102 protein-coding genes and 1 pseudogene (2 of these 103 running past the window's edge) are annotated in these 112,459 nt (G+C 62.8%); 44 read left to right on the top strand and 59 right to left on the bottom strand.

The annotated features are described in order from the left end of the window. Window positions 1-442, top strand: partial view of a transcriptional regulator GlcC gene (glcC, locus tag HU737_RS11390; RefSeq protein ID WP_186555186.1) — the 3' portion only. It extends 323 nt beyond the left edge of the window; the window shows 442 of its 765 coding nt (coding positions 324-765); its start codon lies off the left edge, out of view; its stop codon occupies window positions 440-442. Window positions 443-452: 10 nt separating this feature from the next. On the opposite strand, the gene HU737_RS11385 is transcribed toward glcC, so the two are convergent. Genes HU737_RS11385 through HU737_RS11375 form a run of 3 tightly spaced genes read right to left on the bottom strand, consistent with a single transcriptional unit; the run spans window position 453 to window position 3,444 of the window. Further along, window positions 453-1,382 carry a 2-hydroxyacid dehydrogenase gene (locus tag HU737_RS11385; protein WP_186555187.1) on the bottom strand — a complete coding sequence of 310 codons (930 nt, stop codon included), beginning with the start codon at window positions 1,380-1,382 and terminating at the stop codon, window positions 453-455. Continuing rightward, entirely contained in the window at window positions 1,379-2,134 is a 756-nt protein-coding gene (locus HU737_RS11380; protein ID WP_186555188.1) for a class II aldolase/adducin family protein, read from the bottom strand. The genes HU737_RS11385 and HU737_RS11380 overlap by 4 nt, the downstream gene beginning before the upstream one ends. A gap of 14 nt (window positions 2,135-2,148) precedes the next feature. Next, the gene (locus HU737_RS11375) at window positions 2,149-3,444 is read right to left on the bottom strand and encodes an MFS transporter (RefSeq protein WP_186555189.1); all 1,296 of its coding nucleotides are present in this window, start codon (window positions 3,442-3,444) and stop codon (window positions 2,149-2,151) included. A gap of 160 nt (window positions 3,445-3,604) precedes the next feature. Here HU737_RS11375 and HU737_RS11370 point away from each other — a divergent pair, with 160 nt between their 5' ends. Further along, complete coding sequence (locus HU737_RS11370; RefSeq protein WP_186555190.1) at window positions 3,605-4,588, top strand: LysR family transcriptional regulator; 984 nt, start codon at window positions 3,605-3,607, stop codon at window positions 4,586-4,588. A gap of 22 nt (window positions 4,589-4,610) precedes the next feature. Here HU737_RS11370 and HU737_RS11365 read toward each other — a convergent pair whose 3' ends face one another. After that, window positions 4,611-5,843: a M20/M25/M40 family metallo-hydrolase gene (locus tag HU737_RS11365; RefSeq protein ID WP_186555191.1), complete on the bottom strand. Its 1,233-nt coding sequence runs from the start codon at window positions 5,841-5,843 to the stop codon at window positions 4,611-4,613. Window positions 5,844-6,075: 232 nt separating this feature from the next. Then, window positions 6,076-6,810, bottom strand: a complete 735-nt coding sequence (locus tag HU737_RS11360) for an SDR family NAD(P)-dependent oxidoreductase (RefSeq protein WP_186555192.1) — start codon at window positions 6,808-6,810, stop codon at window positions 6,076-6,078. Window positions 6,811-6,912: 102 nt separating this feature from the next. Here HU737_RS11360 and HU737_RS11355 point away from each other — a divergent pair, with 102 nt between their 5' ends. After that, on the top strand, window positions 6,913-7,863 hold the full coding sequence (locus HU737_RS11355; RefSeq protein ID WP_186555193.1) for a GlxA family transcriptional regulator: 951 nt from the start codon (window positions 6,913-6,915) through the stop codon (window positions 7,861-7,863). Window positions 7,864-7,876: 13 nt separating this feature from the next. Beyond that, on the top strand, window positions 7,877-8,788 hold the full coding sequence (locus HU737_RS11350) for a LysR family transcriptional regulator (RefSeq protein ID WP_186555194.1): 912 nt from the start codon (window positions 7,877-7,879) through the stop codon (window positions 8,786-8,788). 153 nt (window positions 8,789-8,941) lie between these two features. On the opposite strand, the gene HU737_RS11345 is transcribed toward HU737_RS11350, so the two are convergent. The 3 genes from HU737_RS11345 to HU737_RS11335 form a co-directional block, all read right to left on the bottom strand. Next, entirely contained in the window at window positions 8,942-9,952 is a 1,011-nt protein-coding gene (locus tag HU737_RS11345; protein WP_186555195.1) for a zinc-binding alcohol dehydrogenase family protein, read from the bottom strand. 174 nt (window positions 9,953-10,126) lie between these two features. Further along, window positions 10,127-10,444 (bottom strand): DUF2388 domain-containing protein, encoded by a 318-nt coding sequence (locus HU737_RS11340; RefSeq protein WP_186555196.1) that lies wholly within the window; start codon window positions 10,442-10,444, stop codon window positions 10,127-10,129. 156 nt (window positions 10,445-10,600) lie between these two features. Next, window positions 10,601-11,128 carry a GNAT family N-acetyltransferase gene (locus HU737_RS11335; protein WP_186555197.1) on the bottom strand — a complete coding sequence of 176 codons (528 nt, stop codon included), beginning with the start codon at window positions 11,126-11,128 and terminating at the stop codon, window positions 10,601-10,603. Between the two features lie 139 nt (window positions 11,129-11,267). On the opposite strand from HU737_RS11335, the gene HU737_RS11330 reads away from it, so the two are divergent. Further along, entirely contained in the window at window positions 11,268-11,888 is a 621-nt protein-coding gene (locus HU737_RS11330; protein ID WP_186555198.1) for a glutathione S-transferase family protein, read from the top strand. Between the two features lie 91 nt (window positions 11,889-11,979). Here the strand turns inward: HU737_RS11330 and HU737_RS11325 are convergent, their stop codons facing one another. Next, window positions 11,980-14,094 carry a TonB-dependent receptor family protein gene (locus HU737_RS11325; protein WP_186555199.1) on the bottom strand — a complete coding sequence of 705 codons (2,115 nt, stop codon included), beginning with the start codon at window positions 14,092-14,094 and terminating at the stop codon, window positions 11,980-11,982. Window positions 14,095-14,631: 537 nt separating this feature from the next. Here HU737_RS11325 and HU737_RS11320 point away from each other — a divergent pair. The 8 genes from HU737_RS11320 to HU737_RS11285 all read left to right on the top strand — a co-directional run bounded on the left by HU737_RS11320 (window position 14,632) and on the right by HU737_RS11285 (window position 25,726). Further along, window positions 14,632-16,731, top strand: a complete 2,100-nt coding sequence (locus HU737_RS11320; RefSeq protein ID WP_367616026.1) for a TonB-dependent receptor family protein — start codon at window positions 14,632-14,634, stop codon at window positions 16,729-16,731. Window positions 16,732-16,742: 11 nt separating this feature from the next. Then, window positions 16,743-18,452 carry an ABC transporter substrate-binding protein gene (locus HU737_RS11315; RefSeq protein WP_186555200.1) on the top strand — a complete coding sequence of 570 codons (1,710 nt, stop codon included), beginning with the start codon at window positions 16,743-16,745 and terminating at the stop codon, window positions 18,450-18,452. Further along, a complete protein-coding gene (locus tag HU737_RS11310; RefSeq protein WP_186555201.1) occupies window positions 18,449-19,381 on the top strand; it encodes an ABC transporter permease in 933 nt (310 codons plus the stop codon). Before HU737_RS11315 ends, HU737_RS11310 begins: the two co-directional genes overlap by 4 nt. A 22-nt stretch (window positions 19,382-19,403) precedes the next feature. Further along, window positions 19,404-20,654 (top strand): acyl-CoA dehydrogenase family protein, encoded by a 1,251-nt coding sequence (locus tag HU737_RS11305; protein ID WP_186555202.1) that lies wholly within the window; start codon window positions 19,404-19,406, stop codon window positions 20,652-20,654. A gap of 14 nt (window positions 20,655-20,668) precedes the next feature. Then, the gene (locus tag HU737_RS11300; RefSeq protein ID WP_186555203.1) at window positions 20,669-22,018 is read left to right on the top strand and encodes an LLM class flavin-dependent oxidoreductase; all 1,350 of its coding nucleotides are present in this window, start codon (window positions 20,669-20,671) and stop codon (window positions 22,016-22,018) included. Window positions 22,019-22,135: 117 nt separating this feature from the next. Beyond that, window positions 22,136-23,191: an NADP(H)-dependent aldo-keto reductase gene (locus HU737_RS11295; RefSeq protein ID WP_186555204.1), complete on the top strand. Its 1,056-nt coding sequence runs from the start codon at window positions 22,136-22,138 to the stop codon at window positions 23,189-23,191. Between the two features lie 13 nt (window positions 23,192-23,204). Continuing rightward, window positions 23,205-24,077 (top strand): ABC transporter permease, encoded by an 873-nt coding sequence (locus HU737_RS11290; RefSeq protein WP_186555205.1) that lies wholly within the window; start codon window positions 23,205-23,207, stop codon window positions 24,075-24,077. Next, window positions 24,074-25,726 (top strand): dipeptide ABC transporter ATP-binding protein, encoded by a 1,653-nt coding sequence (locus HU737_RS11285; protein WP_186555206.1) that lies wholly within the window; start codon window positions 24,074-24,076, stop codon window positions 25,724-25,726. Before HU737_RS11290 ends, HU737_RS11285 begins: the two co-directional genes overlap by 4 nt. A gap of 90 nt (window positions 25,727-25,816) precedes the next feature. On the opposite strand, the gene HU737_RS11280 is transcribed toward HU737_RS11285, so the two are convergent. The 3 genes from HU737_RS11280 to HU737_RS11270 all read right to left on the bottom strand — a co-directional run bounded on the left by HU737_RS11280 (window position 25,817) and on the right by HU737_RS11270 (window position 28,354). After that, the gene (locus tag HU737_RS11280; protein ID WP_186555207.1) at window positions 25,817-26,428 is read right to left on the bottom strand and encodes a cell wall hydrolase; all 612 of its coding nucleotides are present in this window, start codon (window positions 26,426-26,428) and stop codon (window positions 25,817-25,819) included. 48 nt (window positions 26,429-26,476) lie between these two features. Then, on the bottom strand, window positions 26,477-27,394 hold the full coding sequence (locus HU737_RS11275; protein WP_186555208.1) for an AEC family transporter: 918 nt from the start codon (window positions 27,392-27,394) through the stop codon (window positions 26,477-26,479). 93 nt (window positions 27,395-27,487) lie between these two features. After that, window positions 27,488-28,354, bottom strand: coding sequence for a LysR family transcriptional regulator (locus HU737_RS11270; protein WP_186555209.1), 867 nt, complete (start codon window positions 28,352-28,354; stop codon window positions 27,488-27,490). A 238-nt stretch (window positions 28,355-28,592) separates the two neighbouring features. Between HU737_RS11270 and HU737_RS11265 the strand changes: the two genes are divergently transcribed. Next, window positions 28,593-30,545 carry a S8 family serine peptidase gene (locus HU737_RS11265; protein WP_186555210.1) on the top strand — a complete coding sequence of 651 codons (1,953 nt, stop codon included), beginning with the start codon at window positions 28,593-28,595 and terminating at the stop codon, window positions 30,543-30,545. On the opposite strand, the gene HU737_RS26590 is transcribed toward HU737_RS11265, so the two are convergent. Both HU737_RS26590 and HU737_RS26585 read right to left on the bottom strand, forming a co-directional pair. Next, window positions 30,546-31,301 carry a methyl-accepting chemotaxis protein gene (locus HU737_RS26590; protein WP_372353286.1) on the bottom strand — a complete coding sequence of 252 codons (756 nt, stop codon included), beginning with the start codon at window positions 31,299-31,301 and terminating at the stop codon, window positions 30,546-30,548. Window positions 31,302-31,403: 102 nt separating this feature from the next. Next, a pseudogene (locus HU737_RS26585) lies at window positions 31,404-32,369 on the bottom strand (methyl-accepting chemotaxis protein); the annotation flags it as partial. Between the two features lie 603 nt (window positions 32,370-32,972). Between HU737_RS26585 and HU737_RS11255 the strand changes: the two are divergent. Continuing rightward, complete coding sequence (locus HU737_RS11255; RefSeq protein WP_186555212.1) at window positions 32,973-34,292, top strand: Na+/H+ antiporter family protein; 1,320 nt, start codon at window positions 32,973-32,975, stop codon at window positions 34,290-34,292. A 14-nt stretch (window positions 34,293-34,306) separates the two neighbouring features. On the opposite strand, the gene HU737_RS11250 is transcribed toward HU737_RS11255, so the two are convergent. Continuing rightward, window positions 34,307-35,308 (bottom strand): FecR family protein, encoded by a 1,002-nt coding sequence (locus HU737_RS11250; protein ID WP_186555213.1) that lies wholly within the window; start codon window positions 35,306-35,308, stop codon window positions 34,307-34,309. A 171-nt stretch (window positions 35,309-35,479) separates the two neighbouring features. After that, entirely contained in the window at window positions 35,480-36,292 is an 813-nt protein-coding gene (xthA, locus tag HU737_RS11245; RefSeq protein WP_186555214.1) for an exodeoxyribonuclease III, read from the bottom strand. A gap of 163 nt (window positions 36,293-36,455) precedes the next feature. Here xthA and HU737_RS11240 point away from each other — a divergent pair, with 163 nt between their 5' ends. From HU737_RS11240 to HU737_RS11230, 3 genes are read left to right on the top strand one after another with little or no spacing between them, the layout of a single operon-like run. Further along, window positions 36,456-37,106, top strand: coding sequence for a GNAT family N-acetyltransferase (locus HU737_RS11240; protein WP_186555215.1), 651 nt, complete (start codon window positions 36,456-36,458; stop codon window positions 37,104-37,106). 53 nt (window positions 37,107-37,159) lie between these two features. Further along, on the top strand, window positions 37,160-38,902 hold the full coding sequence (locus tag HU737_RS11235) for an autotransporter assembly complex protein TamA (RefSeq protein WP_186555216.1): 1,743 nt from the start codon (window positions 37,160-37,162) through the stop codon (window positions 38,900-38,902). Further along, window positions 38,899-42,573, top strand: a complete 3,675-nt coding sequence (locus HU737_RS11230) for a translocation/assembly module TamB domain-containing protein (RefSeq protein WP_217838529.1) — start codon at window positions 38,899-38,901, stop codon at window positions 42,571-42,573. The genes HU737_RS11235 and HU737_RS11230 overlap by 4 nt, the downstream gene beginning before the upstream one ends. Window positions 42,574-42,657: 84 nt before the next feature. Here the strand turns inward: HU737_RS11230 and HU737_RS11225 are convergent, their stop codons facing one another. Next, on the bottom strand, window positions 42,658-43,038 hold the full coding sequence (locus HU737_RS11225; RefSeq protein WP_186555217.1) for a Mor transcription activator family protein: 381 nt from the start codon (window positions 43,036-43,038) through the stop codon (window positions 42,658-42,660). Window positions 43,039-43,498: 460 nt separating this feature from the next. Between HU737_RS11225 and HU737_RS11220 the strand changes: the two genes are divergently transcribed. Beyond that, complete coding sequence (locus HU737_RS11220; RefSeq protein WP_186555218.1) at window positions 43,499-43,687, top strand: hypothetical protein; 189 nt, start codon at window positions 43,499-43,501, stop codon at window positions 43,685-43,687. 36 nt (window positions 43,688-43,723) lie between these two features. On the opposite strand, the gene HU737_RS11215 is transcribed toward HU737_RS11220, so the two are convergent. Further along, on the bottom strand, window positions 43,724-44,098 hold the full coding sequence (locus HU737_RS11215) for a fe2+ zn2+ uptake regulation protein (RefSeq protein WP_186555219.1): 375 nt from the start codon (window positions 44,096-44,098) through the stop codon (window positions 43,724-43,726). Window positions 44,099-44,297: 199 nt separating this feature from the next. Between HU737_RS11215 and pvdQ the strand changes: the two genes are divergently transcribed. Continuing rightward, window positions 44,298-46,613 (top strand): bifunctional acylase PvdQ, encoded by a 2,316-nt coding sequence (gene pvdQ, locus HU737_RS11210; RefSeq protein ID WP_186555220.1) that lies wholly within the window; start codon window positions 44,298-44,300, stop codon window positions 46,611-46,613. A gap of 74 nt (window positions 46,614-46,687) precedes the next feature. Here the strand turns inward: pvdQ and HU737_RS11205 are convergent, their stop codons facing one another. Next, window positions 46,688-47,242, bottom strand: coding sequence for a lipocalin family protein (locus HU737_RS11205; protein ID WP_186555221.1), 555 nt, complete (start codon window positions 47,240-47,242; stop codon window positions 46,688-46,690). Between the two features lie 84 nt (window positions 47,243-47,326). Beyond that, the gene (locus tag HU737_RS11200) at window positions 47,327-48,397 is read right to left on the bottom strand and encodes an AbrB family transcriptional regulator (RefSeq protein ID WP_186555222.1); all 1,071 of its coding nucleotides are present in this window, start codon (window positions 48,395-48,397) and stop codon (window positions 47,327-47,329) included. Window positions 48,398-48,502: 105 nt separating this feature from the next. On the opposite strand from HU737_RS11200, the gene HU737_RS11195 reads away from it, so the two are divergent. Next, window positions 48,503-49,405 carry a LysR family transcriptional regulator gene (locus tag HU737_RS11195; RefSeq protein ID WP_186555223.1) on the top strand — a complete coding sequence of 301 codons (903 nt, stop codon included), beginning with the start codon at window positions 48,503-48,505 and terminating at the stop codon, window positions 49,403-49,405. 60 nt (window positions 49,406-49,465) lie between these two features. On the opposite strand, the gene nikE is transcribed toward HU737_RS11195, so the two are convergent. The 5 genes from nikE to nikA are packed head-to-tail and all read right to left on the bottom strand — an operon-like array spanning window position 49,466 to window position 54,416. After that, window positions 49,466-50,287, bottom strand: coding sequence for a nickel import ATP-binding protein NikE (gene nikE, locus HU737_RS11190; RefSeq protein ID WP_186555224.1), 822 nt, complete (start codon window positions 50,285-50,287; stop codon window positions 49,466-49,468). Further along, a complete protein-coding gene (gene nikD, locus HU737_RS11185; protein WP_186555225.1) occupies window positions 50,284-51,054 on the bottom strand; it encodes a nickel import ATP-binding protein NikD in 771 nt (256 codons plus the stop codon). Before nikD ends, nikE begins: the two co-directional genes overlap by 4 nt. Then, entirely contained in the window at window positions 51,055-51,900 is an 846-nt protein-coding gene (nikC, locus tag HU737_RS11180; protein ID WP_186555226.1) for a nickel ABC transporter permease subunit NikC, read from the bottom strand. Beyond that, window positions 51,897-52,838 (bottom strand): nickel ABC transporter permease subunit NikB, encoded by a 942-nt coding sequence (nikB, locus tag HU737_RS11175; protein WP_186555227.1) that lies wholly within the window; start codon window positions 52,836-52,838, stop codon window positions 51,897-51,899. The genes nikC and nikB overlap by 4 nt, the downstream gene beginning before the upstream one ends. A 3-nt stretch (window positions 52,839-52,841) precedes the next feature. Next, entirely contained in the window at window positions 52,842-54,416 is a 1,575-nt protein-coding gene (gene nikA, locus HU737_RS11170) for a nickel ABC transporter substrate-binding protein (RefSeq protein ID WP_186555228.1), read from the bottom strand. A gap of 88 nt (window positions 54,417-54,504) precedes the next feature. Between nikA and nikR the strand changes: the two genes are divergently transcribed. Further along, window positions 54,505-54,912 carry a nickel-responsive transcriptional regulator NikR gene (gene nikR / locus HU737_RS11165; RefSeq protein WP_186555229.1) on the top strand — a complete coding sequence of 136 codons (408 nt, stop codon included), beginning with the start codon at window positions 54,505-54,507 and terminating at the stop codon, window positions 54,910-54,912. Window positions 54,913-55,027: 115 nt separating this feature from the next. On the opposite strand, the gene HU737_RS11160 is transcribed toward nikR, so the two are convergent. Beyond that, a complete protein-coding gene (locus HU737_RS11160; RefSeq protein ID WP_186555230.1) occupies window positions 55,028-55,507 on the bottom strand; it encodes a GNAT family N-acetyltransferase in 480 nt (159 codons plus the stop codon). 133 nt (window positions 55,508-55,640) lie between these two features. On the opposite strand from HU737_RS11160, the gene HU737_RS11155 reads away from it, so the two are divergent. The 10 genes from HU737_RS11155 to HU737_RS11110 all read left to right on the top strand — a co-directional run bounded on the left by HU737_RS11155 (window position 55,641) and on the right by HU737_RS11110 (window position 63,596). After that, window positions 55,641-56,015 carry a hypothetical protein gene (locus HU737_RS11155; protein WP_186555284.1) on the top strand — a complete coding sequence of 125 codons (375 nt, stop codon included), beginning with the start codon at window positions 55,641-55,643 and terminating at the stop codon, window positions 56,013-56,015. Next, window positions 56,012-56,215 (top strand): helix-turn-helix transcriptional regulator, encoded by a 204-nt coding sequence (locus HU737_RS11150; protein ID WP_186555231.1) that lies wholly within the window; start codon window positions 56,012-56,014, stop codon window positions 56,213-56,215. Before HU737_RS11155 ends, HU737_RS11150 begins: the two co-directional genes overlap by 4 nt. A gap of 100 nt (window positions 56,216-56,315) precedes the next feature. Beyond that, window positions 56,316-56,936: a LysE family translocator gene (locus HU737_RS11145; protein WP_186555232.1), complete on the top strand. Its 621-nt coding sequence runs from the start codon at window positions 56,316-56,318 to the stop codon at window positions 56,934-56,936. Between the two features lie 22 nt (window positions 56,937-56,958). Then, the gene (locus HU737_RS11140) at window positions 56,959-57,831 is read left to right on the top strand and encodes an alpha/beta fold hydrolase (protein ID WP_186555233.1); all 873 of its coding nucleotides are present in this window, start codon (window positions 56,959-56,961) and stop codon (window positions 57,829-57,831) included. Window positions 57,832-58,159: 328 nt separating this feature from the next. Further along, the gene (locus tag HU737_RS11135) at window positions 58,160-59,011 is read left to right on the top strand and encodes an STAS domain-containing protein (RefSeq protein ID WP_186555234.1); all 852 of its coding nucleotides are present in this window, start codon (window positions 58,160-58,162) and stop codon (window positions 59,009-59,011) included. A 4-nt stretch (window positions 59,012-59,015) separates the two neighbouring features. Further along, a complete protein-coding gene (locus HU737_RS11130; protein ID WP_186555235.1) occupies window positions 59,016-59,378 on the top strand; it encodes an STAS domain-containing protein in 363 nt (120 codons plus the stop codon). Continuing rightward, window positions 59,375-59,779, top strand: coding sequence for an ATP-binding protein (locus tag HU737_RS11125; RefSeq protein ID WP_186555236.1), 405 nt, complete (start codon window positions 59,375-59,377; stop codon window positions 59,777-59,779). The genes HU737_RS11130 and HU737_RS11125 overlap by 4 nt, the downstream gene beginning before the upstream one ends. Beyond that, window positions 59,776-60,786 (top strand): ATP-binding protein, encoded by a 1,011-nt coding sequence (locus HU737_RS11120; protein WP_186555285.1) that lies wholly within the window; start codon window positions 59,776-59,778, stop codon window positions 60,784-60,786. Before HU737_RS11125 ends, HU737_RS11120 begins: the two co-directional genes overlap by 4 nt. Beyond that, the gene (locus HU737_RS11115; protein ID WP_186555237.1) at window positions 60,779-61,654 is read left to right on the top strand and encodes a sensor histidine kinase; all 876 of its coding nucleotides are present in this window, start codon (window positions 60,779-60,781) and stop codon (window positions 61,652-61,654) included. The genes HU737_RS11120 and HU737_RS11115 overlap by 8 nt, the downstream gene beginning before the upstream one ends. After that, window positions 61,644-63,596, top strand: a complete 1,953-nt coding sequence (locus HU737_RS11110; protein ID WP_186555238.1) for a PAS domain-containing hybrid sensor histidine kinase/response regulator — start codon at window positions 61,644-61,646, stop codon at window positions 63,594-63,596. Before HU737_RS11115 ends, HU737_RS11110 begins: the two co-directional genes overlap by 11 nt. Window positions 63,597-63,902: 306 nt before the next feature. Here HU737_RS11110 and HU737_RS11105 read toward each other — a convergent pair whose 3' ends face one another. The 5 genes from HU737_RS11105 to ribBA form a co-directional block, all read right to left on the bottom strand. Continuing rightward, a complete protein-coding gene (locus HU737_RS11105; RefSeq protein ID WP_186555239.1) occupies window positions 63,903-65,051 on the bottom strand; it encodes an ABC transporter ATP-binding protein in 1,149 nt (382 codons plus the stop codon). A gap of 19 nt (window positions 65,052-65,070) precedes the next feature. After that, entirely contained in the window at window positions 65,071-65,880 is an 810-nt protein-coding gene (locus HU737_RS11100; RefSeq protein ID WP_186555240.1) for an ABC transporter permease, read from the bottom strand. Window positions 65,881-65,886: 6 nt separating this feature from the next. Next, entirely contained in the window at window positions 65,887-66,804 is a 918-nt protein-coding gene (locus HU737_RS11095) for an ABC transporter permease (RefSeq protein ID WP_186555241.1), read from the bottom strand. Beyond that, window positions 66,801-67,826: a polyamine ABC transporter substrate-binding protein gene (locus tag HU737_RS11090; RefSeq protein ID WP_186555242.1), complete on the bottom strand. Its 1,026-nt coding sequence runs from the start codon at window positions 67,824-67,826 to the stop codon at window positions 66,801-66,803. The genes HU737_RS11095 and HU737_RS11090 overlap by 4 nt, the downstream gene beginning before the upstream one ends. Window positions 67,827-68,012: 186 nt before the next feature. Beyond that, on the bottom strand, window positions 68,013-69,134 hold the full coding sequence (gene ribBA, locus HU737_RS11085) for a bifunctional 3,4-dihydroxy-2-butanone-4-phosphate synthase/GTP cyclohydrolase II (protein ID WP_186555243.1): 1,122 nt from the start codon (window positions 69,132-69,134) through the stop codon (window positions 68,013-68,015). 77 nt (window positions 69,135-69,211) lie between these two features. Here ribBA and HU737_RS11080 point away from each other — a divergent pair, with 77 nt between their 5' ends. Both HU737_RS11080 and HU737_RS11075 read left to right on the top strand, forming a co-directional pair. Then, a complete protein-coding gene (locus tag HU737_RS11080) occupies window positions 69,212-69,502 on the top strand; it encodes a DUF1330 domain-containing protein (RefSeq protein WP_186555244.1) in 291 nt (96 codons plus the stop codon). A 132-nt stretch (window positions 69,503-69,634) separates the two neighbouring features. Continuing rightward, the gene (locus HU737_RS11075; protein ID WP_186555245.1) at window positions 69,635-70,519 is read left to right on the top strand and encodes a LysR family transcriptional regulator; all 885 of its coding nucleotides are present in this window, start codon (window positions 69,635-69,637) and stop codon (window positions 70,517-70,519) included. A gap of 112 nt (window positions 70,520-70,631) precedes the next feature. Here HU737_RS11075 and HU737_RS11070 read toward each other — a convergent pair whose 3' ends face one another. Next, the gene (locus tag HU737_RS11070) at window positions 70,632-72,044 is read right to left on the bottom strand and encodes a purine-cytosine permease family protein (RefSeq protein ID WP_186555246.1); all 1,413 of its coding nucleotides are present in this window, start codon (window positions 72,042-72,044) and stop codon (window positions 70,632-70,634) included. Window positions 72,045-72,388: 344 nt separating this feature from the next. Next, on the bottom strand, window positions 72,389-72,841 hold the full coding sequence (locus tag HU737_RS11065) for an Lrp/AsnC family transcriptional regulator (RefSeq protein WP_186555247.1): 453 nt from the start codon (window positions 72,839-72,841) through the stop codon (window positions 72,389-72,391). 111 nt (window positions 72,842-72,952) lie between these two features. Between HU737_RS11065 and HU737_RS11060 the strand changes: the two genes are divergently transcribed. After that, window positions 72,953-73,567 carry a LysE family translocator gene (locus HU737_RS11060; protein WP_186555248.1) on the top strand — a complete coding sequence of 205 codons (615 nt, stop codon included), beginning with the start codon at window positions 72,953-72,955 and terminating at the stop codon, window positions 73,565-73,567. 180 nt (window positions 73,568-73,747) lie between these two features. Further along, window positions 73,748-75,958: an ATP-binding protein gene (locus HU737_RS11055; RefSeq protein ID WP_186555249.1), complete on the top strand. Its 2,211-nt coding sequence runs from the start codon at window positions 73,748-73,750 to the stop codon at window positions 75,956-75,958. Between the two features lie 3 nt (window positions 75,959-75,961). Here HU737_RS11055 and HU737_RS11050 read toward each other — a convergent pair whose 3' ends face one another. From HU737_RS11050 to HU737_RS11005, 10 genes are all read right to left on the bottom strand, one after another. Beyond that, complete coding sequence (locus HU737_RS11050; RefSeq protein ID WP_186555250.1) at window positions 75,962-78,133, bottom strand: ATP-binding protein; 2,172 nt, start codon at window positions 78,131-78,133, stop codon at window positions 75,962-75,964. A 96-nt stretch (window positions 78,134-78,229) separates the two neighbouring features. Beyond that, window positions 78,230-78,793, bottom strand: coding sequence for an NUDIX hydrolase (locus HU737_RS11045; RefSeq protein WP_027595373.1), 564 nt, complete (start codon window positions 78,791-78,793; stop codon window positions 78,230-78,232). A gap of 2 nt (window positions 78,794-78,795) precedes the next feature. Continuing rightward, complete coding sequence (locus tag HU737_RS11040) at window positions 78,796-79,548, bottom strand: GntR family transcriptional regulator (protein WP_186555251.1); 753 nt, start codon at window positions 79,546-79,548, stop codon at window positions 78,796-78,798. Window positions 79,549-79,638: 90 nt separating this feature from the next. Next, window positions 79,639-80,028: a carboxymuconolactone decarboxylase family protein gene (locus tag HU737_RS11035; protein WP_186555252.1), complete on the bottom strand. Its 390-nt coding sequence runs from the start codon at window positions 80,026-80,028 to the stop codon at window positions 79,639-79,641. A gap of 236 nt (window positions 80,029-80,264) precedes the next feature. Then, entirely contained in the window at window positions 80,265-80,750 is a 486-nt protein-coding gene (locus HU737_RS11030) for a flavin reductase family protein (protein WP_186555253.1), read from the bottom strand. A 14-nt stretch (window positions 80,751-80,764) separates the two neighbouring features. Next, window positions 80,765-82,246 carry an aldehyde dehydrogenase gene (locus HU737_RS11025; protein ID WP_186555254.1) on the bottom strand — a complete coding sequence of 494 codons (1,482 nt, stop codon included), beginning with the start codon at window positions 82,244-82,246 and terminating at the stop codon, window positions 80,765-80,767. Beyond that, on the bottom strand, window positions 82,243-83,076 hold the full coding sequence (locus HU737_RS11020) for an alpha/beta fold hydrolase (protein WP_186555255.1): 834 nt from the start codon (window positions 83,074-83,076) through the stop codon (window positions 82,243-82,245). The genes HU737_RS11025 and HU737_RS11020 overlap by 4 nt, the downstream gene beginning before the upstream one ends. A gap of 60 nt (window positions 83,077-83,136) precedes the next feature. Next, complete coding sequence (locus tag HU737_RS11015) at window positions 83,137-83,733, bottom strand: amino acid synthesis family protein (RefSeq protein WP_003256068.1); 597 nt, start codon at window positions 83,731-83,733, stop codon at window positions 83,137-83,139. Window positions 83,734-84,030: 297 nt separating this feature from the next. Further along, window positions 84,031-85,074, bottom strand: a complete 1,044-nt coding sequence (locus tag HU737_RS11010; protein ID WP_186555256.1) for an LLM class flavin-dependent oxidoreductase — start codon at window positions 85,072-85,074, stop codon at window positions 84,031-84,033. 95 nt (window positions 85,075-85,169) lie between these two features. Next, a complete protein-coding gene (locus HU737_RS11005) occupies window positions 85,170-85,655 on the bottom strand; it encodes a flavin reductase family protein (RefSeq protein ID WP_186555257.1) in 486 nt (161 codons plus the stop codon). Between the two features lie 319 nt (window positions 85,656-85,974). Here HU737_RS11005 and HU737_RS11000 point away from each other — a divergent pair, with 319 nt between their 5' ends. Continuing rightward, entirely contained in the window at window positions 85,975-87,378 is a 1,404-nt protein-coding gene (locus tag HU737_RS11000; protein WP_186555258.1) for a purine-cytosine permease family protein, read from the top strand. A 55-nt stretch (window positions 87,379-87,433) separates the two neighbouring features. Here HU737_RS11000 and HU737_RS10995 read toward each other — a convergent pair whose 3' ends face one another. The 4 genes from HU737_RS10995 to HU737_RS10980 form a co-directional block, all read right to left on the bottom strand. Next, window positions 87,434-88,399: a ribonuclease Z gene (locus tag HU737_RS10995; RefSeq protein WP_186555259.1), complete on the bottom strand. Its 966-nt coding sequence runs from the start codon at window positions 88,397-88,399 to the stop codon at window positions 87,434-87,436. 42 nt (window positions 88,400-88,441) lie between these two features. Then, window positions 88,442-90,205 (bottom strand): L-lactate permease, encoded by a 1,764-nt coding sequence (locus HU737_RS10990; protein ID WP_186555260.1) that lies wholly within the window; start codon window positions 90,203-90,205, stop codon window positions 88,442-88,444. Window positions 90,206-90,410: 205 nt separating this feature from the next. Further along, on the bottom strand, window positions 90,411-91,133 hold the full coding sequence (locus tag HU737_RS10985) for a UDP-2,3-diacylglucosamine diphosphatase (protein WP_186555261.1): 723 nt from the start codon (window positions 91,131-91,133) through the stop codon (window positions 90,411-90,413). Next, window positions 91,130-91,633 (bottom strand): peptidylprolyl isomerase, encoded by a 504-nt coding sequence (locus tag HU737_RS10980; RefSeq protein WP_186555262.1) that lies wholly within the window; start codon window positions 91,631-91,633, stop codon window positions 91,130-91,132. Before HU737_RS10980 ends, HU737_RS10985 begins: the two co-directional genes overlap by 4 nt. Window positions 91,634-91,893: 260 nt before the next feature. On the opposite strand from HU737_RS10980, the gene HU737_RS10975 reads away from it, so the two are divergent. Together HU737_RS10975 and cysS are read left to right on the top strand one after the other, a co-directional pair. Beyond that, entirely contained in the window at window positions 91,894-93,597 is a 1,704-nt protein-coding gene (locus HU737_RS10975) for a glutamine--tRNA ligase/YqeY domain fusion protein (protein ID WP_186555263.1), read from the top strand. Between the two features lie 9 nt (window positions 93,598-93,606). Continuing rightward, window positions 93,607-94,989 carry a cysteine--tRNA ligase gene (gene cysS, locus HU737_RS10970; RefSeq protein WP_186555264.1) on the top strand — a complete coding sequence of 461 codons (1,383 nt, stop codon included), beginning with the start codon at window positions 93,607-93,609 and terminating at the stop codon, window positions 94,987-94,989. A 133-nt stretch (window positions 94,990-95,122) separates the two neighbouring features. Here cysS and HU737_RS10965 read toward each other — a convergent pair whose 3' ends face one another. The 12 genes from HU737_RS10965 to HU737_RS10910 form a co-directional block, all read right to left on the bottom strand. Continuing rightward, window positions 95,123-96,505, bottom strand: coding sequence for a sensor histidine kinase (locus HU737_RS10965; protein ID WP_186555265.1), 1,383 nt, complete (start codon window positions 96,503-96,505; stop codon window positions 95,123-95,125). After that, a complete protein-coding gene (locus HU737_RS10960; RefSeq protein WP_186555266.1) occupies window positions 96,483-97,163 on the bottom strand; it encodes a response regulator transcription factor in 681 nt (226 codons plus the stop codon). Before HU737_RS10960 ends, HU737_RS10965 begins: the two co-directional genes overlap by 23 nt. 269 nt (window positions 97,164-97,432) lie before the next feature. Then, window positions 97,433-98,449 (bottom strand): branched-chain amino acid aminotransferase, encoded by a 1,017-nt coding sequence (locus HU737_RS10955; protein WP_186555267.1) that lies wholly within the window; start codon window positions 98,447-98,449, stop codon window positions 97,433-97,435. Between the two features lie 118 nt (window positions 98,450-98,567). Continuing rightward, a complete protein-coding gene (locus tag HU737_RS10950; protein ID WP_186555268.1) occupies window positions 98,568-98,717 on the bottom strand; it encodes a P-loop NTPase family protein in 150 nt (49 codons plus the stop codon). 12 nt (window positions 98,718-98,729) lie between these two features. After that, window positions 98,730-99,089 (bottom strand): hypothetical protein, encoded by a 360-nt coding sequence (locus tag HU737_RS10945; RefSeq protein ID WP_186555269.1) that lies wholly within the window; start codon window positions 99,087-99,089, stop codon window positions 98,730-98,732. Continuing rightward, window positions 99,086-99,460, bottom strand: a complete 375-nt coding sequence (locus tag HU737_RS10940) for a glyoxalase superfamily protein (protein WP_186555270.1) — start codon at window positions 99,458-99,460, stop codon at window positions 99,086-99,088. The genes HU737_RS10945 and HU737_RS10940 overlap by 4 nt, the downstream gene beginning before the upstream one ends. Window positions 99,461-99,534: 74 nt before the next feature. Next, on the bottom strand, window positions 99,535-100,377 hold the full coding sequence (icmH, locus tag HU737_RS10935; RefSeq protein WP_186555271.1) for a type IVB secretion system protein IcmH/DotU: 843 nt from the start codon (window positions 100,375-100,377) through the stop codon (window positions 99,535-99,537). A 53-nt stretch (window positions 100,378-100,430) separates the two neighbouring features. Beyond that, on the bottom strand, window positions 100,431-101,576 hold the full coding sequence (locus tag HU737_RS10930) for a DUF6708 domain-containing protein (protein ID WP_186555272.1): 1,146 nt from the start codon (window positions 101,574-101,576) through the stop codon (window positions 100,431-100,433). Between the two features lie 124 nt (window positions 101,577-101,700). Next, the gene (locus tag HU737_RS10925; protein ID WP_186555273.1) at window positions 101,701-102,861 is read right to left on the bottom strand and encodes a DUF6708 domain-containing protein; all 1,161 of its coding nucleotides are present in this window, start codon (window positions 102,859-102,861) and stop codon (window positions 101,701-101,703) included. Beyond that, on the bottom strand, window positions 102,861-105,500 hold the full coding sequence (locus tag HU737_RS10920) for a T6SS effector BTH_I2691 family protein (RefSeq protein ID WP_186555274.1): 2,640 nt from the start codon (window positions 105,498-105,500) through the stop codon (window positions 102,861-102,863). The genes HU737_RS10925 and HU737_RS10920 overlap by 1 nt, the downstream gene beginning before the upstream one ends. A 10-nt stretch (window positions 105,501-105,510) precedes the next feature. After that, window positions 105,511-106,392, bottom strand: coding sequence for a DUF4123 domain-containing protein (locus tag HU737_RS10915; protein ID WP_186555275.1), 882 nt, complete (start codon window positions 106,390-106,392; stop codon window positions 105,511-105,513). Continuing rightward, the gene (locus tag HU737_RS10910; protein ID WP_217838528.1) at window positions 106,389-108,581 is read right to left on the bottom strand and encodes a type VI secretion system Vgr family protein; all 2,193 of its coding nucleotides are present in this window, start codon (window positions 108,579-108,581) and stop codon (window positions 106,389-106,391) included. Before HU737_RS10910 ends, HU737_RS10915 begins: the two co-directional genes overlap by 4 nt. Window positions 108,582-109,017: 436 nt before the next feature. Between HU737_RS10910 and HU737_RS10905 the strand changes: the two genes are divergently transcribed. The 5 genes in view from HU737_RS10905 to ureE are tightly spaced (at most 10 nt apart) and all read left to right on the top strand, a layout consistent with a single transcriptional unit that may run on beyond the window. Then, window positions 109,018-109,851, top strand: coding sequence for an urease accessory protein UreD (locus tag HU737_RS10905; protein ID WP_186556973.1), 834 nt, complete (start codon window positions 109,018-109,020; stop codon window positions 109,849-109,851). A 10-nt stretch (window positions 109,852-109,861) separates the two neighbouring features. Continuing rightward, on the top strand, window positions 109,862-110,164 hold the full coding sequence (locus HU737_RS10900) for an urease subunit gamma (RefSeq protein WP_186556975.1): 303 nt from the start codon (window positions 109,862-109,864) through the stop codon (window positions 110,162-110,164). A gap of 10 nt (window positions 110,165-110,174) precedes the next feature. Beyond that, entirely contained in the window at window positions 110,175-110,492 is a 318-nt protein-coding gene (locus HU737_RS10895; protein ID WP_186556982.1) for an urease subunit beta, read from the top strand. Further along, entirely contained in the window at window positions 110,489-112,192 is a 1,704-nt protein-coding gene (ureC, locus tag HU737_RS10890; RefSeq protein WP_186556984.1) for an urease subunit alpha, read from the top strand. The genes HU737_RS10895 and ureC overlap by 4 nt, the downstream gene beginning before the upstream one ends. A 10-nt stretch (window positions 112,193-112,202) precedes the next feature. Continuing rightward, window positions 112,203-112,459 carry the 5' portion of an urease accessory protein UreE gene (ureE, locus tag HU737_RS10885; protein ID WP_186556986.1) on the top strand. Its footprint extends 235 nt past the window's final position, so 257 of the gene's 492 nt are visible here — the first part of the coding sequence; the start codon lies at window positions 112,203-112,205; the stop codon falls past the right edge of the window.

Genomic DNA, 112,459 nt, shown 5'->3' with positions numbered 1-112,459 from the left:
ATCCGCGCGCCTGGCAGCGCTGCGGGCGACCGATGTCGACCGCCTGCTGATCCGCCGCCGCTACGAAGACATGCTGGCCGCGCACGCCGCCAGCGACAGCCTCGACCCGCGAGAGCATGCTCGCCGCGACCATGCTTTTCACCGTGCCATCAGCGAGGCGTCGCACAATCCGGTGCTGGTACATACCCTGCAATCACTCAGCGACCTGACCCTGAGCACCGTGTTCGCCTCGGTCAACAACCTCTATTGCCGCCCGGCGCAAAAGCGCCAGATCGATCGCCAGCATGCGCGGTTGTACCAGGCGGTGATGGAGCAGTTGCCCGAGCAGGCGCAGCGTGCGGCGCGGGAACACATCAACGGCATTCGCGACAGCCTGCGCGAGATCGAGCAGGAGGAGCAGCGCTTGGTCAGGGCGACCATGCGTATGGATGGCTGGCGCTGAACACTGCCCTTCAGTAACCAAGCGCCGGGTCCACCCGGTTCAGCAAGGGCTCTGCACCGGCCAAGCGCCGCGCATTCTCCGCCACCTGCTGGGCAATGCAGTCGTGCGAGGCGCAGGAAGCCATGTGCGGGGTGACGACAATCCCTGGCGTGCTCCACAGCGGGTTATCCGTGGGCAGCGGCTCTTGGTCAAAGACGTCCAGTAACGCACCACGCAAGCGCCCGCTGCCGACCGCTGCGATCAGGTCTTGCTGGTGCAGATGCTGGCCGCGCCCACAGTTGATCACGGCCGCCCCCGGGGCCAGCGCTTGAAAGGTTTGTCGGCAGAGAATGCCACGGGTCGACTCGGTCAGCGGCAGCAGATTCACCAACAGGTCGAGGCCGTCGAGAAAGCCGTTGAACTCAGCGCTGCCAGCGAAGGTGCGTACCCCTGGGAGCTGTTTTTCGCTGCGCGCCCAGCCACGTACCGCATAGCCCGCCGCTGCCAGCTCGGCAGCAATCGGGCCGCCCAGCGAACCCAGCCCCATCACGCCGATATGAAAATCAGCCGCCGGTCGCTGCGGGTGACGCAGCCACAACTGGCGTTGCTGCTGGGCCATGGCCAGGTCGAAATCGCGATGATAGTGGATCACCGCCCAGCGCACGTACTCGGCCATGCCCTGGCGGTGCGCCGGGTCGACCACCCGGCACACCGGCAGGGCAGGTTGACTGGGGTCGCTGGCCAGGTGGTCGACGCCCGCCGCCACCGAGTGAATCAGTTTCAAGTTGGGCAAGCCGCCCAGGCTGCCTACGGGTGGAAACCAGCAGGCGGCCACCTGCGCCTGTTCGGCGAGGGGGTCGTCAGCCAGTACCACTGGCAGCTGGGGGGCGTTGCGGGCGAACGCCGCCTGGAGCTGGCCAAGCAGCGTTTGATCGGTCGACAGCAGAACCAGCGGTTTCATGAGCAATACGACTCGCGTTGGTCTTCGATTAGGGTGAGGGCGGCGTTCCAGCTCAGGCTGATGATCTGCGCCGCATCGTCGCGGGCAAACTGCTCGGCGGTGTGCCGGCAGACCTGTTCGCTGGGATACACCAGCTTGCCACCCCCAGCCAAGGCCTGCACCTGCGCCTGGCAGGCGCGCTCGAGGAAGTGGATCTCATGAAACGCCTCGGCCACGCTTGCCCCCCCGACCAGCAGGCCGTGGTTGCGCAGGATCATCGCTTTGTGCGGGCCGAGGTCGGCGACCAAACGCTCGCGCTCATCCAGCGACAATGCGATGCCTTCATACTGGTGGTAGGCCAGCTTGCCGTAGAACTTCAGCGCATGCTGACTGATCGGCAACAACCCTTGCTCCTGGGCCGAGACGGCAATGCCCGCGGCGGTATGGGTGTGGATCACGCAGTGCAGGTCTGGCCGCGCGGTGTGGATCGCCGAGTGGATGACGAAGCCTGCGGCATTGACCCGCCGCTCGCCGAACGCCTGGTCGACGACGTTGCCGTGTTGGTCGATGCGCACCAGGTCACTGGCGCACATGCGGTCGAACAGCACCCCGTAGCGGTTGATCAGAAAATGCTGCTCAGGGCCTGGGATGCGCAAGGTGATGTGGGTGTCGATCAGGTCGGTCATGCGAAAATGCGCGACCAGCCGGTACAACGCGGCCAGTTCGCAGCGTGCCTGCCATTCGGTATCGCTGACGGCGTGTGGTTTGCTCATGGAATCTCCCGGTTTTAGCGAGCGATGACGGCGCTGGGTTGTTCAATCTCGCCACGCAGGCGAGCCAGGCCACAGACACCGATCAAGGAAAGGGCGGACAGCGCGGTGAAGAACAGCGCCAATGGCATCCACTGGCCCGCGAAACGATCTGCCAGCAGCGTACCGATGATGGGTGTGCTGCCACCGGCCAAGGCGCAGATCAGCTGGTAGGCCAGCGAGATCCCCGAATAACGCAGGTGGGCTGGGAATGCCTGGGACATGTAGCCGGCGATCACCGCGTAAAGGGCCGACAAGGTCACCACCGCCAGGGCGATGCCCAGGGTCATCAGCACCAGGTTCTGGGTGCCCACCAGCAGGAACATCGGGTAGGGCACAGCCATGCACAGCAGTGCCACCAGCTTGAGGAAGCGGCCCTCGCCGATTCGCTCGGCGAGCAACGCCGCCAGCGGTTGGGTCAGAAACTGCAGGATGGTCACCAGGAACAGGCAGTCGAGAATGGTCGAGCGGGCGATGCCCTGGTAGGTGGTGACGTAGGTGATCATGAAGGTGTTGGTGAAGAAGAACCCGGCCGAGCCGATGGTCACTGCCAGTGCCGCGAACAAGATCTGCCGCCAGCAGTCTCGCACCACCTCCAGCACCGGGTATTTGACCACCTCGTGCTTGGCTTGCGCGGCCTTGAACTCAGGCGACTCATCGACGCCAAAGCGAATCGCCAGGCCGACCATCATCAGCACCCCACTGGCCAGGAACGGCAGGCGCCAGCCCCAGTTGAGGAAGTCGTCCTGATCGAGCATCGACACCAGGCGAAAGGCAATCAGCGCCAGCAGCAAGCCGGCCGGGCTGCCCAATTGGGCGAACGAGGCATAGAACACCTTGCGCTTGGCGGGTGCGTGTTCGCTGGCCATCAGCACTGCGCCACCCCATTCTCCGCCCACCGAGATGCCTTGCACGATGCGCAGCGCGATCAGCCCGATCGGTGCCCAGATGCCTGCGCTGGCGTAGCTGGGCAGCAGGCCGATACCGGTGGTGGCCAGGCCCATCAGCAGCATGGTCATCAGCAGCATCTTCTTGCGCCCCAGGCGGTCACCCAGATGGCCGAAGACCATACCGGCCAGCGGCCTTGCGACAAAGCCCACGGCAAAGGTGCCGAACGCCGCCAGGGTGCTCAGCAGCGGGTCGCTGCTTGGGAAGAACACCTGGCCGAGCACCAGTGCGGCGGCGGTGGCATAGATGTAGAAGTCGTAGAACTCGATGGTGGTGCCGACGAACGCGGCCGCCGCCGCGCGACGCGGCTGTTTTGAGGTGTGCATGCAAAGCCCTTCTTTTATGTGCTTGTTATAGGCAGGGTGCGGATCTGGCTAAGCCGGGCGCGCTCTGTGGCGCTTTCGGGTTTTATCGCCTTGGGGCTATGATTAGTCAATTTGCTAATTCTTATCCGTCGTATTAGCAGCGCTACTAATAAGGCTTGAGATGAACCCACCGACATCGCGATCTGCTGCACTGGTCAACAAATGGGAAGGTCGCCGGTTCCTCAACGACCGCCTGGACTGGAACCTGCTGCGTACCTATTTGGCGATTGGTCAGGAAGGCAGCATCAGCCGCGCCGCTGCGCGCCTGCACATCACCCAGTCGGCGGTCAGCCAGGCGTTGCGCAGGCTGGAAGAGCAACTGGAGTGCCCGCTGATCCTGCGCCGTGGCCCACGCTTTGATCTGACGGCGGCGGGCGAGGAGGTGCTGCGCATCGCCAGCGATATCTACGCCGACGTGTCACGCATCAGTGCCGCCGTCGAGCAGCGCAGTGATGCGGTGGTGGGCAAGGTTAGGCTGTTGACCATCAGCCGCGTGCATTCGGCGTTGTACGATGAGTTTCTCGGCGACTTCCACCAAGCCCATCCCAAGGTCGAGCTGGAGATCGAAGTGCTGCGCAGCGCCGACATCATCAGCTCGCTGTTGCAAAAGACCGCCACCGCCGGGCTCGGCCTGTGTCGCATCGCCCAGCCCAAGCTTGAGCAGCGCCAGTTGCTGCGCCAGCGCTTTGCCTTCTTCTGTGGCAAGCGCCATCGCTTGTATGGGCGCAGTGATGTGACCCTTGACGAGCTGCAAGGCGAGAGCTTCGTCAGTTTCGTCAGCGACCAGTTGGGCGGCAACTTGTCGCCTCTGGCGATGTTCCGCGATCAACATGGGTTTACTGGGCGGATCGTCGCTTCGTCCTCCAGCTTCGAGGAAATTCACCGCCTGGTGTGCGCAGGCTTTGGCATCGGTTGCCTGCCCGAGCACCTGTTGGAAAAAGATCTCGCGCAGGGCCTGCTGTGGCGCCTGCCACCGGCTGAAGGCATCGTCGATGTCGATTTGCTTTTGCTGTGGAACCGCGAGCAGAAGATGACCGTGGCCGAGAGCGTCTTTCTGGAGCGTTTCCAGCATCGCCTGGCAACCCTGGAAGCGGCCGACCTTTGAGGCCGGCCAGGTGCGGCAAGGGTTACTGGGCGAGTTTTCTGATCATCGCCACGGTCAGGTACAAGCGCGGCGCCACGCTGTTCAACTCGATGTACTCGTCATCGGCATGTAGCCCGGCGCCGACCACGCCCATGGTCTCCAGCACTGCCGGCTTGGCGCTGCCGGGCACGTAGGCGTAGCCGGCATCGGTGCCAAAGCGCATGGCGATCGGTTCGATCTTGCGGTCGATCTGGCTGTACAGCTGCCTTGCGGTTTCGGCCAACTGGGTCGAGCCCTCGTTGCGCGCCAACGGTGGGCGGCCTTTTTCCACGGTGACGCTGGTCTGGGTGTCGGCGATCAGTGGTTTTTGCACGATGCGCTTGGCATCGGCTGCCACTCGATCGGTTTCGCTCAGGTCCGAGTAACGCATATCGGCTTCAGCGGTGGCCAGGGCCGGAATGATGTTGGCCTTCTCGCCGGCCTTGGCCAGGGTCCAGTTGACCGTGGTGCCTTTGCTGGCATCGCCCAGGTCTTTGAGTTGGAGAATCTGGTGCGAAAGTTCGGTCAATGCGTTGCGGCCTTCTTCCGGGGCGGAACCGGCATGGGACGAGCGCCCTTTGACTTGCAGTTTCAAACGGTTGATGCCGTTGGTGGCGACGGTGACCGCGTCCTTGTCTGGTGGCTCGTAGGAGAAGACATAATCATGCTTGCGCGCCAGCTCGGCGATGATCTGCTTGGAGCCTGCCGAACCCATTTCCTCGTCTGGGTTGAACAGCACGGTGAGCGTGCGGTAGCCCTTGAACTGCTGATCCTGCAGCAGTTTGAGCGCGTGCAGGATCATTGCCACACCGCCCTTGGCGTCGGCAACGCCGGGGCCGTAGGCACGTTCGCCTTCGACCCGAAATGGCCGCTTGGCCACGGTGCCGGGGACGAACACGGTGTCGTAGTGGACCATCAGCAGGAAGTCCTTGCTGCCCGTGCCCTTGAACGTGCCGACGATGTTGTCGCCCACCGACGGCTTGGCCGGATGGGTCTGAACCTCGGCTCCGAGGGCCTTGAGGCGCTTGACCAATTCACCGCTGACTTGGCGCAGGCCCGGCTCGGTGCCTGTGCCGGTGTCGACCGAGACCAGGGTCTTGAGGGTGTCGAGGTAGTGCGCTTGTTCGGCCTGGGCCTGCTTGAGCAAATCTTCAGCGCTGGGGTCGGCGGCGAGTGCCGGGGAGCAGGCCAGGCACAGCGCCATGGCCAGGGCGAAGGGAGGACGGGACATCGGCATTGGGCTGCTTTCCTTATTATCGTGAAAGCATGAGCCTAGACCCTCAGCGCTCTACGGCAAGCCTTTTGCGGCGAGCAGTGGTTTCATCGCGGGGCAAGCCCGCTCCCACGATCCCCGCAATGACCGTCGTGGGAGCGGGCTTGCCCCGCGATGAAGTCCATTGCCGACTATGGCTTCAACCAGCGCTATAACGCGGCGCCACCTGCTGATTGGACAACTGCCCCAGCAAGCCCTAGCGACTCGCCTCAAACGCTTCATAGCGCTCGAACGCATGCAGCGACGGAATCGAAATCAACCGCCGCGCATCAAAATCTTCCAGCGCCGCGCGCACTAGATCCTCAGCCGACATCACCATTGCCGGATCAAGGTTCTCCACTGGCAGCCCGCCGGTGGCCCAGAACTCGGTCGCCGTTGCCCCTGGCAAGACCGCCTGCACCTGTACCCCCTGATCAGCCAACTCACGATTGAGCGACTGGCTGAAGGCTGTGACATACGCCTTGCTCGCTCCATAGACACCGTTGAGCAACTCCGGCGCCAGGCTTACGACCGACGAGATATTGATCACTGCCCCCTGGCCGCGCGCCACCAAGCCCGGCACCGCCGCGTAGGTCAGGCGGGTGAGGGCGGTGATGTTCAGCGCGATCATCTGGGCCATGTGCTCGACGTCGCTTTCCAGCAGCGGCGTATGGGTGCCGATCCCAGCGTTATTGACCAGTAGCGTGATGCTGGCGTCTTGCGCGAGCCGCGTCTCGATACTCGCCAGGTCCTGGGCATCGCCCAAGTCTGCGGGCAGCACCTCGATGCTGCGCTGGGTGAGGGTGGTGAGGCGGTCGGCCAGCTGGTTCAGGCGCTGGCGATTGCGCGCCACCAGAATCAGATCATAGCCGCGGCGCGCCAGCTGTTCGGCGTAGACCGCGCCGATGCCGGAGGAAGCGCCAGTGATCAGTGCAGTGCCTGGATGAGTCATGGTTATGCTCCGTTGAGGGGATGTGCAGCCATGATGCGGTGCTTTGCGGTTGGCGCAAATGACGCATATAGTACGCTTTTAGGTCATAGCGAGAGCGTTGCCATGCACCGCGTTGGCTACCTGTTGTGCGAGGGCTTCCAGGTCATGGGGTTGGCCTCGCAGTCGGTGTTCGAGTTCGCCAACTTGCTGGTGGGCGAGCCGGTCTATGTGCTCGGCAATTACAGCGTCGCCGGGGGCATGTTGCGCTCATCGCTGGGCCTGCAACTGCAAACCCAGGCAGTCGACTCGCCTGGGCATGCCGATACTTGGCTGGTGGCCGGCACACTGATGCCGGTGCAAACCCCGCCCAGCGCAGCCGAGGTCGAGCTGGTGCGCGCGCTGGGCCAGCAGGCACGGCGCACGGCCGGCATCTGCACCGGCGCCTTTACCCTGGCCGCCGCTGGCCTGCTCGATGAGCGTCGCGCCACCACCCATTGGGCCTATGCCAAGGCCATGCAGCAGTGCTATCCGCGCATCCGCGTCGAACAGGATCGCATCTTCATTGCCGACGGCAACCTATGGACTTCGGCCGGGATGACGGCCTGTATCGACATGGCCCTAGGCATGGTGGAAAAAGATCTGGGCGCAGACATCGCCCGTGCCGTAGCGCATCGGTTGGTGATGCAGCAACGGCGCACCGGTGGCCAATCGCAGCATTCGCAGATGCTGGAGCTGGCACCTAAATCCGACCGTATCCAGGCCGCCCTGGAGTACGCCCGGCAGCATCTGCAGCAGCCACTTGGGGTCGAGGAGTTGGCTGGCGTGGTGCATTTGAGCCCGCGCCAGTTCAGCCGCGTGTTCACCGCCGAAACCGGCCAGTCGCCGGCCAAGGCGATTGAACGTCTGCGTCTGGAAGCGGCGCGCTTACTTATCGAGCAAAGCCGCCACAGCCTGGATGTGGTGGCGCGGGAAACCGGTTTTCGCGACCGCAGGCACTTGCGCGAAGCGTTTTTGCGCGGCTTCGGCATCCCGCCCCAAGCCGTGCGCCGCGATGTGCGCCGGCTCAACTCATGAGGAAACACCGGCAATGAAAAAACTCGTGCGCATGGACGACCTGCAGGTGTTCGTGACCACCGTCGAGGCCGGCAGTTTTTCCGCTGCTGCCCGCCAACTGGACATTTCCCCGGCCCTGGCCAGCGGTGCGGTACAGCGTCTGGAGCGCAGCTTGGGCATTCGCCTGTTCGTGCGTTCGACGCGCAAACTGCGCCTGTCGGATGACGGCCAGCGCTACCTGCCGCATGCCCGTCAGGTGCTCGATGCATTGACCGAAGGTGAAATGGCCCTGGAGCATGGCCGCGAGGAAATCGCCGGCCCGCTGCGCTTGTCGATGCCCTCGGACTTGGGCCGCAATGTGTTGTTGCCGTTGCTCGATGAGTTCCAGGCAGCCCATCCGCGGATCGAATTGCAACTGCGCTTTAGCGATCAGATCGCCGACTTTTTCAGTGATCGGCTGGATGCGGGCATCCGCTATGGCCAGCTGGCGGATTCGAGCCTGGTGTCGTTGCCGCTGGCCCCTGGCAATCGCCGTATCCTCTGCGCCGCCCCCGCCTATATCGCCCGCCATGGTGCACCGAGCACGCCTGAAGACCTGGGCCAGCACAACTGCCTGCGCTACATGATGGGCGAGCTGACCCACGAGAGGTGGAATTTCCATACTCCGCAAGGCGTAAAAGCGGTGGTGGTGGCGGGCGATCGCACCAGTGACGATGCCGATGTGGTCAGGCGCTGGGCGGTTGCCGGGTTAGGCGTGGTGTACAAGTCGCAGCTCGATGTACGCGATGATTTGCGCGCAGGCCGTTTGCTGGAGCTGTTCCCCAGGGAGTGGGGGCAGCCGACGCCGTTGCAGATGGTTTGCGCCCACCGCCAGTCGCTGACCCCATTGGTGCAGCAGTTGCGGGCGTTTCTGCTGCAACGACTGGAGCGGCTGACCAGTGATTGATCTGGGCTTTGCTGGGGCAAGTGCCGGCCTCTTCGCGGGCAAGCCCGCTCCCACAGGGACCGCACCGACCAAAACTCAGTGGTGATCCTGTAGGAGCGGGCTTGCCCGCGAAGAGGCCATTGCAGGCCATGCATTGCCGGATCAAACAGACATTCAGAAACCTTCCAGCACAATCTTGCCCTTGGCCTTGCCACTTTCGATCAGCGCATGCGCCCGCCGCAGGTTCTGCGCATTGATCGCGCCAAAATGTTCGCCCAACGTCGTCCTCAGCACACCTTGGTCGATCAACTCGGCAACCCGATCCAGCAGTTGATGTTGCTTGATCATGTCCTCGGTCTGGTACAGCGAGCGGGTGAACATCAACTCCCAATGCAGCGACAACGACTTGCGCTTGAGTGGCACCACGTCGAGGGTGGCAGGGTCGTCGATCAATGCCAGTCGCCCCTGTGGGCGCAAGACCTCGATCAATTGGGCAAAGTGTCGGTCGGTGTGAGTCAGGCTGATCACCAAGTCCACCTGGCCGTCGCCGATTTGCGCCAGCTGCGGCGCCAGGGGCTGGCTATGGTCGATCACGTGGTGTGCCCCCAGCTCCTTGACCCACTGCTGGGTTTCTTGGCGCGAGGCGGTGCCGATCACCGTCAGCCCGGTCAGGGTGCGCGCCAACTGAGTCAGGATCGACCCCACGCCACCACCGGCGCCAACAATCAGCAGGCGTTGCCCCTCGCCACCGCCTTGAGCAACGCCAAGGCGGTCGAACAGCAGTTCCCAGGCGGTGATCGAGGTCAGCGGCAATGCGGCGGCGCTGGCAGCATCGAGGGTGCGTGGCTTGTGCCCGACGATGCGCTCATCCACCAGATGAAACTGGCTGTAGCTGCCGGGGCGGTCGATGGCGCCGGCGTAGTACACCTCATCGCCTGGCTGGAACAGCGCCACTTCTACTCCGACTTCACGCACGACTCCCACCGCGTCCCAACCCAACACTTTGGGTTGGCCGGTGCTGCCAGAGCCTGCACGAATTTTAGTGTCGACCGGGTTGACCGAAATGGCCTGAACTTCCACCAGCAAGTCGCGCGCACCTGGCGTAGGGCGCGGTAGTTCGCTGTCGAACAGCGCTGCTGGATCGTCGATGGGTAGGCCGTGCTCGGTGAAGACAATGGCTTTCATGGTGTCGCTCCAAATTCAGGTGGGATGCGACAACCTTAGCGGGAGTTGGCAACAGGAAAAATGCGGGCAGGGCAGGAAGACTTTCGTCATTTTTTTGAGAATCGGTGCAGACATAGCCTGCACGCCTTTCGCGGCTTGGTTCCGCGAAAGGCTGCAGCGGGTGTGAATGATCTATCAGTTGTCGGTCAGCGGATCATCTTGAGACAGGATTGCCCGGGCCAGCTCCTCGTCACTCGCCTGCAGCCCAGGATTGTTTTTGCGCGCCTGTTCCAGTGCCGACTCCGCATAGGCGCCACGAATAGCACCGCCGCTGGCAACGAAGGCCGACAGCTCATCGCGGGCAGGAATGATTCGTTTGTCATCCTTGAAGGTCGAGTACAGCGAGGCGGAAACCCCTGCCGAGGTGGCGACATCGCCCGCATCCACGCGGGCCAGGGCAGAACCGGCAGGCAACAGCACCAGCAGTGAAGAAACGATCAGCAATCGACGCATGGCGAAACCTCCAGAAGGGTGAAGCCCAGGGGAATGTCTGCATGATGTTAAGAACCCAGGAGCTACCCGGTAGTTCCCTGCCACCGGTCTTGGGTGCATTGGACGGTGGTTGCTCGCTGGCGCTGGAGTGAGTTGCAGGCATTGGGAGCCTGGCCATCAGCCACGCCGATACAGCAACCCCTGCGTCGCAGGATCATTCGGCCTGGGCGCCTCGCCCACCCGGCTGAATCCTGCACGCTCAGCCAAGCGCTGGCTGGCGGCGTTGTCCACTGCGGTCGTCAGCCAAACCGCTGCGTCCACGGCGTCGAGCAGCGTGTTCAGGGCCTCGCGCATCAGCCCTTTGCCGGCGAACCCCTGGCTGACCCAGTAACCCACTTCATACTCTTCAGCCCTGGGCGTCAGGCCGATGCAGCCGATCACCTCGCCGGTGTTTGGTTCGAGCACGAAGTAGCGCTTTTCCCCTGTGGGGGTATGAAAATCGGCCTGGCTTTCTTCCAGGCCTTGCTCGATTTGTTCCAGGGTCCAATCCGGCTTGGCCCAGATCAGGAAGGGCTGGTGCAAGGCATAGCTGGCCAGCAATGCCTGGTGTAGGTGTGGCGCCAGGGCCAGGTCTGGGCGAGAAACGCGCAGGCGGGGGGTGGTCAGGGTGTGGGGCAGTTTCGCGGCACATGTAGGGGGGGCCATGGAGCCTCCTTGCTCGATGATGTGGGTGTTGGCTGTTCGATAGTGGCCATGATCTACTGGCCTCATCGCGGGCTTGTCCTGCGATGGGCTGCAAAGCAGCCTTCTGAACGCGCCATTCAAAGGACTATGAAGGTCAACCATGCCTCAATACAAGCTGCATTGCTTCGGCGAATCCGGCAACGCCTACAAAGCCGCACTCATGCTCGAACTCACTGGCCAAGACTGGCAACCGGTCTTGGTCGACTACTTCCACGGCCAGACCCGCTCCGACAGCTGGCGCCAGCAGATCAACGAGCAGGGCGAAGTGCCGGTGCTCGAGCACGCTGGGCAGACCTTCACCCAGTCGGCGTTGATCCTCGACTACCTCGCCGCGCAGACCGGTCAATTTGGCCCGCAGAGTGAAGAGGAACATCGCGAAATCTGGCGCTGGATGCTGTTCGACAACCACAAGTTCACCAGCTACTACGCCACCTTGCGCTTTCTCTACGGCCTGAAGAAAACCGGCGAGACCGAAGTGACCAAATTCTTCCGAGAGCGCGCCACGGCGGCCTATCAGGTGGTGGATCAGCACCTGAGCCAAACGCCGTTCATGGTTGGCGGGCGTTTGACCATCGCCGATCTGTCGTTGGCTGGGTATGTGTTCATGCCTGAGGAGACTGGCATGCAGTTGACTGACTTCCCGCACATCGAGGCGTGGAAGGCGCGGATCAAGGCAGTGCCGGGTTGGAAGGCGCCTTATGAGCTGATGCCCAGGGCCTGAGTTTCTCTTGAGCTCGTTGGAGCCGCTGTGCGGCAGGCTTCGCCAGCTCCTACAGGGATTGCCTGTAGGAGCCGGGGAAACCTCTAACCAATCAGTACCTCAGCTCAACCCCGACATAAGCGCCAATCCCATCGCCCGGCCAGAACGCCGCCGTGTCCTGGCCACGGGCGTTGTACACCGGGGTCACGGCCGTCACGTAGGCCTTGTTGGCTAGGTTCTTCAAATCTAGCGACACCTTCCAATTGCCCTTCGGCGCCTCATACCCAAGGTTTGCGCCCCAGATGGTGTACGACGGCGCATACAGGGTATTGGCGTAATCCGCGGCGGTGCGTGAAGCCGACTGTACATTGACCCCGCTATACCAGCCGCTGTGGTGCTGGTATTGCACCTCGCCCTGGTAGATGTGCTTGGGAATGCCGGGCAGTTGATTGCTGCCGAAGGTATCGTCGTTGCGGTAGTAGAAGTCGTTATAGGTGTACACCTGGCGCCAGCGCACCTGGTCGCCCTGGGCGTTCTCCCACAGGCGGGTATTGAGGCCTGCTTCGATGCCTTGGTGGATGGTCGGCGAGGCGTTGAATGCACCGGTCACTGCAGCAGCGGTGGAGGTGGCGGGGATGATCTGCACGTTGAGCAGCTCGTTGTGAATCCACGAGCGATACAGCGCCAGGCTGCCGTCGAAGATGCCATGCGAGCCTTTGATGCCGACCTCGAAGGTGTTGCCTTTCTGCTCCACCAGCGGGCGGATGTAGGGCAGGCTCGGGCCGGAGCCGGAGTACTCCCACGAGGCCGGTGGGTCGATGCTGCGGCTGACGTTGGTGAACACTTGCAGGTTCGGTGTGAACTCGTAGCGCAAGCCGATGCGTGGGGCGATGCTCCAGTTGTCGTAGTCGACGTGCTGGGGGAAGTCGGTGCGGTTGGGGTTGACTGCGTAGTCGATGTCGACCTTGCGCCGCACGTTGACGAACGACACACCGCTGGTCAGCCACAGGCCATCGACCAGGTTGAGGTCGTTGCCCAAAGAAAACACCCTGTCGAACGAATCCTGATAGTCGACCTTTTTCAGTGAAACCTTGTCGCCGGTGGCCGAGTTGACCCCGCCGCGCAGGTGCTGGGTCGAGGTGAAGGCCAGGCTGCTACGGCTCTCGTGGCCGAACAGGCTGTCGACGCGGTCATAGCCGAGCAGCAGGCCGAGGTCGTGCCAGTCCCAGTAGCTGGGGTTGCTGGGGCTGCGCGGGTTATTGGTGTGGCGGTAGTCGTGGTACGACAGGCCCACGGTCAGCCGGGCATCATCATCGAAGGTGTAGGTGGTCTTGCTGCCCAGCCAGATGCTACCGGGGCGCCGTGCGCCGGCGCCGCTGCTTTCGGCGGTGGCACTGGCGCGGCGCGGGTGGTGCTTGGCATTGGCCAGCGTGGTGGCGCTGGGGTCGTTGTGGAACTCGTCGCGATAGCGCAGCAGCAGGCGTGTCTCAAGCTTGGGGCTGAAGCGGTAGCCGGCGTTGGCGACGATGCCTGAGCTGCGCGACAGGCTGAAATCGCGCGAGCCGTGGTTGCGGTAGTTGTCGGCTTGCAGGTAGTAGTCCAGATCACCTTCGACGCCGCCGACACTGACGGTTTGCTTCTGGTAGCCATAGCTGCCGGCTTCGGCGCGCAGGCGCAGGCCTAGGGCGCTGTAGCCGCTGTGGTTGACGAAGTTGACCGCGCCACCCAGGGTCAACGCGCCGTACTGGAAGGCGTTGGCGCCGCGCAGGATCTCGGTGTAGTTGACCCCCGAGGCATTGAGGAACTCGTAGGGGGTGCCGCCCGGGCCGGTCAGTGGCAGGCCATCGAAGAGGAACTTGATCCCCTCACGGAAGTAGCCAGGCGAGGTGTTGGCACCGGAGCCGCGGATGGAGATCTTGGCGGCGTCATTGCCGCCGGTGGACTGCACGAACACGCCGGGCTGATAACCGAGGGTGTCTTGTAGCGTGGCAGTGCGGCCCTTGGCGACTTCTTCGCTGTCGACCACGCTGGTGCCGCCGGGTACTTCCGCCAGCTGGCTCTGCGCGGCTTGCGCGGCGGTTTGCCTGGCGCCCTGAACAGTGACTGTACCCAGGGTCTGGTCGGCCCCGGCGGCAACCGCCGGGGCGAGCAGGGCAGAGCTAAGGGCTGTGGCCAGGGTGGCGTGGCGCACGGCCAGGCGCAGTCGATTGGGTTGCATTACGTGCATCGGTGTATTCCTTGAAGTTCATCGATAGTTACCTCGGCGTTCTATGGGCATAGTCAGGCCAGTCGCAGGGGGTAGAGCAGATTTTGTGCCAGATAGCAAAGTGCCCGGTGGTCGTGGATATTACCTATGTTTAAACGAACTGGATGAACGGCAGGATAACTTTTGTTGAAGCGGTGTTGCCGTTCGGACAGCAGCGGTTATATGCAAATTACCAAATTAACACTGCATATTTAGTGGCGGCGATTGATGTTTCTAGTGATGGCTTCTTCGCGGGGTAAGCCCGCTCCTACAGGATAACGTAGACCCGTGGGAGCGGGCTTGCCCCGCGATGAGGCCGCTACTGATACCCTGAAATGTTGATACAGCAACAGGCGCCAAACAGTTTGTATGGCATTCAAGCTTTTAATCAGGCCAATGCCCAATAAAGACGAGAGAAAAAGGCTGGCACGACAACTGCAATAACCTTCCTGAAGCGGTCAGGCGAAGGCTGCGCTACAGCGTATAACTTCGACCTTATATATAAAGGGAGTATGTGCAGTGCGTGCGAAAGTTAGACTTACCGGTCACCCCCTGGGCAGTACCGCCAGCGTCGCGGTAATGATGGCCCTGCTCAGCCCAGCGGTGTTCGCCGCAGAAGACTCCACCCTCGACACGGTAACCGTCACCGGCGCTGCCGCCACTGGCGCGCAGAAAGACCAGAAGCGCCTGCAAAAGGTCGCTGGCAACACCGCAGTGATCGACAACCGTCAGGTCGAACAGGGCAGGGCGTCCAACGCCGAGGATGTCCTGGCCCTGCAACCCGGCGTGTTCGCCCAGGGCACCAGCGGTACGGCCGCGAACAAGATTTCGATCCGCGGCTCGGGCCTGAACACCTTCTACCAGGGCTACGTGCTGGGCACCAAGTTCCTCTTCGACGGCCTGCCAATCACCGGCCCTGGGGGCACCCAGGAAGATTTCCTCGACATGCAGGGGATCGACCACACCGAGGTGCTCTACGGCGCCAACGCTTCGGAGTACGCCGCGCTGTCGCTGGGCGGCGCGATCAACTTCGTCAGCAAGACCGGCCGCACCGACCCCGGCAACTACGCCCGCTTCGAAGTCGGTAGCTATGGCTATCGCAAGCAGCAACTGAGCACTGGCGGTGTGGTTGGCGACACTGACTACTACATCAACGTGCTGCACAACGAACGCGATGGCTATCAGGATGATGCCAACAACGAAGGTCGCGGCCTTGCGGCCAACTTCGGCCATGTGTTCAGCCCCAAGCTTGAGACCCGCCTGTTCGTCAAATACCGCGAAGAGCAGCTCACCAACGGCAACACCCTGACCCGTCAGCAACTCAAGCACGACCCACGCAGCAACCTTGCCCCGACCGGGCGCCGTAAAGACGGCACCACCTTCGTCGGCAACAAGACCACCTACACCTTCGATGACGGCAACAAGCTCGAAGTTGGCGCTTCGTACAACAACTACCCGCTGCTCAACGGCTGGCGCTACTCGCCGACTCCACAAGACTGGCGCTCCAAGGACATCAACCTGACCTTGCGCTACTTCCGTACCGGCGATCGTTTCTTCGGCCTGCCCAGCGACAGCAGCATCATCTTCAGCAATACCCGCGCCTATCTGGCCGACGTCAAATCGCACAGCCGCGCCACCGGGGCGAAGATCCAGGAGACCAACTACACCGGCTCGCGCGACACGGTGCTGACCTTCGGCAACGAGCTGCAACTGAGCGATGACCTGTGGCTGTCCTCGGGCCTGTCGTTCGTCAACATCCGCCGTAAGGCCGATATCGAATCGACCACGCTGACCCCCGCCAACCCAAGCAACCTACCCACCAGCGTCGAGTACGTGGAGAACGACCTGGCCCCGCGCCTGGGCTTGCGCTATCAGATCAACCCTGAGTTCCAGGTGTTTGGCAACGTCAGCCGCAGCATCGATCCACCGGTCACCTGGCAGCTGGGCAGTACCGGCAACCCGTTCCTCTACGATGTGCGGCCACAGAAGGCCACCACCTTCGAGGTCGGCGTGCGTGGCAGCCACGGCATCTTCGATGGCAGCCTGACCTTGTACCGCTCCTGGGTGCAGAAAGAGCTGCTGACCGTGGTCGTGCGTCAGGCCAGCGCCACTCAAGACCAGCTCACCGCCACCTCCAACGCCAGCCCGACCCTTCACCAGGGCATCGAGGCCGGCCTGAACGCGCTGCTCTGGAGCGGCGCCAACGGCGATACCATCGACCTGCGCCAGGCCTACACCCTCAACGACTTCAAATACCGCGACGACGACACCTTCGGCGGCAACGAGCTACCCAGCCTGCCGCGCCAGGTCTATCAGGCCGAGCTGGCCTACCGCCAGGCCAGCGGCTTCTATGCCTCGCTCAACCTGCGCGCAGCGTCAAGCTACTACATCGACTATGCCAACACCTGGCAGGCGCCGTCGTACGTGCTGTGGGGCGCCAAGTTCGGCTACCAGGCGCCGAGCAAGAAGTGGGAGGTGTTCGCCGATCTGCGCAACCTCACCGACCAGCGCTACGCCAGTGCGGCCAACACGGCTTACAACGCCAATGGCCGCGACTCGGCCAACTTCTATCCGGGGGACGCCTTCTCGGTGACCACTGGCGTGGCGTTTCGTTTCTGATGGCCGCCGTCATGCATAAGCTACTTCGGCCGTGCCTGATGACCGCCGCGCTGCTGCTCGGCGCCTGCTCGCCACCGCCGCCTGGGCAAACTGCAGGCACGCTCAAGGGCGAGGCGGTGAGCGAGGTGAACGGGGTCATGCGTTACCCGGCCAGCGATTTTGTCGAGCAGCGCGAGGGGATACGCGGCGGCACCTTGCGGGTGTCGGCCGCCAGCGATTCGGGCAGCTTCGATATCCATGCGCTGTCGCACGGCAACATGCAGTGGCTGGGCAGGATTCTGTTCGACTGCCTGGTCTACCAGGCCGAGGACGGCACCCTGACCCCGTGGCTGGCGAAAAGCTGGGAGATCAGCGCCGATGGCCTGACCTACACCTTCCACCTGCGCGACGATGTCCGCTTCAGCGATGGCGAGCGGTTCAACGCCGAGGCGGTGCGGGTCAACCTTGAGCACATGCGTGATCCGGCGACCAAGTCGCCGTTGGCTGCGGCCTATATCGCGCCGTTTCTCACGGGCCGGGTGGTGGATGAGTTCACCTTCGAGGCGACCCTGCGCACGCCCTATGCGCCGTTTCTCGATGTGCTGTCGCAGGCCTGGCTGGGGATGATTTCGCCCAAGCAGATCCGCGAGGCGCCGCGCACGATCGCTACGCGGCCGATTGGCAGCGGGCCGTTTGTGCTCGACAGCTATGTACGCGATCAGGGCGCGACGTTTTCGCGGCGGGAGGATTACCACTGGGCGCCGGCAGCGATCAATCATCAGGGCGCGGCTTACCTGCAACGCATCGAGCTCAGTTATGTGCCCGAGGCGATGATCCGCTACACCTCGCTTGAGGCCAACGACAGCGACATGGCCCTGGACGCGCCGCCACAGAACGCCGCGGCGATTCGCGCCAATCCAGACCTGACCCTGCGCAGCCGCATTCGCAAGGGCAACCCGGCGCGCAGCATCACCTTCAATGTCGAGCGCGTGCCATTCGACGATGTGCGGGTGCGCCAGGCCGTGGCCAAGGCCATCGACCGCGATGGCCTGGCGTGGATCTCGGGGTTTGGTGAGTTCCTGGCCAAGGGCGACTTCCTCGCCGTGAACACCCCAGGCTATGACCCGATAGCACGTGATGCGCTGGCCTTCGACCCGGTACACGCCAACCACTTGCTGGATGCTGCTGGCTGGACCGGGCGCGACGCCGAGGGGTATCGCACCCGCGCCGGCCAGCGCCTGCAAGCGACCTTGCTGACCTACGACAACCCGGCGTTCCCGGCCAACGTCTCGGTGGCGGTGCAGGCCGACTTGCGCAAGATCGGCTTCGACATGGTGATCGAAGTGTTGCCGCTCACGCGGGTGATGGAGCTGCGCTATGCCGGGCGGTTCGATGCCATTGGCGGCGGCTACTGGCACACCAATACCGCCGATGGGCTGTTCATTCTCTATCACAGCCAGGCCATCCCCAGCGCGCGGATGATCGGCCAGAACGTCGGTCACTTTCGCGATGCGCTGCTCGACCAGTACCTGGGCCAGGCGCGGCAGAGCACTGATCCGCAGCAGCGGCGCACGCTGTATCGCCAAGCGCAGCAGCGCCTGGGCGAAACCGTACCAGCGGTGCCTTCGGTGGAGAGCCAGATGCTGTTGGCTTATCGCAAGGCAGTCGGCGGGGTGCTGTTCGATGGTTCGCACAATGTCCCTCTGTTCACCAGCGTGTGGCTGGCCAAGGAGCAACCATGAAACTTCTGGCACTGGTGCTAAGGCGCCTGCGTGACGGCCTGATCGTGCTGTGGGCGGCTGCCAGCCTGACGTTCCTCGGCATGCAGCACAGCGGTGGCGATACCGCGCTGGCGATTCTCGGCGGCCCGGACGCCATGCCCACGCCGCAGATGCTCGCCCAGGTACGCGCCGAGTACGGTCTCGATCAGCCGCTGTGGCAGCAGTACGGCAACTACCTGGCGCGCTTGGCCCAGGGTGATCTGGGCGAGTCGTATCGCCTGCGCATACCGGTCGGCCAGGCGATTGGCGAGCAACTGGGCGCGACCTTGGCCCTGGCCAGTAGCGCGGCAGTCCTGGCGGTGCTGCTCGCGCTGACTTCGGCGCTGCTGACTGCCAACCGTGGGCGGCGCCTGCGGGCGTTGGTGTCGGGCATCGAGTTGGTGCTGTCGGCAGCGCCGAACTTTGTCATCGGCACCGTGCTGTTGCTGGCCTTCGCCTTCTACTTCCACCTGTTGCCGCCATCGGGCTCGCGTGGCTGGCAGTCGCTGGTGCTGCCAAGCCTGGCCCTGGGCTTGCCGGTGGCGGCAGTGCTGGCCCAGGTGCTGCGCCAGTCGCTTGAGCAGGTGCTGGAACAACCCTTCATCACCCAAGCCCGCGCGCGCGGCATGTCCGACACCGGTGTCCGCCTGCGCCATGCCTTGCGCCATGCCCTGGTGCCGCTGGTGACCCTGGCCGGCTATGTGTTCGCCAGCCTGCTGGGCGGCGCCGTGGTGCTTGAACTGCTGTTCGGCCGCCAAGGCATTGGCCGGCTGATGCTCGACGCAACGGCCAACAAGGACGTGCCACTGGTGCTCGGCGTGACCCTGCTGGCCGCCGCCATCTACGTGCTGGTCAACCTGGTGGTGGATGTACTGACCCAGGCCATCGACCCGCGCACCGCGCACAACTGAAATCCCCGTGAAAGGAACCCACATGAGTCAACAAGCAAGCATTACCGACGCCGAACTCGATGCCCGTTTCGCGCCAATCTTTACCCGTATCGCCGCTGGCGCGGTTGAGCGCGAACAGCATCGCACGCTGGCCCATGAGCCGGTGGCGTGGCTGCGCGAGGCCGGTTTCGGCGCGCTGCGTGTGCCGCAAAGCCATGGCGGGTTGGGTGCCAGCCTGGCGCAACTGCTGCGCCAGCTGGTGCGCCTGGGCCAGGCAGACTCCAACCTGCCGCAGATCCTGCGGGCGCATTTCGGTTTCGTCGAAGGGCGGCTGTCGTCCAACGATGCTGCGTCGCAGGACTACTGGTTCGCCCGGGTCGTGGCAGGCGAGCTGTGGGGCGCGGCCATGGCTGAGCGCACTGACAGCACCGGCAATACCGTGCAACTGGCCAAGGGTGAAGAGGGCGATTACCGCCTCGACGGCGAGAAGTATTACTGCACTGGCACCCTGTATGCCGATTGGGTCGCGGCGGTGGCCAACCACGGCGACGAATTCGTCAGCCTGGCCGTGCCAACCCGCGCTCCTGGGGTCGAGGTGGTGGACGACTGGGATGGTTTTGGCCAGCGCCTGACCGGCAGCGGCACCACCCGTTTTCGCCAGGTGGCGGTGCCGCAGCGGCATGTGCTGCGGCGCTTCGCCAAGGGCGAGTTGCGCGCCGAATCCTACTTGACCGCGTTCTATCAGGTGGTGCACCTGGCCACCCTGGCCGGCATCGCCCGTGCCGTGCTGGCCGACGCAGTTGCCTTCGTCCAGGGCCGAACCCGCGCCTTCGGCGTACCCGGCCAATCGAAGCCAAGCGATGACCCACTGGTGCAGCGAGTGGTCGGTCGGCTGTCGAGTCTGGCCTTTGCAACCGAGGCGCAGGTCAGTGCCGTGGGCCATGGCCTGCAAGGGGTATTCGAGGCGGGCCAGGCTGGGGAGGTCCCTGAGCAGTTGTACACCGATGCCGAAGTACGGGCCTTCCAGGCCCAGCAGATCGTCCTGGCGCAAGTGCTTGAGGCCACCACCTTGCTGTTCGAGGTCGGCGGCGCTTCGGCGACCAGCAATGCCCGACGCCTGGATCGGCACTGGCGCAATGCACGCACCTTGGCCTCGCACAACCCGGCGATCTACCGCGAGCAGGCGTTGGGCGACTACTACCTCAATGGCGTCAGCCCCGCCGCCGCCTGGCGTGCCAAACAGGCTGCGGCCAGTGCAGGGCAGGGCGCAGGCGATGAAGCCAGCGCAGTCTGAACAGGAGAACGCACATGACACAGCAAAAGCAGATGAGCCTGGGCATGAATATCTTGGGTTTCGGCTCGCACTCCGGCGCCTGGCGCCAGGGCGAGGCCGCGATCGATGCCTATATCGACGTTGATTACTACCGCAACATCGCACGCATCTCCGAGCGTGGTTGCCTGGATGCGATCTTCCTCGCCGACGGCCCGGCGTTACCGCCGGATGTCGCCAGCCAGGCCGGTGGCCGTCTGGAGCCGACCATCCTGCTCACCGCCGTGGCTGCCGCCACCGAACGCATCGGGGTGATCGCCACGTGCTCGAGCACTTACAACGAGCCATTCAACCTGGCCCGACGGATAGCCTCGCTGGACCACATCAGCGGCGGCCGGGCGGCCTGGAACGTGGTGACCAATGCCGGTGACGCCGCCGCGCAGAACTTCGGCTACGCCGGCGCGCCACTGCATGTCGACCGCTATGGGCGGGCCGAAGAGTTCGTCGATGTCACCCTCAAGCTGTGGGACAGCTGGGAGGACGACGCGATCATCGGTGACCGTGCCAATGGCCGCTTCGCCGACCCGAGCAAGGTGCATACCCTGGATTTTCACGGCAAGCACTTCCAGGTCAAAGGCCCGCTCAACCTGCCTCGCTCGCCGCAAGGCCGGCCGGTGCTGGTGCAGGCGGGCTCCTCCGAAGGCGGCAAGGCCTTGGGCTCGCGTTATGCCGATGCGATCTTCACCACCCAGACCACCTTGCCCGACGGGCTGGCCTTCTACCGTGAGATGAAATCCCGGGCCAGGGCCTGGGGGCGTGATCCGCAGCATTTGAAAATCATGCCGGGGCTGTCGACGGTGATCGGCAGCACCGAGGCCGAGGCGCATGCCCGCTTCGACCAGCTCAATGCCTGGCATGGCGAGCATGGCTTGCTGCAGCAGGTGGCGGGGCGGATCGGTATCGATGCCAGTGAACTGGACCCCGATGCGCCGCTGCCCTGGGCACGGATTGGCGCGGTGGCGGATTTTGAGCGCGGCTCGCACGGTTTTCTGGAAGCGCAGCTGAACCTGGCCCGGCGCGAGAACCTGACCATTCGCGAACTGTCGCGGCGCATCCTGGTGGGTCATCGTCTGGCGGTCGGTACGCCCGAGCAAGTCGCCGACACCTTGGCCGAGTGGTTCCTGGCCGGGGCAGGGGATGGCTTCAACATCATGCCGGACATGTTCCCGTCCGGGGCGCAGGTGTTCGTCGAAGAGGTGGTGCCGCTGTTGCAGAAGCGTGGGTTGTTTCGCCGCGAGTATCACGGGCACACCTTGCGCGATCACCTGGGCTTGCCCAAGGCCGAGAACCAATATGCGCAGATAAAGGTGGCTCAAGCGTCGGCCTGATAACCGCTGCAAGCGCGTAACAGGCACCGCGCCCCTTGTAGGAGCCGGCGTAGCCTGCGATGGGCTGCAAAGCAGCCCGAAACGCTCAAATCCAACCCATTACCCAAGGACCACCCCATGCTCTACCGCCCGCTAGGCCACACCGATCTCCACGTCAGCCTGCTCAGCCTAGGCACCATGACCTGGGGCCACCAGAACAGCGAACCAGACGCCCATCAGCAACTGGACGCCGCGCTTGCCGCCGGCATCAACTTCATCGACACCGCCGAGATGTACCCCACTCCAACTCGCGCCGAAACCTGGACCACCACCGAGCGTTTCATCGGCACCTGGCTGGCCGCCCGCGGCAATCGCGACAAGCTCATCCTGGCCAGCAAGATCGCCGGCCCCTCGCGCGACCCGGCTGGGCAAACGCACATCCGCGACGGCCTTTCGCACCACGACCGACGCAACATCGTCGCGGCTCTCGAAGGCAGCCTGAAACGCTTGCAGACCGACTATCTGGACCTCTACCAACTGCACTGGCCCGACCGCACCACCAACATCTTCGGCGCCCGCGAATACCCCTACGTCGACGACCACCCAGACAGCGCAGCCATCCAGGAAACCCTGGCGGTGCTCGATGAGCAGGTCAAGGCCGGCAAGATCCGCCACATCGGCGTGTCCAACGAAACCCCGTGGGGTGTCGCGCAGTTCCTGCGTCATGGCGAGGACCAGGGGTTGCCGCGCATTGCCAGCATCCAGAACCCCTACAGCCTGCTCAATCGCCTGTATGAGAACGGCCTGTCAGAGTTCAGCCACCGCGACGGCGTCAGCCTGCTGGCCTATTCGCCGCTGGCGTTTGGCGCGCTGACGGGCAAGTACCTCGATGGCGCTCGCCCGGAGGGTGCGCGCTTGTCTTCGGTGTATCGCACCTTCAACCGCTACGACAGCGCCGAGGCCAACAGTGCCATCGCCAGCTACGTCGATATCGCCCGTCGCCGGGGCCTGAGCCCTGCGCAGCTGGCCTTGGCCTTCGTCATTCGCCAGCCCTTCGTGGCCAGCGCCATCACCGGGCAGACCACACTGCTGCAGCTGCAGGAAAACCTCGGTGCGCTCGACCTGCAACTGGACGACGAGCTGTTGGCCGAGATCCAGGCTGTACACCGCCGTATTCCCAACCCGGCGCCATGAACCAGGAGGCTGGATGAACGCAATTGCTCCCGATCCTGCGCTTGCGCGCGTGGCCCTGGCGCCACCCTTGAGCCGTTGGCGGCCAAGCCGCCCAGGGTTATGCCTGGCCTGGGCGGTGCTTGGCCTGTTGCTGCTGGCAGTGGCGCTGCCCGGCTGGTTGGCGCCTGCCGACCCGCTGTTGGCCGATGCCCGTCTGGCCTATCAGCCACCGAGCACAGCGTTCTGGCTGGGCACCGATGAGAACGGCCGCGATGTGCTCAGCCGGTTGATTCACGGTGCACGCCCGTCGCTGTTTATCGGCTTGGCGGCAACTGCGGTGGGCCTCGGTCTGGGCACCCTGCTCGGGTTGCTGGCAGGCCTCGCCCCGGCGTGGCTGGACAACCTGCTGATGCGCGCAGTGGATGTGCTGCTGGCATTTCCCGACCTGCTGCTGGCATTGGTGATCATTACCCTGTTCGGCCAGGGCACCACCAACCTGATCCTCGCCGTGGGCATCGCCGCGGTGCCACGTTATGCGCGCCTGGTGCGTGCGCAAACCTTGACCATCCGCCGCGCAGGCTTCGTCGAGGCGGCGCTGACCTTGGGGCGGCGGCCGCTGGCCGTGGTGCTCAGTCACGTGTTGCCCAATGCGGTACAACCGGTGCTGATCCTGGCCTGTATCGGCCTGGGCAGCGCGATCACGGCTGCCGCCGCCTTGAGCTTCCTTGGTTTCGGTGCGCCGCCTCCGGCGCCGGAATGGGGCGCGACGATGGCGGTGGCGCGTAACTTCATGGCCAATGCGCCCTGGCTGATGGCCTGGCCGGCGCTGGCGATTACCCTGACTGTGATTTCCATCAGCGCCATCGGCCGTGACTGGCTAAGGCGCAGCGAGGGCAAAAGCCTATGAGCGGCTTGGACAACGTTTCACCGTTGGTAGACATCCGCGGCTTACGGGTGAGTTTCAAGGGCGTGCCAGTGGTGCACGGGGTCGATGTGCAGGTGCGTGCTGGACAGTGCGTGGCGCTGGTGGGGGAATCGGGCTCGGGCAAGAGCGTCACTGCGCGCACCTTGGTCGGCCTGACCGGAGCCGGTGCGCAGGTTCAGGCGCAGCGCTTGGCCTACGCCGGTCGCGACTTGGCCGGTTTGGATGAGGCCAGTTGGCAGCGCCTGCGCGGCGCACAGATCGGCTTTGTCATGCAAGACGCCCTCGGCTCGCTCGATCCGCTGCGCCGGGTTGGCAACGAGATCGAGGAGGCGTTGTTGCTGCACACCCGCCTTGGCCCTGAAGCGCGACGCCTGCGGGTGCTGGAGCTGCTGCGCGAGGTCGGCGTGCCGGAACCGGAGGTGCGAGCCCGGCAGTATTCCTGGCAGCTGTCCGGCGGCTTGCGCCAACGTGCCTTGATCGCCGCGGCCATCGCCTGCAAGCCGCGCCTGCTGATCGCGGATGAGCCCACCACTGCATTGGATGCCACGGTACAGGCGCAGATCCTCGCTTTGCTTGAGCAACTGCGCGGCGAGGACAACAGCCTGCTGATGGTCAGTCATGACTTGGCGGTAGTCGCCCGCCTGGCCGATTGGGTCGTAGTAATGCGCCAAGGTGAAGTGGTGGAGCAGGGCAGCGCCGAGCAGATTCTGCAAGACCCTCATGACCCCTACACCCAACGCCTGCTGACAGCTGCGCGAGCGGTGCATTTCCAGCGCCCGGCCACGCCCGCGCTGGCCTTGGTGGAGCCTGCCGTGAACACAGCTAAACAACCGGTCTTGCTTGAGGCGCGCAATTTGAGCAAGGCGTTCATTGGCCCCGATGGGCGTGCGCGCGAGGTGCTGAGCGATGTGTCGCTGCAACTGCGGGCGGGGCAGACCCTGGGCGTGGTCGGTGAGTCGGGATCAGGCAAGAGCACCCTGGGGCGAATTCTGCTTGGACTGGAGCGTCCGGACCAAGGCCAGGTGCAGTTTGCCGGGCAGGACTGGTTGGCCTTGTCCAACGATCAGCAGCGCCTGGCGCGCCAGGGTATTCAGGTGGTGTTTCAAGATCCCCTGGCCTCGTTCGATCCGCGCTATACCGTGCTGCGAGTGCTGGCTGAGGCGTTGGCTCAGGCCGGAGTGCCGCGGGCCTTGCAGCGTACTGAGGCGGTGGCATTGCTGGAGCGGGTGCAACTGCCTGCGGGCGTGCTCGAACGCCGGCCGCTGGAGCTGTCGGGGGGGCAGCGTCAGCGCATCGCCATTGCCCGAGCGCTGGCGATGAAGCCGCGGGTGTTGGTGTGTGATGAGCCAGTGTCGGCGTTGGACGTGTCGGTACAGGCGCGGATTCTGGCGCTGTTAGCAGAGCTCAAGGCTGAGTTGAACCTGGCGTGCCTGTTCATCTCGCATGACCTGGGGGTCGTTGAGCAGGTCAGTGACCAGGTGCTGGTGATGCAGGGGGGGCGGGTGGTGGAACAAGGTGAGGCGGGGCAGGTGCTCGGTCAGCCGCGTCATCCTTACACCCGTGCGTTGCTGGACGCGGTGCCGGGGTTGCCAGCGGCGCAGCCGCTGTGGGTGCGGCGGATTGCGGTGTGAGGTGAGAGGTTGCAGGGGGCAGTGCTGGCGTCATCGCGGGGCAAGCCCGCTCCCACGCCACGATTCGGCAGGTAATTTCCATACAGAACCTCAGCGGGCCAGCGCCGGATTTGGCTTGTAGAACAGAAACAACTTGGTCTCGGCGGTCTTGCGATAGGCCTTGGCCCAGTCCGGTCGCACTGTACGGTCATGGAAGTACAGCGCCCCCCCGGTGGGGTCCTTGAGCTGCTGGTTGAGCGCTTTGCGGGCGATTTCTTTGGCAACGTCATAGCGCTGCTTTTCCTCGACCTGATCAGAGCGCCCGTCGCACCACCAGGAGAACTGGCAGCTCTTGGTTTCCACTCCTTGCTTGACCACCCCGCAGATGGTGTCCGGGAAGCCATCGTGGCCCAAGCGGTTGATCACCACGCTGGCCACCGCACTCATGTCGCGGGCATCCGCCTCCTTGGCTTCCCAATAGATGGTGCGCGCCAGGCAAGTGATGCTGTCGTCCATCGGCGATTGGCCAGCGGGATCGACCGCTTTGACTTCACTGGGGCTTAAGGTCTCGCTCTTTTTCGGCGGTGGCGCCTCCTCGACCACCTTCTCTTCCAGGGCTTGGGCCTTGTCTTCAACGACCGCGGCCTTGGCGCTGTCAGCGGCATTGAGTGGGCCTGCAAGCAGGGTCAGGGCCAAGCCGAGCAGCAGCGACGATAGGCGCATGGTCAAGCTTCCGAAATGTGAGCTGAATCTCAGTCTAGCTGCGACTTTTCAACTCAGCGTCAGGCTTAGCATCACCGGCAGGGTCAAGGCTGCAGCGACCGTCTGCAAGGCGATGATGGTCGCCATCAACGGCGCATTGCCGCCCATCTGCCGGGCCATTACATAGGACGATGAGGCGGTCGGTAGCGCCTGGAACAACACCGCCACCACCGCCGCCTGGCCGCTCAGGCCGAGCAGGCGGCACAAGCCCCAGGTCGTCAACGGTAACACCAGAAACTTGAACAGCGACGCCGCCAGCAGCGGCCGGACCTGTTGCCCCAGGCGCGCACCACCCAGCGCTGCACCGACACACAGCAGCCCCAGGGGCAGGGCGGCCTGGCCGAGGGCCTTGATGGTCGGCTCCAGCCCCGCCGGCAGGCCAACCCCGGCGACCCGCAGCAATAGCCCGCCGGCACAGCCGATGATCAGCGGGTTGGCGAAGATCGCCCGCAGTACCGTGGCAGGTGAGCTGTGGCGGGCACTGAATCGGGCAAACACCAGCACGCAGAGCAGGTTGACCAGCGGCACGATGGCAGCATTGGCCACGGCGGCCAGGGCGATCCCGGCGCTGCCGTAGATACCGGCGGCCAAGGTAGCGCCGATGTAGTTGTTAAAGCGCACGCCGCCTTGGAACACCGAGGTGAAGTCGGCGCCGTCATGGTTCACCGCCCCCTGATACAACACCAGCAAGGCCGCGCCCAGCAAGGTCGACAGCATCAGTACCCCCACCATGCCCAGCACCGGTACTCCATCGAGGTTGGCAGTGGCCAGGCCGTGTAGAAACAGGGACGGCAGCAGCACGTAATAGCTCAGGCGCTCAGCGCCAGGCCAGAAGCTCTCGGCGAGAAAACCCCGCACTCGCAGCCAGGTGCCAAGGGCAATCAGCAGGATGATCGGCACCAGTGTGGTCAGCAGCAGCTCAAGCATGGGCGGGGTTCCGTGGTCGGGTACCGGAGCAGCCTACTGCGTGCAGTCAGCAGAAAAAAACGTTGTTTTCTGCATCCATCGTTGAGAAAAACTTCATGTAGCGTCAAGAGCGGTCTTGAGCACTGCACTCAGGTGCCGTCGTTGGCTCTTGTCATGCTCCAGCAACACCATGCGCCGGGTCAGTTGCGGTTCGCCGAAGGGCAGCCGGGTTGCAGCGGGCAAACGCTCCAGATCATCGTCGGCGATCGGGATGATGGCCACACCCAGGCCCATCGCGGCCATGCGTGCCAGGGCCTCCTGGCTGTCCAATTCCATTTGCTCGTTGACCTGTAGGTGCTGCTTGCGCAGCTCTTGTTCGATCTGGCGGCCGGCCCAGGCGCGCTTGTCGAAGCGCAGGAACGGCTGGCTGGCGAGCAGTTGCGGCAGGCTTTGGCCTGCCAGTTCGGGGCTGGCGATGGCCCAGAAACGGTCTTCGAACAACGGCGTATAGCTCAGACACTGCGGATACGGGCTGACCGGTTCGGTGGTGATCGCCGCATCCAGCTCGCCGTCCTCGACCCGCCGTGCAAGCTCGGCCGACATGCCCGAGACCACGCTGACATGCAGCTGCGGGTGATGGGCCTTGATCCACAGCAGGGCCTTGGGCAGGCGCCGGGCCAGCACGGTGTGGATCGCGCCGATGCGCAGGCGCCCGCGCAGGCTGGGGCCGCTGGCCAGGGTGTCGGCCAGTTCGTCATAGGCGCTGAGGATGCTCTCGGCGCGGGCCACCGCCAGTTGCCCGGCTTCGGTCAGCATCACCTGGCGGCGACTGCGGTCGAACAGCTCCACCTGCAGTTCATCCTCCAGGGTCTTGATGTGCAGGCTGACAGCCGAGGGCGTAAGGCTGAGCAGATCGGCGGCGCGGGCGAAGGTGCCGTGACGGGCGATGGTCACCAGGGTGCGCAGGGCTTTGAGGGACACGCGGGCAGTGCTCCAGCAGCGGGGGTGGGGCAACGCTACAAGCTTGCGGTGGCGGGCCGCAAGCTTTGCGGGTGTGTCAGCACCGGCCGCTTCGCAGCAGTTGATCTGATCGGGCCTATGGGGGGCTGGACAACGGGCATGGAATGGCTTCTGGCTGCATGCCTTGCCTTGTTGGCTGAGAGCATAGCGCCATGGGTGCCCTTGCTGGGTACACGTGCAACCAGTTAAGGACTAACTGATGAATCTTGATGTGCACTTTGTCTATTACCGCAACTTCCGCTTCGACGGCAAATTCCACGTGCGCTGTATCGGAGCTGGCCTGGAAAAGGTCAAGAGCATTCGCTACGAGCTGGAAAAGAGCGGGCCTGATGGACCACGACAAGTCGATGCGATGTCGGTGTACTCCCAAGCCCAAAGTGGTGTGCTGAGCGACCATGGCTGCCCTGCGCTATTGCGCTGCGACGTGGCAGCCGGAACCTACACGATCAAGCCGCGTGTCACGCTGCGCGAGGGCGTGGCAGATGTGACTGTCGATGGCAGTGGTGCGGTCGTAGTCGCAGCGTTGCAGGTTGTTATCGATGAGGGCGAGCTGAGCAGGGGGATACTCGACACTGTTCCTCTGCCAGGTACAGCGTCCAGGCGGCGGCGTTCGGTTGCCGATGAACCTGCAATCGATCTGGCGGGCGAGGCGCCCAGGGTGGTCGACCCGTACGCTGAAACGCTGGAGCCATTTCCTGATTTGCCGCCCGGCACGTCTTATCCGACGCTACTGGTCAAATTCGTCGAGGGCGGCTTCGACCGACTGCTGGCTGAGCTGGAGCCAGGCTCAGGCTCGCGATTGGTCGGCCTGTGGCCAACACTCAAGTCAGTGATCGAGCTGCAGCCTTTGCTGGCCCCGCAGGAGCGCAATGACGACAAGCTGCAGGCGCTGCGCAACTACTGCTACCTCAAGCAACCCGCAAGCATGCTCAACGATACCTATGTCGCTTTGCTCAAGACGCTGGCGGCGCTGGAGTACGTCGAGTCACTGCAGTTCGTGCCGGCGGATGTCGATTCTGCTGAGTTGTTGCTCGCCGGCGCTGCGGTTGCACTGGCAACCCTGATTACTGGGGTTGCAGTAGTGGCGGGCAATCGGGCTTTTGACGATGCACAGCCAACCCCAGACTTCGAGCCGTTGCAGCACTATCTGGATGAGCCGGGCCCGCGCTATCGGGGTATGAATATCCGCAAGGCATGGGATAAGCAGGTAAATGGAAAGGGTGCGCGTGTGCACTTTTCTGATGGCGGTCTGTTCCCTAACCACGAAGACCTCAAAGGTAACCCTAAGCTGAAAATTGTCACGCTGCAGCCTAACGGTGATCCCCGTCATGGCACGAAATCAGTGGGGGTTTTGCTCGCTACCCCTAATGGCTTTGGCATGACCGGCATTTGCCACGCCGCTGAATTGTACCTGTACAACAATTACGCCAAAGATGAATCAGGCCGCCACCAGACCCCGAAAGACCTGCTGCGTCACGTCGAACCCGGCGATATCGTGGCGATCAATCGCCAATCGGCGCATCTTGATGCGCTAGGCGTTTTTTTACCTTCGATCCATGAGCAGGCGTGGTGGGACGCGGCCAAAGCACTGACGGAGCGCGGTGCCGTGGTGCTCTTCGCCGCAGGAAACGGTAGCAATGAGACCGACGCCATCAAAGGCGTTACGAGGGGTTACGGCGTCAATCTCTCGCAATGGCGCTATTTTCGCGAGCATGGTGAGGCGGATGCAATCCTGGTTGGGGCCAGCCAGTCATGGGATGGCAAACCCCATCAATACTCGAATTTCTCCTATCCCTACCGAATGCTCAATTCCTGGGGCGACAGCGTGGCCACCCTCAGTGGTGGCGACCTGCAAGACAAATCGGCGGATGAGCGTGACTACAGCAGAAATTACGGTGGCACCTCCAGCGCTACGCCGTTGGTGGCTGGGGCGCTGAGCTTGATTCAGTCGTATGCGATGGAACAGCATCATGTCTACCTCAATGCCGACCAAATGCACCTGCTGGTCATGGCTTCAGGCCACAAGGAAGCGATCTTGCCGCACAGCGATGTCCTGCCCATGGGTGCGCGGCCCGATGTGCAGCGCGCCTTGCAGTTGCTCGATCGGATCCTCGGCGGCGGGCGCTTCCATGCGCCCAGGGATGAGCTGTAATCAAACCCGGAACTGATCCATCAGCCCTTGCTGCTGGTTGGCCAGACTGTTCAGCGACTGGCTGACCCGCGCCGATTCGTTGGCCTGGCCTGACAGCGATTCGGTGACATCGCGGATGGTCGCCACGTTGCTGTTGATCTCCTCGGCCACCGCGCTTTGTTCTTCGGCGGCCGAGGCGATTTGCAGGTTCATGTCGGTGATTACCGTTACCGCCTGGCCGATGCGCTGCAGTGCGGTGACCGCCTGGCCAACCTGTTCGACACCGCCCTGGGCCTGGCGATAGCTGCTGTCCATGGCGCCGACCACTTCCTGGGTGCCAGCTTGTAGGGCTTCGATGACCTGGCGGGTTTCTTCCACCGACTCCTGGGTGCGGCGGGCGAGGTTGCGCACTTCGTCGGCGACCACGGCAAAACCGCGCCCGGCTTCCCCGGCACGGGCCGCTTCGATCGCGGCGTTGAGCGCCAGCAGGTTGGTCTGCTCGGCGATCGAGCGGATCACTTCGAGTACCGAGCCGATCTTCTCGCTGTTTTGCGCCAGGCCTTCGACCTGGCCCATGGCACTGCTCATGTCGGCGGCCAGGGCATCGATGCTGCTGGTGGTACGGTCGATCACCGCCAGGCCGTCGCGGGTTGCCTGGTCCGCTTCCCGTGCCGCTTGGGCGGCCTGGGCGGCGCTGCGGGCGACGTCCTGGGCAGTGGCGCTCATCTCGTGCGAGGCGGTAGCCACCTGGTCGACCTGGCGATACTGCTGCTCCATGCCGGCGCTGGTCTGGCTGGCGATCGCCGCCGACTGGTCAGCAGTACCGCGAGCGGCTTGCACCGAGCGTTTGACCTCGGCAATGGTCGGTTGCAGTTTGTCCAGGAAGCGGTTGAACCAACCGGCCAGCTCACCCAGCTCATCGCGTTTGTCGTATTGCAGGCGGCGGGTCAGGTCGCCTTCGCCGCTGGCAATGTCCTTGAGCATGGCTGCCACGCCAAGGATTGGCCGGGTTACGCCACGGGCCATCAGCCACACCAGCAACAAACCGGCAATCGCCGCGGCCAAGCCCAGGCCCAGTTCCAGCAGGGTGCCGCTGGTATTGAGGGCATCGAGTTCGGCTTTGAGCGCCTCGGCAGGGCCGGTGAGGGCGCTTTCCGGTACGTCGAGCAGCACGCCCCAAGGCTTGGCATCCGGGATCGGGGTGAAGGCGGCCAGCACTTTCAGGCGTTGTTGATCGTGGAGGATCTGCAACTTGCCCTCGGCCAGCTTGCGTACCAGCTCTGCGCCTTGGCTGCGGTCGACCTGGTCGAAGCGCTGGGCCAGTTTGCTGGCATCGGCACTGTAGCCAGCCAGCAGGCCCACTGGGCTGAGGATGCCGACGGTGGTGCGCCCGTCATAGAGGTTGCGGCTGGCGTCCTGGCTGAGCGCTTGCAGGCTGTTGAGGTTGATGTCGATGGACAGGGTAGCGATGACCTTGCCCTTGACCGACAGCGGGAAGACGATGCTGGTCATCAGCACTTGCTGGCCGTCGATGCTATAGAAGTACGGCTCGACCACGCAGACCTTGCCGGTGCTGCGCGGGCATACCCACCAGGTGTTGGCCGGCTGACCGCTGGGGCCGACTTCAGTGTTGGCCATGTCCGCTTCCGGCAGGGCCATGGACGTCAGCTGACCGGCGCGCGGCTGCGACCAATACAAGGCGAATCGCCCGGTTTCGTTACTGCCCAACTCGCTTTGGCCGGCGAACAGGCTGTCTTTGCCGTCCAGTGCACCGGGTTCGAACACCAGCGACAGGCCGAGCAAATCCGGGTTGGCCTGCAGCGCCGCGCGCACCTGGGCGGTCATGTCCTGGCGCAGGTCAAAGGCGTCGAGGAAGCGTTTTTCCGCCTGCTCGCGCAGGAACAGCACCTGGCGGGCGAAGCCTGCGCCGTACTGGTAGGCATCCATGAACTGGCGGCGAATGTTCAGGGCTTGTACTTCACCCTGCGACTCGATGCGGGCCTGGGCCGATTCGGAGAGCATCTTCATGCTGCTCGCCTTGACCAGGTCGGAGCTGTGGTCCATGCGGTACAGCGAGAGGCCGACCAGCAAGCTGACGATGCCTGCCAGGCACAGGCCGGCGAGCAGGGTGATCTTCCACTGGATAGACAGTTGTCGCAAAGGCATTGGCAAATCCCTTCTAATAATTCTGGGGCTGCCGACTGTGTCGGCGTCTGCCTGTTTTTCTTTATTCAAACGTTCAATATAAAAGTCGTATTGCCAAGCGACGCCGATCTACCGTCAATCGAAATAGTTACAAGCGGCCACCTTGAGCGCTTTGACAAGCGCGCATGGCTGCTTCAGAGTGTGCGCCCTTCATAACAATATCCCCTGGTCCGGCCACTGCTTTGGGCAGCTTGTCGCCGGAACCGTCGCTTTTTGTCTGTCGTAAACGAGGTAAGCCACACCATGAATGCAGTCATTGCCGCGGTCGGCATCATGCTGATATTGAGCCTGTCCCGCGTGCATGTGGTCATCGCCCTGATCATTGGCGCCCTGACCGGTGGCCTGGTCGGCGGCCTGGGTATCGAAGGTACGCTCAAGGCGTTCAATGGCGGCCTGGGTGGTGGTGCGACGGTGGCCCTGTCTTATGCCCTGCTCGGTGCGTTCGCCGTGGCCATCGCCAAATCAGGCTTGGCCCATGCCTTGGCCGATCGCGCCTTGGCGATGATCGATCGGCAAGGCCACAGCAATGGCGGCAAGGTCAAATGGCTGCTGATCGGCCTGATGCTGGTGGTGGCGATTTCCTCGCAGAACATCCTGCCTATCCACATCGCTTTCATTCCGCTGCTGGTACCGCCACTCCTGTATGTATTGACGCGCCTGCGCATCGATCGGCGCTTGATCGCCTGCGTGATCACCTTCGGCCTGATCACCCCTTACATGTTCCTGCCGGTCGGTTTTGGCAACATCTTCCTCAATGAAATCCTGCTGGCCAACGTCGCCCGTGCCGGTGTCGATGTCAGTGCGGTCAATGTCACCCACGCCATGGCCATTCCTGCGGCCGGCATGCTGGCTGGGTTGTTGCTGGCGGTGCTGTTCAGCTATCGCAAGAAGCGTGATTACGATTTGGCAAAAATCGAGCAGGTCGAGCAGGTCAGCGTCAGCTACAACCCCTTGACCCTGCTGGTCGCGCTGGGGGCCATCGGTGCGGCGTTCATCATCCAGCTGTGGTTGGACTCGATGATCATCGGCGCCATGGTCGGCTTCTTGATCTTCTCGCTTTCAGGCATCGTGCGCTGGAAAGACACCGACGACCTGTTCACCGAGGGCATGAAGATGATGGCCATGATTGGCTTCATCATGATTGCCGCTTCAGGCTTTGCTGACGTGATGAAAGCCACTGGCGAAGTCAAAAGCCTGGTGGAAACTTCAGCGCAGTGGATCGACCACAGCAAGGGCATCGGTGCCTTGCTGATGCTGTTGGTGGGCTTGTTGGTGACCATGGGCATCGGTTCTTCGTTTTCCACCGTGCCGATTCTGGCCGCGATCTTCGTACCGCTGTGCGTGCAGTTGGGCTTCGACCCGATCGCCACGGTGTGCATCGTCGGCACTGCCGGCGCCCTGGGCGACGCGGGTTCACCGGCATCGGACTCGACCTTGGGGCCTACTTCGGGGTTGAACGTCGATGGCCAGCACCACCACATCTGGGACACCGTGGTGCCGACCTTCATCCACTACAACCTGCCGCTGCTGGCCTTTGGCTGGATAGCAGCGATGGTGCTGTAAGGTGAAAGCGAGCGTCAGCCTTTGTTGCTGAACGGCGAGATGCGGTTAAGGACGGTACTGCCGTCCTTGCTGCGGGTCAGGTAGACCGGCAGCACCTTGGGCAGGTTGTCTACCAGGCGGCTGACTTCGCGGGTGTTGTAGACACCGCTGACGCGAATCGTGCCGGTGCTTTCATCGGCCAGCAGCAAAGGTTTGTCCAGATAGCGGTTGATCACCGGCAGGGCCTGGGACAGGCTGAGGTTATCCAGGATCAACTTGCCGTTACGCCAGGCCAAGCTGTTGTCGTAATCGTCGCTTTGCGCCAACTGCGGCTCGAAATCGCCCAGGTGATAGCTGGCCTGCATGCCGGGGCCAAGGCGATAGCCACCCTCGGCACCGTTGCTGCTGACCAGCACCGAGCCTTCCACCAACGTCACTTTGACCTGATCCTGATACTTCCACACGTTGAACTGAGTGCCAGTGACCCGGGTCTGGCCGTGACCTGCTCGGACAATGAACGGGTGGTTGCTGTCGTGGCTGACCTTGAAGAATGCCTCACCCTTGATCAAGGTGACCTGGCGTTGGTCCTTGAAATTGAAGTAACGCAATTCGCTGTTCAGGTTCAACTCGACCACGCTGCCGTCACTGAGCCTGACCTGTTGCTGGCGGTCACTGGCCTCGAAGTGCTGATAGTGATTGGGCAACCAGCCTTGTTCCCAGCCGACCCAGCCAGCCAGGGGCAGCGCCAGCAAGGCAAGCGCAGCGGCCGAGGCCAATGGCCGCCAACTACGGCTGGGGCGAGGGCGGCGTGCGGCAAGGTCGACCACTGGCGGGTGGCGTGGCAGCAGGTCGGCGGTGCACCAGATGTCCTGCATCGCCCGGTATTCTTCGACATGCCGAGGGTCTGCCGCCAACCACTGATCGAAGGCCTCGCGCTCAGCCGCCGTGCAGTCTTCGGCGTTCAGGCGCATGCACCAATGCGCGGCGGCATCGGTAATGGCATCTTCTTCATTGGGGCTGAGGCGGTCTTGGTTCATTGCGGCTCCCGGTTTTGCGCATTCTACCCTTGCAGGGGGGGGGCCGAGAACCGAGATAATGGCGAATGACTATCAGATACGAGATTTTTCGTCGGTTTTATGGGTGTTTTCCTACAGCGCGATGAGTGCTGGACGGGTTGCCAACACTCATTTTGTTTGCGTATTGCAGGCTCAGCCCAGTTCCAGCCAGATCGGCGCATGGTCCGACGGCTTTTCCATCGCACGCAGGTCGTAATCCACGCCTGCGGCTTTAAGTCGCGGCAGCAAACCCTGGGAGGCCATGATCAGGTCGATGCGCAGGCCGCGTTTGGGTTCGTCTTCAAAACCGCGGCTGCGGTAGTCGAACCAGCTGAAGCGGTCGTCGACGTCCGGATGCAGGTGGCGGAAACTGTCGATCAGGCCCCAGCCCTTGAGGCGTTCCATCCATTCACGCTCTTCAGGGAGGAAGCTGCACTTGCCGGTCTTCAGCCAGCGTTTGGCGTTGTCGGCACCGATACCGATGTCGCAGTCCTGCGGCGAGATGTTCACATCACCCATCACCACCAGTGGCTGCTGGTTGTCGAACTGGCTTTCCAGCAGCGTCTGCAGATCGCTATAGAAGCGTTGCTTGGCGGGGAACTTGGTGGGGTGGTCACGGCTTTCACCTTGTGGGAAGTAGCCGTTCATGATGGTGATGGGCGTGCCATCGGCATCAGCGAAGGTGCCCCAGATGAAGCGGCGCTGGGCATCTTCTTCATCGCTGGCAAAACCTTTGACCAGCGACAGCGGCGCTTGGCGCGAGAGCAAGGCGACGCCGTAGTGGCCTTTCTGGCCATGAAAATGCACGTGATAGCCCAGGGCCTGGACCTCAGCCAGGGGAAACTGCTCGTCACTGACCTTGGTTTCCTGCAGGCCGATCACATCGGGTTGATGCTTCTCGATCAGTGCCGCCAGCTGGTGCGGGCGGGCGCGCAGGCCGTTGATGTTGAACGAGACGATCTTCATGGCAAGCCATTCCTGGTAAAAGCGGCGATGCTAGCCGACATCGGCCGCGGCCACCAGCATGGCGGCCAATGGTGGACACTGCTAACGTGCTTGGTGAGGTGAACCAAGCAGTGCTGATGCACCTCCAAGGCGCGTATGCCTAATTCAAGGAGGAGTGTCTGCAATGCCCGATCAAACCCCTGTTGCGGCCCGCATCTGTCAGCTCGACGAGGGCTACAGCCGCGAAGTGCGCTCGCTGCTGTATCACGCCTATCGACACGAGCCGACCTTTGCCTACCTGTTCGAGGCCCAGCGCCCGGGCTACGAGCGGCGCTTGCGGGTCATGGTGCGTGAGTGGGTACGCCAGCACTTTTATTTGAAGCTGCCAGCCATTGGCCTGCTGGTCGAGGATCGCTTGGCGGGTGTCGCGCTGATCGTCCCGCCATTGCGGCGCTTGGGCGTGGCTGACAGTTGGCTGTGGCGTCTGCGCATGATCCTTGGCACCGGGGTGCGCTGCACGCGGCGTTATCTGGATTACCAGGCGGCGTTGGCGGCGTGCCTGCCTTCTGACCAAGTGCACGTGCTGCCCTTGCTGGGGGTGCATCCACAGTTCCAGGGCCAGCACCATGGTGAGCAATTGTTACAGGCCGTGCATGATTGGTGCGCCGACGATCCGCATACCCAGGGCGTAGTGCTCGATACCGGCAACGCCCACTACCTGGCGTTCTATCAACGGCAGGGCTATCAGGAGATTGGTGAAATTGCTGTAGGACCAATCCGAGAAAGAGTGTTCTTTCACCCGAATCCTTTGTCATCAAAGTCAGTAATTGCCTGACCTGCAGCCGCAGGCGGCTCCCTTGACGGCCGGGCTCTGGTAGCATGCCCCGCATGACGTATTCAGGACGATTAAGCTGGGGCCTGCTCTTGTTGGCCGCCAGCAGCACAGTATGGGCGCAGAGCGAATTGTTGGTGCGGGTGAAGCCGGCCAACAAGGCGCTCAAGGCCAATATCGAAGGTTATATCGGTAGCCTTGGCGAGCGCGATGAAGAGGCCCTGCTGCGCTTTAGTCGTGGTGCCGAGGAGCAGGCGCGCAAGGCCGCTCAGGCCTTGGGCTACTACCAGGCGCAGATCGATACCGAGGTCAAGCCGCCAACCGATAAAGACAAATCCCCGCAATTGATCATTCGTGTTGAGCCCGGCGAGCCGGTGCGCTTGCGCAACGTGACTGTGCGCATCGAGGGCCCGGCCACTGAACTCAAAGCCTTCCGAATCCCCAGCAGCAGCGCCTTGCGGGCTGGCGAGCCGCTCAACCATGGGCACTATGAAGATGCCAAGCGGCTGATCCAGAACCAGGCCTCGCGCTACGGGTTTTTCAGGGGGCAATTTACCCAGCAGCAGCTGGCGGTGGACCCCCAGGCGGGGGTGGCGGATATCGACCTGGTCTACCAAAGCGGGCCCCGCTATCGCCTGGGCGCTGTCACCTTCAGTGACGACTCACCGCTGGACGATGACCTGTTGCAGCGCATGGTGTCGTTCAAGCCCGGTACGCCTTATGACTCGCAGCTGATCGCCGAACTCAACAATGACCTGCAATCGAGCGGCTATTTCGAAGGCGTGCGGGTCGACGCTGCGCCCACCGCTGCGGTGGCTGAAGACATTCCGGTGGCGGTCCAGCTGGAAATCCGCAAGCCTCGGACCATGGGCCTGGGCCTGGGCTTTTCGACCGATGTCGGCCCACGCGGCAAGGCTAACTGGACCCGCCACTGGGTCAACCCGCAAGGCCACAGCTATGGCTGGGAAACCGAGCTGTCGGCGCCACGCCAGAACGTCGGCCTGTGGTACGACGTGCCGCTCGATCCGCCCCTGACCGACAAACTGCGCTTCGCCGGCGGCTATCAGAATGAAGAGATCGCTGGCACCGACACGCTCAGCAAACTTTTGACGGTAGGTCCTGAGTGGCATAGCAAACTACCGAGCGGCTGGCAGCGGGTGATCTCGCTCAAGTACCAGCGTGAAGAGTACAAGTTGGGCGATGACTCAGGACTGAGCAATCTGCTGATGCCTGGCGTGAGCTTTTCCTACTTGCGCAGTGACAACCGCATTGATCCGCACAATGGCTATCGCTTGCAGTTCGATCTGCAAGCTGCCAAGGAAGGGTTGCTCTCTGACACCAACCTGCTGCACGGCAACGTGCTACTCAAGGGGCTGACCACGCTGGGCGAGAATCACCGCTTCCTCGCCCGGGTGCAGTTCGGTGGCAGTGCCACCAACGGTTATCAAAACAACATCCCCCCGTCGCTGCGCTTCTTCGCCGGTGGCGACCAGAGCGTGCGCGGCTACGACTATCAGAGCCTGTCGCCAAAAAACAGCGATGGCGACCGCATTGGCGGTCGCTATATGGTCGCTGGCAGTGCCGAGTACCAGTACTCGCTGACCGAAAAGTGGCGAGTGGCGACCTTTATCGACCAGGGCAACTCGTTCAATTCGCTGGAGCTGCCGAGTCTCAAGACCGGTGTCGGCTTTGGCGTACGCTGGGTTTCGCCGGTTGGGCCGTTGCGCCTGGACCTGGCCAAGGCGTTGGACGACGACGGTGGTATTCGCCTGCACTTTTCCATGGGGCCTGAGCTGTGACGCGTGCTTTGAACTATGTGTTGTTGACCTTGCTCGGCCTGGTGCTGCTGATCACCCTGGTGCTTGGCCTGGTGCTGGGCACCCAGGCTGGCAGCCGTTGGGTGCTGGGGTTGGTGCCCGGGCTTGAGGTCAGCGACTTTGAGGGCCGCCTGGGCGCAAACTGGCAGGCCAGTCGCTTGAACTGGGTCGAGGGTGGTAGCCGGGTTGAAGTCCTGGCGCCACAACTGGCGTGGTCACCGGCGTGCCTGCTGCGCGCGACCTTGTGTATCGACAGGCTGCAGGCAGAGCGCGTCGACATGGCGTTCGCCCCAAGTGAAGTGCCGGCGGACAGCGGCCCGATCCAACTGCCCGGTTTGCGCTTGCCGTTGGCGATCGAGCTGGGCGAGGTCAAGTTGGGCCAATTACGCCTGGATGGCAGCGACCTGCTGGGCGACTTGCAACTGGCCGCGCACTGGACAGCCAACGGCTTGCGCATCGACAGCCTGCAGGTGCAGCGCGAAGACCTGCACCTGAGCCTGCAAGGTGACTTGCTGCCTGAGGGTGACTGGCCATTGCAGCTTAATGGCAGCGTGCAGTTGCCTGCGGTAGAAGGGCAGGCCTGGCAGCTGGCACTGACCGCCAAAGGCGAGTTGCAGAAAACTCTCAACCTCGACGCCACCAGCAGCGGCTATCTGAACGCCCATTTGACGGGTGAGTTACAAGCGCTGGCGGAGCACTTGCCGGCGAAATTGAGCATCCGTTCCGACGCGTTCAAACCTGCCGGTTCATTGCCTGACACCTTGCAGCTGAATCAACTGCGCCTGGATGCCAGCGGCGACTTGCGCAAAGGTTACCAACTGACAGGTTCGGCTAATCTGCCCGCCGAGCAGGGCCCTATAGCCCTGGCCCTGGCTGGGCAGGTGGATGCCAAAGGGGCACAGCTTGCCGCCCTTGACCTCACAGCCAGCGAGACCCAGCGGGTCAAGCTGCAAGCCAATGCCGACTGGCAGCAGGGGCTGGTAGCCGATGCGCAGATCGACTGGGTGGATTTCCCCTGGCTGCGGCTCTACCCACTGCAAGAGGCGCCGCAAGTTACCCTCAAGCGCTTCAATGCCCAAGTGAACTACCGCGATGGCAATTATCAGGGCGCATTCAAGGGCGATCTCGACGGGCCGGCAGGTGCCTTCAACCTGGCCAGTCCGTTCGAGGGTGATCTGACTCAAGTGCGCCTGCCCCAGCTGGCCCTGAGCGCAGGGCAGGGCAAGGCCGCCGGCAGCGTGGCGGTGCGCTTTGCCGATACCTTGGCTTGGGATGTCGACCTGCAGCTGTCGGCGCTCGATCCGGCTTACTGGCTGGCCGAGTTGCCAGGCACGCTGGCGGGGCCATTGCGCACAAAAGGCGAGTTGAACAACCAGCAATTACAGCTGCAAGCGCAACTGGACCTCAAGGGGCGCCTACGCGGTCAGCCGGCTGTGCTCAAGGCCGAGGCCCAAGGCGCCGGTGAAAGCTGGACCCTGGGCACGCTGGCGGTGCAACTAGGTGACAACCGCATCAATGGCAGTGGCAGCTTGCAGCAGCGCCTGGCGGGGCGTATCGACCTGGATCTGCCGCGCCTTGGTCAGCTCTGGCCACGCCTGCAAGGGCAAGTCAAAGGTCGCCTGGACCTGGCCGGCACCCTGGCGGCGCCGCAAGGCACCCTGACCCTGCAAGGTCAGCAGCTGGCTCAAGCCGACAACCGCCTGCAGCGGCTTGACCTGGATGCACGCCTGGACAGCGCCCAGCGCGCCCAGATCAGCTTGAAGGCCGGCAACATCCGCCTCGGTGACACCTCGCTGGGCAACCTGGATGTCGCGGGCAAAGGGGATATCCGCCAGCAGGCTGTGACCCTGGCGCTCAATGGCCCTCAGCTCAAACTCGACCTGGCCGCAGACGGCCAGTTAGCCAAGGGTGACTGGCGCGGCAGGCTGGCCAGTGGGCGCATTCAGGCCGGTGGGCAGGACTGGCAGCTGCAAGCCCCGGCACGCCTGCAGCGTTTGGCCAACGGCCAGCTGGACTTCGGTGCGCACTGCTGGCGTGCCGGTCAGGCCAGCCTGTGCGGCGAGGATCAGCGCCTGGCGCCGGAGCCGCGCTTGCGCTATCACCTCAAGCAATTCCCGATCGAAAGCCTGGCCCAGTGGTTGCCCAAGGATTTCGCCTGGCAGGGCCAGCTGAATGCGGACATCAATCTGGATATCCCTGCCAGCGGCCCCAAGGGCAGCATTCGTGTCGATGCCAGCGGCGGCACCTTGCGGGTACGTGACGGTGAGCGTTGGCTCGATTTCCCTTATCAGGTGCTGCGCCTGGACAGCACCCTTAATCCTCGTCGGGTCGACACCGTGCTGAATTTCCGCGGTGAGCGCCTCGGCGAGCTGGCCCTGTCGACCCGACTTGATCCGCTTGGCAAGAATAAACCGCTGTCAGGTGATTTCCGTCTGTCGGGCCTGGATCTGTCGATCGCCCGGCCATTCGTGCCGATGGTCGAGCGCCTTGCTGGGCAGCTCAATGGCAGTGGTCGCTTGTCCGGCTCGCTGCTGGCGCCCCAGGTCAATGGCAACCTGGCGCTCACCGGGGGCGAGGTGAGCGGTGCCGAGTTGCCGGTCAGCCTCGAGGATTTGTCGCTGCAAGCATTGATCGCCGGCGAGCAAGTGCAATTGCAAGGTGGCTGGCGCAGTGGTGCGGCGGGTCGTGGCCAGCTCAGTGGCAACCTCACCTGGGGCCAGGCGCTGAACATGGACCTACGCCTGCAAGGCCAGCAATTGCCGGTGACGGTCGAGCCTTACGCCGCGCTCGAGGTGGCGCCAGACCTGACCATTCGCTTGGCAGGCGAAAAACTGGCGATCACCGGCAAGGTGCATGTGCCAAAAGGTAAAATCACCGTGCGCGAGCTGCCGCCTTCGACGGTCAAGGTCTCGGACGATACCGTGATCATCGGTCACCAGACCGAACAGGGTGCGCCCCCCATGGCAGTGGCCATGGATATTGACGTCGAGGTGGGCCGGGAAAAACTCTCCTTCAGCGGCTTCGGGCTCACCGCCAACTTGCTTGGCCACGTTCATATTGGCGACAACATGGACACCCGCGGCGAGCTCAGCCTGGCTGATGGTCGCTACCGCGCCTATGGCCAGCGCCTGACCATCCGGCGCGCCCGGCTGTTGTTCGCAGGGCCTATCGACCAGCCTTATCTGGACATCGAAGCGATCCGCCAGGTCGATGACGTTATCGCCGGTATTCGTCTGAGCGGCAGCGCCGAGCAGCCGACCACTCAGGTGTTTTCCGAGCCGGCGATGAGCCAGGAGCAAGCCCTGTCTTACCTGATTCTCGGGCGGCCGCTGGGGAATACCGGTGAAGACAACAACATGCTTGCCCAGGCCGCATTGGGCTTGGGCCTGGCGGGCAGTGCGGGGATTACCGGCAGCTTGGCCTCGGGCCTGGGTATCGAGGATTTCCAGCTCGACACCGAAGGCTCGGGTAACAGCACCAGCGTAGTCGCCAGCGGCAATCTGACCGAGCGTCTGAGCCTACGCTATGGGGTGGGGGTGTTCGAGCCAGCCAACACCATCGCGCTGCGCTACAAGCTGAGCAAGAAGGTTTATCTTGAAGCTGCCAGTGGTTTGGCCAGCTCTTTGGATATCTTCTACAAGCGCGACTTCTGACCAAATACCTTGAAAATGCACTCAGCCCGCCTGGATAACAGCATCGTTATCCAGGCGGGCTGAGTGTACCTGTCTGAACGTGGCTTAGCGCGCGTGCGCTTCTTGCCGACGAATGTTGCCGATCTGGCGCAGGCTCAGGCCGTACTTGTCGGCCAACAGGCTGCGCGACAAGCCGTTGGCACTTTCCTTCTGGATCTGCTGGTTGCGCAGTTGGCGCAGGAAATGATCGGCCTTGGGAATCTCCAGGGCCACGCCGGCAAAACGCTTGATCAAGGCGTCCAGCGCTGCGGGTGGCAGTACGTCAGCCAGCTTGGTGCGTTCTCGGTGCTTGGGAATGTACTTTGGCCGTCCACCATAAGCGCAGGTCAATTGGTAGGCGTTGTCGATGCCGATACAGTCGATCAGGGCCTGCAACGAATGCGGCAGTTGGGTGACGTCGATGCAAGTCAGGTTTGGAAAATCCATGTGAGGCTCCCTCAGAATTGTTGTGGTGGCGCCGCGCTTGGGCATCCAGGACCGGTAGAGCGATTGCCACTGGCCTTGGCCGTGGCTCGGTTCGATTGTCGGTGAGCGTCAAACTCGGCCGCTAGGCGACAAGCGAGCCAGAGGCTGTAGCCTGAGTGAATGCAGCGTGAAGGGAATGAGGGAGCCCTATGTAGGACAACTCCACGGCACCCTGCTGCAGGCCTTGATTTTCGGTGCATGCATTGGACGATGGTGCTCATGGGTAGCACTACCCTCCGGCAGCGGGGGCGCTCGCCAGCCAGGGGCAAAGTGTCGTAGGGGTTGTGCAGGGTGAAAATCGCACGCAGCTGCTAGGCAGCAGGCACGTTCAGCAGGAAATACACGCCTGTGGCCGATGGCGTTGTATCATTGCCGCGGCTCGTTGCGAGCCACATGTCCCTGATGTTGCAAGGAACTTTCCATGACACACGTGCAGCGCCTTAAATATTCGATCCTGATCATCCTGGTGGTATTGGGGCTGATGCTGGGTCTGTCCCATCTGCAAAAGCAGGGGACGATCAGCGAGCAAACCTTCCAGTACCTGGCGATTGCCATCGCGGTAATCGTGGTGGTGATCAATGGGATCTTGCGGCGCAAGGTCAAGCCCTGAACCTGGCCGGCCGGCCTACCTTGGCCGGCCATGCGCTCAGCGGGCGGCGGGCTGTTCCAGCACGGCGCGGGCCTGGGGATTGAGGCTGTAGCATTTATCCGAGCCGAGGGTAATCACGCCTTCGGCGCACAGGCGCTTGAGCACTTCACGGACGCTTAGAAACGACAGCGGAATATCCAACTGCTCAAGTTGCGCATGAATGCCACGCACGCCAATGCTGCGGCCATTGCGGTCGGCCGAGTGCAGGGCGTCGATGACTTTGAGCCTGATCAGGCTGGTGCGCAGGCCATAGGTGCGCAGCAGTTCGCGAATCTGCCCGTTACCGACGCGCTCTTCGCCCTCGACAAGCCGCGCAGCGCCGACGTTGCCAGGGCCGTGAGCGGTCTGCAGTGACGCTTGGGAGTTGTACATGTGAATGCTCCTTTTCGTGGACTGTCCCGAATTCATGGGTGCCTCACTTATAAAGACGAATGAGATTGGCAAAACTGCAGTCCTGGATGAAAAAAAATCCAACGCGCCTAGATGAAGACGTTCCAGGGCGTTGCCAGCCGTAAAATTTTCATCGGGCCATTCGTCTGAACGGGATGACTCCAGAATCCGAGGATTGCCCGTGTACCCACTTTCGCGCCCCTTGACTCACCTCTGCCTGGCGGCTGCCCTGGTGGCCAGCAGCATCGTCGCCCACGCTAAGGAAGCCGCAGGCGATGCCACCGCACAAATCCGCCGCACCAGCTTTGGGGTCCCGCATATCCTGGCCAACAACGAACGCGGCCTGGGTTACGGCATTGGCTATGCCTATGCCCAGGACAACCTCTGCCTGTTGGCCAATGAAGTGCTTACCGTCAACGGTGAGCGCTCACGTTTCCTTGGCGCGCAGGGCAAGACGTTCGAGCAGCGCGATAATCTCGATAGCGACCTGTTCTTCACCTGGTTGAATACGCCCATTGCGGTCAGCGGCTTCCTCCAGGCGCAGCCGGCGTCGGTGCGCGATTTGCTCGAGGGGTATGCCAGCGGCTTCAACCGCGCCCTGGGCGAACGCAAGGCCCAGGGCCTGCCCGCCGAATGTGGTGCAGGCGATTGGGTGCGGCCGATCACCAGCCTTGACCTGGTGAAGTTGACGCGCCGGTTGCTGGTAGAAGGGGGCGCCGGTCAGTTCGTCGAGGCGCTGGTCGGCGCTGCGCCGCCTAAACTTGCCGCGCAGCGTCCGGTAAGCGACTTCAGCCTGGCCTTGGAGCGCCAGCAGCGATTTGCCTCGGAGCGTGGCAGCAACGCAGTTGCGGTGGGCTCGCAGCGCTCGGCCAACGGCCGCGGCCTGTTGCTGGCCAATCCGCACTTCCCATGGATGGGCGGCATGCGCTTCTATCAAATGCAGCTGACCATCCCAGGTAAGCTCGATGTCATGGGCGCTGCGTTGCCGGGGCTGCCGTTGGTGAACATCGGCTTCAATCGTCATCTGGCCTGGACCCACACCGTCGACACCTCCAAGCACTTTACCCTGTACCGGCTGGAACTCGACCCGAACGACGCGACCCGTTACCTGCTGGACGGCAAGTCGTTGCCGCTTGCCCGCCAGACCTTGACTGTCTCGGTCAAAGGCCAGGATGGTGCGCTCAGCCAGGTCGAGCGCGAGGTCTACGCATCGAGTTTCGGTCCGGTGGTGCAGTGGCCAGGCAAGCTGGACTGGGATAATCGCCATGCCTACAGCTTGCGCGATGCCAACCTGGACAACTCGCGGGTGCTGCAGCAGTGGTATCAGATCAACCGTGCCGACAGCCTCCAGGCGCTGAAGGCCTCCGTGGCGCAGCTTCAGGGGATTCCCTGGGTCAACACACTGGCAGTGGACGAGGCTGGCCAGGCGCTGTACCTGAACCAGTCGGTGGTCCCGTTTGTCGACAAAGACCTCCTTGCCCAGTGCAGCAATCCAGCGCTCACAGGCCCTGCGGTGGTTTTGGATGGTTCGCGCAGTGCCTGCCAATGGAAGGTCGACCCGCAGGCAGCGCAGCCCGGCATCACCCCGGCACATCTGTTGCCGAGCCTGGAGCGTCGCGATTTCGTGCAGAACTCCAACGACCCGGCGTGGATGGCTAATCCTGCGCAACCGCTGACTGGCTTCTCGCCGTTGATCAGCCGCGATGATCAAGCGTTGAGCCTGCGCGGCCGATTTGCCCTGCAGCGCTTGCAAGGTAAGCAAAAGCTCGGCGTGCAACAGCTGCAGGACATGGTGCTCGATGATGAGGTATACGCCGCAAGCCTGCTCTTGCCCGACTTGCTGAACTGGTGCAAATCAGCCGAGGCTGACGTGGCGGCGCTGTGTGCCAGCCTGAACGCCTGGAATGGCAAGGCCGATCTGGATGCCGGCATTGGTTTGTTGCACTTCCACAACCTCTTCACCGCACTTGCCGAGCATCCGCAAAGCTGGCGTGTAGCCTTCGATCCGGCTGATCCGCAGCACACACCGCGCGGCCTTGCGGTTGAACAGGCGGCGGTGCGCAAGCTGTTGCATCAGGCGGCATTGGACTCTTTGCAGCAACTGGCCGAGGCCGGTGTGGGCAATGACAGTCGCTGGGGGCAGATCCAGCATTCGCTCGATGGTACGCCGGTGCCTGGCGGCCCGCAGGCGCTTGGGGTGTACAACGCGATGTACAGCGTTGCGCAAGGGCAGGGCAAGCGCCTGGTGGTCAGTGGTACCAGCTATTTGCAGGTGGTCAGCTTCACTGAGCAGGGGCCGCAGGCCCGAGGCTTGTTGGCGTTCTCCCAGTCCAGTGAGGCGGGCTCGGCGCATTCTGCCGACCAGACGCGGGCATTCTCGGCCAAGCAGTTGGCGCCAATTGCGTTTACCGAAGCGCAGATCAAGGCCGACCCGCAGTACCGTCAGTACGTGATCAGCGAGCGAGACAAGGCCGCGCTGGCCAGTTCTCTACGCTAGTCAGTCAGCCGCGATGGCCTCTTCGCGCTCAACCGCAACGGCGAAGAGGCCAGGCTGCCTGTAATGAACCCTGGTTATGGTTTGTCTGCCTGCCGCCACACCAGCTCCGAAGTGTCGTAACCCTGCTCACGGGCAATCGCCAACAATTTATCTCGAGTTTCTCCATTGACCGTCGGGGTACGCGAGAGCAGCCAGAGGTACTCACGATTGGGATGGCCAACCAGCGCCACGCGATAATCCTGATCGTGGTACAGCACCCAATATTCGCCCTTGGTCAACCCTGGCGCCAGGCGGCTGAACCAGTTGTCGAACCTGACCCAAAGCTTGTCGGTCTTGCCCGCTTGCTGCGGCTCGGCGACGCCTTGGGCCTCATTCCACTGGCCATCGGCTTCCCGGCAACGGTTGTCGACGCCGATCCGCCCATCCTCGCGCAAGCTATAGCGCGCTTCTGACTGCACGCAGTTGCGCTGGAAGAACATCGGCAACCGCGCCAGTTCGTACCAGGTGCCCTGGTACTGCTGCAGGTCTACCTGCATGGTGCTCGGCGGTTTCGGGTCATCGCTTGAACTTGCGCAACCCACTAAAGCCAGGGTCAGGCATGAGAGCAGCAACGTGGTTCGCATCGACATCGGCAACCTCCTGGAATGGTCTGAGCTGAAAAAAGACCCAGTGTCTGTTGGACGGGGACTGATGGCAAAAAGTTGTATCGAACGTCAAGCGCGGGTGAAACGGATGATCTGCCTGGCACAATAGGCACCTGTCACAATGACCCCAAACAAGCGCAAGGTTTGCATTGCCAGCACCAGGCCGACGTCAGCATGGGTTTCCACGGCAATGATCGCCATCGCATCCAGCCCTCCGGGACTGGTCGCCAGGTACATCGAGAGAAAGTCGCTGCCGGTCGCCCGCGCCAGCAGCCAGGCGCAGCCGGCGCACAATATGATCAGCACCACTGCCCCGGCTATCATGCTCGGCAACCGACGCCACACGTAGCGCACCGTTGGCCGGTCAAAGCGCAGTCCGATATAGCAGCCGATCGCGCCATAGGCGCAAGCCAGCAACCAGGCGGGCAGGGTGATCAGCAGCAGCCCGCTCAGTTGCAGTACTGCACCGAGCACCAGCGGCACTAACAGCGCCCCAGCCGGTAGCTTGGTGCCGAGGGCCACGCCCAGCACAACGACCCCCAGGCTCAGCAGTAGTTGGCCTACTTGCGGCCCCGGCAGGCTGGCGCCAGTGCTGGCTGCAACGCCCGCGCCGCTGGTTGCGCCGAGCAAGTGGCTGACCAGCGCGCCGATCATGACCACGCACACCACCCTGACGTACTGCATGGTGGCGACCACCCGTGCATCGGCACCGTTCTCCTCGGCCATCGACACCATCGCCGAGGCTGCGCCAGGTGCGGTACCCCAGGCGGCGGTAGTAGCCGAGATGCCGCCATAACGCACAGTGCCCAAGCCGACCAGCGCGCTCAGCAGCACAGTCAGCGCGGTGGCCAGCAGCATGACGTGCCAAGACTGCGCCAGCGAAGCCAACACGGTCCAGGTCACCGAATGAGCGACCATCAACCCTACGCAGCCCTGGCTCAAGCGAAACACGTGCCGATGCACGCGTAGTTGCGCGCCAGATACGCCAAAGGCTATCGCCACCAGCATCGGCCCGAGGAATAGACCGGCCGGCACCGCCAACCTATGCAGCAACTGGCCGACCCCGCCTGCACAAACGATGAGCGCCAGCCAGAGCAGGATTCGTGAAGGGGAGGCCAGGCCAGCTAAGAAGGTCTGCAAGGTCGATATGCTCCAGAACGCGTTTGACGGAGAAAATTATCGACGTGGCAATTGATCAAGTCTATTTTCTACTTTCGATGAATCGATAACTAAAATTCATGAATCATGGATCTACGCGACCTTACCTATTTTGAAACCATCGCCGAACTGGGCCACCTCGGGCGGGCTGCCGAGAAGCTCAACCGCAGCCAGCCAGCGTTGAGTAAAAGCATCCAGCGCCTGGAGGAGTCGCTGGGCACGCGGCTGTTCCAGCGCGACGGTCGGCGCATCAAGTTGACCGACGTCGGCCAGCTGTTGCTCGAGCGCGGCCGGCAGTTGCAGCTGAGCATTGCCGAAACCGAACGAGAGGTGCGCGACTTCGCCGGTGGCCTGGTCGGTAACATCCGCCTGGGCTGCGCCGCGAGCATGGCCGAGTACCTGTTGCCACAGCTCACCGAATCGTTGCTGCAGCGCGCGCCGCAGTTGACCTTGCAGCTGTCGATCGCCCAAGACGATGTGCTGCGCGAATCCCTGCGCACCGGCCGCCTGGACGCGATCATCTGCCCGCTGATCGTCGATGACCCGCAATTTCGCAGCTACCCGATCCTGGAGGATGAAGCGGTAGTGGTCGCCAGCGCCGATCACCCGGTATTCGGCGCAGCGTTTGCCCTCAAGGATCTGTGTCAGTACCGCTGGGTGCTGCCAGGCAGCACGGTGACCTCCCGGCGCTGGCTCGACAATGTGTTCATCGCCCGCCAAATGCCAGCGCCGCAGGTGCAGATCGAGACCAACACGGTCTCGCTGCTGCCACGTCTGATCGCCCGTACCGGGCTGCTCAGCTTCGTCGCCCGCGAAACCCTGGAACATGGCCAGGGCATGTCGCGCTTGCGCGAAGTGCCGCTGTTGGAAACCACCATGAGCCGTACCGTCGCGGTATCGGTACGCGCCGAAGGCTATCTGCCGCCTGCTGCTGGGGCGATGGTCGACCTGCTGCGCGATAACGGCCGCAGCTTTTTCAGAGAGGATTGATCCGCCTAGGGCTGTCCAGGCGGCCAATGGGTAGCCCTACGGATCGATGAAGGTGCAATCTTACGCTTGCGCAGTGGCTGGCTGCGCAGCTGGCAAGCGCTGCTTAGGGCGCTCTGGCAGCATGGCGCGTTGCAGCTGTTGGCCCACGGGATGCTCGAACGCCAAGGCCTGGTCAACCGGGCGATCCTCGACGATTCGCCCCTCGCTCATCAGCACGACCCGCTGGCAAAAATAGCGCACCAGGCTCAGGTCATGGCTGATCAGGACAAACCCAGTACCGGTTTCACGACGCAGTGCGTCCAGGCGTTGCAGCAACTGCAATTGCAGCACTCGATCGAGGTTGGACAGGGCCTCATCGAGCACCACCCATTGCGGCGAGATGGCCAAGGCTCGAGCGATGTTGGCGCGCTGCAGCTGACCGCCACTGAGCTGGTGCGGCAAGCGCTCGGCATGTTCGGCGCGCAAGCCCATCTGCTCAAGTAACTGCAGCACCCGTTTGTGCTGCGCCGCTTGATTCATTTGGCTCAGGTGACGCAGTGGTTCGGCAATGCTCCAGGCAATCGAGCGCTGAGGGTTGAAGGCGCTTGGCGCATCCTGCAACACCAACTGCACCGCCCTTTGGAATTCGCGGGCCGGTTCGCCGCGAAGCTGGCTGACATCTTGCCCGGCAAACCGCACCTGACCTTGTCGCGGTTTTTCCAGGCCCAGCAGCAGCCGCGCGAGGGTGCTCTTGCCGCTGCCGCTGCTGCCCAGCAGACCGACCGATTGGCCCACCGACAACGTCAGGTCGATGCCATCGAGTACCTGTAGCCAGCCACCTCGGCGCAGCAGGCCACCGGTGCGGTAGCCATGGGCGACTTGGCAGATATCGAGCTGGCTCATGGGTGTCTCCGGCCGAGTATTTGATGGGCTTCAAGCAGGGTGCGCGCGCTGCTGCTGGCTGGGCTGTCGAACAAACCCTGCACGCTCTGGCGTTCAACGATGCGTCCGGCCTCCATCACCACCACCTGATCAGCGCAGCGTGCCACCACCCCCATATCGTGAGTGACCAGCAAAACGCCCAGAGCATGCTGTTCGACCAGTTGCATCAGCAGATCGAGAAAGCGCGCCTGACTCAGCGCGTCGAGGTCGCTGGTGGGCTCGTCGGCTAACAGGAACGGTGTTTCAGCCATCAACGCCAGGGCAATCATCATCCGCTGGAGCATGCCGCCACTGAGTTGGAAGGCGAATGACTGTAATACCCGCTGGCGCTCGCTCAGGCCCACGGCGTCCAGGCATTCGTCCAGCCGTTGGCGCGCGGCGGCGCCGGTAATCCCGCGCAACTTTAGGGTTTCCAGGCCATGGCTGGCCATGTCGCGTACCGGGTTGAAGGCGCTGCGCGGGTTCTGCAGGATTAGGCTGGCCAGGCGTCCGCGTACCTGGTTGGGGTGCAGTGGCTGGCCGTCCAGCGACAGCTGACCATGCCTGCGAACCAGGCCGCCAGGCAGTAAATCAAGTAGTCCCAGGCAACTAAGCGACTTGCCTGAGCCGCTGCTGCCGACCAGTGCACAGACTTCACCGCGGCGCAGCTGCAGGTCGACGTCATCGACCAACAGGCCGCTGCGACCCTCGATGCACAGCCCACGCACCTGCAGGATTGAGCCCACCATCTAGCGCGTCTCCAGGGTCGGATCGAGGCGGTCGCGCAGGGCATCGCCGAGCAGGTTGAAGGCCATCACCGAGAAGAAAATCATCAGCCCAGGCAACAGTAATAGCTGTGGATGGGTCCAGATGAACTCCTTGGCATCGTTGATCATCACCCCCCATTCGGCGGTTGGCGGCGTCACCCCGAGGCCGAGGAATGACAGGCCCGAGACATGCAGCATCATGTGGCCGATATCCAGGGTGGCGAGTACCAGCATTGGCCCGGCAATATTCGGCAGCACATGCTGGCGCAGGCGCATCCAGCGTGAGGCGCCAGCCAGGCGCGAGGCCAGCAGGTATTCGCGACCGCGCTGGGCGATCACCAGGCCGCGAACCATGCGCGCATACCAGGCCCAGTGGGACAGGGCGATGGCGACGATCACATTGCTCAAGCCGGTACCCAGCAACGTCACGAAAAAGAACGCCAGCACCAGGGTCGGGAAGGTCATGAACATATCGCACAGGCGCATGATCAGCAGATCGAGCTTGCCCCCGACAAAACCTGCCACGCCACCGATCACGATGCCCAGCAGTAGCACCAGCGCCAGGGTGAGCATCACGCTGCCCAGCGACAGTCGGGTGCCGACGATCAGCCGTGAGAGCAGGTCGCGACCCAGGTGGTCGGTGCCTAGCCAGTGACTGGCGTCGGGAGGCAACAGGCGCTGGCTGAGGTCGACCAGATCGGGATCGTGCGGCGCCAGCCACTGGCCGAAAACCGCCACTAGCGCCAGCAGGCCGACCAGTACCATGCCCACGACCAGGCTGTAATTACCCGCCAGCGCGGGGTGGCGTAGCCGCGACAACGCCTTCATGCGCTCACCCCTTGCAGGCGGCTGCGCGGGTCGAGCCAGGCATAGCAGACGTCCACCAGCAGGTTACATAGCATCAGCAGCGCGGTGAGCAGCAAGGTAAAGCACTGCATCACCGGGAAGTCGCGATTGAGCACCGCCGAGACGGCAAAACGGCCGACCCCGGGCCAGGCGAAAATAGTCTCGATCACCAACGCACCGCCGATCAACTCGCCGACATGCATGCCGGTGGCGGTGACCAGCGGCAGCCAGGCGTTGCGCAAGATATGATCGCGCCACACCTGGCGCTCGCCCAGGCCACGGGCGCGGGCATAGGTGACGTGACGTTGGCCGCTGGCTTCCAGTAGGCTGGCGCGCAGCAAGCGGGCGTTGATCGACATCGACATCAGGGCGATGGCCAGCACCGGCATCACCAACTGGCCAGCGCTGCCACGCCCCAGTGGCGGTAGCCAGCCGAGCCACAGCGAGAACAGTGCGATCAGCAAGAACGCCAGCCAGAAGTTCGGCATCGACACGCCGAGAAAGGTTACTGCACGCACCGCATGATCGGGCCAGCGCCCCTGCCAGCGGGCCGCCAGCAGCCCCAGTGGCACCGACAACACCAGCGTGCAGACCAGGGCCAGGCCGCCCAGTTGCAGGGTTGCTGGCAGGTAATAGAGCAAGTCGTCGAGCACTGGGCGACCGGTCAGGTAGGAAATACCGAAGTCCAATTGCACGGCCTTGCCCAGCCAAGTCAGGTACTGCGCATACAGTGGCTGATCAAGCCCCAGGGTTTGTCGGACCTCGGCAATGGCCGCGTCGGTCGGTGGGATATGCGACAAGCGCAGGTAGTCCAGTGCAGGATCGGTGCTGCCCAGGTGCAGCAGGAAAAACACCAGCAGCGACACGCCAAGCATGACCGGTACCAGCAATAGCAGGCGCAGGCAGATATAGCGCAGCATCGATCAGTGCTCCTGGGTCGGGGTCATGGCTTCGAACGGCACATCGAACAGGGTGCTGCCGAACTGCACGTTGGCCACTGATGCGCGCCGTACGCTGATCGCGGTGAGGTAAGAAATCGGCAGGTAGACCGCCTGTTCGTGCAACGTGGCGAGGATGAACCGGTACTGCTCGGCGCGCTGCTGCTCATTGGTGCTGGCCAGCACCTGGGCGATGCGTCGGTCCAGTTCGTCCTTGATTGCCAGGCCGCGTTGCGCCATGTAGTCGGCGTGGCCGGCGTAGCGCATGGAGCTGACGAACGAGTGCGGGTCGTAAGGCGCGCCCCAGGTGTCGGCGAAGATCATGCCGAAGTCGCCGTCGCGCTGGCGGCGTACTAATGCGCCGTCTTCCACCGCGCGCAGGGCGATGTGGATGCCAAGCTTGGCCAGCTCACCCTGGAACACTTCGGCCAAGCTTTTTTGCAGCGCACTGGTGCCGAGGAACACCAGCTCAATCGACAGCGGCTCACCGGCCTTGCTGCGCACGACTGCGCCCGGGGCCAGGGTCCAGCCAGCAGCCTCCAGTTGCTTGACGGCCACGGCAGGGTCGTAGACGTAGGGTTTCAGGCCGAGGTCGGCGTAGGGCATGTTGCGCGCGAACAGGGTGTCGGCACGCGGCTCCAGGCCGTAGAGGATCTTGTCGATGATCGCCTGCTTGTCCAGCCCATGGTTGATCGCCTGGCGCACCGCCAGCTCCCGCGTCGGGCCGCGGCCGGTGTTCATCGCCAAGGTCCTGGTGGCCAATGGCGCCGACAGCGCAGTGGCAAAGCCTTGATCGCGCAGGCGCACGAAGGTGCCGGCGGTGATCTCGCCGGCGGCGCCCTGGATCAACTGCAGTTGGCCGACTTGCAAGGCCAGCGCGCGGCTGTTCGGATCGGGGATAACCTTGACCAAGACTTGGCTGTAGGCAGGTTGTGCTCCCCAGTAATTGGGGTTGCGGGCGAAACGGTCGAATTCTCCCAACCGGCTTTCGACCCGCATCCACGGGCCTGTGCCCACTGCCTGGCCGGGTTTGGCCTGCGGTGAGGCGAAGCGCAATGGGCGCACCTGGGCCAGCTCCATGAGGGTCGGGTAGTACGGATGCTTGAGTACCAGACGCAGCGTGAGTCGATCCGCGGCCTCGACATGATCGAGTGTGCTCACCAGCTCCATCCAGCGGTGACGCTGGGGGTTGGCCAGCACCGCATCCAGGTTGGCCTTGGCTGCGGCGGCGTCGAACGGCGTACCGTCGGCGAAACGCACCCCGTCGCGCAGGGTGAAGGTGTAAGTCTTGCCGTCTTGCGAGACCTGCCAGGCGGTGGCCAACCAAGGCTCCAGGGTTCCTGAGGCGCTGTAGCGCACCAGCGGCTCGTAAACCATGGCCTGGGCATACATCTGATTAGGCGAGTAGCCGCGCGGGTCGAGGGGGCCGGCATTGACCGGCCAGGAGTAGCTCAGCGTAGGACCAGGATCGGTGTCGTCGCCTGCCTGCGCGCAGAGGCTTACGGCCAGTAGCAACACGCCCCAGCGGGCGAGCTTTCGTTTACCTGGCTGCTGCTTCACACTGCGTCCCCCACTTCAACGGAGGCGCTAGCCTAGAGAGGTGGCAGGTATGATGTCTAGGCAAAATGATCTTACTGGAAGTAACAAAATGCAACGGATCACCATCACGCTGGACGAGGAGTTGCTCGAGGTCATCGACCGGCGGGTGGCTGAGCATGGTTATCAAGGCCGCTCCGAGGCCATTCGCGACCTGCTGCGCAATGGTCTGCTCGAGTCTGAGCCGCTGGCAGAGGCTGCTCCGTGCGTGGCGGTGGTCAGCTATCTGTACGACCATGACACCCGTGAGCTGCCAAAGCGCCTGAACCAAACCTTCCACGCCCACCACGACCTGACCCGCTCGACCCTGCATGTACACCTCGATGCCGGGCATTGCCTGGAGGTATCGGTATTGCAGGGGGCCAGCGGCGAGGTCGTTGAACTGTCGCGTCAGCTGATGGCTGAGCGTGGCGTGGAGCATGGGCATGTGCAGGTGATGCCAGCGCCGGAGCGCCACTGACCGCGGCATAAATGCTGCCCTGCAGCGACCTCAGGCAGTCGCTGCGCGGGCTGATGGCAACCCTTGTACAAGCGCTGCAATCTGCCGGCAGATTGAGGGCCTTGCCAACGCCAGCCTAGCCCTGGGCGAACGCCGCCAGCCGCTCACCTTCCAACCTATACCGAATCCACTCATCCTGCGCCTGGGCCCCAAGCGACTGGTAAAAACCAATCGCCGGCTCATTCCAGTCCAGCACGCTCCATTCCAGCCGTCCGCACTGGTTGGCCAGCGCTTCCCGAGCAATGAAGCGCAGTAACTGGCGCCCGGCGCCATCGCCGCGTTGCTCTGGGGTGATGTACAGATCCTCCAGGTAGATGCCGTTGCGCCCCAGCCAGGTCGAATAGCTGTAGAAGTACACGGCAAAGCCAATCGCCTGGCCATTGCGTTCGCAGATCAAGCTGCTCACCGTGCTGCCTTCGTCGAACAGGCTGCGCTCGATATCAGCCAGGCTGGCCACCACCTCATGGCGGGCCCGTTCATAGTCGGCAAGCTCGGTGATGAAGGCCAGGATCTGCGCGGCATCGCTGCGCGCGGCGGGGCGGATGGTCAGGCTCATGCTGGGGCTTCCTTGGGTTGGAGATGCTCATCTTACGCGGCAAGGGCAGGGCTTGCCGAGATGTAAAGTTAGCTTGACATGGCGGGCGCGATCGCCTTCAATGTCAAGCACACTTTACATCGAGGGTCCGACCATGGCGCAACGACGCTTCCTGGGCAATTTCATCCTGACGCTGCTGGCTTATGCCGGCTGCGTGCTGGTCAGCAGCCACTACCTGCCGAGCCTGCCTACCGGCGCTGGCAAAACGGCATTGGCCCTGCTGCCGGTGCCGGCGATGCTGATGATGGCCGGGGTGGTCATTGGGCACCTGCGCAGCCTGGATGAGCTGGCCCGGCGCATCCAGCTCGAAGCCCTTGGCTTGGCGTTCGTGGGCACCGCGCTGCTGACCTTCAGTTACGGCTTCCTGGAGACGGCAGGCTACCCGCGTTTGTCGATGTTCATGGTCTGGAGCCTGATGGGCTCGCTGTGGGCAATCGGCGCGGTGGTTGGGGTGAGACGCTACCGATGAACAATCACATCCGCGCCCTGCGCGGCGAGCAGGGCTGGTCGCAGGCCGAGCTGGCCGAGCGCCTGGGTGTCTCGCGCCAGACCGTCAACGCCATCGAAACCGGCCGTTACGATCCCAGCCTGCCGCTGGCTTTTACCATCGCCAGGGTGTTTGGCCTGAGCATCGAAGAAATCTTCCAGCCAGAACAATCGGTACAGTGATGTGTATCTGCAAAATATAAGGTAACTGTACTGGTGGTTGGCAGGCGCTACTCCGCTACTGTGGTTGCACGATAACTACTCCACGCTGCGGAACCACGCCATGCTTGCCTCTCTCGACCTGCTGACTGCCTTTGTGCTTTTTGCTTTCGTGTCCTCGATCACCCCGGGGCCGAACAACACCATGTTGCTCGCTTCGGGGGTGAACTTTGGGGTGCGTCGTTCGATTCCGCACGCCATGGGCATCAGCATTGGCTTCATGGTCATGGTGCTGGCGGTAGGCTTTGGCCTAGGCGAAGTGTTCAAGGCCTGGCCGCCGTTGTACAGCATCCTTCGCTACCTCGGCGCTGCGTACTTGCTGTATCTGGCCTACAAGATCGCCACTTCTGGGCCGATCTCTGCCAGCGGCAATGGCTCGGCCAAGCCGATGAGTTTCCTGGGCGCGGCGGCGTTCCAGTGGGTCAACCCCAAAGCCTGGGTGATGGCCGTTGGGGCGATTACCACCTACACGCCAGCGCAGGGTTATGTCGTCAATGTGATCGTCATCGCGGCGGTATTCGCCCTGGTCAACCTGCCCAGTGTCGGGATTTGGGTGATGTTCGGCAGTGCTTTGCGCAGCCTTTTGCAAAATCCACGTTGGCTGATGCTGTTCAATGTCCTGATGGCCCTGCTGCTGGTGATTTCGCTGTACCCGCTGCTGTTTGTAGAATCGGCGTTTTCCTGATCCCGATGAGCGCAGCCGGCTGATGCAATTGATCCCTTGGTCCCATGATTGCCCTGAAGGCTTCACCCTGCGCGGTTGGCGCTCGCCCGCCAGTGGCCGGCCACTGCTGCACTTTCTTCACGGTAACGGCTTTTGCAGCCTGGCCTACCAGCCGCTGCTGATGCGTTTGGGCGAGCATTACGACCTGTGGTTGAGCGATGTGCAGGGCCATGGCGACAGTGACCATGGCGGCGCATTTCGTGGTTGGAACCGCACGGCTGCGTTGGCCGTGGAGGCTTTCGAGGCGGGTCGAGGCGAGTATGGCGATGTCCCCCGGTATGCCCTTGGGCACAGTTTTGGCGGGGTGCTGACCGGGTTGATCCTGGCCAATGAGCCGCAGCTGTTCGAACGCGCGGTGTTGCTCGATCCGGTGCTGTTCAGCCGGCGCATGCTCGGGGTTATGGGCGCTGCCGCGCTGGTTGGCCTGCACCGGCGACACGCCTTGGCGCGCAAGGCGGCCACGCGGCGCAGCCACTGGCCTGATCGCGCGGCGGCACATGCCTCGCTGCAGGGGCGGGGCATCTTCAAAGGCTGGAGCGACGAGGCGTTGCAGGCGTATGTCGAGCATGCCATTGGCGACTGCGGTGAAGCGGTGGTGCTCAAATGCCGGCCTAGCCGCGAAGTGGAGATCTTCAGCTCCTTCCCCGAGCGTATGTGGACACAGCTGGGCCGAATCCGCACGCCCACGCGGATTCTCTACGGCGAGCAGACCTATCCCTTCGTGCCTCACTCGGTGCGCCGCCTGGCGGCGCTCAATGCGAGCGTGACGGCGCAGCAGATGCCGGGCGGGCATTGCTTCATGCAAGAAAATCCAGCATTGGCAGCTGAGCAGGTAATGGCTTTTCTCAAGCCCTGACGCGCAGATTGAGGGCGATAAAGCGGGCTGGAGGAGGGTGGACTAATCGGAGTGTGCGTGAGCAAGCCTACCTGATGGCCTAAACGGATGCGTTCTATCTGTCCTGCATTGCGTTGTTGCGCTGTGCCGGTGCCTCTCTACCGCTATGCAGTTGCTGAGTCGCTGTCTACCACGGACCGGGCGATCTTGGCCTAGAGTTAGCAGCACGGCGGATAGCCCAATGCAATTATTGGGTGGTTGCCACAACTATTTTCACTGGTGGATGTCATTTTTTGGGGCCGGTAATTTCTATCGGGCGCCGGCAGGCATTTTCAGGAGAGCAAGGCACATGGCAGCACTGCAGAACAGTACGTTGGAAGCAATTGCTAGCAACCAGTCCCAGCTGATCGGCGATTGGATCGCAGCACTGGAAGCCAATGGCGCCGCCCGCAATATCAAAGAGCAGGACTTGCGTCAGGAAACCCGTGATTTTCTCCAACTGGTAGTCGATGGCCTGCGCAGCGAAAGCGGCGGCAACATTGGCGCAGCAGGTTGGGAAGAAACCCGCCGCTTCCTGGAGAAACTCTCCAGCAGCCGTGCCCAGGCGGGCCAGGAGTCGCACCAGACCGCCTACTTCATCTTTGCCCTCAAAGGCCCGCTGTTCACCCTGTTGCAAAGTCACTACCGCGAGCAGCCGGCGCTGTTGGCCGAGCAGCTGTGGGAGGTCTCCGAGCTGCTCGACGCCTTTGGAGTGCACACCATCCGCACCTATCAGAAAACCCGCGAAGGGGTGATCAAGCGCCAGCAGGAAGAGCTGCTAGAACTGTCCACCCCGGTGGTCAAACTGTGGGATGGAGTGCTCGCCTTGCCGCTGATCGGCACCCTCGACTCGCAACGCAGCCAGACCGTCATGGAGTCACTGCTGCAGCGTATCGTCGACACCGGCTCGGAAATCGCCATCATCGACATCACCGGCGTGCCCACGGTCGATACCCTGGTGGCCCAGCACCTGCTCAAGACCGTCACTGCCATCCGCCTGATGGGCGCCGACTGCATCATTAGCGGCGTGCGTCCGCAGATCGCCCAGACCATCGTTCACCTGGGCCTGGACCTGGGCACGCTGACCACCAAGTCCAATCTTGCCGATGCCCTCAAATTGGCGCTGACCCGTCTAGGCAACCGCCCAGACGAGCGAGTGTGAGCCGATGGAGCGTATCCCTATCTTGCAGATGGGCGAGTTCCTGCTGGTGACCATCCAGGTGGACATGCACGACCAACTGGCCCTGCGCCTGCAGGACGACCTCACCGCGCGTATCGACCACACCTCGGCGCGGGGCGTGTTGATCGATATCTCGGCGCTGGACATGGTCGACTCGTTCATCGGCCGGATGATCGCCAGCATCTCCGGCTTGTCGCGGATCATGGACGCCGAAACCGTGCTGGTCGGCATGCAGCCGGCGGTAGCCATCACCCTGGTCGAACTCGGCCTGACCCTGCCAGGGGTGAGCACCGCGCTCAACGTTGACCGCGGCATGAATCTGCTGCGTCAGCGGGTAGGTCGGCCATGAGCATTCGCGACAGCGGCAGCCAACCGGTGCGCCTGGAGCAGGATGTGGTACTGGCCCGACAGCTGGCGCGCAGGATCGCCAGTGACTGCGGCATGCGCCTGGTCGACTTGACCAAGCTGGTCACGGCGGTCAGCGAACTGGCCCGTAACACCGTGGTGTATGGCGGTGGCGGCGATATGGACTGGCAGGTCATCGAGGACGCCGGCAGGGTTGGCTTGCGCCTGGTATTTCGCGACGAAGGCCCCGGCATCGCTGACGTCAAGCTGGCGTTGACCGATGGCTGGACCTCCGGCTCGGGCCTGGGCCTGGGGCTGACCGGCGCGCGCCGGCTGGTCGATGAATTCGAACTCGACACCGCTCCCGGGCAAGGCACCCGGGTAACGATAACTCGATGGACATGAACCTTGCCGCCAGCCTGACCCAGGTATTGCGCCTGGATGATCACAGCCAGGTGGGCCACGCCCGCCGGGTGGTGCAGAAACTGGCCGAACAGCATGGTTTTGATCCAGCCGATGCTGGTCGAGCCGCGCTGGTCGCTACCGAGCTTGCCAGCAATGTGCTCAAACATGCCGAGCGCGGCGAGTTGCATTTGCGGGTACTGCCTCATGGTGACGGGCACGGCCTTGAGCTGCTGGCGGTGGATCGCGCCAAGGGGTTCGATGTACACGCTTGCCTGGCCGATGGCTACTCGACCGGCGGCACCCAGGGCATTGGCCTGGGGGCGGTCAGTCGCCTGGCACAGGTGTTCGATGTGCATGCCGATGAGCGTGGCGCAGTGGTCTTGGCGCGGCTGTACCGCGAGGACGCCAGTGGGCCGGATGTGCGGGTCGGGGTCAGCCAGCATTCACTGCATGATGACCCCGCCTGTGGTGATACTTGGCACGTGACCCTGGGTAAGCAACGACTGAGCGCACTGCTTATAGATGGTCTGGGTCACGGTGAGGAGGCCGAGCGAGCCGCCAAGGCCGGGGCCCAGGAGTTTGCCGGCAACCCGTTCAGTGAGCCGCAAGGCTTGCTTGGCGAGCTGCACCACGCCATGGCTGGCACCCGCGGCGGCGCGGTGGCCATCGCTCAGTACGATGCCTGCGCCGACAGCTTGGCGTTCATTGGCATCGGCAATATCGGCGCCACCTTGGTGGGCGGCGAACGGCCGCGGGGCCTGGCCTCGCACCCCGGCATCGTCGGGGGTCAATACCGCAAGGGCCAGGTGTTCGACTACGCTCACGTGAAGGGAAATCTGTTGATCATGTTCAGCGACGGCCTGCAATCGCGTTGGAACCTTCAAGCCTACCCCGGCCTGGCCTCGCGCCACCCGGCCGTGATCGCCACCGTGCTGCACCGCGACTTCTGCCGCGGGCGGGACGATGTCACGGTGCTGGTTATCGACCTGGAGACAGTGCATGCCTGAGCCGTCGCCCCACACCACCGCCGAGCAGGCCGCCCTGGTGGCGCGCTTGCAGGCGGAGAACCAGGCCTTGCGCGGCGAGTTGGAAGAAACCAACCAGGGCGTGCTGGCGCTGTATGCCGAGCTGGATATCCAGGCTGAGCAATTGCGCCAGGCATCGGACCTGAAAAGCCGCTTCCTTTCCTACATGAGCCACGAATTCCGCACGCCGCTGGGCTCGATCCTGAGCATTACCAGCCTGCTCGCCGACGAAGTGGACGGGCCGCTGAGCAAAGAGCAGCAGTTGCAGGTGGCGTTCGTCAGCACCGCGACTCGCGAGCTCAGCGACATGGTCGATGACCTGCTGGACCTGGCCAAGATCGAGGCCGGGCGCATCACCATCTCGCCGGCCTGGTTCGACATGCTCGACCTGTTCGCCGCCTTGCGCGGGATGTTCCGGCCGATTGTCGATACCGGGTCTGTCGATCTGATTTTCGAAGAACCACAGGGCCTGCCCCAGCTGTATACCGACGACAAGAAGCTGACCCAGATTCTGCGTAACTTCATTTCCAATGCCCTGAAGTTCACCACCCGAGGCGAAGTGCGGGTCTCGGCCCAGTTGCATGGCAGCGATCAGATTCGCTTCGCCGTTACCGATACCGGCATCGGCATTGCGCCAGAGCTGCTCGAAGGCCTGTTCGAGGACTTCGCCCAGCTCGACTCGCCACTGCAAAAGCGTCTGCGCGGCACTGGCTTGGGGTTGTCGCTGTGCAAGCGTTTCGCCGCCTTGCTGGGGGGCGAAGTGGGGGTGGACAGCGTGCCAGGGGAGGGTTCGGCGTTTTTTGTGATCATTCCATTGGCCATCGCCCAGGAGAGCGTCGATGAACCCTGACATCCGCCTGCTGATCGTCGACGACAACGCCGCCACGCGTTACGCGCTGCGCCGGCGGCTGGCGCTGCACGACTACCAGGTGCTGGAAGCAGGCACCGGTGGCGACGGCCTGGCGATGATCCGCAACGAGCAGATCGATGCCCTGATTCTCGATGTCAACCTGCCGGACATGAGTGGGTTCGACATCGTGCGCCTGCTGCGCGCCGATCCGGCAACCGCGTTGCTGCCGGTGATCCACGTGTCTGCCGCGTCGATCCAGACCGGTGACATCATCACTGGCCTGGAAGCGGGCGCCGACGCCTACCTGGTGCACCCGGTCGATCCGGACGTGCTGCTGGCGACCCTGCGCACCTTGCTGCGGGTGCGCGACACCGAGCGTGCACTGCGCGAGAGCGAAGCGCGTTTTCGTGAGATCTTCAGCAATGTTTCGGCACCGATTGCAGTCTTGGACGCCACCCTCAAGGTGCATGAATGCAACCAGGCCTTCGCCCAGCTGATCCAGGACAACCGCCACCCGGAAACCTTGCGTGAGTGCTTTGCCAGCGATCAGCAAGGCGAATTGGCGCTGTTGCGTCAGCACCTTGCCGATGGCCAGCGCTGGCGTGGCACCTTGGCCATGACCGTGCAAGGCCTGCCGCGGGATACCGAGTGGCAGCTGTCGCCTTATCGCGCGCCCGGCTTGTGCCTGGTGTTCGTCGAGGACGTCACCGAGCACCGCCATCGCGAGCGTTCGCACCTGGCCCGCCTGGATGACGCCAACACCCAGCTGGCCCATGAAGTCGCCCAGCGCGCACGCAGCGAAGCGCAGTTGTTGCAACTACAGAAGATGGATGCGCTGGGCAGCCTCACCGGCGGTATCGCCCATGACTTCAACAACCTGCTCACCGGCATCATCACCAGCCTGGAATTGATCCGCAAACGGGTTGCGGAAAACCGTGTGGAGAAAGTCCCAAGCTACGCCGAGGCTGCCTTGAGCTCGGCAATGAGCGCGGCATCGCTCACCCATCGCTTGCTGGCCTTCGCCCGCCAGCAGCCGCTCGATACCCGGCCGGTAGATGTCAACGAACGGGTGCGCTCGCTGGAGGAGTTGATTACCCGCACCATCGGCGAGCGCATCGAACTGCAACTGCAGCTCTCCAGCCGCCCGGCGATTGCCCTGGTCGATCCGATCCAGCTGGAAAGCGCAGTGCTCAACCTGGTGATCAATGCCCGGGATGCCTTGGCCAAGGGCGGGCATATCTGGGTCAATACTGCCGCGACCTGGTCGCATGGCGACCCCAATTTGCAGGACGGCCCCTATGTGGCGGTGACGGTGCGCGATGATGGCAGCGGCATCGAGCCGCAGTTGCTGGAAAAAGTCTTCGATCCGTTTTTCACCACCAAACCGGTCGGTCAAGGCACCGGGCTTGGCTTGTCGACTATCTATGGGTTCGCTCGCCAGTCTGGGGGGCATGTGGCGATTCGAAGCCTGCCAGGGCAGGGCACCGAAGTGACCCTGCTGCTGCCGGCCAGTACCCAACAAGCGGCCAGTGCTGATCGCGCACCCCAGGTCGACCAGAAGGGCGCCGGCGAGCATGTGCTGATCGTCGAGGACATGGCTTCGGTGCGCCTGTCGGTGGCCGAGGCGTTGGCCGATGCCGGCTATCGCTGCACCTTGGCCGAGACCATTGAGCAGGCGCTGGACCATTTGCGCGAAGACGCCGGGATCGAGCTGTTGCTGACCGATGTCGGCTTGCCAGGGATCAGTGGCCGGGAGCTGGCGGACATGGCCCGCACCTACCGACCAGGGCTGCCGGTGCTGTTCATGACCGGCTACGCCGAGACCGCGTTGGATCGCCAGGCGTTTCTTGGCACGGGGATGGATATGCTGATCAAGCCGTTCCAGATTGGTGAGTTGCTGGACAAGGTGCGGCGCAGCTTGGGGCAGCTGGCCGCAGGATGAAACGTTGTACTTGCTGGCCTCATCGCGGGGCAAGCCCGCTCCCACGTTGCTTGGTTGCCATGTCCTCTGGCGCCTAGTCAAGCATGGCGCCCATGCCTGGCTCCCAGGTTCTTCGCCTCATGAGCCAAGCGTGCGGGCTTGCCCGGCGACAGGTCGCCGATCAATGCGTCCCAGCGGCCTTGCTCCCACGTTGCTTGGTTGCCACGTCCTCTGGCGCCTAGCCAAGCGTGGCGCCCATGCTTGGCTCAGGTTCTTCGCCTCATGAGCCAAGCGTGGGAGCGGGCTTGCCCCGCGAAAGGTGGCCGATCAGTGTGCCCCAGCAGCCTTGCTCAGATCGCTCTCGGCCCACTCGGTATAGATACAGGCATCGGCCACCGCCCAGCGTACCTTGACCGTTTCCCCTGGCTGCATCGGCATCCCCGCCGCCGACAAGGCCTTGACCGTCATTTCAGTGCCGCCGGCAGTGACCACATGGCACGTCTGGCTCTCACCCAGGAACAACACCTCGGCGACCTTGGCACTGACCTCGTTCCAACCCGCCGGGAGTGGCTCGCGCGCAGCTTGCTCGGCACTCAAGGCCAGGGCTTTTTCCGGCCGCACCATGATCAGCGCGTCCTGTTCGGCGACCAGCCCTGGGGTCAGGCGAATTGCCAGTGCTTGCCCCTCAAAGCGCCCGGCACCATTGCTGCTGGCCTTGATGCGCAGGAAGTTGGAGTTGCCCAGGAACGAGGCGACGAAGGCATTCGGCGGATTCTGGTAAAGGTCATAGCCACTGCCCAGTCCGACGATCTTGCCGTGGCTGAAGATGGCGATGCGCTGTGACAGGCGCATGGCTTCTTCCTGGTCGTGGGTGACGTAGACGATGGTGATGCCCAGCCGGCGATGCAGCTGACGTAGTTCGTCCTGCAGGTCTTCGCGCAGTTTCTTGTCCAGCGCGCCGAGCGGTTCGTCCATCAACAGGATCCGTGGCTCGTAGACCAGCGCCCGGGCGATTGCCACCCGCTGCTGCTGGCCACCGGAGAGCTGAGCAGGGCGGCGATGGGCGAACGGCTCCAGTTGCACCAGCTTGAGCATCGCATCGACCCGCTTGGCGATCTCGCCAGCGCTGAGTTTGCGGATCGCCAGGGGGAAGGCGATGTTGTCGCGCACCGACAGGTGCGGGAACAGCGAATAGCGCTGGAACACCATGCCGATGTCGCGCTTGTGCGGCGGGACGTTGACCAGCGACAGCTGATCGACCAGGATCTCGCCGCTACTGGGCGTCTCGAAGCCGGCCAGCATCGACAGCGTGGTGGACTTGCCCGAGCCGCTGGAGCCGAGGAAGGTGAGGAACTCGCCATCCTGGATGTCCAGGTTGATGTTGTCCACGGCGGTGAATTCGCCGTAGTGCTTGTTCAGGTTGCGCAAGCTGACCAAGGTCTGGTTGGGCGCGTTGTCTTTGCTCACTGCACTCATTGTTATTGTCTCCGGGCGTTCAGGCGCTGGCTGGGTTGCGCCGGCGCAGGGCGGCGGCGATGAGCATGACCAGGATCGACAGGCCGATCAGCAGGGTCGAGGCCACCGCAATGACGGGGGTCAGGTCCTGGCGCAGGGTGGTCCACATCTTCACTGGCAGGGTCTGCAAGTTGGGGCTGGCCATCATCACGCTCAGCACCACTTCGTCCCACGACACCAAAAAGGCGAACAGGCCGCCGGCGATCATCCCTGGGCGAATGGCCGGGAAGGTCACCTTGAAGATCGCTTGCAGCCGCGAGGCGCCGCAGATGACCGCGGCGTCTTCGATCGACTGGTCGAACAGCTTGAGCGAGTTGATGATCGAGATGATGGTGAACGGCAGGGCGACGATCACATGGCTGACCACGAAGGCGAACAGCGTGCCGGTGTAGCCAAGCTTGAGAAACAGCGCGTACACCGCCACGGCGATGATCACCAGCGGCACGATCATCGGCAGGGTGAACAGCCCGTAGAGCATCTCCCGGCCAGGAAAGCGCCCGCGTACCAGGGCGAAGGCGGTGGGCAGGCCCAGCGCCACTGCACAGATCGTGGTCAGCACGGCGACCTTGAGGCTGGCCAGGGCGGCCTCCATCCACTCAGGGTTGGAGAAGAACTGGCCGTACCACTTGAAGGTCCAGCCCGGCGGCGGGAATACCAGCCACTGCGACGAGCCGAACGACAGCAGGACGATGAACAGGATCGGCAGCAACAGGAAGGCTGCGATCACCCCGGTGGTCAGGTACAGGCCAACCCGCAGCGGGCGGCCCATGGCATTGGGCGTCAGGAGCATGGCGGCTTACCTCGCGTTACCAACCGGCGATTCCGGTTGCAGCTTCAGGTACAAGTAGAAGAGCACCAGGGTGATCAGTACCAACAGGGCAGCAGCGGCGCTAGCCAGGCCCCAGTTGAGGAACGACTGCACCTGCTGGACGATGAACTCAGGCAGCATCATGTTCTGCGCGCCGCCGAGCAGGGCCGGGGTGACGTAGTAACCGAGCGACATGACGAACACCATCAAGGCACCGGAGAACAGCCCCGAGCGGCACAGCGGCAGGAACACTTTCCAGAAGTTGGTCCAAGGGCTGGCGCCACAGATGGAACCGGCCTGCAGCACCATCGGGTCGATCGCGTGCATGGTCGCCTGCAGCGGCAGGACGATGAACGGGATCATGATGTAGCTCATGCCGATCACCACGCCCGTGAGGTTGTGGACCATTTCCAGCGGCGCATCGATGATCCCCATGGCCATCAGCGCCTTGTTGATCACCCCCGAGGCCTGCAGCAGCACCAGCCATGAGTAGGTGCGCGCGAGCAGGCTGGTCCACATCGACAGCAGTACGATGTTCAGCAGCCAGCGGCCCCAGCCCTTGGGCACCAGGGTGATCGCCCAGGCCAGTGGGAAGCCCAGCAGCACGCTGATCAGGGTCACCAGGCCGGCCACCGAGAAGGTGTTGAACAGCACCCGCGCATAGGCCGAGTTGGCAAACAGCTGCTCGTAGTTGCCCAGCCCCGGCACTGGCTCCAGCACCCCGCGCAGCAGCAGGCCGATCAGCGGGGCGAAGAAGAACAGGCCAAGGAACAACAGAGCCGGCAGCAGGTTGCGGCTGCCACGCCAGCGTTGGCTCAAGCTCGGACGGTGCATGGCCGCTCCTGGTGCGCCGCTGCCGCTGGCGGCACCTTGCGCGTTGTGCAGGGCATTGATGGCGACTTTCATTTGACCAGCCACTCATTCCAGCGGGCAGCGATGGCCTGGCCGTTCTTCGCCCAGTAGGCGAAGTCCAGCGTCACCTGGTCTTGAGCGTAGGCGGTCGGCAGGTTGGAGGCGAGCTCGGGTTTGAGCTGGCTGACGCTGTCCAGGTTGACCGGGGCGTAGGCCGTCAAGTTGGCGAACTCGGCCTGGCCCTTGGCGCTGGCGGCGTTGGCCAGGAACTTCATGGCCGCATCCTTGTTCTTGGCGCCTTTGGGAATGACCAGGAAGTCGGCCATGACCAGGTTCTGCTTCCAGCTCACCCCAACCGGCGCGCCATCTTGCTGCAGGGCGTAGACCCGGCCGTTCCAGAACTGCCCCAGCGACGCCTCACCAGAGGCCAGCAGCTGCTGCGACTGCGCGCCGCCGCCCCACCAGACGATGTCTTTCTTGATGGTGTCGAGCTTGTTGAAGGCCCGGTCGAGGTCCAGTGGGTAGAGTTTGTCGGGCGCCACGCCGTCAGCCAGCAGCGCCAGTTCCAGCACGCCTGGGCTTGGCCATTTGTACAGGGCGCGCTTGCCAGGGTAGGTCTTGGTGTCGAACAGCGCTGACCAGTCCACCGGCTTGTTGGCCCCGAGCTTGCCTTCGTTGTAGCCCAGGACGAAGGAGAAGAAGAACGAGCCGACGCCGTGGTCGGAAACGAAGCGCGGGTCGATGCGCTCGCGTTGGATGGTGTTGAAGTCCAAAGGTTCGAGCAGGCCCTCGGCGGCGGCACGCAGGGCGAAGTCCGCTTCTACATCGACCACGTCCCATTGCACGTTGCCGCTCTCGACCATGGCCTTGAGTTTGCCGTAGTCGGTGGGCCCGTCTTGCACGACCTTGATGTTGCTGGCTTTGGAGAAGGGCTCGGCCCATGCCTGTTTTTGCGCATCCTGGGTCGTTCCACCCCAGCTGACGAAGTTCAGGCTGTCGGCGGCTTGGCTGGCCTGGCAGGCCAGGGTCAGCAGGCTGGCGGACAGCACTGCGGTTACACGTTTGCTCAACAGCATGGTTACGCCCTCGTTACTTTTGTTATTCGAGGCGGGTCTGTCACCCGCCATGTGTTCGGGGAGCAGCTATTTCAACGACGTCGTGGGGCCGATTGTGAGTTTAGGATGCGGCCGATAATTTAAGGTCTACGGGATATCATATTATGGTATTCCAAGATTTTGGCAAGCACTCTGGGCGACCGGCCATCACCCTGTAATTGCAGGCTCGAACGGGATGCTCTGCACCACCTCCAGTTCATACCCCGCCAGCCCCGCATACTTGAGCGGCGGCCCCAGGTGACGCAGCTTGCCCACGCCCAGGTCCTGCAGAATCTGCGCCCCGGTGCCGACCTCCGAGTACACCTTCGATTGCCCACGCTGATACGCACGCACCGGCTGGGTCAGTTGCGGCACCCGCTCCAACAGGGCTTGGGAAGACTCGTGATTGGCCAGGATCACCACCACCCCCGCACCCTCGTCGGCGACCTTCTCCAGCGCCGCCCACAGGGTCCAGTTGGCCGGCCCGGCGTACTCGGCGCCGACCAGGTCACGCAGCGGGTCGATCACATGCACGCGCACCAGGGTTGGCTGTTCGCGACGGATCTCGCCCATCACCATGGCCATGTGCACCCCGCCCTCGATGCGGTCCTCGTAGGTCACCAGGCGGAAGGTGCCATGCACCGTCGGCAGTTCACGTTCGCCGATGCGTTTGATGGTCTGCTCGGTGCTCAACCGGTAGTGGATCAAGTCGGCGATGGTGCCGATCTTGATCCCGTGCTGGGCGGCGAACACCTCCAGGTCCGGGCGGCGGGCCATGCTGCCGTCATCGTTGAGCACCTCGACGATCACCGAGGCCGGGCTGAAACCGGCCAGGCGGGCCAGGTCGCAACCCGCTTCGGTATGCCCGGCACGGGTCAGTACGCCGCCTTCACGGGCGCGTAGGGGGAAGATATGCCCCGGCTGGACCAGGTCCTCAGGCCGCGCGTTGGGCGCCATGGCGGCAGCCACGGTGCGGGCGCGATCGGCCGCCGAGATGCCGGTGGTGACGCCGCTGGCAGCCTCGATCGACACGGTAAAGGCAGTGCTGAAGGCGCTGCCGTTGCTTGGCACCATCTGCTCCAGGCCCAGCCGTTGGCAGTGCTCGTCGGTCAAGGTCAGGCAGATCAGCCCACGCGCCTGGCGGGCCATGAAGTTGATGGCGGCGGCGTCGCAGTGTTCGGCGGCGATCAACAGATCGCCTTCGTTCTCACGGTCTTCGTCATCCACCAGCAGGACCATCTTGCCTTGCCGGTAGTCCTCGAGTAGTTCTTCGATGCTGTTGAAAGCCATGCTGCACGCTCGCTGTGGTGGTTTGATTTTTATGGTATACCATAATACACAAATACCTGAAGACAGGAGAGCAGTGGATGAAGGCCTATTGGATTGCCCATGTCGATGTGACCGATCCTGAGCAGTACCAGCAATACACCCAGCGCGCACCGGCGGCGTTCCAGGCGTATGGCGGGCGGTTGCTGGCGCGGGGCGGGCGTAGCGAAGCGCTGGAAGGGCGACCAACCCCGCAGCGCAGTGTGGTCATTGAGTTCGAGTCGTATGAACAGGCGCTGGCCTGCTATCGCTCGGCCGAGTATCAACAGGCCTGCTGCCATCGCCAGGGGGTGGCGACGGCTGAGGTGATCATCGTCGAAGGGGTAGATTGACTCGCTACTCGCATGCCGTTCAGGTGGCTTGCCTGGCGTTAGGGCCAGCGCTGCCAGCTGTGCAGGGATTAGGCAGCTGCCTCGCTAGGGAAAAGCCGGTATAAAGCGTTCACTGTCAACTGGATAGCGACAATGAACCCTTACGAAGACATGCGTATTTTTGCCCAGGTCATGGAAGCCGGCAGCTTCACCGCCGCTGCCGAGCGCCTGGGGCTGTCCAAGCAGTTCGTCAGCCGCCGCGTGATGCAACTCGAAGAGCGCCTGGGCGTGCGCCTGCTCAACCGTTCGACGCGGCGTCTGGATGCCACGCCATTGGGCCAGCAGTACTACCAGTCGGCCTTGCGTTTGCTCAGCGAAGTGCAGCAGGTCGAGCAAGACATCAGCGGCCAGACCCAGGCGTTGCGTGGCACCTTGCGCTTGAGTGCGCCGCTGTCATTCGCCATGAGCCATCTGGGCTGTTTATTGACGGAGTTCTTGCAACTGCATCGGCAACTGGACGTCGAAGTCGACCTGAGTGACCGGGCGGTGGACCTGATTGGCGAGGGCTATGACCTGGCACTGCGCATTGGTAGCTTGGAGGATTCCAGTCTGATTGCGCGGCGGATTGCCGATATCGAACGGGTCTACTGCGCAAGCCCCGATTATCTGGCGAGACGCGGCACGCCAGCAGTGCCTGAAGCGCTGCGTGAGCATGATTGCCTGCCTTATGGGCATGCACGGCAGGTGCAGTGGCAGTTCAAGCATCAGGGCAAGGCCCTGGCCATTGCGGTGACGGGGCGAATGCGCGCGAACAATGGCGAGCTGCTCAGGGATGCGGCGATTGCCGGGATGGGCATTACCTATCTGCCAGCGTTCATCGTCGAGCGGGCATTGGCAGAGGGCAGGTTGGTCGCACTGCTGGAGCCGTGGACACCGCCAGCGCTGCAGCTGTCGGCGGTGTACCCACAGCACCGGCAAGTGGCCCGGCCGGTGCAGGCGTTCGTGGCGTTTTTGCGTGAGCGCTTGGGGCGGCTATAGGTTGCCTGTGCCGGCCTCTTCGCGGGCAAGCCCGCTCCCACAGAGGCCCCGTCGTGCATCGCGCTGTGGCGCGTCAGAGCGGGGTTGTGGGAGCGCGCAGGTGCTGTCTCTATCAGGCTGCCGCTGCCAGTTTGGCGCTGGTCTGCCGACGGCGATAGGCACTGTCGCGGCTGGCCAGCCACCAGTACAACGGCGAGGTGATCGCCAGGCCCACCAGCCACGACAGATCGGCGCCGTTGATGTGCTCGGCTACCGGCCCGACATACAGCGGCGTGTTCATGAATGGGATCTGCACCACGATGCCCACGGCATAGGCGATCAGTGCCTGCGGGTTGTAGCGCCCGTAGATGCCGCCATCGACCTTGAAGATCGAGTCGATGTCGTAGTCGCCCTTGTGGATCACATAGAAGTCGATCAGGTTGATCGCCGTCCACGGCACCAGCACGACCAGCAGCACCAGGACCATATCGACGAAGTGGCCGATGAAGTCCGCCGAGGCGAACACCGCCACCACGCAGCAGGCGGCCAGGACGATCAGCGACAGCACCGCGCGGCTCTTTGCGGTCGGGATCCAGCGATAAGCGAAGGTCTGGATCAGGGTAATGATCGACAGCACTGCGCCATACAGGTTGAGGGCGTTGTGGCTGATCACGCTGAGCAGGAACAGCACCAGCATCAACGGGCCAATTGCGCCGGTGGCGAGTTTGACGGCGTCCATGGTGTCCATGCCCGCCGGGATCGCCAGCACCGCCACCGCGCCGAACACGAACGACAGGCTCGAACCCAGGGCCGAGCCCAGGTAGGTGGTCCAGAACGTCGACGACACCTTCACGTCTGCCGGCAGGTAGCGCGAGTAATCCGACACATACGGCGCGAAGGCGATCTGCCACAGCGCCGCCAGCGATACGGTGGCCAGCCAGCCGGCGAGGTTGAAACCGCCACGGGTGAGGAAATCATCGCTCTGGACATGGCTGAAGATGTAGCCAAAACCGACCACGATGCCGACCCCCAGGACCCAGGTGCCAATGCGGTTGAGCACGTGGATGAAGCGGTAGCCGATGATGCCGATGATGCCCGAGCCCAGCGCACCGATCACGATACCGACCGGCACTGGAACCGACTCGGCGACCCCATGCAGCGACTTGCCGGCCAGGACGATGTTGGAGGCGAAGAAGCCGATGTACATCACCCCAGCGATGACCACCACCAGCAACGCGCCGAGCGAGCCGAACTGGGCGCGGCTCTGGATCATCTGGGGAATGCCCATCTGCGGGCCTTGCGCCGAGTGCAGCGCCATCAGCACGCCTCCGAGCAGATGACCGACCAGGATGGCGACGATGCCCCACACCAGGTTCAGATGAAACAACTGCACGCCCAGGGCGCCAGTGACGATGGGCAGGGGCGCGATGTTGCCGCCGAACCACAGGGTGAACAGATCCCTTACCTTTCCATGGCGGTCTTGCGGGGGCACGTAGCCGATCGTGTGTTTTTCTATTAGAGGTGCCGAGTTGGCTGCACTGGTCATGACTGACTCCAAGGCAAGGTGGGGCACGGGGGAGTGCCCGGGTGCGTGCCGGCAAGGGGCGACGCGTTCTTGTTGGAGGGATGATGCGGGGTGCGCAGGGATCGAGAAATTAGTAAATATGTGCTCATGAACCTTAAAAAACCTAAGGCTGACAAAAGGTTAAGAGGTCGCTGGCAGCAAGGAACGGGCCACCGGGCTGAAGGCCACGGGGTTGGGGCTTCAAGCGGGTTGGCGTCAGCACGCAGTGAGCCGTGTTGGTGCGCACTGCACGCTCAGAGGGCGAGTAAAAAGCGGGTTTGGGCGGGCCTTTCGCTGGCAGTCGACACAAGCCGTGCAGCTGCCAACTACATTGGCAACAATCGATCCTGAATCACTTCTTTCATCACCAGCGTCGAGCTCAGCCGCTTGACGTTGGGGATGCTGGTCAACTGCTCGTCATAGAGTTTCTGAAACGCCGGGAGATCACGCGCTACCACATGCAGCAGGTAGTCCGGATCGCCAAACAAGCGCTGCGCCTCGACGATCTGCGGAATCTGCGCCAGCGCCGCTTCAAAGTCCGCCACCGGCTGGCGGGTGACTTCGCGCAAGGTCACGAAGACCAACGCGGCGAAGTTCAAGCCTAGCGCCGCCGGCGCCAAGCGTGCGTGATAGCCCACAATGGCGCCAGATTCCTCCAGTGCTTTCAAGCGTCGATGGCAGGGCGAGAGGCTCAAGCCGACGCGCTCGGCCAGGTCGGTTACCGACAAGCGACCGTCTTGTTGCAGCTCGGCAAGGATCTTGCGATCGGTTCTGTCCATTGGGGAAGAATCTTCCAGTAATTGTTCGCAGGGAGGGAATATACGAAAGAAAATCCCTCGGCGATATCCGTAATCTTTCTTCATCCAAAGCTGATCTGAAGGAAGACTCAAGTGGCTATCAGTGTGTTGGCGGCGTTCTGGGCCGTATCGTTGCTGTTTGTCATTACCCCGGGTGCCGATTGGGCCTACGCCATCTCGGCCGGTATGCGTGGACGCTGGGTGATGCCTGCGGTAGCTGGCATGCTCTCGGGGCACTTTCTCGCGACACTGGTGGTGGCCGCCGGGGTCGGTAGCCTGATCGCCGGGCATCCGCTGGCACTGTCGCTGCTGACCTTGGCTGGCTCCGCTTACCTGCTGTGGTTGGGCGGTAATCTGCTGTTGCGCCCGGCAGCGCCCGAAGCGGCCCAGGCCGATGAAGCAGGATCGGGGGCACGCTGGGCGCTCAAGGGGTTTTGCGTCAGCGGTCTGAACCCCAAAGTGTTCTTGCTGTTTCTGGCCTTGCTGCCACAGTTCACCGATCCATCCTCAACTTGGCCGCTACCGCTGCAGATTCTGCTGCTGGGGTTGGTCCACCTGTTCAGCTCGCTGGTGGTCTACCTGCTGGTCGGCTACGGCGCCAAGGCTGTATTGCGCAGCCGCCCGGCGGCGGCGAGGCTGGTCGGCAGGGTGTCGGGTTCGGCGATGATGGTGATCGGGGTGAGTTTGATAGCTGGGCAACTGATCTAACGGTAGGCGCTGGCGCAGCCTGCGATGGGCTGCAAGGCAGCCCCCTGGGGCGACATCTATCGCTGGCGTATTGGCTGTCGACAACTAACTGTTGAGCCCAGCGGAACGTCTGGCGTTCTCTGATTTCTTATCCATCAGGTAGATGGCACTGTGCCTAGGGCAACCGATGGTCAGGATGAAATGAAATCAGTTTCGGACAACGACGCAAACTCCCCGCATAGCCCGATGCCGAGCTTCTTGCTCGGTGGCGGCACGGTCAGCACGTTGCTGCAGTCGTTGGACTGGGACACCTCGCCATTAGGGGCGCCGGCCGATTGGTCCGCCAGCCTGAAAACGCTCATGGCCACTATTCTTCCGGCCAAGGCGCAGATCGTGTTGTTCTGGGGCGCCGACTACGTAGCGCTGTACAACGAGGCGTATGCGCCGACTATCGGAGCCAAGCATCCACGTGCCCTGGGCCGAGCGGGGCAGGAGAACTGGAGCGAGCTGTGGGACGATCTTGAACCGCTGCTGCGCGGCGTGCGCGAAACCGGCGAAACCTTTTCGGCCAATGATCGGCCGTTCTATATCGAACGCCGAGGCTTAGGTGAAACGGCCTACTTCGATGTCTCCTACTCAGCCGTGCGCGAGGCCGATGGCAGCGTTGGCGGCGTGCTCTGTATCGTTACCGAAACCACCGAACGGGTGCAGTTCCAGCGCCGCCAGGCCTTTCTGCTGGAGCTGGGGCAGGCGTTGCCGGGCATGGATGAGCCTGAGGCCATCGAAGCCTACGCGCTGCGCCGGCTGGGCGAGGAGCTTGGCGCCTCACGGGTATTTTTTGGCGAAGATCTCGGCGATGGTCAGCACCTGCGGGTTGCCCGCGACTGGGTCGATGGCGTGACCTCGCTGACCGGTGAGCAGAACTACCAGGCCTTCGCTGCGCAATTGCACGATCAACTGGCCAGCGGCATGAGCGTCCAGAGCGATTTCCCCGCCGGTACTTCGGCCGATCTGTGCGCCAGCTTGCATGTGCCCGTGCTCCAGGCGAGCGGTTTGGAGGCGATGCTGACGGTGCAATTTCATACCCCTCATGTGTTCGTCGAGGACGAGTGCCTGTTGGTCCAGGAAACCGCCAAGCAGGTCTGGAAGGCCATTACCCACGCCCGCGCCGAGCGGGCCTTGCGCGCCAGTGCTGCACACCTGGAGGCGACCTTTGCCGAACTGATGGCGCTCAATGAGAGCCTGGAGGAGCGCGTCGCCAGCATGCTCAGCGAGCGCGAAGCGGCGATGCTGCAACTGCACGAAGTGCGCAAGATGGAAATGATCGGCCAGCTGACCGGTGGCATCGCCCATGACTTCAATAACATGCTCACCCCGATCATCGCTTCGCTTGAGCTGATCCGCCGCCGCCCGGACGATATCGGCCGCTCGACCCGACTGATCGATGGGGCGCTGCAAGCGGCGGATCGCGCGCGCAACCTGGTCGGCCGCCTGCTCAGCTTCGCGCGCCGGCAGACCCTCAAACCCCAGGCAGTGTCACTGGCCATGCTGGTCGGTGACATGCGCGAGTTGATTGCCCGTTCGCTGGGGCCAACCATCGAGGTGGTGGTGCAGATCGATGCGCGACTGCCCAGCGTGCTGGTCGACCCGCACCAGTTGGAGCTGGCAGTGCTCAACCTGGTGGTCAATGCCCGCGATGCGATGAACAGTGGCGGGCGTCTGCTGATCTCTGCCGGTGGCGCCGACACAGGCCCGCCGCGGCCAGAGGGTGTGGCCGGACAACAGCTGTGGCTGCAAGTGGCTGATAACGGCTGTGGCATGGATGAAGAAGTCCTGGCTCGCTGCTTTGAGCCGTTCTACTCGACCAAGGGTGTCGGCAAGGGGACGGGGCTCGGCCTGCCGATGGTGCAGGGCTTGGCAGGGCAATCGGGGGGCGGTTTTGCCATTCATTCGCGCCCGGGCGAGGGCACCCAGGCGACGCTCTGGCTGCCGCAGGGAGAGCCCCATGTGGTCGACGCGGGCAGCCCAGCTCAAGAGCCGCCACGGGCTCGTGAGGCTACGCGGGTGCTGCTGGTGGATGACGAAGAGATCGTGCGCCATGCCACCGCGCTGCAGTTGCGCGACCTGGGCTACGAGGTGAGCGAGGCCGCCAGCCCGGCGCAGGCACGCGCCTTGATCGCTCAGGGGCTGGTCATGGATGTGCTGGTCACCGACCAGATCATGAGTGACGAGACCGGCGCCCAGTTCGCCCATCAACTGCGCCAGCAGCATCAGGACCTGCCCGTGTTGATCATCACCGGCTACGCCAACCTCTCGCCGCGTGAGCTTTACGGTTTCGAGGTGCTGCGCAAACCCTTTCGCCGCGCAGAGCTGGCTGAAAGCCTGGCGCGGCTGCTGCGGATCAGCGCCTGAGACTCAGGCGGCCCCCAGCACTTTTTCCAGCAGTTGGCACACCTGCTCGGCCGAATAGGGCTTGGCCAGGAACGCGAAGCCCTGATGCCCCCCTTCAGCCATGGCCTCGTTGTAGCCAGAGGTGAGGATCACTGGCGTCTGTGGGCGGCTGCGACGCAGCTCCTTGGCCAAGGCCAGGCCGCCCATGCCGGGCATCACTACATCAGAGAACACCGCATCGAACTGTCCCTGGGCGCCACTCAATTGCGCCAGGGCATCCTCGGCGCAAAGCGCCAAACTGACCTGATAGCCATGCTCCTTGAGCATCTGGGTGGTGAAACTGCCGACATCGGCGTTGTCCTCGACCACCAGGATGCGCCGTTTGCTGCTGCCGGCCAGGGCCACAGGGGCACTGCTCGGCAGGGCGGTTTGCGGCGAATCTGCCGCGCTTTCCTGGGGCAGGTACAGGGTAAACGTGGTGCCTTGGCCGGCAACACTGTTCACCTGCACATCACCGCCCGATTGCTTGACGAAGCCAAACACCTGGGACAAGCCAAGCCCCGTCCCTTCGCCCGCAGCCTTGGTGGTGAAGAACGGATCGAAAATGCGCTCAAGCAGTTCAGGAGCAATCCCCACGCCACTGTCGCTCACCGAAATCGCTGCAAAGCGCCCGGGTGCGCCGGGCATGCGTTGGTCGGCAACCAGGCGCAAGTGCAGGGTGCCTTCGCCGGCCATGGCATCGCGGCCATTGATCATCAGGTTGATGAGCGCTGTTTCCAACTGGCCAAGGTCGGCGCGGATGTAGCAGGGCGACTCGGGCAGTTCCAGGCTGACCTGGATGCGCGCCCCGGTGGCGGTATCGAGCATTTCCGCCATGCCTTGCAGCCTTGGCCCGGCGTCGAACACCTGCGGGCTGAGCGCTTGGCGGCGAGCGAAGGCGAGCAGCTGACCGGTGAGCTTGGCGCCGCGATCGACGGTGTCGGCCATGGTCTTGAGGTAGCGCTGGCGGCGGTTGTCGTCCAGATCCGGGCGCTGCAGAAAGTGCAGGGATGAGCGGATGATGGTCAGCAGGTTGTTGAAGTCATGGGCAACGCCGCCGGTCAGCTGGCCGATGGCTTCCAGCTTCTGGGTCTGGCGCAGCATCGCCTCGGTGTGCAGCAACTGCTCGGTACGCTCCTGTACGCGATGCTCCAGGGTGGCGTTCAGCGCCTCCAGCGCAGCCGCCGTCTCGCGCACTTCGGCGTAGGCCTGGACGCGTTGAATATGCGCCCAGCAGCGCTCGGTCACTTCGCTGATCAACGCTTGTTCATAGCTGGTCCACTGGCGCGGTACTCGGTCATGGATGGCCATTAGCGCGGTCAACCGACCCTCCTTGATCAGCGGCATGCAGATGGTCGCGGTGATGCCGATGGCCTGGAAGGTCGCCGCTTCCTGCGGTTCGAGCTGATTGAGGTTGTCGTTGATCACCAGCGGCAAGCCGGCGCGCAGTTGCTTGACCGCCAGGGTGCCGAAATCGGCCAGGCGGTATTGTCCGACCAGGCGTGGTGAACCTGGCGCTACCGCGTCACCACAGATGGTGAAACCGTCCTGGTCGGCGTCCATTACCGCGTAGGCGCAACTGGACAGGCGCAGGTGCTCGACCAGCATACCGGTGGTGGTGGCCATGATCCGATCGGGGTCATTGGCATCGGCCAGGGCGCGGCTGAGATTGTCGAGGAAGTTCAGGCGCTGGTTGGCAACTACGGTGGCAGTGGTTTCCGTTACCGTGTCGATCATGCCGACGATCTGCCCATACTGATCGCGGATGGGGCTGTAGCAGAAGGTGAAATAGGCCCGCTCCGGACCATCGCTGCGGTTGATCAGCAGCGGAAAATTCTCGATGAACACCGCTTCGCCTGCCAGCGCGCGGTCGGCCATCGCCTTGATGTCGCTCCAGGCTTCCTGCCACACCTCGCTGAATGGCCGCCCCAGGGCTAAGGGTTTTTCGCCGAGAATCGCGCTGAAGGCATCGTTGTGCAGGGTGATCAGCTCATCGCCCCAGAGCACGGCCTGCGGAAAATGTGAGCCCAGGCACAGTGCTACGGTGGTCTTGAGCACGTCTGGCCAGGACTCGAGCGGGCCGAGCGGGGTGGCTGGCCAGTCGTGGTTGCGGATTCGCTCGGCCATGGATCCGCCGCCTTCCAACCATTTCGCCATGGGGTTTGCTGGTCCTTGCATCAGGGAGTGATAAGGGTGCCCTGAGATTGGCTTGCTGGCGAGAGATTTGTGTTGGCAGTGCGGGCAGTGCACAGATCAGCGAATGAAATGCACCTTGCCGGTGTCGTCATTGCCCATGTAGATCCCATACACCCCCGCCTGCCGCTCAAGGATATAGCGCTCGAGGATCTGCCGAATCGCCGGGTAGTAGATCTCATCCCAGGGGATCTCATCAGGTTCGAAGAACTTGTAGGCAAGCGTCTCCGGCCCGAACTGGCCAGTCTCCTGCGTGGCGATGGCGCGAAAGATGATGTACACCTCGCTGATCTTGGCCACGCTGAAGATCGAGTAGGGCGAGACGATTTCGGCATGCACGCCGCTTTCTTCCCACACTTCACGCAGCGCCGCCTGTTCGGTGGTTTCACCCGCTTCCATGAAGCCCGCCGGCAAGGTCCAGGTGCCAGGGCGCGGGGGAATGGCGCGCTGGCACAACAGGTACTTGCCATCGCGTTCGATGATGCAGCCGGCGATGATCTTCGGGTTGATGTAGTGAATGTAACCGCAGCCAGTGCAGTGCAGGCGTTCGTGGGTATCGCCAGTGGGAACGCCCCGGGCAAGCTCTGTGGTGCAGTGCGGGCAATAGCGCGGGGCGTTGGGCATGCTTAGCGGCCTATGCGAGGGTCCTTCAGGACCAGGGGCTCGATGATTTCGCGCACCTTGGCGTTGTCATCCTGCTTCTGGCGCAGGTAGTCCAGCGCGACCTTGGCGGCGGCGCGTACGTGGTCGACCGAGGCTTGGTGCGCCGCTTGCGGGTCGCCGCTCTTGATCGCCGCGACGATCTTTTCCATTTCCTGGTTGCTGGCACCACGACGATTGGCCTGCGACACCGAGGTGGCGCGCAGGTAGCTGATGCGTGCTTGCAGCTGACGCAGCTGGGTGGCGGCGACGCGGTTGCCGGAACCTTCCAGCAGCACGTCATAGAAGCCTTGCACCGATTCGAGCACTTGCTGCAGCTCGCCTTCTTCCAGTGCCTCGCGGTTCACCTCCAGGGCGCGCTCCAGGGCGCGGATGTCCTTGGCCTTGGCATTGAGGGTGAACAGCTGGACGATCAGCCCTTCGAGCACGCAGCGCAGCTCGTAGATGTCGCAGGCGTCTTCCAGGGTGATGATCGCCACGCGCGGCCCTTTGGCGTCGGCGAATTCGACCAGGCCTTCGGATTCCAGGTGGCGCAGGGCTTCACGCACCGAGGTGCGGCTGACGCCGAGGCGGTCGCAGAGGTCGCGCTCGACCAGGCGGTCGCCGGGCAGCAGGTGGAAGTTCATGATCGCCCCGCGCAGTTTATCGAGCACGATTTCACGCAGGGTGACTGGGTTGCGGTTGACCTTGAAGCTGTCGTCGAGTGGCTGGCGTTTCATCAGGTGCGCTCTTTATGAGGCTGTTGCGCCAACCCGAAGGGCACCCCCGAACCGGGCGCTGCTCCTTGCGGTGGTTCGAACAGCCCGTTGTTAACGGGTTGACTCCGTGTCGGCTTCGGCGAACGCTTCGCGGGCCAGGCGGAAGCTGTCCACCGCCGCGGGCACGCCGCAGTAAATGCCGACCTGGAGCAGGATCTCGCGAATCTGTTCTCGGCTCAGGCCATTGCGCAGTGCGCCGCGGATATGCAGCTTGAGCTCGTGGGGCCGGTTGAGCGCGGAAATCATGGCCAAGTTTATCATGCTGCGCTCTTTGCGCGACAAGCCATCGCGGCCCCAGACATGGCCCCAGCAGTACTCGGTAACCAGCTCCTGGAGCGGCTGGGTGAACTCGTCGGCGTTTTCGATCGAGCGCTTGACGTAGTCCTCGCCCAGCACCTGGGTGCGAATCTGCAGGCCTTTCTCGTACTTTTCGTTGCTCATTGTCTAGCTCCGAATCAAAACAGGGGCAGCAACCATTGGTGAGAGGGTAGCGCGGCCCCTAAAAACAGGGTCATCGGCGGTGGCTTTTTCGCGGGCAAGCCCGCTCCCACAGGTACTTCACAGAAGTTGGGATCTGCGTGATCCCTCCCACAGGTACTTCACAGAACTTGGGATCTGTGCGATCCCTGTGGGAGCGGGCTTGCCCGCGAAAAAGCCACCGCCGACTCAAAGGTCGATCAGCCAAGTGGGGGCAGGGCGCCCAGCTTGCCTTTGTGGTAGACCATCGGCGTCACCGGCTCGGCCGGCAGCACCAGGTTCTTCACCGCGCCGACGATGATCGCGTGGTCACCGCCGTCGTACTCGCGCCACAGCTCGCACTCGATGATCGCCGTAGCCTTGCTCAGCAGCGGATTGCCCAGCTCGCTCAGGTGCCATTGAACGCCTTTGGCCTTGTCCTTGCCCTTGCCGGCAAAGGCATAGGCCTCGGCCGTCTGTTCGGCAGACAGCAAGTGGATGGCGAATTGCTTGCTGTCGCGCAGGATCGGGTAGGTGTCCGAGGCGTAGTTGGGGCAGAACAGCACCAGCGCCGGTTCGATCGACAGCGCGCTGAAGGCGCTGGCGGTGATGCCGACGATGCCGCCGTCGGCGTCCAGGGTGGTTACTACCGTGACCCCGGAGGGGAACGAGCCCATCACGTCTTTGTAGATGCCAGGTTCGATCATCTTGGCAGGCCCTCTTAGCGCATCACGAAAGGATCGGGCATCGGCGCGGTGGACAGGTTGATCCACACAGTCTTCAGCTCGGTGTAAGCGAGCACCGAATCGATGCCGCTCTCGCGGCCATAGCCGCTGTTCTTGAAGCCGCCAATCGGCGCCATGGCCGAGACTGCGCGGTAGGTGTTGACCCAGATGATCCCTGAACGTACATCGCGGGCCAGGCGGTGGGCGCGGCCCAGGTCGCGAGTCCAGATGCCGGCGGCCAGGCCAAACTGCGAGTCGTTGGCTATCGCCAAGGCCTCTTGCTCAGTCTTGAAGCGAATCACCGCCGCGACCGGGCCGAACACCTCTTCCTGCATGATCTTCATCGAGTTGCTGTCGCACTCGAACAGGGTCGGCTCATAGAACCAGCCTTCACCCTCGACCTCGGCACGCTTGCCGCCCATGCGCAGCTTGGCGCCCTCGGCGTTGGCCGCCGCGACCAGGCCTTCGACCACGGCCAGTTGCTGGGCGGTGGCCATCGGGCCCATTTCGCTGAGCTCGTCCTGCGGGTTGCCGATGCGGATGCGCTTGGCGCGTTCGATCAGCCGCTCGACGAATTCATCGAAGATCTCGTCTTGCACCAGCAAGCGCGAGCCGGCCACGCAGCTTTGCCCGGAGGCGGCATAGATGCCGGCTACGGCGCCATTGATGGCGCTGTCCAGGTCCGCGTCGGCGAAGATGATGTTCGGCGACTTGCCGCCCAGCTCCAGCGACAGCTTGGCGAAGTTCTCGGCGCTGCTGCGCACCACGTGACGGGCTGTGGCGGCGCCGCCTGTGAAGGCGATCTTGCGGATCAGCGGGTGGCGGGTGAGGGCAGCGCCGGTGCTTGGGCCGTAACCGGTCACCACGTTGACCACACCCGGCGGGAAGCCGGCTTCCAGGGCCAGGCGGGCTAGCTCGAGGATGGTCGCCGAGGCGTGCTCGGACGGCTTGAGGACGATGGTGTTACCCGCTGCCAGGGCCGGGGCCAGCTTGATCGCGGTCAGGTACAGCGGGCTGTTCCAGGGAATGATCCCGGCAACCACGCCCATTGGCTCGTGCACGGTGTAGGCGAACAGGTCGGGTTTATCCAGCGGCAGGGTGCCGCCTTCGAGCTTGTCGGCCAGGCCTGCGGTGTAGTGGAAGAACTCTGGCAGATAACCGACCTGGCCGCGGGTTTCGCGGATCAGCTTGCCGTTATCGCGGCTTTCCAGCTGGGCCAGGTGCTCTTTGTTTTCGGCAATCAAGTCACCCAGGCGGCGCAGCAGCTTGCCCCGTGCCGTGGCGCTAAGGCCACGCCAGGTTTGACTGTCGAAGGCGCGCTGGGCTGCTTGTACGGCCAGTTCGACGTCGCCTTCATCGGCATCGGGCAGTTGCGCCCAGGCCTGGGCGGTCGCCGGATCGAGGCTGTCGAAGGTCTTGCCGCTCTGGGCATCGCGCCATTGGCCGTCGATGCACATCTGGAAACGAACGAGGGTCATGCAACAATCCCCTTGGCGGATTCGGTGAGGGTGCGGGCTTGCCTGAGGAAGTCCAGCAGCATCTTGTTGACTTCGCGCGGCGCTTCTACCGGCATCATATGCCGTTGTTCGGCGAGGACCACGCTGTGCGCACCGGGAATGCGCGCGGCGAGCTGGCGGGTCATGGCCGGGGTCGAACCTTGGTCGAGCTCGCCGGTAGCGATCAGGGTCGGTACCTGGATCGTGCCCAGGTCGTCTGCGCGATACATGTCCTGAGTGGCGAACAGCGAGTATGTGGTGTGGTAACCCTGGGGGTCGTTGCTGGCCAGGACCTGGCGAATCGCCGCGACCTGGGCCGGGTTGGCGGCCTTGTATTCGCGGCTGAACCAGCGGTCCAGGGCGGCATCGACGTTGGCGTCCGGCCCTTGCTCAGCCGCCTGGGCGGCGCGGGCGATAACCCCTGCGCTCTGCTCTGGGGTGCGGTTGAAGACGCTATTGAGCACTACCAGCGCGGACAATCGCTGCGGGTAGTTCAGGGCAAAGGCGCGGGCGACCAGGCCACCCATGGAAAAACCGATCACGGTGGCTTGAGTAATCTGCAAATGATCGAGCAATTCGGCCAATTGCGCGGCGTAGCCTTCCAGCGGTGTGTCAGCGGCAGGCAGGTGGCTCTGGCCGTGGCCGAGCATGTCGTAGGCGATGACTCGGTAGTCGTTGGCCAGGCCGACGAACTGCCCACCCCACATTTCCTTGTTCAGGCCCACGCCGTGGATCAGCACCACAGGCTGGCCCTGGCCTTGGCTCAGGTAACTGGTCCCGGCCGGTGTACGTTCAGCAACAGGCTGAATCATGGTGGGGCGCTCCTTGAAGGCCGGGGCTTGCAGGCAATGCCCCAGCGCTTCTGGTTGTTGTTATTGAGCGTTGGCCTTCTCGGCGGCCAGTTCTTCCAGGTCGATATAGCGGTTGCCGATGCGCGGGTGCAGGCGGCCGCCGTCAGCGGCGCCCAGGACCACGACGATTTCGTCGGCGCGCGGTGCGTCTTCGATCTGCATTTCCAGGGTGATGTAGTGCGAGCGCAGGCCTTCGTCGTCCTTTTGCATCATCGGGATCTGGATCGAGGTGCCAGGGCCACCGCGCTTGTTGGTGAAGCTCAGGTAGCTCTTGGCCTGGACCGCTTCGCGGTAGTGGTTGCCAAAGCGCAGGGTGTGGATCACCGCCGAGGCGTGTTCGATTTCGCCGTCGGCGCCGACCACCGCCGCCTTGCCGTAGGCCTCGATCTTGTCGGCACCGCCGATGGCAGCGGTCAGGCGCTCGACCATCAGTGCACCCAGCTCGGAGCAGTTGGCGCGGATTTCCGGCTTCAGATCTTCAACGAACCCGCGGCCAGCCCACGGGTTCTTGATCACCACGGCCAGGCCGACCATGGTCACCGGTTTGTCGGTGGCCTTGCCGCCTTCGATGCGGGTCTCTTCGGAGTAGGTGACGATCTTGCGGATTTCGAAACTCATGGGCAGCTCCTGTGAAGGGTTATCAGGTCTTGTTGTCTGATGGTATACCATAATATTTGTAGTGCAAGAGGTGGTCGGAAATTTCTCTGCCCAGAAGATGAAAGGTGCTCTGTCGGCTTGAGCCTTTTCGCGGGCAAGCCCGCTCCCACAGGGATAGCGCGCGGGACCTGTGGGAGCGGGCTTGCCCGCGAAAAGTCCACCGCCGCTGCCATCTTGCTGCGCCAAGCACGCAAAAAAATGCCCGCTCCTGCAGCAGCCGGAGCGGGCGCTTCCCGCAATCAATCAGGCAATGGGAATTCAGTTGAACGCCGGCACCACTTCCTTGATGAACAGCTCCAGCGACTTCTTCTTCTCGGCATGCGGCAGGCTGTTGTCACACCAGAAGCTGAACTCGTCGACGCCCAGTTCCTGGTAGTACTTGATCCGCGCGATGATTTCTTCAGGCGTGCCGATCATGGTGTTCTTGCGAATGTTTTCCAGCTCGAACGCGGGCACTTCGGCGAATTTCGACTCAGGGCTCGGCTCAAGGAAGCCATTGACCGGGGTGGTCTTGTTGCCGAACCAGGCATCGAAGGTGCGGTAGAAGCGCGAGATGGCTTGGGCGCCGATCTTCCAACCGTCTGGCTCCGCCGGGCTGTGCACGTGGGTGTGGCGCAGCACCATCAACTGCGGGCGCGGCACGTCCGGGTTGTTGTCCAGCGCGGCCTGGAACTTGTTCTTCAAGTCCAGCACTTCTTCGTCACCCTTCATCAGCGGGGTGACCATGACATTGCAGCCGTTTTTCACGGCAAAGTTGTGCGAATCCGGATCGCGTGCGGCGATCCACATCGGCGGCATGCCTTTCTGTACCGGCTTGGGCACGCTGGTGGAGGTGGGGAACTTGTACACCTCACCTTCAAAGGCATAGTCGCCTTTCCACAGTTCGCGCACCGCCGGGACCATCTCGCGCAGGGCCTTGCCGCCGTCGGTAGCCGGCATGCCGTTGGCCATGCGGTCGAACTCGAACTGGTAGGCGCCACGGGCCAGGCCGACTTCCATCCGACCGTTGCTGATCACATCGAGCAGGGCGCATTCACCGGCTACCCGGATCGGATTCCAGAACGGCGCGATGATGGTGCCGGCGCCCAGGCGGATGTTTTCGGTGCGCGCCGCCAGGTACGCCAGCAATGGCATCGGGCTGGGCGAGATGGTGTATTCCATGGCGTGGTGTTCGCCGATCCACACGGTGCTGAAACCGCCGTCCTCGGCCATCAGGGTCAGTTCGGTGAGGTCTTCGAACAGCTGGCGGTGGCTGACCTGTTCATCCCAACGTTCCATGTGCACGAACAACGAAAATTTCATGGGGCTTTCCTCGAAGCTTGAATGTCGCGCCTGCCTGGGCAGGCGCCAGAAACCACGACGGGCGCGCCCGGCACCCATCGACAGGATAGGTGCGCTCAGGCGAAGGCGGGCAGGCTGGCCATCTTGCCGCGGCAGTAGATCATCGGCAGTGGCGCTTGCTCGGGGACGATCAGGTTCTGCACTTTGCCAACCATGATGGCGTGGTCGCCACCTTCATATTCACGCCACAGCTCGCATTCGATGATGGCGGTGGCATTGGCCAGCAGCGGGTTGCCCAGCTCGCTCAAGGTCCACTCGATACCGGCGGCCTTGTCCTTGCCTTTTTTGGCGAAGGCATAGGCTTCAGCCTGCTGTTCACCGGAAAGCAGGTGAATGGCAAAGCGCTTTTTCTGCATCAGTACCGGGTAGGAGTCGGAGCTGTAGTTGGGGCAGAACAGCACCAGTGGCGGGTCCATCGACAGCGAGGAAAAGGCACTGGCGGTCAGGCCGACGATCTGGCCGTCGTCGTCCAGGGTGGTGATGACAGTGACGCCGGAAGGGAAGGAACCCAAAACGTTCTTGTAGACGGTTGCGTCGATCATGAAGTGATCCTCTTCGCAGGGGTAGCGGTGGTCCGCTTTTTATCGTTGATGTGTCTGATGGTATACCGTAATACTCGATTTGCAAGCGGAATTTTCCGCCTGGTGAAAATCACGATGAGCGGCGCAAGGCCGCGTAAAACGTGGCTTAGCCAAAGAATCACGCTCTGCCGGTGGGCTGCTGAACCGGATCAGTTAGGTTATTTTCGGGCGGTGCAGTGTTGTCAAAAGTTTGGAATACCATAATATGGTCCGCAGCTGAGAGGCCGCCCAGAGCGGTTTCCTACAACGATAAAAAACGACCCTTTCGAGCTGAAATCCTATGTCCCAACCGTCGTCGCAACACCAGTTTGTCGAGAATCACACGGTCGATTACGTCCCACCTGACGAGCGCCATGGGAAGGCGCGCGACCTGTTCACCCTCTGGTTCAGCACCAACATTGCACCCCTGCCTATCGTCACCGGTGCCATGGTGGTCCAGGTGTTCCACTTGAACCTGCTGTGGGGGCTGATTGCAATTGTGCTTGGCCACATGCTGGGCGGCGTGGTCATCGCCCTGGCTTCTGCGCAGGGGCCGCAGCTGGGCATTCCGCAGATGGTCCAGAGCCGTGGCCAGTTCGGCCGTTATGGCGCGTTGCTGATCGTGTTCTTCACCGCGCTGATCTACATCGGCTTCTTCATTTCCAACATTGTCCTGGCTGGCAAGTCGATCCATGGCATTGCCCCCAGCGTACCGATGCCGACGGCCATCGTCATCGGCGCCTTGAGCGCTACGGCGATTGGCGTGATTGGCTATCGCTTCATTCATACCCTCAACCGCATCGGCACTTGGGTGATGGGCTCGGCGCTGTTGGCTGGCTTCGCCATGATGTTCATCCAGGACCTGCCGGCAGACTTCTTCAGCCGTGGCAGCTTCAATCTGTCGGGCTTTATCGCCACGGTGTCGCTGGGCACCATCTGGCAGATCAGCTTCTCGCCTTACACCTCCGACTATTCGCGCTACCTGCCGCGTGAAATCGGGATCGCCAAGCCGTTCTGGGCCACTTACCTGGGGGCCACCCTGGGCACCATCCTGTGCTTCAGCTTTGGTGCCATTGCCGTGCTGTGCGTGCCGGAAGGCACCGACGCCATGGCTGCGGTCGAGCAGGCCACAGGCTGGCTGGGGCCGATTCTGATGGTGCTGTTCCTGCTCAACATCATCAGCCACAACGCCCTCAACCTGTATGGCGCGGTGCTGTCGATCGTCACCGCGATCCAGACCTTCGTGGCGCAGTGGACGCCGAGCATCAAGCTGCGGGTAGTCCTCGCAGCGGTGATTCTGCTCGGTTGTGGCCTGGTCGCGTTGAACGCGTCGGCGGATTTCATTGGCCAGTTCATCGGCTTGATCCTGGCGTTGCTGCTGGTGCTGGTGCCGTGGGCTTCGATCAACCTGATCGACTTCTACCTGATCAAGAAGGGCGTGTATGACATCGCCTCGATCTTCCGCGCCGATGGTGGGATCTATGGCCGGTTCAACCCGCACGCGATCATTGCCTACGCCTGCGGGATCCTGGTGCAGTTGCCGTTTGCCAATACCGCGCTGTATGTCGGGCCGTATTCGAACCTGGTGGAAGGGGCGGACCTGTCCTGGTTATTTGGCTTGTTGGTGACGTGCCCGCTGTATTACTGCCTGGCGACGCGTGGCCGCAGCGAAAGAGCGGCGCGCGCTTTGAGTGTGAATGAGTAAGCAGATCAGGGGCCGCGTTGCGGCCCTTGGTGGTCGTGGCTGTTAGCGATGCGCCTCAAAGGCTGGCTATCGGCTGCAGCCGGCCTTCCCGGTCCAGGTGGTAACGCTGTAGATCTCGCGCCAGGATCAGCTGCCCGCTGTAATGGGCCAACGCCTCGGCACGCACATCATCGATCGAGGGGCTGCGCTGCGGATTGTCCTGGTAGCGGGCACTGAAGTGCGTCAGCACCAGGTTAGGCACCCCCGCAGCGTGGGCGAACTGTGCGACAGCGGCGGCAGTGCTATGGCCAAAGTTCGACTGTGCACGTGCCAGGATGGGCTGGGTGAAGGTCGCTTCATGTACCAGTACATCGGCACCTTTGGCCACTTCGGCCAACAGGTTCGGTGAATCGTTGTCGCCACAGACGATGACGCGTCGTGGCGGGCGCGAGGGCTTCAGGTAATCCTGCGCAGCGAGCTGTTGGCCGGCGTGCTCGACCGAGCGGCCCTGGGCCAGCTCACCCCACAGCGGCCCACGGGCAATGCCATCGGCCAGCAGCTTGTCGGTATCCAGGCGCGGCTCGGGATTGATTTCGCTAAACACGAAGCCATAACTGGGCACCCGGTGCGACAGCTCGACGGTGCTCACCTGCACCTGGGCGCTGCTCCAGTGCTGGAGAGTTTCCACAGCCTGCAAGTGCAGCTCGAAGGGCAGGTAGGTCTGGCTCACGGCCAGGCTTTGGCGTAGCCAGTCGTGCAAGGCCAGCGGCAGGATCATCGGCAGTGGTTCGCTGCGCCCAGACATGCCGGCACTGGCCAGCAAACCTGGCAGGCCATAGCAGTGATCGCCATGCACATGGGTGATGAAAATGGCGCGCAAGTCGCGCATCGACAGCGGGGTGTGCAGCAGTTGGTGTTGCGTGCCTTCGCCGCAATCGACCAGGTACCAGCCTTTGCCGGAGGCCTCGATCACGGCCGTGGCGCTGACATTGCGGGCCTTGGTGGGCACCCCGGAGGAGGTGCCCAGAAACTGCAGGTCCATTGCAGGATCCTCTACGGATAAATCGGCATTTTACCCAGACTTTCAGCCGCCGCCGACCACCATCGCCGTGAACGGCGCCACGTACGCCTGCAAGGTCACCAGGCCGCCGACCAGAATTGCCAGGATCACCGAGTGGAAGAACACATAGCGCAGGATCTCGCCTTCATGCCCATACCAGCGGGTCGCGGTGGAGGCGACCACGATCGACTGCGCATCGACCATCTTGCCCATCACCCCACCCGAGCTGTTGGCCGCAGCCATCAGTACCGGGCTCAGGCCAAGTTGCTCGGCGGTCACCCGCTGCAGCCCGCCGAACAGCACGTTGGAGGCGGTGTCCGAGCCGGTCAGGGCGACCCCCAGCCAGCCCAGCAGGGTGCCGAACATCGGGTAGAAAATGCCGGTGGCGGCAAACGCCAGGCCCATGGTCGCATCCAGCCCTGAGTAGCGCGTGAGAAACCCCAGGGCGAGCATCGCGACGATGGTGATCAGCGAATAACGCACCACCCAGATCGTGCGCAGGTACTGCTTGGCCAGGGCTAGCGGCGAGTAGCCCATCAGCAGGCCGCCGAGAATCGCCGCCAGCAAGATCCCGCTACCGGTCGAGGTCAGCCAGGTGAACTTGTACACCGCGTCCTCTTTTTTCGGCGTGGGCACAACAGGCGGGACTTTTTCGATCTGCTGGTGGATGGCCTCGAACGTGATGCTCGGGGCGAAGATTGGGTTGGCTTCACGCAGCGGCTTGCCCTGCGCGTCCATCATCACCACGCCTGTAGCAGGGTCCAGCGCGGGGCGGGTATCGAACAGGTTCTTGAAGCTGGCCGTGCCCCAGGCGAAGACGAATACCGTGAGGATGATCCAAGGCATCCACGCCCGCAGCACCGTGCGCCTGTCCGACTGGCTGAAGGCCAGGGTATCGCCAGCAGGCGCCTTGGGGTCGGCTTCGACCTTGGAATTGTCCACCCGCCCGGTGAGTGCAGCAGAGGTGTGCACCGTGGCCGGTTTCCACACCCGCAAAAAGCCGGTCAGGCAGGCCATGGAGATCAATGCGGCGATCACATCCACCAGCATTGGCCCGTGGTAGTTCGACACCAGAAACTGCGGAATGGCAAAGCTGACCCCGGCCACCAGAATCGCCGGCCATATTTCGATCGTCTTGCGCCAGCCGGCAAACGCCCAGATCAACCAGAACGGCACGATCACCGAGAAGAACGGCAACTGTCGACCGACCATCATCGACAGCTCCATTTCATCCAGACCGGTGACCTTGGCCAGGGTGATGATCGGCGTGCCCAGGGCGCCGAAGGCGACGGGCGCGGTGTTGGCGATCAGCGCCAGGCCCGAGGCGGCCAGGGGCGAAAAGCCCAGGCCGATCAGAATCGCCCCGGTCACCGCCACCGGTGTGCCAAAGCCCGCCGCTCCTTCGAAAAAGGCGCCGAAGCAGAACGCGATCAGCAACAACTGCAGGCGACGGTCGTCAGTGATGCGTGCGAGCGAGTCCTGCAGCACCTTGAACGAGCCGTTTTCGGTGGTCAGGCGGTGCAGGAAGATGATGTTGAGCACGATCCAGCCGATGGGCAGCAGGCCGTTGGCCGCGCCGTACAACGCCGCAGAACCTGCCATGTTGGCGGGCATGTCGAACGCCAGGATGGAAATCAGCAAGGCCGACGCCAGGGCGAGCAGGGCGGCGATATGCGCTTTGATGTGGAAGAACGCCAGTGCCGCCAGCATCACCACGACGGGGACTGCGGCCATGAGGGTGGAGAGCCAGGGGCTCCCGAACGGATCGTAGATCTGCTGCCAAACCATCTGCCACCTCGCTTGTTGTTATGGGAGGTATTGCATTGAATGGGCGGTCGGCACTGCAAGGACGCCAGCTGCAGTATAGGAAGGATTTGTTCGCGTGCAGTTGCAGGGCAGCAATGTGCCGTTTGCATCCATTTGAGTTGCATCAGCCCTGGCGTGTTCGCGGGCAGGCCGCCAATCAAGCCAGGGCTGAGCAGTGAGAAGCAGATCAGTTGAAGTCGAACGGGGCCAGCTGGAAGCCCTGTTCATCGACCTGCAACGCCCAGCCGCGGCGGTCCCAGTCGCCGAGCACGATACGCCGTGCTGGCTGACCATCGACCACCAGCTTGTGAATCGCCGGCCGGTGGGTATGCCCATGCACCAGCGTACGCACGCCGTGCGCAGCCATCACCAGGGGCACTTGCTCAGGGGTAACGTCGACGATCTCGGTGTTTTTCATGCGCGTTTGCGACTGGCTTTCGCTACGCAGCTTGCGCGCCAGCTTTTGCCGGGTGGACAGCGGCAGGTGCCGCAGGATCCACAGGCTCAGCGGGTTGCGCAGGTAGCGGCGCAGCTTCATGTAGCCCAGGTCGCGGGTGCACAAGGTATCGCCATGCATCAGCAGTACGGGCTCACCCCCCAGCTCGACCACGCAAGGGTCGTCCAGCAGCGTGGCGCCAGCGGCCTTGCAGAAGTCCTGGCCAAGCAGAAAGTCGCGGTTGCCGTGCATCAGGTAGATCGCCGTTCCAGCGTCGCTGAGCTGGCGCAAGGCCTGGCAGATCGACTGCTGGAAAGGACTCATGGCGTCATCGCCGATCCAGGCTTCAAAGAAGTCGCCCAGGATGTACAGCGCCTTGGCGTGACGCGCACGGCCTTCGAGCAGATCAACAAACGCCCGGGAAATGTCCGGGCGTTCTTCTTGCAGGTGCAGATCAGAGATCAGCAGAATCACTCAATGATCTCGGCTTTCTCGATGATCACGTCGTCTTTCGGCACGTCCTGGTGGCCGGCCTTGGAACCGGTGGCAACGCCTTCGATCTTGTCGACCACGTCCTGGCCTTCGGTCACTTTACCGAACACGGCGTAGCCCCAGCCCTGCACGTTCTTGCCGCTGTGGTTGAGGAAGTCGTTGTTCGAGGCATTGATGAAGAACTGCGCGGAGGCCGAATGCGGCTCCATGGTACGGGCCATGGCGATGGTGTACTTGTCGTTCTTCAGGCCGTTGTCGGCTTCGTTCTGGATGCTTGGCTTCTTGTCGCGTTTTTCGTTCATGCCTGGTTCGAAACCGCCGCCCTGGATCATGAAGCCCTTGATCACACGGTGGAACACGGTGTTGCTGTAGTGGCCTGCTTTGACGTATTCCAGGAAGTTGGCAACGGTCAGCGGGGCCTTTTCGGCATCCAGTTGCAGGACGATGTCGCCGTGGTTGGTGCTCAATTTGACTTTGGACATGCTGAAATTCGCTCTATCAAGGCATTTTGGAAATAGGGTGCACAGGTGCGCATATTGTCACCTGACGCAGGATCGGGCGAGCGCGACACAAGTGCGCGGCGGCCATTTTGCCGGATTACGCTACACCGTCGCGATAAACACTGCGATAAATCGTGCCACTTTGTCGGTGTCCGGCTGTCAGCAGCTTGACTGCTTCGGCTATGATAGGCCCTTTGATTCAATAGGCCTACCCAGGCCGAATACGTGCATTCAAGGATCCTATGAGCAAGCCCACTGCCGACAACGCGCCCAACGCCGCTGCCAAAGGCGCTCCCGCCGTCCCTGCGAACTTCCTGCGGCCGATCGTCCAGGCCGACCTGGACTCGGGCAAGCACACGCAAATCGTCACCCGCTTCCCGCCGGAGCCTAACGGCTACCTGCACATCGGCCATGCCAAGTCGATTTGCGTCAACTTTGGCCTGGCCAAAGAGTTCGGCGGCGTCTGCCACCTGCGTTTCGATGACACCAACCCGGCCAAGGAAGACCAGGAATACATCGACGCCATCCAGGATGATGTCAAGTGGCTGGGCTTCGAGTGGGCAGGTCCGGTGCGTTACGCCTCGCAGTATTTCGACCAATTGCACGACTGGGCCGTAGCGCTGATCAAGGCGGGTAACGCCTATGTCTGCGACCTGACGCCTGAGCAGGCCAAGGAGTACCGGGGCAACCTGACCGAGCCTGGCAAGAACAGCCCGTTCCGCGAGCGTAGCGTCGAGGAAAACCTCGACCTGTTCGCGCGCATGAAGGCCGGCGAGTTCAAGGACGGCGAGCGGGTGCTGCGGGCCAAGATCGACATGGCCTCGCCGAACATGAACCTGCGCGACCCGATCCTCTACCGCATCCGCCATGCCCACCACCACCAGACCGGTGACAAGTGGTGCATCTACCCCAACTATGACTTCACCCACGGCCAGTCGGACGCGATCGAGGGCATCACCCACTCGATCTGCACCCTGGAGTTCGAAGGTCATCGTCCACTGTACGACTGGTTCCTGGACAACCTGCCGGTGCCGGCCCATCCGCGCCAGTACGAATTCAGCCGGTTGAACCTGAACTACACCATTACCTCCAAGCGCAAGCTCAAACAGCTGGTCGACGAGCAGCACGTGCATGGCTGGGACGACCCGCGCATGTCGACTCTGTCGGGCTTCCGCCGTCGCGGCTACACCCCGGCATCGATCCGCAACTTCTGCGAAATGATCGGCACCAACCGCTCCGACGGCGTGGTCGACATGAACATGCTCGAGTTCAGCATCCGTGACGACCTCGACCGCAATGCGCCACGCGCCATGTGCGTGCTGCGTCCGCTGAAGGTGGTGATCAGCAACTATCCAGAAGGCCAGGTGGAAAACCTCGAGCTGCCACGTCACCCCAAAGAAGACATGGGCGTGCGCGTACTGCCGTTCGCCCGTGAGCTGTACATCGACCGTGACGACTTCATGGAAGAGCCGCCAAAAGGCTACAAGCGCCTTGAGCCAAACGGTGAAGTGCGCCTGCGCGGCAGCTATGTGATACGCGCCGACGAGGCGATCAAGGACGCAGCAGGCAACATCGTCGAACTGCGCTGCTCGTACGACCCCGACACCCTGGGCAAGAACCCCGAGGGGCGCAAGGTCAAGGGCGTGATCCACTGGGTGCCGGCCGCCACCAGCGTCGAATGCGAAGTACGCCTGTACGATCGCCTGTTCCGCTCGGCCAACCCGGAGAAGACCGAGGAGGGCGGCAGCTTCCTGGACAACATCAATCCAGACTCGCTGCAGGTGCTGACCGGTTGTCGTGCGGAACCTTCCCTGGGCAACGCCCAGCCTGAAGACCGTTTCCAGTTCGAGCGCGAAGGCTACTTCTGCGCCGACCTGAAAGACACCCAGCCGGGCCGCCCGGTGTTCAACCGCACCGTCACCCTGCGTGACTCCTGGGGTAGCTAAGGAATCGCCGTGCTTAACATCTACAACACGCTGAGCAAGACCAAGGAAGCCTTCAAGCCGCTCGATGGCAACAAGGTGCGCATGTACGTCTGCGGCATGACCGTCTACGACTACTGCCACCTGGGCCACGGCCGCAGCATGGTGGCGTTCGACCTGGTCACCCGTTGGCTGCGTAAAAGCGGCTATGACCTGACCTACGTGCGCAACATCACCGACATCGACGACAAGATCATCAACCGCGCCAACGAGAACGGCGAGACGTTCGATGCGCTGACCGCCCGCATGATCGACGCGATGCACGAAGATGAGCGCCGCCTGAACATCTTGCCGCCCGATCAAGAGCCGCGTGCCACCGACCACATCGCCGGCATGCACGCCATGATCCAGACCCTGATCGACAAGGGCTATGCCTACGCGCCGGGTAACGGCGACGTGTACTACCGGGTCGGCAAGTTCGTCGGTTACGGCAAGCTGTCGCGCAAGAAGATCGAAGACCTGCGCATTGGCGCGCGCATCGAAGTCGACGAGGCCAAGCAAGACCCGCTCGACTTCGTCCTGTGGAAGGGCGTCAAGCCCGGCGAGCCGAGCTGGGAGTCGCCATGGGGCCCGGGTCGTCCAGGCTGGCACATCGAGTGCTCGGTGATGTCCACCTGCTGCCTGGGCGAGAGCTTCGACATCCACGGTGGCGGCAGCGACCTGGAGTTCCCGCATCACGAGAACGAGATCGCCCAGAGCGAAGCGGCCACCGGCAAGCAGTATGCCAACGCCTGGATGCACTGCGGCATGATCCGTATCAACGGCGAGAAGATGTCCAAGTCGTTGAACAACTTCTTCACCATCCGCGACGTGCTCGAGAAGTACCACCCGGAAGTGGTGCGCTACCTGCTGGTGGCCAGCCACTACCGCAGTGCGATCAACTACTCCGAAGACAGTCTGCGCGATGCCAAGGGCGCGCTGGAACGCTTCTACCACGCGCTACGCGGCTTGCCGCGGGTGGCCGCGGCTGGTGGTGAAGAGTTCGTCGAGCGCTTCAGCGTGGCGATGAACGACGACTTCGGTACGCCGGAAGCCTGTGCGGTGCTGTTCGACTTGGTGCGCGAAATCAACCGCCTGCGCGACAGCGATCCGCAGGCCGCCGCTGGCCTGGCCGGTCGTCTGCGTGAGCTGGGCGATGTGCTGGGGGTGTTGCAGCTGGAGGCGGATGACTTCCTGCGTGCCGGTGCCGAAGGCAAGGTCGATGCAGCGCAAGTGGAGGCGTTGATTCAGGCGCGTCTGCAGGCACGTGCTGACAAGAACTGGGCGGAGTCTGATCGGATTCGTGACCAGATCACGGCCATGGGCGTGGTGCTGGAGGACAGCAAGGGCGCGACTACCTGGCGTCTGGCTGACTGATCTGGCATTTTGGGGCCGCTTTGCGACCCTTCGCGGGCAAGCCCGCTCCCACAGGGACCGCGCATGCCTAAGGGCGGCGCAGTCCTTGTGGGAGCGGGCTTGCCCGCGAAGGGTCGCAGAGCGGCCCCAGGCGTCAACTGGCCAGCGGGCAGTGCAGCACCAACCTTGCCCCGCCTAGTTCACTCTCGCCAACCTCCAACCTAAACCCATGCAAATCCACGATCGCCGCCACGATCGACAATCCCAGCCCAAACCCCGGATGCCGGTGACCTTCGTCACTGCGATAAAACCGCTTCAACACCGCAGCTCGCTCCTGCTCGGGAATCCCCGGGCCACTGTCCTCGATAGCAATATGTACGCCCTCGGCATCCTGCCGGGCGACGATCCTCACCTGGCCGCCCTCTGGGGTGAACTTGATGCCATTACCCACCAAATTGGCCAACGCCTCGAACAGCAGTTCGCGATCACCGTGCAACGCCGCCAACTGCGCCGGCTGCTCCAAGCTCAGGCGAATGCTGCCATCCTCGGCCAGCGGCAGGTAGAAATCATGCAGCTCGACTAACAGCGCATGCGGATCGAGTTCGACGAACCCGGCCCGGCGCTGGCGGTCTTCCAACTCGCTGATGCGCAGCAAGCCGCGAAAACGCGCCATCAGCGTGTCGGTTTCACCAATGGCCTGGTCCAGCGCCTCGGCCTGCGGCGAATCATCGCCACTTTGCTGTCGAATCCGGTAAAGCTGTGCGCGCAGGCGGGTCAGCGGTGTGCGCAGATCATGGGCAATGTTGTCGCACACACCCTTGACCTCGTGCATCAGCCGCTCGATGCGATCGAGCATGGCGTTGACGATGGCAGCGAGCATGTCCAGCTCATCGCGGCGTGCCGACAGCGGCAGGCGGTGGGTCAGGTCGCCGGCGACGATCAACTCGGCGCTGGCCTGCACCGCGCGGATACGTTTGAGCGGGCGTCGGCGCAGCAAATACCAGCCAGCGAAACCTGGGATCAGGGTCAGCGAGATGCCCCAGAGCAGGGCATCGAGGATGATCCGGGTGACCACGAACAACGAGCCGTTATCGCGTAGCAGCACCAGCCAGCGGCCATCCTGAACCTTGATCGCCACGGCATCGCAGCTATCGCTGAGCATGTGTGGGTCATCTGCGTCCAGGCAACGCTTGAGCTCATGGATCTTGCCGTCCAGCCCCAACTCCGGCGGTATGCTGCGGATCCGCCCGCCAATCGGATTGAGCTGGGCGTCGAACAGCCCGTAGGCGTCAAAGCTACGCTCTTCGAAGGCCTGGCTGGCAATCAGTGCATCGTCCAGCTGCTTGCCGCTCATGTGGGCGAACAAGTGCTGGCGCTGCAGCATCGAGTGGCGGGTGAGTTTGTTCAGGTAGCTGGAGACCTCGAAGTACAGCACCCCCATGAGGATGCTGCTCCAGGCCACGAACAGAAAGCTGTACAGCGCCAACAGGCGGCTGGTCGAGGAGCTCCAGCCCTTAGACGGGTTCAGCAATGGCATAGCCCGAGCCCCGTACGGTACGGATCAGCGGCGACTGGCCGGGCGAGTCGATCTTCTTGCGCAAACGCCCAATGTGTACATCGATAAGGTTGGTGCCGGGGTCGAAGTGATAGCCCCAGACCTCCTCGAAGATCATCATCCGAGTGATCACCTGGCCGGAATGGCGCATCAGGTATTCCAGCAGCTTGTACTCGGTAGGCAGCAGGTTCAGGGTCTGTTCGCCGCGGCGTGCTTCGTGGCTGATCAGGTCCAGCTCAAGGTCGGCGACCTGCAGGCGGGTCTGGGTCATGGGCACGCTGTTGCGCCGTAGCAGCACTTCGACCCGGGCGGCCATCTCGTCGGAGGCGAATGGCTTGGTCAGGTAGTCATCGCCGCCAGCGCGCAGGCCGCGCACGCGTTCGTCGACATCGGACAGGGCGCTGATCATCAGGATCGGCGTGGCGATCTTGAGGTTGCGCAAGGTTGTGACGATGGTCAGGCCATCGACCTCGGGCAGCATGCGGTCGAGGGTGATCAGGTCATAGCCACCGGCAATGGCCTTGGACAAGCCTTCCCGGCCGTTATCGGCCCAGTCCACCTCAAGGCCGTGGCTGGACAGTTCAGCGACGATTTCCTGGGCGGTGACGGCGTCGTCTTCGATGGTCAGTACGCGGGTCATGCTGGTTCCTGGGCGGCGAATGGAGACTTGATTGTGCCAAAGAATAGACAAACGGCGATTTAAGAAAAATTCATCTGCGCGACTGATAGGAGGCTTTCGGGTTCTGTGGTGATGGTAATGGCCTCATCGCGGGGCAAGCCCGCTCCCACGGAGGTTGCAGGAGCATTCGTGGGAGCGGGCTTGCCCCGCGATGAGGGCAGCACCGCCACCACAAAAAAATGGGGCATGCCAGCGCTGGCATGCCCCATCGTTCACTGTATCGCGAAGTCTCAGTCGACCTTGACGATCCAACCTGCCGGCGCTTCGACATCACCGCTCTGGATGCCGGTCAGCTCGTTGTACAGCTTGGTGGTCACCGGACCGACTTCAGTCTCGCTGTGGAACACATGCAGCTTGCCGTTGTACTGAATACCCCCGATCGGGGTAATCACCGCAGCGGTGCCGCAGGCGCCAGCCTCGACGAAGCGCTCCAGGTTGTTGATCTCTACGTCGCCCTCGATCACTTTCAGGCCCAGGCGCGATTCGGCCAGTTCCATCAGCGAAAGGCGGGTGATACCTGGCAGGACCGAGGCCGACTTGGGCGTCACGAATTCGTTGTTGGCGGTAATGCCAAAGAAGTTCGCCGAACCGACTTCCTCGATCTTGCTGTGAGTCAGCGGGTCGAGGTAGATGCAGTCGGCGAAGCCGGCTTTCTTGGCTTCGTAGCCAGGCTGCAGGCTGGCGGCGTAGTTGCCACCGACCTTGGCCGCGCCAGTGCCTTGCGGCGCGGCGCGGTCGAAGTCGGAGATCAGGAACTTGTGCGGGGTCATGCCGCCTTTGAAGTACGAGCCGACCGGAATGGCGAAGATCGAGAAAATGAACTCCGGTGCGGTGCGCACACCGATGTTGTCACCCACGCCAATCACGAACGGACGCAGGTACAGGGCACCTTTGCCGTGCGGCGGAACGAAGCGCTCGTTGGCCTTGACCACCTGCTTGCAGGCTTCGATGAACTGTTCGGTCGGCACGCGCGGCATCAGCAGGCGGTCGCAGCTGCGCTGCATGCGCAGGGCGTTCTGGTCGGGGCGGAACAGGTTGATCGAGCCATCCTTGCAACGGTAGGCCTTCATGCCTTCGAAGCATTGCTGGCCATAGTGCAGAGCAGTCGAGCCTTCGCTGATGTGCAGCACGTTGTCTTCGGTCAGGGTGCCCTTGTCCCACTCGCCATCGCGAAACACGGACAGGTAGCGCTTGTCGGTCTTGATGTAGTCGAAGCCAAGCTTGTCCCAGTTAATCTCGTTACTCATGACACCCTCGTTTGTCTTGCAGATGCCCGATCGCTCAGGCTGCTGTTATTTGCGCACCTCGCCACGATAATACATCCGCCGCAGATCGGAAACGCCCAGTCATAGATTCGCCGCTCAGTCACAGCCGCAGATTGCCGGTTGGCTGCAAGCGTTCGATAAAGGCCAGGTCATGCGCAACCACCCGCATTGCCCCGCGAAACTGGCCGAGCATCAGTTCCAGCGCGTGCAGCGAAAGCAGGTCGAGATGAGTGTTCGGCTCGTCGAGCACCAATAGCGCCGCTCAGCGCCCCAGCAAACGTCGATCCCAGTTGCCCGCATGGCTGTGCTGGCACGCTTGCTCGCTGTCGAAACGCACGTGCCAGGCGACATGATCCAGGTGCACGCCAGCCTCGCTCAGGGCCTGGGCAGTCAGCTCGAGCATGCGCGCCTTGGCAGCTCCTGCCACGGCGGCGTCCTTGTCGGCTTCTTGTTCGAATACCCAGGTGATGCGCAGGCTGGCAGGAAAGTTGTCTGGCGCAAGGCGGTGGGTGAGCCAGGTGAAGCCGACGATCTCGCTTTTGGCGATCTCGCAGGCTTCGGTCAGGCAAACCACCAGCTCACGCTCCAGGCGGGCCAGGTCGCGTTTGCTCAAGGCCTTCATTGAGCGCTGTCGTCGATCTGCTGGCAGAAGCGCAGGCGATTGCCGAAAGGATCCCAGATCTGCATCTGCAAGCCCCAGTCGACGGGCTCAGCCTCGGGGCGCGAATAGCCATATTGCTTGGCCTGCAACTCGCGCTCCAACGCTCGCAGATCTTCCACCCGGGCAAAAATGGTGGCGCCGGGCGAGGCATCGCCGTGGTGCTCGGAAAGGTGCAGGATCAGGCCATCGCGGTGGATCTGCGCGTACAGCGGCAGGTCCGGCGAGAAACGGTGCTCCCAGTCGAGTTGAAAACCGAGGAAGTCGAGGTAGAACTCCTTGGCCTTGTCGACCGAGAAGATGCGCAGGATCGGGATAGCGGGGGCGAGGTGCATGGGACGTCCTTGGTCATTGGCGAGCCGTTACTTTAGCGCAGTTCGTGCTCGCCTTAGCCGGTTGCGTTCAACGCCTACTGCAGAATGCCGTTGAGCGATTGCAGTACTTCATCGGTAATCATCTGCAAGCGATAGCTGTAGAAGCCGTACAGCGCGGCCAGGGCCATAGCGCTGATCAGCAAAGGGCTCCACCATGGCCACTGGCGCTGCATGCGAAAATTGCGCGGTGCAACATTGTGCGATGAGTCTGCAAAGAACTCGGGTGTCGGGCCCCGGAGCTCGCGGATGATCGCGTGCAACTTGACGATCAGTGCTTGAACAGCCTCGTCACCCTTGGGTTCGATAGCGTATTTGCCCATAAGGCCCATGCACAAACACATGTACATGAACTCCAGTACGTCCTGAAAGCGTCGTGGCTCCTGCATCATGCGCGACAGCACGGTAAAGAACTTCTCCCCGCCCCAGGTTTCCTGATGAAAGTCGCTCAGCAAGGGCTGTTGGCTCCAGCTGGAGTTCTTGCCCCAGTCCGTCCGCATCACGGTCTCGTCAAGATACAGGCACAGCGAGTACGAATAGGCCAGCAACTGGGTCGGCTCATACGCGTGTTGGCGCATTTCCTCCAGGATTTGGTTGATCTGGTTGTGAACCTGTTTGTACAGCTGTGCAATATCGCTGTGGCCGTCCAGCGTTTGCAGACGCATCGCCAAGCCAAACAACGGCATTGCTGCATCGATCATCTGATTGCTGAAGGCGCCACGTAATTGAAATTGAGGGTCGGCGGCATAGAGCGGGGCGTGTGCTTCGGGGCGGGATTTGATTGTGGGTGGCGGGGTGCTCTCGCGGGTGGCCTTGGCGTCTTGGAAATTTATGAGTAGGCCAGCGCCCAGCGCATCCTGCTTGGTGTTTTGCGTGCTCATCGATTATTGCTCCTAATTATGTAGGGGTGCCGAGTTTTGCGTCTGGTTGCTGGTTACGAAGGCTTAGGGTCGGCTTTGCGAATACGAGAGACCTTGCGCGGTTTCTTCTCCGGGCGTTGACCTGGGCGTACAGCCCAAAGGTGGGCGTTTTCTCGGAGGCGCTGCTGAATGTGCGGTGGATAGTCGGCAAGGGTCGTCAACGGCGGTACAGGCTTGCCTGGCATACCTGCTTGGCGAATGATCTTGGGCCAGCGCGGTTTCCAGCACAGCAGCAGGCTGAGCCAGTGGCCGGTGCCGATGATCAAGAAAGCGGGGGAGATCAGGACCAGGCCGACCTTGATCAGCTTCGAGGCATTGCGGAAATAGTGCGTGACGCCTTCGAACTGCGGGGTGAACGCTTGCCATGGCCAGGGGAAGTGCGAGGTGATGCGTGGTCGGGGTAGTCCTTCGGGGCCTTCGTCCATGAAGCGGCGGATGAACTCCCACTCGTCGCGGATTTCGCCTTGATGGTTTGCTGATTTGCCGACCCAGGCAACTTCTGTGCGTAGCGTCCCGGTAAACGGGGGAGACCAACAGAGGGCAAGGGGGACACCTATACCGCCTGCCACTGCATACTTGTCAGCGGAACCACTTGAAGTCACCCCTTCCCACGGCAGCGTGACGATCCCGCCACAGTAGCTTGGGCGATGTAGATACACCTGTTGAGTGATACGGTTGAAACGGATCAATAGGTGACGGGAAGTGAACATCTCGAGTTGGGTGAAACGTAGGCAGTATTTCAGATAAAACCAAGTTGTGGGTAGTGTAAGTATGGTGAGCCACGTGGCCATCCACAGGTACCCAGTTGCGATAGCACCCTCACTGTAATAGTAATCTATGGTCCAAATTGTACCTGCAGTAATGCCAATGAAGCCGTTGATTATTAAAAAAATAATTGTGGCGGACACAATGCTGATGAGTCCCCGTTTTTCTTCAAACATGCCGCTGCGAATCTCAAGGATGCGGTTGTTGAATACGTAAACGGGGCCGCGACTTTTTGGGGTTTCACTGGCTCTAAGTTTTGCAGCGGCCATTCCTTCTTGTTCATCGCTTTCATAAGTGCAGATTTTTTTGCGTAACCTTTGCGTTTTCACATCTTTTTTACGTTCTTCTTCTGGTATGAGTGAAGCCTCCCAAACGCCCCATTCAAAAAAATACATCACAAAGCCTCGCTTATGGCGTTTAAGAAGTCAGATGGTCCGTGTTTGAGAGTGATGCAACATCTGTCGCAATAGTGTTTCAATACGTAGCCCGAAAAATGAAGAAGGAAATTTCTCGAGGCAATCATGGCTTAGCCCTCGAAGCAGGCTTGGTGTCGGTGCTCCGGCGTTTGGAGGGCCCTCGCGGTTTCTTCTCCGGGCGCTGCCCAGGGTGTGCCGTCCAAAGGTGAGCGTTTTCTCGTAGGCGCTGCTGAATGTGGGGTGGATAGTCGGCAAGTGTCGTCAACGGTGGAACGGGTTTGCCTGGCATACCGGCCTGGCGAATGATCTTGGGCCAGCGCGGTTTCCAGCACAGCAGCAGACTGAGCCAGTGGCCGGTTCCGATGATCAAGAAAGCGGGGGAGATCAGGACCAGGCCGACCTTGATCAGCTTCGAGGCATTGCGGAAATAGTGCGTGACGCCTTCGAACTGCGGGGTGAACGCTTGCCATGGCCAGGGGAAGTGCGAAGTGATGCGCGGGCGGGGCAATCCTTCGGGGCCTTCGTCCATGAAGCGGCGGATGAACTCCCACTCGTCGCGGATTTCTCCTTGATGGTTTGCTGATTTGCCGACCCAGGCCAGTTCGGGGTGCAGAGTGCCTGTGACCCGGGCTGACCAGTGGAGCGCTAGCGGCACGCCCACGCCGTCAGCAATGGCGTACTTGTTGGCGGACCCGCTTGAAGCGACTCCTTCCCACGGCAGAACCACGATACCGCCACAGTGAGGCGGTCGATGAAGATAGACCTGTTGGGTCGTACGGTTGAAGCGAATCAACAGGTGGCGCGAGGTGAACATTTCCAGTCGGGTGAAGCGAAGGCCGTATTTTAAATAGAACCAGGTTGTAGGCAATGCTAGTAGGGTAAACCATGCACTTATGAAGAGATATTCACTTGCGAAGGTGCCTTTGCTATGAAAGTGCTCTATGGTCCATGTTGCACCGCTAATTATGCCGGCAAAGCAATTGGCAATGATATAAATTACTGTGGCTGATAAAATACTAATCAATCCGCGTTTTTCCTCAAACATTCCGCTGCGTATTTCTAGGATACGGTTGTCGAAGGCGTAAACGGGGCCTCGGCTTTTTGGCGTTTCACTTACGCTTAACTTTGCTGCAGCCTCTTCTTCTGCTTGTTCATTTTCATAAGGTGTGATTTTTTTGCGCAGCCTGCGAGTTCGCGCATCTTCATTCTTATCCGCATCTGGCTCGAGGGCGGCTTCCCATGATCCCCATTCAAAAAAGTACATTACAAAACCTCGGTGACGGATTTTAAGAAGTCCACCATTTCGTCTGCGTCGGAGTTATAGCGCTTCGCTGTTGGATTTAGACTAAAGCAACATTTTTCGCACCACTGCTCCAAGGCGTCATCATCCATTATCAGTAAATAAGTGGTTGCGCCCAGTGCTATTGATCCGCCAATCCAGCCGAGGCGGCTAAGCAGCAACATGATTGCTCGGTTTGCGGCAAGTCGATTAGATAGTGAAGAAAGTCGAATAAATACAGAGCCAGGGTTATTATTGCCACGTAGGGCTAACCATTCGAAATACATGCCCGCTTGCGAAAAAGCGACTCCTCCTTGGCCCATCACGAGTGCACCTGTTGCCATTGCTCTGGCGGAGTAAGCTACCCCCAGACTGGTTGCGTGATTTCCTGCTCGCTCTGCTTGGTCAATTTTTGTTTTCGCATCAGCAAAATCCCAATAAATGCTAACAATCCCTCCCGCAGCCGCCATCCCCGCTCCCCACAAGCGAAAGCGCCCCAGGCTGACTTGCGCGCCCCGCGCCGCTGCCGAGCCCTGGCCTACAGTGGCCAGCGCCTGTTCGGTCCCCACCGCGAGTAACTCCATGCCCGCCGCCGCACTGGTCAACCCCGCGGCTGCCACTTCACTCCAGAACCGCCGGTCCTTGTTGTCCCGCTGCCCCTGCAGCAACAGCAGGCTCGCCTCAAGCAGCAACAACCCACTGGCGACGCGCAATCGGTAGAACGCATTGCTCTGCGCGCCCCGCACACTGTCGACATAGGCTTGCTCCAGGCGGCGCACGATCGGGGCGGCGACGCGTCCGGGGGAGGGGGCGCGGCCATCCAGGGCGTGTTCGGCCAGGCGCAAGTTCAGCGCCTGTTCACCCAACGAGGCCACCAGGTAGGTAGTCAAGCGTCGATGCAGCCGGTGGTCGCTGCTGTTGGGCATGCCCGCCTGCAGGCTTTCTCGCCCCAGCTGGCCCAGCCATGCCAGGGCGCCAGCGGTGTTGATCTGGCTGTGCTCGGCAAGCTGATCGAGGTGGCCATCGACGCGGCTGAACTGGGCAGCCAGTTCCTTGGCCTGCTTGAGCGTGGTGTCGAGCATCTGCCACGGGTCGGCGGGCGCGTGCAGGTTGGCGAGCTTCAGCCGGGTTTGTTCCAGCACCTGGGCGATGTCGCGCTGGTTGAACACGAACGAGCGCAGCGCCAGGTTGGCTGGGGTCATTTCTTCGGCTTGCCACCACTGGGCCAACAGGCGCGCGCCGGCCGGTACCGCTTCCATGCCGATGACGCACAAGCCGCTCTGGTGAGCGAAGCACAGCCCACTGTTGAGGTCGTTGTCGTCGTAGTAGGCCAATGCCTCCAGCAACGTGGGGCTGAGCAGCCAGACCAGATGGTCGTCGGCGCGTGCCTCGGCCAGTCGTTGCGCTTCTTCGCTCTCCTGGCGGAACCAGCCAAGCTGTACGCGCATACCGCCCAGGTTGACCCGGGGCAGGTAGCGTTGCTCGAACTGTTTGGCGAACTCGCCTTGCTCGGCGCGGGCTTGCAGGTCTTGGCGCACCAGCTCGCTATTGATATCGATGAGGCTGTCCTTGAACTGATTCCAGCCTTCGCGGTTCATCCCTGGCAGCAAGGCTTGATCGCTGTCTTTGAGCTGCACGCGCAAGGTTTCGGCGTGCCGGCCCATGAGCGCGGCGACCTTGCGTTCGCTGAACTGCTGGTGCAGCTCGGTGAAGGCTTGGGCGACCAGGGTCTTGCGCTCGTTGCTCGGCCCGGGCTTGCCGTCGGGGCCGGCCGGCTCGGTGGTCTGCAGCCAGTCCTTGAGGTGTTCAAGGCCGGCGTTGCGCCAGGCATTGAGCTCTTGGGTGATACCGATGGCATCTTCGACCACCAGGGCAACCCCGCGTGGCTTGAGCGGGTCTGCCATGGGCCTGAGCATCTGCCGGACGCCGGCCAGGGAGAGGACGCTGGGTGTACTGAACAGTTGGCGCTGGAGCAAGGTGCGCAGCTGCGGATCGTACTCGGCGGCAAAGTCGGCGACTTGTTCGAGCTGGTCATGGGTCAGCACATGCGGTTCGGGCGTCGGGCAGGCTGCGCCGGTGAAGCGGCCGATGTTCACGGCGGGCAGGCTGTGCCGCCGGCGCAGCAATTGTTGCTGGGCGGCTACGGTCAGCGGGTCGGGGCTGTAAAACACGCGCAGCGATTGCAGATCGTCCAGGTCGTGCACGTTGAAGGCCCAGGCGATGTTGCGCAGTACGTCCTGAACGCCGAGGGCTGGCGGTGGCTCCCAGGGCGCGTCGGGCTCGGTGAGTGACAACGAGCCGTTGGCGGCAATCCGATAGGGCCGGTGCAGGGTAGCGCGGCCAGTGCTGGTGCGCTGTTCCATCACGTACAGGAACCCTTCGCGCAAAGGGCGTATGGCATAGGCTGCATGCTTGAGCGCGGCGACTTGCTGGGGCTGGCGCAGGTGCTCGGCCAGATCGGGCAAGCGCTTGCGCTGGCCGGGGTTGCCGCCAACCACGGCGTAGCGCAGCGGCAGGATGGTGAAGGTGCGGGTGCAACTGACGGCGGGGCCGAGGTCGAACTGCTCGCTGAGTTCTTCGCAGGATTTGCGGTTGAGCTCGAGGAAGTCTTGCCAAGCGATCATCTGAGCGTCCTTACAGCAGCGATTGAATGTCCGCCTGGGCCAGGGCGTCGGCGAGCAGGCGGGTATTGGCAAGGGCTTGATCCAAGGCGTGCTGCCATGCAGCGCAGGTTTTCAAGGTGCTCTCGTGGATAGCCATGCAATTGACATAGGTGATCAAGTCCGCTTGCCGGGTCAGGCCGGCGGCGCGCGCTTGAGCAAGATGGTGTTGGGCAAGCCCAAGGCGCACGCCGTGACAACGGGCAGGCATACCGCTGGCGGCCAGTGTGCTTTTGAGTTGCTCGGCAAGGCGCTGGCTAAGCGGTTCACCGCTGAGTGCATGCCAGCACGCCTGGTCAAGCGCCAGGCCAGACAGGCGCTTGCCGGCAGGCAGGTCACCTCCGCTCAGGCACTGCCAGGATTGTTTTTGATGATCTGGATAGGGCACCCACCAGCTATGGATAGGTGCCAGCCAGTGCGCGATGTCTGGCAGATCCCGGCGTGCATGCAGCACTTTCAGGCTGTGTTCGGTGTGATAGCGCAGCAGGTAGCGATGGCCATCGGCAGCCCGCACGATGTTGGCTTGGCCGAGGTGCTCAAGCAACGCTGCGGCCGGCAGTTTGCTGACGATCCAGCCACAGATGCCTTGCATGGCAAGTTCATTGAGCATCCAGAAAAAGTCCCACTGGCCTTCCAGGCTGGCGCCCTCGCGCGGCACACACAGGCAGGGGGACACCGATAGCAGGTTTTTGAAATCGCTCTGCTGCAAAAGCGACCACAGCCTGCCTGGGCATTTGCTCGCGAGCCGTTCTCGCCCTTGTTCGCTGAGCCGACCGAGCTCGACGATCGCGGCCAGGCGATACTGCGAAGACTCGCGCAAAGGCGTGAACAGGGCGTCTCTGAAAGCATCATTCATTGGCCGGCTCCTTCCATGCGCACTACGCTACGGCCCTCTTGGATGGCTTTGAGCAGGCAACTGACGCATATCGGCTCGCCTACCACTGGCGCGCCGTCGATGGCAAACGCGTTGCTGCTGCCGGTAGCGTTTTGCGCCACCGGGCCTTTGATAGTGATGGCCACGCCCTCGAGGGTAATGCCGGCGCCATCGAGTCGAAGCAATCCGCCTGGGCTCTTGATGGTCAGGCTGTCGGCGACTTCAATGTCAAACACCTGGGTCTGCTGCTTGATCGCTTGGCCTGCACGTAGCTCGACATGGCCGGCCACCTGTTGCTGCAGATGGCCGCCAATTTCCACCGAGTGATTGGCGGTGGTTTTGTCCTGGCGGTGATTGCCGACCGTTTCGATCCGATCCTGGCCGGTGACAATGGTCTGCGTGCGGCCGATGGTCAGGCTGTCGTCATTGCTGATTTCATGCAGGCGGTTTTGGCCAATGCTGACGGACTCATCGCGGCCAACGTCTTCGCGGCGGTCATTGCCAATCGAGACCGTTTCGTCATGCTCGACCCGTTCGCTGCGGTCGTTGCCGACGAAGGTAGTTTGGTTGTGCTTGACGTGGTTGTTCTGATCCCTCTGCGCATGAATGAACACCTCCTCATGCCCCAGCTCATCCTCGAAACGCAGCTCATTGAAACCTTGGCCCTTGTGGGTCTGGCTTTTGATGGTCATGCGCGTCTTGTGCTTGGGCAGCTCGTACGGCGGTAGCTGGTTGGCGCAGTAGGTGCGGCCGGTGATCAGCGGCTGGTCGGGGTCGGCATTGACGTAGTGGATGATCACTTCCTGGCCGATCCGTGGGATGGCCATCGCGCCCCAGCTGCCGCCGGCCCAGCCTTGCGAGACGCGCACCCAGCACGAGCTGAACTCATTTTCCTGGCTGTCGCGGTCCCAGGGGAAGCTGACCTTGACCCGGCCCCATTCATCGCAATAGATCTGCTCGTTGGCCGGGCCGACCACGGTGGCCATGTGCGGGCCGTCGATATGCGGCTTGGGCAGCAGGGCGGGTTTCCACTCGATGCGCCCGGGAATCAGCGTCGCCTGTTGCAGGTAGCGGGTGCCCTGGTCGGCGCCCACCGCCTCTTGCTGCAGGCTGGTGAACTGGCAGCCCTCGTGGTGCACGCCGATCACCCGCCAGTGGGCGTTGAGGTCTTCACGCGGGTGGTCGATCAGGTTGAAACTCAAGCCCGGTTGCAGGCGCACATCGTCGCCTTCGACCTGGGCGATGCGTGCATCGTGGCGCAAGGCGGTGAGGCGGTTGTGGGTGAACGGCTTGCCGACCACATCCCGCTTGTAGCGTCCGGGATAGTCGAAGCGCTCGTAGGCCGGGGACTGGTGCTGCAGGTCGCTGGCAGTGGCGGCATGCTCCTGGCGATAGGCGGGGTGCTTGAAGCTGTAGTCGCGCTGCACCTGGCGGGCGCTGCGCACCTGTTCGCTGTAGCGAAAGCGGTGCAGGGCGGGTTTGGCCTGATCGCCGCCGCCGTTGGGCTGGTAGAGCACGGCGATGGGGTCGGCGTCGGGCGTTTCGACGTCATCGACAAAGCCTTCATCGTCGTCTTCGGCCTTGATCACGCTGCGGCTGATCAGGCCCATCTCCAGCAGGCGGTCGGTGATGATCAGTTGATGGCCGGTGGCGCTGTGCTCGAAGCTGTAGATAAAGCCTTCTTCGGCGGCCAGGCGGGACAGGAAGTCGAGGTCGGTTTCACCGGCCTGGACACAGAATTCGCGAACCTGATGGTCGAAACAGGCCACCAGGCTGACGTTGCTCAGCCGCTGGGCCTGGAACATCAGTTCAAGGATTTGCGGCACGGTCTTTTGCTGGAAGATACGCCAGTTCGAGCGCAGGCTGGCGCGGGCCAGCTGCGGTTCGACCAGCGCCTGGTAGCGGGTGCGAGAGAAGCCGCTGTCACCCTGGCTGAAGCTGCTGACCAGGCCGTGCACGTAGCGCACCGGGCGTGGGCCGTGCCAAATGGTGAACAGCACAGGCTGGTCGAGCAACTGGGCAAAGTCGACGTCGGCGTCGGCGCTGACCAGCTCCAGGTTGAGCTTGAACGGGGTGCTCAGGGCTTCATCGAGGGTGAACGAGACCACCTCGAATGCGGCGTCGCCGACCAAGGTTTGCAAGCTGTAGCGAAGATCGGATTGGCGGGGCATGAGAAGTCCTTGTCTGCTGGGAAGCGGCCATCCATTGGGCAGATTCGCGGGTTGTGCGCTAACAGCCACGCAGGGAAATGGGCTGCCTCGGGCTCAAGTCCCGACACTAACGAAGAAGCATTTCTCAGTGATATTTTTGCCTTCCCAAAAGGGTGTAGGAAGTTTCTCTATTTCATCTGGGGGGACAGGAATGGACGCATCGCGGGCACCGTATCGGAGCAATCTATCGCCCTGCGATTGTGCGCCAAGGCGCAGGTGCTCGATGCCAGAGCATCTGCGCAAACAGTTTCACAATCATTCACCTGCGTAGTTGGCCCGCAACCTGCTATATCCAGCCATCGAATTTGATCGAGTGGTCAGGCTGGTAAAGCATCTTCGCTGCTACCCCCGACCCTCATAACCGGCCATAGCGCCACGGATTTGCAGGGGCCGCAGGATGTTGCAGGCGGAACAACCAGAGAAAATCGAACAGGACGCGGGTTGGAGCGCCCACCTGCAGTTGCGCTTCGTCGAGCGCGATGGGGTGACCCGCCTTGGTGCGCGCAAGCATTTTGGACCTCTTTTGGTGCAGCGCCCGTTCTACCCAGAAGGTGCACCGTGCCATGTGTACATCCTGCATCCGCCCGGGGGCATCGTCGCGGGTGACCGCCTGGAGCTGGATATCCAGCTCGAACCTGGCAGTCATGCACTGCTCACCATGCCGGGAGCCAGCAAGTTCTATCGCAGCATCGGGCCCACCGCGCGGCTTACGCAGCACTTTCACCTGGCGGCGGGCAGCACCTTGGAGTGGCTGCCACAAGACAGCATCTTCTTCTCCGGCGCCAGGGCCAGCCTCGATAGCCGCTTTACCCTTGAACCCGGTGCCCGGCTGCTGGCCTGGGAGACCCTGTGCCTGGGCCGGCCGGTGATGAACGAGCGCTTCAGCCAAGGTGCGCTGGACAGCCGCCTGCGCATCGAGCTGGCGGATGATCCGGGCCTGCACGAGCGCCTGCGCATCGAAGGCGGGCGCCTGGCAAAAGTTGCCGAGCATCCATTGCTCGCGACCTTCTGCGCGGCCCCGGCCGACCAGGCCCTGCTCGAGCAGGTCCGCGCCGAATTGGAGCAGCTCGCCAACCCAGCAGGCGCGACCCTGCTCGGTCAGTTACTGGTGATCCGCCTGCTCGATCACGACAACCAACATCTGCAACACACCCTGCAGCGCCTCTGGCATGTGCTGCGCCCGGCCGTTCTCGGCCTGGCGCCATGCCCGCCGCGCATCTGGGCTACCTGAGAGAGACGCCGTGGAGCTGACCCCAAGAGAGAAAGACAAACTGCTGTTGTTCACCGCCGCGCTGCTGGCCGAGCGCCGTCTGGGCCGCGGCTTGAAGCTCAACTACCCGGAAGCGGTGGCGTTGATCAGCGCGGCAGTGATGGAGGGCGCGCGGGACGGGCGCAGTGTCGCCGAGTTGATGAGCCTGGGGCGTGAAGTGCTCAGGCGTGACCAGGTCATGGACGGCGTACCCGAGATGATCCACGACGTCCAGGTCGAGGCGACCTTTCCCGACGGCACCAAGCTCGTCACCGTTCACGACCCTATCGTCTAAGGAGCCCCGCATGATCCCCGGAGAAATCCAGGTCGCCGCCGGCGATATCGAACTCAATGTAGGCCGTGCCACGGTCAGCGTCAGCGTCGCCAACCATGGCGACCGACCGGTGCAGGTCGGTTCGCACTACCACTTCTATGAAGTCAACGACGCGCTGGTGTTCGAGCGTGAGCCGACCCTCGGCTTTCGCCTGGACATACCGGCCGGCACCGCGGTGCGCTTCGAACCTGGCCAGGCGCGCACCGTGCAGTTGGTGGCCTACGCTGGCAAGCGAGAGGTGTATGGCTTCCAGGGCAAGGTGATGGGCGCGCTGGAGGGCAGGCTATGAGCCGAATATCCCGCCAGGCCTATGCCGACATGTTCGGCCCCACCGTGGGCGATCGGGTGCGCCTGGCCGACACCGCGCTGTGGGTGGAAGTGGAGAAGGACTTCACCATTTATGGCGAGGAGGTCAAGTTCGGCGGCGGCAAGGTCATCCGCGATGGCATGGGCCAGGGCCAGATGCTGGCGGGCGAGGCGATGGACCTGGTGCTGACCAACGCGCTGATCATCGACCACTGGGGCATCGTCAAGGCCGACATCGGCGTCAAGCAGGGTCGCATCGCCGCGATCGGCAAGGCAGGCAACCCGGATGTGCAGCCCGGCGTCACGGTGCCGGTTGGGCCCGGCACCGAGGTGATTGCCGCCGAGGGCAAGATCGTCACCGCCGGTGGCATCGACTCGCATATTCACTTCATCTGCCCGCAGCAGGTCGAAGAGGCATTGACCAGTGGCGTCACCACCTTCATCGGTGGCGGCACGGGGCCGGCGACCGGCACCAATGCCACCACCTGCACGCCGGGTCCGTGGTACCTGGCGCGCATGCTGCAGGCGGCCGATTGCCTGCCGATCAATATCGGCCTGTTGGGCAAGGGCAACGCCTCGCGCCCCGAAGCGCTGCGCGAGCAGATTGCCGCAGGTGCGGTTGGCCTGAAATTGCATGAGGACTGGGGCTCGACTCCGGCGGCCATCGACTGTTGCCTGGGCGTGGCCGAGGAGATGGACATCCAGGTGGCGATCCACACCGACACCCTCAACGAGTCGGGCTGCATCGAAGACACCTTGGCGGCGATTGGCGATCGCACCATCCATACCTTCCACACCGAAGGCGCCGGTGGCGGGCATGCGCCCGATATCATTCGTGCGGCGGGGCAGGCCAACGTGCTGCCGTCCTCGACCAACCCGACCTTGCCCTACACCGTCAATACGGTCGATGAGCACCTGGACATGCTCATGGTCTGCCACCACCTCGACCCGAGCATCGCCGAAGACGTGGCCTTCGCCGAGTCGCGCATCCGCCGCGAGACGATTGCCGCCGAAGACATCCTGCATGACATGGGCGCCTTCGCCATGACCTCGTCCGACTCCCAAGCCATGGGCCGGGTCGGTGAAGTGGTGCTGCGCACCTGGCAGGTGGCGCACCAGATGAAGCTGCGCCGCGGCCCGCTGGCACCAGACAGCGACTACAGCGACAACTTCCGGGTCAAGCGCTACATCGCCAAGTACACCATGAACCCGGCGCTGACCCATGGCATTGCCCATGAAGTCGGTTCGGTCGAGGTCGGCAAGCTGGCTGACCTGGTGCTGTGGGCGCCGGCGTTCTTTGCGGTCAAGCCGGCCTTGGTGATCAAAGGCGGGATGATCGTCACCGCGCCGATGGGCGATATCAACGGCTCGATCCCCACCCCGCAGCCCGTGCATTACCGGCCGATGTTCGGCGCCATGGGCGCCGCCCGGCATGCCACGCGCATGACCTTCCTGCCCCAGGCGGCGCTTGACCGTGGCCTGGCCGAGGAGCTCAACCTGCGCAGCCTGATCGGCGTCGCCCACGGCTGTCGCCAGGTGCGCAAGGCGCACATGCTGCACAACACCTTGCAGCCTGTCATTGAAGTCGATGCGCAAACCTACCAGGTGCGCGCCGACGGCGAGTTGCTGGTTTGCGAACCGGCCCGCGAATTGCCGCTGGCCCAGCGTTATTTTCTGTTCTGAAGGAGCAAGCATGATTGTCCTGACCCGACGCATCGCCGATGCCGCGACGGTGACCGCTAGCGTCACCTTGGATGTCGACAGCCGTATCAAGAGCCGCCTGCGTGTCACCCTCGACGATGGCCGCGAGGCCGGGCTGATGCTCGAACGCGGTCATCTGCTGCGCGGTGGCGAGCTGCTCGCTGACGCCGACGGCAGCCAGGTCGTGCGTGTGGTGGCCGCGCCAGAGGCGGTATCCACGGTGCGCTGCAGCGACCCTTTGCTGCTGGC

The sequence above is a fragment of the Pseudomonas urmiensis genome (genome assembly GCF_014268815.2).
Taxonomy (GTDB): domain Bacteria; phylum Pseudomonadota; class Gammaproteobacteria; order Pseudomonadales; family Pseudomonadaceae; genus Aquipseudomonas; species Aquipseudomonas urmiensis.
Note: the sequence above shows the minus strand (reverse complement) of the source record. Positions and strands in the feature narration are given on the sequence as shown.

What these genes read in the sequence shown, in the direction of transcription:
- HU737_RS11005 (WP_186555257.1), bottom strand. Translation starts at nt 85,655, where the DNA reads ATGATCGACGCAACCGTCTACAAGAACGTTTTGGGTTCCTTCCCTTCC.
- HU737_RS11315 (WP_186555200.1), top strand. Translation starts at nt 16,743, where the DNA reads ATGCATAAGCTACTTCGGCCGTGCCTGATGACCGCCGCGCTGCTGCTC.
- HU737_RS11135 (WP_186555234.1), top strand. Translation starts at nt 58,160, where the DNA reads ATGGCAGCACTGCAGAACAGTACGTTGGAAGCAATTGCTAGCAACCAG.
- HU737_RS11290 (WP_186555205.1), top strand. Translation starts at nt 23,205, where the DNA reads ATGAACGCAATTGCTCCCGATCCTGCGCTTGCGCGCGTGGCCCTGGCG.
- HU737_RS11265 (WP_186555210.1), top strand. Translation starts at nt 28,593, where the DNA reads ATGAATCTTGATGTGCACTTTGTCTATTACCGCAACTTCCGCTTCGAC.
- HU737_RS11055 (WP_186555249.1), top strand. Translation starts at nt 73,748, where the DNA reads ATGAAATCAGTTTCGGACAACGACGCAAACTCCCCGCATAGCCCGATG.
- ribBA (WP_186555243.1), bottom strand. Translation starts at nt 69,134, where the DNA reads ATGGCTTTCAACAGCATCGAAGAACTACTCGAGGACTACCGGCAAGGC.
- HU737_RS11330 (WP_186555198.1), top strand. Translation starts at nt 11,268, where the DNA reads ATGCCTCAATACAAGCTGCATTGCTTCGGCGAATCCGGCAACGCCTAC.
- HU737_RS11250 (WP_186555213.1), bottom strand. Translation starts at nt 35,308, where the DNA reads ATGAACCAAGACCGCCTCAGCCCCAATGAAGAAGATGCCATTACCGAT.
- HU737_RS10980 (WP_186555262.1), bottom strand. Translation starts at nt 91,633, where the DNA reads ATGTCCAAAGTCAAATTGAGCACCAACCACGGCGACATCGTCCTGCAA.
- HU737_RS11350 (WP_186555194.1), top strand. Translation starts at nt 7,877, where the DNA reads ATGAAAAAACTCGTGCGCATGGACGACCTGCAGGTGTTCGTGACCACC.
- HU737_RS11300 (WP_186555203.1), top strand. Translation starts at nt 20,669, where the DNA reads ATGACACAGCAAAAGCAGATGAGCCTGGGCATGAATATCTTGGGTTTC.
- HU737_RS10920 (WP_186555274.1), bottom strand. Translation starts at nt 105,500, where the DNA reads ATGATCGCTTGGCAAGACTTCCTCGAGCTCAACCGCAAATCCTGCGAA.
- HU737_RS11155 (WP_186555284.1), top strand. Translation starts at nt 55,641, where the DNA reads ATGGCGCAACGACGCTTCCTGGGCAATTTCATCCTGACGCTGCTGGCT.
- HU737_RS11125 (WP_186555236.1), top strand. Translation starts at nt 59,375, where the DNA reads ATGAGCATTCGCGACAGCGGCAGCCAACCGGTGCGCCTGGAGCAGGAT.
- HU737_RS11225 (WP_186555217.1), bottom strand. Translation starts at nt 43,038, where the DNA reads ATGGATTTTCCAAACCTGACTTGCATCGACGTCACCCAACTGCCGCAT.
- HU737_RS11325 (WP_186555199.1), bottom strand. Translation starts at nt 14,094, where the DNA reads ATGCACGTAATGCAACCCAATCGACTGCGCCTGGCCGTGCGCCACGCC.
- HU737_RS11285 (WP_186555206.1), top strand. Translation starts at nt 24,074, where the DNA reads ATGAGCGGCTTGGACAACGTTTCACCGTTGGTAGACATCCGCGGCTTA.
- HU737_RS11080 (WP_186555244.1), top strand. Translation starts at nt 69,212, where the DNA reads ATGAAGGCCTATTGGATTGCCCATGTCGATGTGACCGATCCTGAGCAG.
- HU737_RS11150 (WP_186555231.1), top strand. Translation starts at nt 56,012, where the DNA reads ATGAACAATCACATCCGCGCCCTGCGCGGCGAGCAGGGCTGGTCGCAG.
- HU737_RS11365 (WP_186555191.1), bottom strand. Translation starts at nt 5,843, where the DNA reads ATGCCGATGTCCCGTCCTCCCTTCGCCCTGGCCATGGCGCTGTGCCTG.
- HU737_RS11375 (WP_186555189.1), bottom strand. Translation starts at nt 3,444, where the DNA reads ATGCACACCTCAAAACAGCCGCGTCGCGCGGCGGCGGCCGCGTTCGTC.
- HU737_RS11130 (WP_186555235.1), top strand. Translation starts at nt 59,016, where the DNA reads ATGGAGCGTATCCCTATCTTGCAGATGGGCGAGTTCCTGCTGGTGACC.
- HU737_RS11010 (WP_186555256.1), bottom strand. Translation starts at nt 85,074, where the DNA reads ATGAAATTTTCGTTGTTCGTGCACATGGAACGTTGGGATGAACAGGTC.
- HU737_RS11385 (WP_186555187.1), bottom strand. Translation starts at nt 1,382, where the DNA reads ATGAAACCGCTGGTTCTGCTGTCGACCGATCAAACGCTGCTTGGCCAG.
- HU737_RS10975 (WP_186555263.1), top strand. Translation starts at nt 91,894, where the DNA reads ATGAGCAAGCCCACTGCCGACAACGCGCCCAACGCCGCTGCCAAAGGC.
- HU737_RS11120 (WP_186555285.1), top strand. Translation starts at nt 59,776, where the DNA reads ATGAACCTTGCCGCCAGCCTGACCCAGGTATTGCGCCTGGATGATCAC.
- HU737_RS11295 (WP_186555204.1), top strand. Translation starts at nt 22,136, where the DNA reads ATGCTCTACCGCCCGCTAGGCCACACCGATCTCCACGTCAGCCTGCTC.
- HU737_RS11195 (WP_186555223.1), top strand. Translation starts at nt 48,503, where the DNA reads ATGGATCTACGCGACCTTACCTATTTTGAAACCATCGCCGAACTGGGC.
- HU737_RS10990 (WP_186555260.1), bottom strand. Translation starts at nt 90,205, where the DNA reads ATGGTTTGGCAGCAGATCTACGATCCGTTCGGGAGCCCCTGGCTCTCC.
- HU737_RS11045 (WP_027595373.1), bottom strand. Translation starts at nt 78,793, where the DNA reads ATGCCCAACGCCCCGCGCTATTGCCCGCACTGCACCACAGAGCTTGCC.
- HU737_RS11110 (WP_186555238.1), top strand. Translation starts at nt 61,644, where the DNA reads ATGAACCCTGACATCCGCCTGCTGATCGTCGACGACAACGCCGCCACG.
- HU737_RS11025 (WP_186555254.1), bottom strand. Translation starts at nt 82,246, where the DNA reads ATGACCCTCGTTCGTTTCCAGATGTGCATCGACGGCCAATGGCGCGAT.
- HU737_RS11360 (WP_186555192.1), bottom strand. Translation starts at nt 6,810, where the DNA reads ATGACTCATCCAGGCACTGCACTGATCACTGGCGCTTCCTCCGGCATC.
- HU737_RS11100 (WP_186555240.1), bottom strand. Translation starts at nt 65,880, where the DNA reads ATGCTCCTGACGCCCAATGCCATGGGCCGCCCGCTGCGGGTTGGCCTG.
- nikR (WP_186555229.1), top strand. Translation starts at nt 54,505, where the DNA reads ATGCAACGGATCACCATCACGCTGGACGAGGAGTTGCTCGAGGTCATC.
- HU737_RS10995 (WP_186555259.1), bottom strand. Translation starts at nt 88,399, where the DNA reads ATGGACCTGCAGTTTCTGGGCACCTCCTCCGGGGTGCCCACCAAGGCC.
- nikC (WP_186555226.1), bottom strand. Translation starts at nt 51,900, where the DNA reads ATGAAGGCGTTGTCGCGGCTACGCCACCCCGCGCTGGCGGGTAATTAC.
- HU737_RS11280 (WP_186555207.1), bottom strand. Translation starts at nt 26,428, where the DNA reads ATGCGCCTATCGTCGCTGCTGCTCGGCTTGGCCCTGACCCTGCTTGCA.
- HU737_RS26590 (WP_372353286.1), bottom strand. Translation starts at nt 31,301, where the DNA reads ATGGAGCAGCAGTATCGCCAGGTCGACCAGGTGGCTACCGCCTCGCAC.
- HU737_RS11340 (WP_186555196.1), bottom strand. Translation starts at nt 10,444, where the DNA reads ATGCGTCGATTGCTGATCGTTTCTTCACTGCTGGTGCTGTTGCCTGCC.
- HU737_RS10905 (WP_186556973.1), top strand. Translation starts at nt 109,018, where the DNA reads ATGTTGCAGGCGGAACAACCAGAGAAAATCGAACAGGACGCGGGTTGG.
- HU737_RS11030 (WP_186555253.1), bottom strand. Translation starts at nt 80,750, where the DNA reads ATGATCGAACCTGGCATCTACAAAGACGTGATGGGCTCGTTCCCCTCC.
- HU737_RS11345 (WP_186555195.1), bottom strand. Translation starts at nt 9,952, where the DNA reads ATGAAAGCCATTGTCTTCACCGAGCACGGCCTACCCATCGACGATCCA.
- HU737_RS11145 (WP_186555232.1), top strand. Translation starts at nt 56,316, where the DNA reads ATGCTTGCCTCTCTCGACCTGCTGACTGCCTTTGTGCTTTTTGCTTTC.
- ureC (WP_186556984.1), top strand. Translation starts at nt 110,489, where the DNA reads ATGAGCCGAATATCCCGCCAGGCCTATGCCGACATGTTCGGCCCCACC.
- xthA (WP_186555214.1), bottom strand. Translation starts at nt 36,292, where the DNA reads ATGAAGATCGTCTCGTTCAACATCAACGGCCTGCGCGCCCGCCCGCAC.
- HU737_RS11035 (WP_186555252.1), bottom strand. Translation starts at nt 80,028, where the DNA reads ATGAGCAACGAAAAGTACGAGAAAGGCCTGCAGATTCGCACCCAGGTG.
- HU737_RS10915 (WP_186555275.1), bottom strand. Translation starts at nt 106,392, where the DNA reads ATGAATGATGCTTTCAGAGACGCCCTGTTCACGCCTTTGCGCGAGTCT.
- HU737_RS11240 (WP_186555215.1), top strand. Translation starts at nt 36,456, where the DNA reads ATGCCCGATCAAACCCCTGTTGCGGCCCGCATCTGTCAGCTCGACGAG.
- HU737_RS11115 (WP_186555237.1), top strand. Translation starts at nt 60,779, where the DNA reads ATGCCTGAGCCGTCGCCCCACACCACCGCCGAGCAGGCCGCCCTGGTG.
- HU737_RS10940 (WP_186555270.1), bottom strand. Translation starts at nt 99,460, where the DNA reads ATGCACCTCGCCCCCGCTATCCCGATCCTGCGCATCTTCTCGGTCGAC.
- nikB (WP_186555227.1), bottom strand. Translation starts at nt 52,838, where the DNA reads ATGCTGCGCTATATCTGCCTGCGCCTGCTATTGCTGGTACCGGTCATG.
- HU737_RS11220 (WP_186555218.1), top strand. Translation starts at nt 43,499, where the DNA reads ATGACACACGTGCAGCGCCTTAAATATTCGATCCTGATCATCCTGGTG.
- HU737_RS11205 (WP_186555221.1), bottom strand. Translation starts at nt 47,242, where the DNA reads ATGTCGATGCGAACCACGTTGCTGCTCTCATGCCTGACCCTGGCTTTA.
- HU737_RS10930 (WP_186555272.1), bottom strand. Translation starts at nt 101,576, where the DNA reads ATGTATTTTTTTGAATGGGGCGTTTGGGAGGCTTCACTCATACCAGAA.
- HU737_RS11310 (WP_186555201.1), top strand. Translation starts at nt 18,449, where the DNA reads ATGAAACTTCTGGCACTGGTGCTAAGGCGCCTGCGTGACGGCCTGATC.
- HU737_RS10955 (WP_186555267.1), bottom strand. Translation starts at nt 98,449, where the DNA reads ATGAGTAACGAGATTAACTGGGACAAGCTTGGCTTCGACTACATCAAG.
- HU737_RS11075 (WP_186555245.1), top strand. Translation starts at nt 69,635, where the DNA reads ATGAACCCTTACGAAGACATGCGTATTTTTGCCCAGGTCATGGAAGCC.
- HU737_RS11065 (WP_186555247.1), bottom strand. Translation starts at nt 72,841, where the DNA reads ATGGACAGAACCGATCGCAAGATCCTTGCCGAGCTGCAACAAGACGGT.
- HU737_RS11370 (WP_186555190.1), top strand. Translation starts at nt 3,605, where the DNA reads ATGAACCCACCGACATCGCGATCTGCTGCACTGGTCAACAAATGGGAA.
- HU737_RS10960 (WP_186555266.1), bottom strand. Translation starts at nt 97,163, where the DNA reads ATGACCCGCGTACTGACCATCGAAGACGACGCCGTCACCGCCCAGGAA.
- HU737_RS11255 (WP_186555212.1), top strand. Translation starts at nt 32,973, where the DNA reads ATGAATGCAGTCATTGCCGCGGTCGGCATCATGCTGATATTGAGCCTG.
- HU737_RS11235 (WP_186555216.1), top strand. Translation starts at nt 37,160, where the DNA reads ATGACGTATTCAGGACGATTAAGCTGGGGCCTGCTCTTGTTGGCCGCC.
- nikE (WP_186555224.1), bottom strand. Translation starts at nt 50,287, where the DNA reads ATGAGCCAGCTCGATATCTGCCAAGTCGCCCATGGCTACCGCACCGGT.
- HU737_RS11095 (WP_186555241.1), bottom strand. Translation starts at nt 66,804, where the DNA reads ATGAAAGTCGCCATCAATGCCCTGCACAACGCGCAAGGTGCCGCCAGC.
- HU737_RS11000 (WP_186555258.1), top strand. Translation starts at nt 85,975, where the DNA reads ATGTCCCAACCGTCGTCGCAACACCAGTTTGTCGAGAATCACACGGTC.
- HU737_RS11105 (WP_186555239.1), bottom strand. Translation starts at nt 65,051, where the DNA reads ATGAGTGCAGTGAGCAAAGACAACGCGCCCAACCAGACCTTGGTCAGC.
- HU737_RS11050 (WP_186555250.1), bottom strand. Translation starts at nt 78,133, where the DNA reads ATGGCGAAATGGTTGGAAGGCGGCGGATCCATGGCCGAGCGAATCCGC.
- nikD (WP_186555225.1), bottom strand. Translation starts at nt 51,054, where the DNA reads ATGGTGGGCTCAATCCTGCAGGTGCGTGGGCTGTGCATCGAGGGTCGC.
- HU737_RS10965 (WP_186555265.1), bottom strand. Translation starts at nt 96,505, where the DNA reads ATGCCATTGCTGAACCCGTCTAAGGGCTGGAGCTCCTCGACCAGCCGC.
- HU737_RS11215 (WP_186555219.1), bottom strand. Translation starts at nt 44,098, where the DNA reads ATGTACAACTCCCAAGCGTCACTGCAGACCGCTCACGGCCCTGGCAAC.
- HU737_RS10925 (WP_186555273.1), bottom strand. Translation starts at nt 102,861, where the DNA reads ATGTACTTTTTTGAATGGGGATCATGGGAAGCCGCCCTCGAGCCAGAT.
- HU737_RS11160 (WP_186555230.1), bottom strand. Translation starts at nt 55,507, where the DNA reads ATGAGCCTGACCATCCGCCCCGCCGCGCGCAGCGATGCCGCGCAGATC.
- HU737_RS11015 (WP_003256068.1), bottom strand. Translation starts at nt 83,733, where the DNA reads ATGAGTTTCGAAATCCGCAAGATCGTCACCTACTCCGAAGAGACCCGC.
- HU737_RS10945 (WP_186555269.1), bottom strand. Translation starts at nt 99,089, where the DNA reads ATGAAGGCCTTGAGCAAACGCGACCTGGCCCGCCTGGAGCGTGAGCTG.
- HU737_RS11070 (WP_186555246.1), bottom strand. Translation starts at nt 72,044, where the DNA reads ATGACCAGTGCAGCCAACTCGGCACCTCTAATAGAAAAACACACGATC.
- HU737_RS10910 (WP_217838528.1), bottom strand. Translation starts at nt 108,581, where the DNA reads ATGCCCCGCCAATCCGATCTTCGCTACAGCTTGCAAACCTTGGTCGGC.
- HU737_RS11140 (WP_186555233.1), top strand. Translation starts at nt 56,959, where the DNA reads ATGCAATTGATCCCTTGGTCCCATGATTGCCCTGAAGGCTTCACCCTG.
- icmH (WP_186555271.1), bottom strand. Translation starts at nt 100,377, where the DNA reads ATGAGCACGCAAAACACCAAGCAGGATGCGCTGGGCGCTGGCCTACTC.
- HU737_RS11305 (WP_186555202.1), top strand. Translation starts at nt 19,404, where the DNA reads ATGAGTCAACAAGCAAGCATTACCGACGCCGAACTCGATGCCCGTTTC.
- HU737_RS11335 (WP_186555197.1), bottom strand. Translation starts at nt 11,128, where the DNA reads ATGGCCCCCCCTACATGTGCCGCGAAACTGCCCCACACCCTGACCACC.
- HU737_RS11380 (WP_186555188.1), bottom strand. Translation starts at nt 2,134, where the DNA reads ATGAGCAAACCACACGCCGTCAGCGATACCGAATGGCAGGCACGCTGC.
- HU737_RS11020 (WP_186555255.1), bottom strand. Translation starts at nt 83,076, where the DNA reads ATGATTCAGCCTGTTGCTGAACGTACACCGGCCGGGACCAGTTACCTG.
- HU737_RS11040 (WP_186555251.1), bottom strand. Translation starts at nt 79,548, where the DNA reads ATGAAACGCCAGCCACTCGACGACAGCTTCAAGGTCAACCGCAACCCA.
- HU737_RS11355 (WP_186555193.1), top strand. Translation starts at nt 6,913, where the DNA reads ATGCACCGCGTTGGCTACCTGTTGTGCGAGGGCTTCCAGGTCATGGGG.
- HU737_RS10895 (WP_186556982.1), top strand. Translation starts at nt 110,175, where the DNA reads ATGATCCCCGGAGAAATCCAGGTCGCCGCCGGCGATATCGAACTCAAT.
- HU737_RS11275 (WP_186555208.1), bottom strand. Translation starts at nt 27,394, where the DNA reads ATGCTTGAGCTGCTGCTGACCACACTGGTGCCGATCATCCTGCTGATT.
- HU737_RS11090 (WP_186555242.1), bottom strand. Translation starts at nt 67,826, where the DNA reads ATGCTGTTGAGCAAACGTGTAACCGCAGTGCTGTCCGCCAGCCTGCTG.